98 protein-coding genes, 1 tRNA gene, 1 other RNA gene and 1 pseudogene (1 of these 101 running past the window's edge) are annotated in these 114392 nt (G+C 72.1%); 44 read left to right on the forward strand and 57 right to left on the reverse strand.

The window, feature by feature from the left end:
- Positions 1-305: cytochrome P450 (locus ACWENQ_RS28430; RefSeq protein WP_452416985.1), on the forward strand; the 305-nt coding region annotated here is incomplete at its 5' end.
- Between the two features lie 76 nt (positions 306-381).
- Here the strand turns inward: ACWENQ_RS28430 and ACWENQ_RS28435 are convergent.
- The 4 genes from ACWENQ_RS28435 to ACWENQ_RS28450 all read right to left on the reverse strand — a co-directional run bounded on the left by ACWENQ_RS28435 (position 382) and on the right by ACWENQ_RS28450 (position 5762).
- Complete coding sequence (locus ACWENQ_RS28435) at positions 382-3525, reverse strand: BTAD domain-containing putative transcriptional regulator (RefSeq protein ID WP_452416987.1); 3144 nt, start codon at positions 3523-3525, stop codon at positions 382-384.
- Between the two features lie 814 nt (positions 3526-4339).
- Complete coding sequence (locus tag ACWENQ_RS28440) at positions 4340-4705, reverse strand: DUF2809 domain-containing protein (RefSeq protein WP_452416989.1); 366 nt, start codon at positions 4703-4705, stop codon at positions 4340-4342.
- Positions 4706-4854: 149 nt separating this feature from the next.
- Positions 4855-4989: a hypothetical protein gene (locus tag ACWENQ_RS28445; protein ID WP_449930601.1), complete on the reverse strand. Its 135-nt coding sequence runs from the start codon at positions 4987-4989 to the stop codon at positions 4855-4857.
- Between the two features lie 701 nt (positions 4990-5690).
- Positions 5691-5762 (reverse strand) — tRNA-Arg (locus tag ACWENQ_RS28450).
- Positions 5763-5900: 138 nt separating this feature from the next.
- Here ACWENQ_RS28450 and ACWENQ_RS28455 point away from each other — a divergent pair.
- Complete coding sequence (locus tag ACWENQ_RS28455; protein ID WP_354911476.1) at positions 5901-6266, forward strand: response regulator transcription factor; 366 nt, start codon at positions 5901-5903, stop codon at positions 6264-6266.
- A 492-nt stretch (positions 6267-6758) separates the two neighbouring features.
- Here ACWENQ_RS28455 and ACWENQ_RS28460 read toward each other — a convergent pair whose 3' ends face one another.
- Entirely contained in the window at positions 6759-9494 is a 2736-nt protein-coding gene (locus tag ACWENQ_RS28460; protein WP_452416991.1) for a helix-turn-helix transcriptional regulator, read from the reverse strand.
- 100 nt (positions 9495-9594) lie between these two features.
- On the opposite strand from ACWENQ_RS28460, the gene ACWENQ_RS28465 reads away from it, so the two are divergent.
- From ACWENQ_RS28465 to ACWENQ_RS28475, 3 genes are all read left to right on the forward strand, one after another.
- On the forward strand, positions 9595-10200 hold the full coding sequence (locus ACWENQ_RS28465; RefSeq protein ID WP_354911384.1) for a LysE family translocator: 606 nt from the start codon (positions 9595-9597) through the stop codon (positions 10198-10200).
- A gap of 150 nt (positions 10201-10350) precedes the next feature.
- On the forward strand, positions 10351-10902 hold the full coding sequence (locus ACWENQ_RS28470) for a TetR/AcrR family transcriptional regulator (protein ID WP_449930655.1): 552 nt from the start codon (positions 10351-10353) through the stop codon (positions 10900-10902).
- Between the two features lie 20 nt (positions 10903-10922).
- Positions 10923-11975 (forward strand): alpha/beta hydrolase, encoded by a 1053-nt coding sequence (locus ACWENQ_RS28475; RefSeq protein WP_452416992.1) that lies wholly within the window; start codon positions 10923-10925, stop codon positions 11973-11975.
- 216 nt (positions 11976-12191) lie between these two features.
- Here ACWENQ_RS28475 and ACWENQ_RS28480 read toward each other — a convergent pair whose 3' ends face one another.
- From ACWENQ_RS28480 to ACWENQ_RS28505, 6 genes are all read right to left on the reverse strand, one after another.
- Complete coding sequence (locus ACWENQ_RS28480; protein WP_452416993.1) at positions 12192-13379, reverse strand: hypothetical protein; 1188 nt, start codon at positions 13377-13379, stop codon at positions 12192-12194.
- Between the two features lie 9 nt (positions 13380-13388).
- Positions 13389-13769, reverse strand: coding sequence for a RidA family protein (locus ACWENQ_RS28485; RefSeq protein ID WP_449930658.1), 381 nt, complete (start codon positions 13767-13769; stop codon positions 13389-13391).
- Between the two features lie 9 nt (positions 13770-13778).
- Positions 13779-14864: an alanine racemase gene (locus ACWENQ_RS28490; protein WP_452416994.1), complete on the reverse strand. Its 1086-nt coding sequence runs from the start codon at positions 14862-14864 to the stop codon at positions 13779-13781.
- Between the two features lie 150 nt (positions 14865-15014).
- On the reverse strand, positions 15015-16556 hold the full coding sequence (locus ACWENQ_RS28495) for an N-acyl-D-amino-acid deacylase family protein (RefSeq protein ID WP_452416996.1): 1542 nt from the start codon (positions 16554-16556) through the stop codon (positions 15015-15017).
- A gap of 113 nt (positions 16557-16669) precedes the next feature.
- Positions 16670-20425 carry a DUF4153 domain-containing protein gene (locus ACWENQ_RS28500; protein WP_452416997.1) on the reverse strand — a complete coding sequence of 1252 codons (3756 nt, stop codon included), beginning with the start codon at positions 20423-20425 and terminating at the stop codon, positions 16670-16672.
- Positions 20422-21105 carry a response regulator gene (locus ACWENQ_RS28505; RefSeq protein ID WP_449930666.1) on the reverse strand — a complete coding sequence of 228 codons (684 nt, stop codon included), beginning with the start codon at positions 21103-21105 and terminating at the stop codon, positions 20422-20424. Before ACWENQ_RS28505 ends, ACWENQ_RS28500 begins: the two co-directional genes overlap by 4 nt.
- Before the next feature lie 74 nt (positions 21106-21179).
- On the opposite strand from ACWENQ_RS28505, the gene ACWENQ_RS28510 reads away from it, so the two are divergent.
- The 7 genes and pseudogenes from ACWENQ_RS28510 to ACWENQ_RS28540 all read left to right on the forward strand — a co-directional run bounded on the left by ACWENQ_RS28510 (position 21180) and on the right by ACWENQ_RS28540 (position 30096).
- Positions 21180-22028, forward strand: a complete 849-nt coding sequence (locus ACWENQ_RS28510; protein WP_452417184.1) for an arylamine N-acetyltransferase family protein — start codon at positions 21180-21182, stop codon at positions 22026-22028.
- A 619-nt stretch (positions 22029-22647) separates the two neighbouring features.
- Positions 22648-23028 (forward strand): annotated as a pseudogene (locus ACWENQ_RS28515) (protein kinase domain-containing protein); the annotation flags it as partial.
- Between the two features lie 2793 nt (positions 23029-25821).
- On the forward strand, positions 25822-26427 hold the full coding sequence (locus ACWENQ_RS28520) for a hypothetical protein (RefSeq protein ID WP_449930725.1): 606 nt from the start codon (positions 25822-25824) through the stop codon (positions 26425-26427).
- 233 nt (positions 26428-26660) lie between these two features.
- Positions 26661-28364: an alpha/beta hydrolase gene (locus ACWENQ_RS28525; RefSeq protein WP_452416999.1), complete on the forward strand. Its 1704-nt coding sequence runs from the start codon at positions 26661-26663 to the stop codon at positions 28362-28364.
- Entirely contained in the window at positions 28361-28549 is a 189-nt protein-coding gene (locus ACWENQ_RS28530) for a hypothetical protein (RefSeq protein WP_452417001.1), read from the forward strand. Before ACWENQ_RS28525 ends, ACWENQ_RS28530 begins: the two co-directional genes overlap by 4 nt.
- Positions 28550-28919: 370 nt before the next feature.
- Positions 28920-29684, forward strand: coding sequence for a S1 family peptidase (locus ACWENQ_RS28535; RefSeq protein ID WP_452417003.1), 765 nt, complete (start codon positions 28920-28922; stop codon positions 29682-29684).
- A gap of 220 nt (positions 29685-29904) precedes the next feature.
- Entirely contained in the window at positions 29905-30096 is a 192-nt protein-coding gene (locus ACWENQ_RS28540) for a hypothetical protein (RefSeq protein WP_449930676.1), read from the forward strand.
- Between the two features lie 186 nt (positions 30097-30282).
- Here the strand turns inward: ACWENQ_RS28540 and ACWENQ_RS28545 are convergent, their stop codons facing one another.
- On the reverse strand, positions 30283-30591 hold the full coding sequence (locus ACWENQ_RS28545; RefSeq protein WP_449930678.1) for a DUF3817 domain-containing protein: 309 nt from the start codon (positions 30589-30591) through the stop codon (positions 30283-30285).
- Positions 30591-31358, reverse strand: coding sequence for an SURF1 family protein (locus ACWENQ_RS28550; protein ID WP_449930680.1), 768 nt, complete (start codon positions 31356-31358; stop codon positions 30591-30593). Before ACWENQ_RS28550 ends, ACWENQ_RS28545 begins: the two co-directional genes overlap by 1 nt.
- A gap of 105 nt (positions 31359-31463) precedes the next feature.
- On the opposite strand from ACWENQ_RS28550, the gene ACWENQ_RS28555 reads away from it, so the two are divergent.
- From ACWENQ_RS28555 to ACWENQ_RS28565, 3 genes are all read left to right on the forward strand, one after another.
- Positions 31464-31637 carry a flagellar basal body-associated FliL family protein gene (locus ACWENQ_RS28555; RefSeq protein WP_354911351.1) on the forward strand — a complete coding sequence of 58 codons (174 nt, stop codon included), beginning with the start codon at positions 31464-31466 and terminating at the stop codon, positions 31635-31637.
- Between the two features lie 185 nt (positions 31638-31822).
- On the forward strand, positions 31823-32692 hold the full coding sequence (locus ACWENQ_RS28560) for a metal-dependent hydrolase (RefSeq protein ID WP_449930682.1): 870 nt from the start codon (positions 31823-31825) through the stop codon (positions 32690-32692).
- Positions 32649-34130: a flavin-containing monooxygenase gene (locus tag ACWENQ_RS28565; RefSeq protein WP_452417004.1), complete on the forward strand. Its 1482-nt coding sequence runs from the start codon at positions 32649-32651 to the stop codon at positions 34128-34130. The genes ACWENQ_RS28560 and ACWENQ_RS28565 overlap by 44 nt, the downstream gene beginning before the upstream one ends.
- A gap of 50 nt (positions 34131-34180) precedes the next feature.
- Here the strand turns inward: ACWENQ_RS28565 and ACWENQ_RS28570 are convergent, their stop codons facing one another.
- Both ACWENQ_RS28570 and ggt read right to left on the reverse strand, forming a co-directional pair.
- Positions 34181-34576 carry a hypothetical protein gene (locus ACWENQ_RS28570; protein WP_452417006.1) on the reverse strand — a complete coding sequence of 132 codons (396 nt, stop codon included), beginning with the start codon at positions 34574-34576 and terminating at the stop codon, positions 34181-34183.
- A 60-nt stretch (positions 34577-34636) separates the two neighbouring features.
- A complete protein-coding gene (ggt, locus tag ACWENQ_RS28575) occupies positions 34637-36388 on the reverse strand; it encodes a gamma-glutamyltransferase (RefSeq protein ID WP_449930688.1) in 1752 nt (583 codons plus the stop codon).
- A gap of 94 nt (positions 36389-36482) precedes the next feature.
- On the opposite strand from ggt, the gene ACWENQ_RS28580 reads away from it, so the two are divergent.
- From ACWENQ_RS28580 to ACWENQ_RS28600, 5 genes are all read left to right on the forward strand, one after another.
- Positions 36483-37583 carry a sensor histidine kinase gene (locus tag ACWENQ_RS28580; protein WP_452417008.1) on the forward strand — a complete coding sequence of 367 codons (1101 nt, stop codon included), beginning with the start codon at positions 36483-36485 and terminating at the stop codon, positions 37581-37583.
- Entirely contained in the window at positions 37580-38227 is a 648-nt protein-coding gene (locus ACWENQ_RS28585; RefSeq protein WP_354911337.1) for a response regulator transcription factor, read from the forward strand. Before ACWENQ_RS28580 ends, ACWENQ_RS28585 begins: the two co-directional genes overlap by 4 nt.
- A gap of 46 nt (positions 38228-38273) precedes the next feature.
- The gene (locus tag ACWENQ_RS28590) at positions 38274-38489 is read left to right on the forward strand and encodes an SHOCT domain-containing protein (RefSeq protein WP_354911334.1); all 216 of its coding nucleotides are present in this window, start codon (positions 38274-38276) and stop codon (positions 38487-38489) included.
- A gap of 92 nt (positions 38490-38581) precedes the next feature.
- Entirely contained in the window at positions 38582-39478 is an 897-nt protein-coding gene (locus tag ACWENQ_RS28595) for an urease accessory protein UreH domain-containing protein (RefSeq protein ID WP_452417009.1), read from the forward strand.
- A 54-nt stretch (positions 39479-39532) separates the two neighbouring features.
- Entirely contained in the window at positions 39533-40954 is a 1422-nt protein-coding gene (locus ACWENQ_RS28600; RefSeq protein WP_449930694.1) for a tetratricopeptide repeat protein, read from the forward strand.
- Positions 40955-41013: 59 nt separating this feature from the next.
- On the opposite strand, the gene ald is transcribed toward ACWENQ_RS28600, so the two are convergent.
- Both ald and ACWENQ_RS28610 read right to left on the reverse strand, forming a co-directional pair.
- Entirely contained in the window at positions 41014-42129 is a 1116-nt protein-coding gene (ald, locus tag ACWENQ_RS28605) for an alanine dehydrogenase (RefSeq protein ID WP_449930696.1), read from the reverse strand.
- Positions 42130-42157: 28 nt separating this feature from the next.
- Complete coding sequence (locus tag ACWENQ_RS28610; RefSeq protein ID WP_449930698.1) at positions 42158-43540, reverse strand: aspartate aminotransferase family protein; 1383 nt, start codon at positions 43538-43540, stop codon at positions 42158-42160.
- Between the two features lie 219 nt (positions 43541-43759).
- On the opposite strand from ACWENQ_RS28610, the gene ACWENQ_RS28615 reads away from it, so the two are divergent.
- The 6 genes from ACWENQ_RS28615 (at position 43760) to ACWENQ_RS28640 (ending at position 51131) form a co-directional block, all read left to right on the forward strand.
- Positions 43760-45115 (forward strand): M20/M25/M40 family metallo-hydrolase, encoded by a 1356-nt coding sequence (locus ACWENQ_RS28615; protein WP_449930700.1) that lies wholly within the window; start codon positions 43760-43762, stop codon positions 45113-45115.
- Positions 45116-45250: 135 nt separating this feature from the next.
- Complete coding sequence (locus ACWENQ_RS28620) at positions 45251-45694, forward strand: GNAT family N-acetyltransferase (RefSeq protein WP_354911320.1); 444 nt, start codon at positions 45251-45253, stop codon at positions 45692-45694.
- A 107-nt stretch (positions 45695-45801) separates the two neighbouring features.
- Positions 45802-46362: an ATP-binding cassette domain-containing protein gene (locus ACWENQ_RS28625; protein ID WP_354911317.1), complete on the forward strand. Its 561-nt coding sequence runs from the start codon at positions 45802-45804 to the stop codon at positions 46360-46362.
- Position 46363: 1 nt separating this feature from the next.
- Positions 46364-48691 carry a YhgE/Pip family protein gene (locus ACWENQ_RS28630; protein WP_452417010.1) on the forward strand — a complete coding sequence of 776 codons (2328 nt, stop codon included), beginning with the start codon at positions 46364-46366 and terminating at the stop codon, positions 48689-48691.
- Positions 48688-49254 carry a TetR/AcrR family transcriptional regulator gene (locus ACWENQ_RS28635; protein WP_449930707.1) on the forward strand — a complete coding sequence of 189 codons (567 nt, stop codon included), beginning with the start codon at positions 48688-48690 and terminating at the stop codon, positions 49252-49254. The genes ACWENQ_RS28630 and ACWENQ_RS28635 overlap by 4 nt, the downstream gene beginning before the upstream one ends.
- Positions 49255-49400: 146 nt before the next feature.
- Positions 49401-51131 (forward strand): extracellular solute-binding protein, encoded by a 1731-nt coding sequence (locus tag ACWENQ_RS28640; protein ID WP_452417011.1) that lies wholly within the window; start codon positions 49401-49403, stop codon positions 51129-51131.
- 20 nt (positions 51132-51151) lie between these two features.
- Here the strand turns inward: ACWENQ_RS28640 and ACWENQ_RS28645 are convergent, their stop codons facing one another.
- Positions 51152-51673 carry a cysteine dioxygenase gene (locus ACWENQ_RS28645; protein WP_449930711.1) on the reverse strand — a complete coding sequence of 174 codons (522 nt, stop codon included), beginning with the start codon at positions 51671-51673 and terminating at the stop codon, positions 51152-51154.
- A gap of 64 nt (positions 51674-51737) precedes the next feature.
- On the opposite strand from ACWENQ_RS28645, the gene ACWENQ_RS28650 reads away from it, so the two are divergent.
- Together ACWENQ_RS28650 and ACWENQ_RS28655 are read left to right on the forward strand one after the other, a co-directional pair.
- Entirely contained in the window at positions 51738-52598 is an 861-nt protein-coding gene (locus ACWENQ_RS28650) for a LysR family transcriptional regulator (protein ID WP_354911304.1), read from the forward strand.
- A gap of 118 nt (positions 52599-52716) precedes the next feature.
- The gene (locus ACWENQ_RS28655) at positions 52717-53355 is read left to right on the forward strand and encodes a LysE family translocator (protein WP_449930713.1); all 639 of its coding nucleotides are present in this window, start codon (positions 52717-52719) and stop codon (positions 53353-53355) included.
- A 41-nt stretch (positions 53356-53396) separates the two neighbouring features.
- On the opposite strand, the gene ACWENQ_RS28660 is transcribed toward ACWENQ_RS28655, so the two are convergent.
- The 5 genes from ACWENQ_RS28660 to ACWENQ_RS28680 all read right to left on the reverse strand — a co-directional run bounded on the left by ACWENQ_RS28660 (position 53397) and on the right by ACWENQ_RS28680 (position 59709).
- Positions 53397-54980, reverse strand: a complete 1584-nt coding sequence (locus ACWENQ_RS28660; protein ID WP_452417013.1) for an acyl-CoA synthetase — start codon at positions 54978-54980, stop codon at positions 53397-53399.
- A gap of 34 nt (positions 54981-55014) precedes the next feature.
- Entirely contained in the window at positions 55015-56163 is a 1149-nt protein-coding gene (locus ACWENQ_RS28665; RefSeq protein WP_354911298.1) for a thiolase domain-containing protein, read from the reverse strand.
- A gap of 27 nt (positions 56164-56190) precedes the next feature.
- Positions 56191-57210 carry a lipid-transfer protein gene (locus ACWENQ_RS28670; RefSeq protein WP_452417014.1) on the reverse strand — a complete coding sequence of 340 codons (1020 nt, stop codon included), beginning with the start codon at positions 57208-57210 and terminating at the stop codon, positions 56191-56193.
- Positions 57210-58091, reverse strand: a complete 882-nt coding sequence (locus ACWENQ_RS28675) for a Zn-ribbon domain-containing OB-fold protein (protein WP_452417186.1) — start codon at positions 58089-58091, stop codon at positions 57210-57212. Before ACWENQ_RS28675 ends, ACWENQ_RS28670 begins: the two co-directional genes overlap by 1 nt.
- Positions 58092-58179: 88 nt before the next feature.
- Positions 58180-59709: an acyl-CoA synthetase gene (locus ACWENQ_RS28680; protein WP_452417016.1), complete on the reverse strand. Its 1530-nt coding sequence runs from the start codon at positions 59707-59709 to the stop codon at positions 58180-58182.
- A gap of 231 nt (positions 59710-59940) precedes the next feature.
- Here ACWENQ_RS28680 and ACWENQ_RS28685 point away from each other — a divergent pair, with 231 nt between their 5' ends.
- Entirely contained in the window at positions 59941-60750 is an 810-nt protein-coding gene (locus ACWENQ_RS28685; protein ID WP_452417018.1) for a crotonase/enoyl-CoA hydratase family protein, read from the forward strand.
- Between the two features lie 198 nt (positions 60751-60948).
- On the opposite strand, the gene ACWENQ_RS28690 is transcribed toward ACWENQ_RS28685, so the two are convergent.
- The 3 genes from ACWENQ_RS28690 to ACWENQ_RS28700 all read right to left on the reverse strand — a co-directional run bounded on the left by ACWENQ_RS28690 (position 60949) and on the right by ACWENQ_RS28700 (position 65344).
- Positions 60949-62079, reverse strand: a complete 1131-nt coding sequence (locus ACWENQ_RS28690) for an NAD(P)H-dependent flavin oxidoreductase (RefSeq protein ID WP_354911289.1) — start codon at positions 62077-62079, stop codon at positions 60949-60951.
- A gap of 140 nt (positions 62080-62219) precedes the next feature.
- Complete coding sequence (locus ACWENQ_RS28695) at positions 62220-64409, reverse strand: acyl-CoA dehydrogenase (protein WP_452417019.1); 2190 nt, start codon at positions 64407-64409, stop codon at positions 62220-62222.
- A 44-nt stretch (positions 64410-64453) separates the two neighbouring features.
- Positions 64454-65344 carry a hypothetical protein gene (locus ACWENQ_RS28700; RefSeq protein ID WP_452417020.1) on the reverse strand — a complete coding sequence of 297 codons (891 nt, stop codon included), beginning with the start codon at positions 65342-65344 and terminating at the stop codon, positions 64454-64456.
- A 262-nt stretch (positions 65345-65606) separates the two neighbouring features.
- Between ACWENQ_RS28700 and ACWENQ_RS28705 the strand changes: the two genes are divergently transcribed.
- Complete coding sequence (locus ACWENQ_RS28705; RefSeq protein ID WP_449920554.1) at positions 65607-66668, forward strand: S1C family serine protease; 1062 nt, start codon at positions 65607-65609, stop codon at positions 66666-66668.
- Positions 66669-66729: 61 nt separating this feature from the next.
- Here the strand turns inward: ACWENQ_RS28705 and ACWENQ_RS28710 are convergent, their stop codons facing one another.
- The 3 genes from ACWENQ_RS28710 to ACWENQ_RS28720 all read right to left on the reverse strand — a co-directional run bounded on the left by ACWENQ_RS28710 (position 66730) and on the right by ACWENQ_RS28720 (position 71778).
- Positions 66730-69909 (reverse strand): AfsR/SARP family transcriptional regulator, encoded by a 3180-nt coding sequence (locus tag ACWENQ_RS28710; RefSeq protein ID WP_452417022.1) that lies wholly within the window; start codon positions 69907-69909, stop codon positions 66730-66732.
- Between the two features lie 103 nt (positions 69910-70012).
- Positions 70013-70657 carry a response regulator gene (locus tag ACWENQ_RS28715; protein WP_452417024.1) on the reverse strand — a complete coding sequence of 215 codons (645 nt, stop codon included), beginning with the start codon at positions 70655-70657 and terminating at the stop codon, positions 70013-70015.
- Positions 70654-71778, reverse strand: a complete 1125-nt coding sequence (locus ACWENQ_RS28720) for a sensor histidine kinase (RefSeq protein ID WP_452417026.1) — start codon at positions 71776-71778, stop codon at positions 70654-70656. Before ACWENQ_RS28720 ends, ACWENQ_RS28715 begins: the two co-directional genes overlap by 4 nt.
- 113 nt (positions 71779-71891) lie before the next feature.
- Here ACWENQ_RS28720 and ACWENQ_RS28725 point away from each other — a divergent pair, with 113 nt between their 5' ends.
- Positions 71892-72962 carry a hypothetical protein gene (locus ACWENQ_RS28725; protein ID WP_452417028.1) on the forward strand — a complete coding sequence of 357 codons (1071 nt, stop codon included), beginning with the start codon at positions 71892-71894 and terminating at the stop codon, positions 72960-72962.
- On the opposite strand, the gene ACWENQ_RS28730 is transcribed toward ACWENQ_RS28725, so the two are convergent.
- The 6 genes from ACWENQ_RS28730 to ftsE form a co-directional block, all read right to left on the reverse strand.
- The gene (locus tag ACWENQ_RS28730; protein ID WP_452417030.1) at positions 72881-73405 is read right to left on the reverse strand and encodes a DoxX family protein; all 525 of its coding nucleotides are present in this window, start codon (positions 73403-73405) and stop codon (positions 72881-72883) included. The genes ACWENQ_RS28725 and ACWENQ_RS28730 overlap by 82 nt on opposite strands.
- A 225-nt stretch (positions 73406-73630) precedes the next feature.
- Positions 73631-74015, reverse strand: a transfer-messenger RNA (tmRNA) gene (gene ssrA, locus ACWENQ_RS28735).
- 283 nt (positions 74016-74298) lie between these two features.
- Entirely contained in the window at positions 74299-76131 is a 1833-nt protein-coding gene (locus tag ACWENQ_RS28740) for a penicillin-binding transpeptidase domain-containing protein (protein ID WP_449920541.1), read from the reverse strand.
- Positions 76132-76169: 38 nt separating this feature from the next.
- Positions 76170-76637, reverse strand: a complete 468-nt coding sequence (gene smpB, locus ACWENQ_RS28745) for an SsrA-binding protein SmpB (protein ID WP_354911263.1) — start codon at positions 76635-76637, stop codon at positions 76170-76172.
- A 22-nt stretch (positions 76638-76659) separates the two neighbouring features.
- Positions 76660-77571, reverse strand: coding sequence for a permease-like cell division protein FtsX (gene ftsX, locus ACWENQ_RS28750; RefSeq protein WP_354911261.1), 912 nt, complete (start codon positions 77569-77571; stop codon positions 76660-76662).
- Between the two features lie 19 nt (positions 77572-77590).
- Complete coding sequence (gene ftsE / locus ACWENQ_RS28755; RefSeq protein ID WP_354911258.1) at positions 77591-78280, reverse strand: cell division ATP-binding protein FtsE; 690 nt, start codon at positions 78278-78280, stop codon at positions 77591-77593.
- A 214-nt stretch (positions 78281-78494) separates the two neighbouring features.
- Here ftsE and ACWENQ_RS28760 point away from each other — a divergent pair, with 214 nt between their 5' ends.
- Positions 78495-78674, forward strand: a complete 180-nt coding sequence (locus ACWENQ_RS28760; RefSeq protein WP_354911255.1) for a hypothetical protein — start codon at positions 78495-78497, stop codon at positions 78672-78674.
- A 741-nt stretch (positions 78675-79415) separates the two neighbouring features.
- Here the strand turns inward: ACWENQ_RS28760 and prfB are convergent.
- Positions 79416-80531 carry a peptide chain release factor 2 gene (gene prfB / locus ACWENQ_RS28765; RefSeq protein ID WP_354911253.1) on the reverse strand — a complete coding sequence of 372 codons (1116 nt, stop codon included), beginning with the start codon at positions 80529-80531 and terminating at the stop codon, positions 79416-79418.
- 46 nt (positions 80532-80577) lie between these two features.
- Here prfB and ACWENQ_RS28770 point away from each other — a divergent pair, with 46 nt between their 5' ends.
- Positions 80578-81564, forward strand: a complete 987-nt coding sequence (locus ACWENQ_RS28770) for a hypothetical protein (RefSeq protein WP_452417032.1) — start codon at positions 80578-80580, stop codon at positions 81562-81564.
- Positions 81565-81604: 40 nt separating this feature from the next.
- On the opposite strand, the gene ACWENQ_RS28775 is transcribed toward ACWENQ_RS28770, so the two are convergent.
- A complete protein-coding gene (locus ACWENQ_RS28775) occupies positions 81605-82372 on the reverse strand; it encodes an SAM-dependent methyltransferase (protein WP_452417034.1) in 768 nt (255 codons plus the stop codon).
- 69 nt (positions 82373-82441) lie between these two features.
- Positions 82442-82942 carry a GNAT family N-acetyltransferase gene (locus ACWENQ_RS28780; protein WP_354911246.1) on the reverse strand — a complete coding sequence of 167 codons (501 nt, stop codon included), beginning with the start codon at positions 82940-82942 and terminating at the stop codon, positions 82442-82444.
- A 177-nt stretch (positions 82943-83119) separates the two neighbouring features.
- Between ACWENQ_RS28780 and ACWENQ_RS28785 the strand changes: the two genes are divergently transcribed.
- On the forward strand, positions 83120-83557 hold the full coding sequence (locus ACWENQ_RS28785; protein ID WP_452417036.1) for an Hsp20/alpha crystallin family protein: 438 nt from the start codon (positions 83120-83122) through the stop codon (positions 83555-83557).
- 99 nt (positions 83558-83656) lie between these two features.
- A complete protein-coding gene (locus tag ACWENQ_RS28790; RefSeq protein WP_354911241.1) occupies positions 83657-83992 on the forward strand; it encodes a MerR family transcriptional regulator in 336 nt (111 codons plus the stop codon).
- Positions 83993-84088: 96 nt separating this feature from the next.
- Here ACWENQ_RS28790 and ACWENQ_RS28795 read toward each other — a convergent pair whose 3' ends face one another.
- From ACWENQ_RS28795 to ACWENQ_RS28810, 4 genes are all read right to left on the reverse strand, one after another.
- Positions 84089-88975, reverse strand: coding sequence for an NAD-glutamate dehydrogenase (locus tag ACWENQ_RS28795; RefSeq protein WP_452417038.1), 4887 nt, complete (start codon positions 88973-88975; stop codon positions 84089-84091).
- Positions 88976-89019: 44 nt separating this feature from the next.
- On the reverse strand, positions 89020-89796 hold the full coding sequence (locus tag ACWENQ_RS28800; protein ID WP_449920530.1) for a tryptophan 2,3-dioxygenase: 777 nt from the start codon (positions 89794-89796) through the stop codon (positions 89020-89022).
- 90 nt (positions 89797-89886) lie between these two features.
- Complete coding sequence (locus ACWENQ_RS28805) at positions 89887-90087, reverse strand: zf-HC2 domain-containing protein (protein WP_452417040.1); 201 nt, start codon at positions 90085-90087, stop codon at positions 89887-89889.
- A complete protein-coding gene (locus tag ACWENQ_RS28810; protein ID WP_354911232.1) occupies positions 90087-90617 on the reverse strand; it encodes a sigma-70 family RNA polymerase sigma factor in 531 nt (176 codons plus the stop codon). The genes ACWENQ_RS28805 and ACWENQ_RS28810 overlap by 1 nt, the downstream gene beginning before the upstream one ends.
- A 109-nt stretch (positions 90618-90726) precedes the next feature.
- On the opposite strand from ACWENQ_RS28810, the gene ACWENQ_RS28815 reads away from it, so the two are divergent.
- The 6 genes from ACWENQ_RS28815 (at position 90727) to ACWENQ_RS28840 (ending at position 96850) form a co-directional block, all read left to right on the forward strand.
- Positions 90727-91368, forward strand: a complete 642-nt coding sequence (locus ACWENQ_RS28815) for a DUF4142 domain-containing protein (RefSeq protein ID WP_449920526.1) — start codon at positions 90727-90729, stop codon at positions 91366-91368.
- Positions 91365-92438, forward strand: a complete 1074-nt coding sequence (locus ACWENQ_RS28820) for a DUF1996 domain-containing protein (protein ID WP_452417042.1) — start codon at positions 91365-91367, stop codon at positions 92436-92438. Before ACWENQ_RS28815 ends, ACWENQ_RS28820 begins: the two co-directional genes overlap by 4 nt.
- A 58-nt stretch (positions 92439-92496) precedes the next feature.
- Positions 92497-93210: a hypothetical protein gene (locus ACWENQ_RS28825; protein WP_452417044.1), complete on the forward strand. Its 714-nt coding sequence runs from the start codon at positions 92497-92499 to the stop codon at positions 93208-93210.
- The gene (locus ACWENQ_RS28830) at positions 93207-94667 is read left to right on the forward strand and encodes an NADH-ubiquinone oxidoreductase-F iron-sulfur binding region domain-containing protein (protein WP_452417046.1); all 1461 of its coding nucleotides are present in this window, start codon (positions 93207-93209) and stop codon (positions 94665-94667) included. The genes ACWENQ_RS28825 and ACWENQ_RS28830 overlap by 4 nt, the downstream gene beginning before the upstream one ends.
- A 73-nt stretch (positions 94668-94740) precedes the next feature.
- Positions 94741-96153 (forward strand): FAD-binding protein, encoded by a 1413-nt coding sequence (locus ACWENQ_RS28835; RefSeq protein WP_449920517.1) that lies wholly within the window; start codon positions 94741-94743, stop codon positions 96151-96153.
- Between the two features lie 58 nt (positions 96154-96211).
- Positions 96212-96850, forward strand: coding sequence for a GNAT family N-acetyltransferase (locus ACWENQ_RS28840; protein WP_452417048.1), 639 nt, complete (start codon positions 96212-96214; stop codon positions 96848-96850).
- Between the two features lie 154 nt (positions 96851-97004).
- Here ACWENQ_RS28840 and ACWENQ_RS28845 read toward each other — a convergent pair whose 3' ends face one another.
- From ACWENQ_RS28845 to ACWENQ_RS28855, 3 genes are read right to left on the reverse strand one after another with little or no spacing between them, the layout of a single operon-like run.
- Positions 97005-98951 carry an acetoacetate--CoA ligase gene (locus ACWENQ_RS28845; protein WP_452417050.1) on the reverse strand — a complete coding sequence of 649 codons (1947 nt, stop codon included), beginning with the start codon at positions 98949-98951 and terminating at the stop codon, positions 97005-97007.
- 57 nt (positions 98952-99008) lie between these two features.
- The gene (locus ACWENQ_RS28850) at positions 99009-99851 is read right to left on the reverse strand and encodes a serine hydrolase (protein ID WP_354911213.1); all 843 of its coding nucleotides are present in this window, start codon (positions 99849-99851) and stop codon (positions 99009-99011) included.
- A complete protein-coding gene (locus ACWENQ_RS28855) occupies positions 99848-100783 on the reverse strand; it encodes a LysR family transcriptional regulator (RefSeq protein ID WP_449920509.1) in 936 nt (311 codons plus the stop codon). Before ACWENQ_RS28855 ends, ACWENQ_RS28850 begins: the two co-directional genes overlap by 4 nt.
- An 87-nt stretch (positions 100784-100870) precedes the next feature.
- Here ACWENQ_RS28855 and ACWENQ_RS28860 point away from each other — a divergent pair, with 87 nt between their 5' ends.
- Entirely contained in the window at positions 100871-102460 is a 1590-nt protein-coding gene (locus ACWENQ_RS28860; protein ID WP_452417052.1) for a penicillin-binding transpeptidase domain-containing protein, read from the forward strand.
- 144 nt (positions 102461-102604) lie between these two features.
- On the opposite strand, the gene ACWENQ_RS28865 is transcribed toward ACWENQ_RS28860, so the two are convergent.
- Positions 102605-104266: a BBE domain-containing protein gene (locus ACWENQ_RS28865; protein WP_452417054.1), complete on the reverse strand. Its 1662-nt coding sequence runs from the start codon at positions 104264-104266 to the stop codon at positions 102605-102607.
- Between the two features lie 191 nt (positions 104267-104457).
- Here ACWENQ_RS28865 and ACWENQ_RS28870 point away from each other — a divergent pair, with 191 nt between their 5' ends.
- On the forward strand, positions 104458-105609 hold the full coding sequence (locus ACWENQ_RS28870) for an alpha/beta hydrolase family protein (RefSeq protein ID WP_452417056.1): 1152 nt from the start codon (positions 104458-104460) through the stop codon (positions 105607-105609).
- 65 nt (positions 105610-105674) lie between these two features.
- On the opposite strand, the gene ACWENQ_RS28875 is transcribed toward ACWENQ_RS28870, so the two are convergent.
- From ACWENQ_RS28875 to ACWENQ_RS28895, 5 genes are all read right to left on the reverse strand, one after another.
- Positions 105675-105947, reverse strand: a complete 273-nt coding sequence (locus ACWENQ_RS28875) for a hypothetical protein (RefSeq protein ID WP_449920498.1) — start codon at positions 105945-105947, stop codon at positions 105675-105677.
- A 287-nt stretch (positions 105948-106234) separates the two neighbouring features.
- A complete protein-coding gene (locus ACWENQ_RS28880) occupies positions 106235-106975 on the reverse strand; it encodes an HAD family hydrolase (protein ID WP_354911200.1) in 741 nt (246 codons plus the stop codon).
- A 28-nt stretch (positions 106976-107003) separates the two neighbouring features.
- Positions 107004-107630: an HAD family hydrolase gene (locus tag ACWENQ_RS28885; protein WP_449920496.1), complete on the reverse strand. Its 627-nt coding sequence runs from the start codon at positions 107628-107630 to the stop codon at positions 107004-107006.
- 17 nt (positions 107631-107647) lie between these two features.
- Positions 107648-108154: a DUF6912 family protein gene (locus ACWENQ_RS28890; protein WP_452417058.1), complete on the reverse strand. Its 507-nt coding sequence runs from the start codon at positions 108152-108154 to the stop codon at positions 107648-107650.
- A gap of 30 nt (positions 108155-108184) precedes the next feature.
- Positions 108185-108805: an HAD family hydrolase gene (locus ACWENQ_RS28895; RefSeq protein WP_354911194.1), complete on the reverse strand. Its 621-nt coding sequence runs from the start codon at positions 108803-108805 to the stop codon at positions 108185-108187.
- Positions 108806-108828: 23 nt separating this feature from the next.
- Here ACWENQ_RS28895 and ACWENQ_RS28900 point away from each other — a divergent pair, with 23 nt between their 5' ends.
- Positions 108829-108999 carry a hypothetical protein gene (locus tag ACWENQ_RS28900; RefSeq protein ID WP_452417060.1) on the forward strand — a complete coding sequence of 57 codons (171 nt, stop codon included), beginning with the start codon at positions 108829-108831 and terminating at the stop codon, positions 108997-108999.
- 58 nt (positions 109000-109057) lie between these two features.
- Here the strand turns inward: ACWENQ_RS28900 and ACWENQ_RS28905 are convergent, their stop codons facing one another.
- From ACWENQ_RS28905 to ACWENQ_RS28930, 6 genes are all read right to left on the reverse strand, one after another.
- The gene (locus ACWENQ_RS28905; RefSeq protein WP_452417062.1) at positions 109058-110395 is read right to left on the reverse strand and encodes a glycoside hydrolase family 3 N-terminal domain-containing protein; all 1338 of its coding nucleotides are present in this window, start codon (positions 110393-110395) and stop codon (positions 109058-109060) included.
- Positions 110396-110585: 190 nt separating this feature from the next.
- Positions 110586-112256: a phosphoenolpyruvate--protein phosphotransferase gene (ptsP, locus tag ACWENQ_RS28910; protein ID WP_449920486.1), complete on the reverse strand. Its 1671-nt coding sequence runs from the start codon at positions 112254-112256 to the stop codon at positions 110586-110588.
- On the reverse strand, positions 112253-112510 hold the full coding sequence (locus tag ACWENQ_RS28915) for an HPr family phosphocarrier protein (protein ID WP_449920484.1): 258 nt from the start codon (positions 112508-112510) through the stop codon (positions 112253-112255). Before ACWENQ_RS28915 ends, ptsP begins: the two co-directional genes overlap by 4 nt.
- Positions 112511-112776: 266 nt before the next feature.
- The gene (locus ACWENQ_RS28920) at positions 112777-113223 is read right to left on the reverse strand and encodes a PTS sugar transporter subunit IIA (RefSeq protein WP_354911182.1); all 447 of its coding nucleotides are present in this window, start codon (positions 113221-113223) and stop codon (positions 112777-112779) included.
- 53 nt (positions 113224-113276) lie between these two features.
- A complete protein-coding gene (locus ACWENQ_RS28925) occupies positions 113277-113513 on the reverse strand; it encodes a glucose PTS transporter subunit EIIB (protein ID WP_449920482.1) in 237 nt (78 codons plus the stop codon).
- Positions 113514-113658: 145 nt separating this feature from the next.
- Positions 113659-114392 carry the 3' portion of an SIS domain-containing protein gene (locus ACWENQ_RS28930; RefSeq protein WP_449920480.1) on the reverse strand. Its footprint extends 301 nt past the window's final position, so the window shows 734 of its 1035 coding nt (coding positions 302-1035); its start codon lies off the right edge, out of view — the gene reads right to left on this strand; the stop codon is at positions 113659-113661.

Genomic DNA, 114392 nt, shown 5'->3' on the forward strand with positions numbered 1-114392 from the left:
TCAAGGCCGGCTCGATGGTCATCCTGTCGTACAACACCGCCAACCGCGACCCCGAGCGCTTCTCCGACCCCCACGTGCTCGACCTGCGCCGGCAGGACGGCGGGCACCTGGCCTTCGGCCACGGCATCCACCAGTGCCTGGGTCAGCAGCTGGCCCGCGTCGAGATGCGGGTCGCCTTCCCCGCGCTGGTCAACCGCTTCCCCACGCTGCGCCTGGCCGTACCGGCCGACGAGGTCGCCCTGCGCCCGGAGACGGCGGACGTCTACGGGGTGAAGAGCCTCCCGGTCACCTGGGACGTGGCATGAGTGCCACGAACCCGCGGCTCTTCCGGCGAGTGGGGGTCCCGGCAGCGTGATCTCGGCCGGCTCACGTCTGCGTCGTTCACGGAGCGAGCGTGATCTCGGCCAGCTCACGCCAATCCCACCGCGCACCGTCACGGGTCGCCTCGGCGAACACGGTTTCATCGAGGCGCTTGCGCGTGTCCGCGACGATCCTGGCAACGTCCGGCAGCGAACGATCCGGCGTACCGCGCACCCCGTCGCTCGCCGCGAGCAGTCGCACGGCCTGCTCGTCCTGCCCCTGGCGCATGGCGAGATCCGCGATCCCGATCAACACCTCGGCGATCGTCGGCGGATACGTCGTCCCGATGGCCGCGCGCAACGCCTCGGTCCGATGCGCGCGGGCCTGCTCGAGATCCTCGGTGAGGTAGCCGTACAGGTCCATGGCATGGGCGAGGACGGAGTCGCCTGTCTCCGCGTCGCCCAGCACCGCCCGCACCGTGGCCAGGTGCTCGCGTGCCTGGTCCGGCTCGCCGCGCCAGCGCGCCAGCTGCGCCTTCGAAAGCGCCAGCCCGGCGAGCGTGCCCGACCAGGCGATCCCGTCCGCGTACCGCTCCGCTTCGGCCATGGCCGACGTGCTGGAACGCTCATCGCCGAGCAGCCAGTACAGCTGAGCCTGCCGCGCCCGCATGCCGACCACGTCCTCGCTCGCACCCAACTCGGTCAGCGCCGTGACCGCCTCGTCGTAGTACTCACAAGCGCGTGCGAACTCGCCTCGCGTGGCGAGCCGATCGGCCAGGAAGCTCAGCGCCAACGAGATCCCCCACCGGTCGCCCAGCGTGCGGAACTCGGCAAGACCGATTTCGAGGTCGACGTCCACGTCGGTCTCGTCGCGACCGAGCGTGAGCCGGAATCTGGCACGACTGAGCCTGGCCTGCGCGCGCGCCCATGGATCGTCGCCGGCGATGAGCGGCTCGAACGCGGACAGGACCTCCGTCGGCTCCTCCAGCAGCCGCTCCAGCGGCGCGACGAACCCGAGCAGCGGATGGCGGTACTCGCCGCGCTGGGTGAGCCGGTGCGCCCCGTGGATCCACTCCCGCGCCTGATACTGATCACCACCCGGCCCGGAGGACACGAACACCGCCACGATGCCGTACGCCATCGCCCGCACCTCATCGGACACCTCACCGTGCAGCGAGGCCGCCGCGATGCTCAACGCGGTGCCCTCGGCCCTGTGCCCGCTGAGGAACCAGTACCAGCCCACGGCCGCGACCAGCCGCATCGCCTCCTGGGCCCATCCTTCGGCGATCGCCCCGCGCAGCGCCGCATTGATGTTGTCGTGCTCGGCCTTGAGCGTGGACAGCCACTCCAGCTGCTCGGCCTGACGAAGGTGCGGCTCGGCGGTCTCGGCCAGCTCGGTGACGTAGGCGAGGTGCGCCCGCCGCGCCGGCTCGGTCTCGCCGGCTTCGGCGAGCCGGTGCGCCGCGTACTCCCTGATGGTGTTGAGCATCCGGTAGCGCGGCGTGCCCTCGCCGTCGGCGAGCACCAGGGACTTCTCGATCAACGCGGCCAGCACGTCGAACACCTGCTCCCCGGCGAACGCCTCGTCCCCGCACACCCGTTCGGCCGCTTCCAGGCTCGCCCCGCCGGAGAACACCGAGAGCCGCCGCAGCACGCCGCGTTCGGCCTCGGTCAGCAGATCCCAGCTGTAGTCCACGACCGCGCGCAGCGTCTTGTGCCGGGGAAGCGCCGTACGGCTGCCGCCGGTCAACAGCCGGAAACGGTCATCGAGCCCGCCGGCCAGCTGATCGATGGACATGGTGCGCAGCCGGGCCGCGGCCAGCTCGATCGCCAGCGGCATCCCGTCCAGCGCCCGGCAGATCCGCGCCATGGTCGACAAGGTGTGCGCGTCGGCGCCGATGTCCTGGCGCACCAGACCCGCGCGGTCCCGCAGCAGCCGCACCGCGGGCGAGGACCCGACGTCGGAGAGGTCCGCCCCCTTCGCGGGCAGCGCGAGCGGCTCGACCTGCCACAGCACCTCCCCGGTGATGCCGAGCGGTTCCCTGCTCGTGGCCAGGATCCGCAGCCTCCGGCACTCCCCCAGGAGCCGATCCGCGAAGGCCGCGGCCGCCTCGATCACGTGCTCGCAGTTGTCCAGGATCAGCAGGATCGCGCGCTCCCTGACCGCGGCGATGAGCCGATCCATCGGCTCCCCACCCCGCCCGTCACCGAGCAACGGCTGCTCGCGCAGGCCGATCGCGGTCAGGGTGGCCTGCGCCAGCTCACCGCCTGCCCGCACCGAGGCCAGTTCGACCAGCCACGCCCCATCCGGCAGTTCGGCGAGCATCGTCCGCGCGGTCTCCGTGGCCAGCCTTGTCTTGCCCGAGCCACCCGCCCCCGTCAAGGTGACCAGCCGGTGTTTGACGGCCAGACCGGCGACCGCGGAGATGTCGTCATCCTTGCCGACGAAACTCGTCAGCTCGGCGCGCAGGTTCGTCCTGCGGTTCTCCGCCCGCCCGCCCAGCTCACCGCGGAGCAACGCGGTGTGCAGCGCGGAGAGCTCGGCCGACGGGTCGGCACCCAACTCCTCAGCGAGCCGCTCGCGCGTCCGCTGGTACAGGGTCAGCGCCTCGTTCCCACGCCCCGCCTCGGCGAGCGCTCGCATCAAGGCTGCCACGAACCCCTCCCGCAGCGGGTACGTGGCGACCAGCTCGGTCAGCTCCGAGACCAGCTCCGAGCCATGGCCGAGGCGAATGTCGGCATCCACCCGATCCCCGAGCGCGGCGACGTGGAGTTCGTCCAGACGCGCGACCGCGGCGTCGAACGCGTCGCTGCCCTGGAGCGCGATGTCCGCCATGGCCGTACTGCGCCACAACGCCAGGGCCGAGCGCAGCAGATCCGCCCGCGCCGCGGGCTCGGCGGCACGGGCCTGACCGACCAGGCGCTCGAACCGGTACACGTCCACGGCATCAGGCGCCACAGCCAGCCGGTACCCGCCGGAATCCGCCTCGATCACGCCGTCCGGCAACACCCTGCGCAGCCGGGACACCAACGCCTGCAAGGCGTTCACCTCGTCCGCGGGCGGCTGCTCCCCCCAGATCCAGTCCACCAGCCTCGCCCGCGTGACGACCCGGCCAGGTTCGAGGGCAAGGGCGGCCAGCAATGCGCGCAGCCGAACCCCAGGAACCTCCACCACGGCCTCATCGTGGTTACGGACCTCGAACGGTCCCAGCAATCCGACTCGCACGTCAGCATTGTGCCGAACCACGGCGACAACCGGCTAACCGCCGCCGAGCACAAGCCACGAACACCGCCGACCTTCATCGGATCGTTATCCCCGCAGGTCGAGCGAATGCGCTGGATTTCCAGCGGCTGCTACGGCGACCGCCGACTCAAGGACGTCCGCCGACGCGTGATCAGCACCGAGCGACAGTCCGCGCGGGCTGGCCCGCCTTGCCATCGCGCTGAACCGCCTCGATCAGGCCGCTGGAGTGGAGATCGTGAGTGCCCCCTGGAGGATTCGAACCTGCCCACCCGGCTCCCGAGGCCTATCCACGATCACCGTTCTACCCGCGCCTTCCAGGGGCCGGCCGTAGATCCGGCTGGCAACCGGCCCGAAAGGCCCTCCAAGCCGCGCCGGGTCGAGCACCCACCACCGGTTCGTCCATATTCATGGGAGCCGTGGACCGAGAGCACTTCTTGCGCCGGCTCCAGGCATGTGCGCGGGATGTCACAGTCCGGACACGACGCTGCGGCGGCCATTCACACGAAGGGACGATCACAGCGAGACCGGACGGCCTGCCTGCCCGCGACTGGTGTCGTGCTTTGATGTGCGCCTGCCCGGTGTCGCAGAATCAGCAGAAAGCTGCTTAGAGCGCATCGGTGCACGTCAGAAGGGCGCACTCGGCAGCCGTCGAGCCTTCCGCAGAACCCAGCGGAATGTCCTGAGATACGGCGGTCCTGCTTTGCGAAGGCTGGCCGCCGCGCAGGACGAACCCGATGATCTCGCTGCTGTGGGGGCATCCGTACCGTCAGCGTGCCGGTGGGGTGGCGTCCGAGAGTCAGCCGGTCTGATCACCGGATCGGACCAATCGGCGTTCCCAGACCAGGGCCGCGACCACACCGATGGCATAGGCGACCAGGTCCCATGGGTCGGGGAACGCGCCAACCAGGACACCGCCGATGCCCGGCGGGGTCATGCCGACTATTTGGTAAAACTCGACGGCGGCGGCGATCGTGGCCGTGGCCAGGGTGCGCCGTGCGGCGGTGGTGCGCCACAGCAGCCCCAAGGACGCATAGACCAGCATGGTGGCGCCGACGTCGCTCACGTAACCGCGGATGAACGGTTGTCCCGGGCCCCGGTAGAAGAGGGCAAATGCGCCGACGGCGAGGGCGACGCCACCCAGAAGGACCATGGCGCGGCGCATGCGATTGACATCTTCTCCGAATCTCTATGATCAGGACGAACTGATCATAGAGCTCGTCCCTTATGGCGGCATGCTGATTGCGTCAGGTCGGCGACCGCAGTGGAGTGCCATGGCGACGGCATGCCAGCACGCTGGAACGTAGTGACGATTCATCCGGAATGAGGTTCGTTGGCCACCTCATCCACCCGGGCAATCGGCTTGCCGATGTCGAAGTCGATCAGCGCGGCGGCCTTACCGTCCCGGAACACGATGTTGTCCGGCGTGTAATCCATGTGCCTGACCACTTCCGCCGGGTAGGTTCCACCTCACTCCGTCGAAACCATCCTGACCTATCCCGCCCACCCAGACGCCGCATGACCGTCCGCCTGGAAACCTCAAGGCCGCCAGCCTGGATCATGCTGGCCGCCCACCTGACCGTGCACATCGTGCTCGGATTCACTCAGCCTTGCCCTGACCCATCTGGCTGTGCTCAGCCGCGCTCAGCGCACCGAATGGCGCTGCTGTTGTCGACGGTTTGGCCCGGCCCGATAAGCGCTGCTCGCCCTAGCTCACCTGCGCAACGGCGACACCTACGCGCATCTCTGGGTGTCATCCCGACTATCGGCATCACCACAGTCGGGCGCTAACGTCTGGAAACCAGTCCCTTTGGTCGGCCACATCCGCGCAGCCCCGGAAAGGGCGCCCTGGTTGATCTATGTGGTGGAGAGCACCCTCATCCCCCGTTGGTGGCGTGCTCACAAGCCACCGTACGGCAGCAGCGGACAGAAGCAACACGGCGTGAACATGCACTTCCTTGCCGACCTTCAGGCTGGCTGGTGTCGACCTCGCCAGATCTGCCAGGCACCCGCCACCCGAGGTCGGCCCACAACTGGCCCACAGCCAGCGAGCTTCAACGAGAACGGGCGGGACTCCGTGAGACTGGAGGCCCGCCCGTACCTGCGCTGTTTGCCCTGGTCGGCGGCCAAAACCGCCGCTCAAGATCGAGTGCCCCCTGCAGGATTCGAACCTGCGCACCCGGCTCCGGAGGCCGGTGCTCTATCCCCTGAGCTAAGGGGGCTCGACGACTGACAACGTTACCAGCATTCACCCACCACTCTGCACCACGATGAAGCTCCGAGCACACATCCAACGAAAACCGCACGGGCGGGCCTCGCGACGGGTTACCTTGGCGGCCGTGGGCGATGATCTGGGCAGGGTGCTTGTAGTAGATGATGACGAGGTCATCAGGCAGCTCATCGCGGTCAATCTCACCTTGGAGGGTTTCGAGGTGGTGACCGCGACGGACGGCCAGGACTGCCTCGATCAAGTCTTGGACGTGATGCCCGATGTCATCACGCTCGACGTGATGATGCCCCGGCTGGACGGCTGGGAGACGGCCTCGCGGTTGCGCACCGACGAGGGCACCGCCCACATCAAGGTGGTGCTCATCACCGCAAGAGCCCAGGAGTCGGACCGGCGGCGCGGGCTGGGGATCGGGGTTGACGCCTACCTCACCAAGCCGTTCGATCCGGCCGAGCTGATCCAGGTGGTCAGGGAGCTGGCGGACAGGGCCAAGGCTTAGGGCGGATCTCGCCGTGGGCGGTGGCCGTCCAGGTGTCGGGTGGAGGTGCACCGGCAGACTCGGCCGGAGGCGCTCCTGTGCCGAGCGGAGACTCTCCGATCTCCCTCGGCAGGCGACAACCCTCGCGCGGTAGAACCCTCCCTTGGGAGGCGACGACCCTCCCACGGCAGAACCCTCCCGCGATAGGCGATAACGCCCGCGAGCGGTGGCGGCCACCCGGACGCCAGGCGAGCCCCCCTTCGACGGCAAGCCGGTCTGCGGCCGTTCAGGGGCTCGTGGAGCCGCTTACGACGGCAGATCCGGGCTGGAGCCGCCATGAGGCCTGGATGGCCCGTGGAGGCGTACCGGACCGCTGCTGCGGTCGGCTCTCCTACCTACGGGCGCCTCGGTGCCCGGCTTGGTCGGCGCCTGCCGCTGCAGGCCTGGAACATACGCCAGGCGAAAGCGCGCTGGCAGCGGGCCTGGAACACGCGCCGCGTGAAGGCGCGCGGGCTACGGCAGCAGGCCGTGTTTGCGGGCGATGGCCGCCGCCTCGGTGCGGGTGGAGGCGTCGAGTTTGCCCAGGATGTTGGAGACGTGGACGCTCACCGTCTTCTGCGCGATGAACAGCCGCTCGCCGATCTCCCTGTTACCCAGCCCTTCGGCGACCAGCGACAGCACCTCCGCCTCTCGCGCCGTGAGCGTTCCTGAGGGCCCGGAGCCGGTGAACCTGACCCGGCGGCCGAACTCGTCGAGCGCGGCGGCGAGCGGCGCCGCCCCGAGCTTCGCGGCCGTCTCGCGGGCGAGGGTCCATTCTTCCTGCGCGGCGGTACGGTCGCCGGTGGCCAGGAGCGCCTCGGCGAGCCGCCGGCGGGAGCGGGCCACCTCGTAGGCGAAGCCATAGGAGAACGCCTCGACGACTTCGCGCCACTGGCCAGGGTCGGAGCGGCCGTGGACGCGCGCCCATTCGGCCTCGGCGCGCAGCCGCCAGGCTCGGCCTTCGAGGCCCATCTCGCCGCGCTCGCCGTCGGGCCCGTTGGAGGCGGCGTGGCGGGCGCGGGCGATCAGCTCGTCCGCGCCGTCGGTACGGCCGAGCTCGCTCAGCGCCGCCAGGCCGGTGCTCACGATGCGGAGGGTGCCGGGGTCGCTCGGGCTGAGGATGTCGAGGACCGCCTCGACGTGGTCGAGGGCGGCGACGGGGTCGCCGTTCCATAGGGCGTGCTCGGCGGCCAGGCCGCGGGACATGTAGGCGACGAGGTCGTCGCTCCAGAACGGCTGCAGCCAGGTGAGGCGCTCGGCGACGTTCGGCAGCCCGCGGGCGACCTCGATGAACAGCGCGAACGACGAAAGGGTGGACTCGGGGACGGTGCCTGCCCGGGTGGGGAAGCGGGCGGCGACGGCCTCGGCGGCGTCCCATTCGCCCGCGACGTAGTGGATGAGGAAGCGGAGGAAGCGCAGGTCGGTGCCGTAGGTGCTCCAGGTCAGCCCGGTCTCGCTGGCCACGGCGATGCCGCGCTCGGCGACTTCGGCGGCCTCGTCGAGACGCCCGAGGTCGTAGTGGAGGCGTGCGAGGTTGAACAGGGCGCGCAGGTCGATGGCGAGGTTGCCGGAGGTGCGGGCGGCAGCCGTACCGAAGAGGCGCTCGGCGTGGGCCCAGTCACCGCGCAGCGCGGCGGCGGCGGCGAGGGTGACCAGGGCGCTGGCCTCCGCGTCGGTGGCGCCGGCCGAGCGGGCGGTGGCCAGGGCACGCTCGGCCAGCTCCTCGACCTCGCCGTGTCGGTCGGTCCAGGACAGACAGCGGGCGAGGGTGGCCAGGGCACGGGCCAGGACGGCGGGCTCGGTGGCGGTGGCGACGGCGGACTCGGCGACAGCGACGGCCTCCTCGCTCTGGTCCATCTCCCACAGGTAGGTGGCCAGGCGTTCCTGGACGTCGGGGCCGGCCGGGACGGCGCGCAGGCGGGCGATGGCGCCATGGTTGTCGCCGCTGTCGGCGGCGGTGATGGCGCTGCGCATGGCCAGGGCACGCCGGGGCTCGCCCGCGCGCCGTTCGGCGTCGGGGACGCGGTCCCACAGTTCGAGGACCTGGTCGTAGTGGCGGTGCGCCTCGGCGGGGGCGCCGAGGCGCTCGGCGATGCGGCCCGCCTCGGCGGAGGCGGTCAGGGCGCCGACCAGGTCGTGGCCGGCGAGGTGGTGGTGGGCGAGTTCGGCGGGCGAGGTGAGCCGCGCGGCGAAGGCGGTGTGGAGGCGGGTGCGCTCGCCCGGCAGCAGGTCGGTGTAGACGGCCTCCTGCAGCAGCGCGTGGCGGAAGGCGTAGCCGTAGCCGTCGACGCGGAGCAGACCACGGGAGACGATCTCGCGCACGGCCTCCTCGAACTCGCCGACGGGCAGGCCGGAGATCTCGCGCAGCAGCGTGTCCTCGACGCGGCGGCCGGCGACGGCGGCGGCGCGCAGGACCCGCTGGCCGGGCTCGGACAGCACCTCGACGCGGGTCAGCAGGAGGCTGGCGAGGCTGTCGGGCAGCGCCTCGCCCTCGGCCATGGCGGCGAACAGCTCCTCGGCGTAGAAGGGGTTGCCGTCGGCGCGGGCGACGATCTCGCCGAGGCCGCGGGCGCCCACCTCGCCGAGGGTGGTCACGTAGTCGGACATCTCGCCGGCGCCGAGCGGGCCCAGCTCGATGGCGGTCACCGAGGGCAGGCGCTTGAGCTCGGCGAGCACGGGGCGCAGCGGGTGGCGGCGGTGCAGGTCGTCGGTGCGGTAGGTGCCGACGACGCAGACGCGCTCCGACTGCAGCATGCGGCTGAGGAAGACCAGCAGGTCGCGGGTGGAGCGGTCGGCCCAGTGGAGGTCCTCGATCACGAAGAGGACGGGCTGGATGTCGGACAGCATGCCGAGCAGCGAGCCGAACAACCGCTGCTGGGTCAGCCCCGAGGAGGACGCGGCGGCGCCGCGGTCGTCGAGCAACCGGCCGAGGATGGGCCGGGCGGCGACGGCGGCGGCGAGCGCGGGCTCGCGCAGCGCGTCGGCCAGCGGCAGGTACGGCAGGGCGTCGCCGAGCTCGGCGCACTGGCCGACCATGACCTGGACGCCCCGACGGCGCGCCTCGGCGACCAGCTCGGTGGCCAGGCGGGTCTTGCCGATGCCCGCGTCGCCGCCGACCAGGGCCACGCCCGCCCGGCCCGTCACGGCGTTGTCGAGCACACGAACGAGTCCGCCCAGCTCGGCGGAGCGCCCGATCATCAGCCCGTTCATCCGGCCACTATGCCATGACCGGCGGACATTCCCATTGGACCCATGGAAACACCGGTCATTGGACCACATCCATGGACCAAGTCCGGCGTAGCGTCAGCGCATGCTTCTCTTTCTCGCCGCCTCGCTCACCCTGGTCCTCATCCCCGGGCCGAACCACCTCTACATCGCCGCCAGGGGGCTGTCGCAGGGCAGGTCGGCGGCGCTGGCCAGCGCGTTCGGGGTGGAGACCGGCACCCTCGTGCACATCGCGGCCGCGGCCGCCGGCCTGTCCTATCTGATCGCGCAGTCGGCGACGTGGTTCGCGGTGGTGAAGTGGGCGGGTGTGGCGTACCTGGTGTATCTGGGGGTGCGGACGCTGACCGGCAAGGAGGAGCTGACCACCCGTACGGCGGAGCCGCAGCCGCTGCGGGCGGTGTTCCTCGAAGGCGTGCTGGTGAACGTGCTGAACCCCAAGGTCATCCTGTTCTTCCTGGCGCTGCTGCCGCAGTTCGTCGACCCGGCGGCCGGGTCCCCTGCGATGCAGATCGTGCTGTACGGCGGGACGTTGCTGCTGCTGGGGCTGCTGTCGGACATCGTGTACGCGTTCATGGCGGGGGCGTTGAGCGATCGGCTGGCCAAGCGGGCCACGGCGCTGCGGTACGTCAGCGGGCTGGTCTATATCGGCCTGGGCATCGCGACGGCGTTCACGGGCCGCCGCACCGCATGAACCGCCGTCGCGCCGCATGAACCGCAGCCGCACCCCCTGAAGCGCGACCGCACCGCCTGAACCGCGGTCGCACTGCCTGAAGCACCGTCGCACCGCCTGAACCCGGCTTTCACCCGCACAACGCAACGGTGCGTTGCTACGATCGCCCGTATGGCACCGCGCAAGCAGCAGGAGATCTTCGAGGCCACCCTCACCCTGCTGGCCGAGCGCGGCTACGAGGACCTGACCATCGAAGGCGTCGCCGAGCGGTCGGGCGTCAACAAGACGACCATCTATCGCTGGTGGCCGTCCAAGCCCGCCCTGCTGGCCGCCGCCCTGGTCGAGGCCGACACGCTCGCCCTCGACCAGCCCGACACCGGCACGCTGCGCGGCGATCTCGAAGCCCTGGTCGACGGCATGATCGCGTTGATCACGCGCCCGCCGTCGAGCGACATCGCGGTGGCCGCGCTCGGCGCCGCCGTACATCATCCGGAGCTGAACGCGCGGGGGTTCTTCGCCGACCGGTTCGCCCGCGAGCGGGAGGTCTTCGAACGGGCCATGGCCCGGGGTGAGCTCGGGGACGACACCGATCCGATGCTGCTCGTCGACCTGCTGGCGGGCGCGGTGTGGGTGCGGGCGGTGTTCAGGGGGTTGCCGCTGGAGGCCGGGTTCGCGCGGCGGGCCGTGTCGGCGGTGCTCGACGGGGTGACACCACAGCAGTAGCCGCCCACAAGGGAGCCGCAGTGATCCGACGCCTGCTCGCCGCCTGTCTCGTCACGGCGCTGACCGCCGTCGGCTGCGCCACGGGTCCGGCGACACCTCCCAGCGGCGCGGGTACGGCGGCGCCGCCGAGCGGCGCGGGTAGGGCGGCGCCGCCGAGCGCCGCCACCCCGGCGACACCCCCGAGCGGCCCGGGCCCTGCGGCACCCCCGAGCGCCGCCTCCCCGGCGGCACCCCCGAGCGCCGCGACCCCGGCGGCACCGAGTGGTTCGACTCCGGCGATGCCGCCGAGCGGCGTCACTGCGGCGACGCCGTCGAGCGGCGCCGGTCCCGGGAGGCCGACCGCGCCCGTCATCGTGTCGGAGCGGCGGGACGGCCGCCTGGTCACACTCGTCGTCGACTCCCCCGCCGTCGGGCGGGAGGCGGAGGTCCAGATCCTGCTCCCCTCCGCCTGGCGTCCGGGCACCCGCTGGCCCGTCCTCTATCTGCTCGACGGCTGCTGCAGGGAAGCGGGCAGCGCGTGGGTGACCAGCGGCAGGGCCGACCAGGTGACCGAGGACGCCGGCGTGATCGTGGTCATGCCGGAGGCGGGCTTCGCCGGCTTCTACAGCGACTGGCTGGACGGCCCCCAGTGGGAGACCTTCCACCTCACCGAGGTCCGCGAGCTGGTGGAGCGGCGCTATGGCGGCACCGGCAGGCGGGCCGTCGCGGGCCTGTCGATGGGCGGGTTCGGGGCGCTGTCCTACGCGGCGCGGCATCCCGGCATGTTCAGGGCGGCGGCCTCCTTCTCCGGCCTGCTCGACGTCAGCCGGCAGGACGTCGACCACCTCACCTCCCTGTCCGGCGACGACCCCGGCAAGCTGTGGGGTACCGACCTCGCCGCGCACAACCCGACCGCGCTCGCGGGCAGGCTGAAGGGCATCCCCGTCCATGTCTCCTGCGGGAACGGCGAGCCGGGCCCGCTCGACGGGCGGAACACGCCGAAGGACGTCGGCGAGGAGTTCGTCGAGAGGGAGAACCGCGCCTTCGTCGCCGCGGCGAGGAGGGCGGGCGTCAAGGTCACCGTGAACCTCTAGGGCCCTGGCACGCACCGCTGGCCGTACTGGACGAGAGAGCTGGAGCGGGCGCTGCCGATGCTGCTGGCGAGTGTCAGGTGACGCGGGGCCGTACCGGTCACGAGCGTTGACCGACGCGCGGCCCACGCTGCTCGCGAGCGTCCGTCGAAAGACGCGCGGCCTACGCTGCTCGCCAGCGTCCGTCGACCGACGCGCGGCCGGTGCCGCGCGTGAGCGTCAGCCGAGCGCGGCCGGGATGCGGTCGAGCGTCGGGTACGGCACCAGCCCGTAGGCGTAGAAGTCGACGGCGGCGGCGCCCGCGGCCTTGGCGGCGCGGACCTTGGCGACGAGCCGGTCGGCGGTGTCGCTGTCGGGGTGTCCGGGCCGCAGGACGGCGCGCACCTCGCGGTCCTTGCCGACCGAGCGCAGGTAGGCGGCCACGTCGTCGGCCACCCGGGCGGCGTCGCGGGCGTAGCCGAGGACGCCGAAGGACGGCACCAGGTCGCCCAGCGCGACCAGGTCGACGCCGAGCTGCCACGCGTCGTGGGCGGCCAGGCCGGGCGAGGGCAGGCCGTGCTTGTAGCCCTTGACGGCGCCCGTGGCGTCGATGAACGTCAGCTGCGACCCCTCGGCGGCGACCGCGGCCGAGACCTCGGACACCAGCGAGGTGACGGTCTCGGAGCGGGCGCGGGCGTAGTTGACGACGTCGGGCCCGGCGTAGGCGGTCAGCGCCGCCCTGGTGACCTCGCCCTGCGCGGGCGGCTCGCCGTCCAGGACCGCGCCGACGATGCGTGAGCACTCGTCGCGGGCCACCTCGGCGTTGACGCCCAGGTCGCCGGCCCTGCGCATGCAGAAGTCGCAGAAGCACAGCGCCATGAGGTAGGCGTCCATCGGCCCGAGCGGGACGAACGAGCGCTCGGCCTTGAGCGGGCGGTAGTGCAGCGACTCGGCCACCACGCTGTCGACGCCGAGCCGGGCCACGGCTCTGGCCAGCGCGACGGCGTAGAGCCTGACGTCGGGGTGGGCCGGGCACAGGTCGGTGGGGTAGCCGCGGTCGCCGAAGCAGTTGCGCACGGTCACGTCGGGGTGCTGGGCGCCGATCGTCTCGTTGCGCAGGAACACCGTCCAGCCGTGGAACTTCAGGTCGCGCGCCGTGCAGGCCGCGCGCAGCCCGTCGAGGACGTCGAGGTGGCCGGGCGCGGGAAGCAGGCGCAGCTGCCCGAACAGGTCGTCGGGCAGCGAGAAGTGCGCTCCGTCGTGGCGGAGGGTGAGCCTGGACAGCCCGTGCGGAGTGACGTCGCGGGTGCCGTGGTGCACGACGCCGACGGTCACGCCGCCGACGCCGTAGCCGCGGATCCTGTCGAGCACCTTCTCCATGCCCTCGCTGCGCAGATCCTCGGCGAAGACGTACACGGAACTGTCCACAGGCGAACCCTACGCGCTCTTGTGCGCGACGAAGTCGATCTCCACGAGGATGTCCATCAGGTCCGAGCCGACCGTGGTCCTGACCGGGTACGGCTGGGTGAAGTAGGACTTGTAGACCTCGTTGTAGGCGGCGAAGTCGCGCTTGAGGTGCTGCAGGTGGACGGTCGACTTCACCACGTCGTCGAAGCCGAGCCCGTGGGCGGCGAGGATGGCGCCGAGGTTCTTCATGACCTGGTGGGTCTGGGTCTCGATGTCGTCGCCGACGATCTCGCCGGTCTGCGGGTCGAGGGGGCCCGCGCCGGAGGTGTAGACGAAGTCGCCGACCACGAGGCCCTGCGAGTAGGCGCCGACGGGGGCCGCGCCCTCGGCGGTCCTCAGTTCCTTCTTCACCGGATCTCCTTAGAAGTGGGTGGTGATCGTGCCGACGACGGTGTAGTCGTCGTCGACGAGCGGGAGCACGCGCCACTTGTCGAAGGCGGTGCAGGGATGGGAGACGCCGAAGGCGACCAGCTCGCCCACCTCGAGCGCCCCGTGGACGACGGTGTGCTGGTCCTGCATCTTCACCACGGTCAGGCCGGGCCTGCGCGGGATCGGCAGGCCCTCGTCGTAGGGCACGTCGCGCTTGCCCATGCCGATGATCGCCAGGTCCGGTTCGGGGGTGGACAGCACGTGCGCCCAGATCTCGAAGGCGGGCCGCAGGGAGCCCTCGATCCGGTTGAAGGGCGTGCGCTCGCGGTAGTAGCCGTCGTCGTGGGTGACGTAGGCGCCGCTGCGCAGGATGATCTTCGCCTGGGTGGTGACGAGCTCGCGGCCGATCACGTCGAACCACTGGCTGCCGCCGACGCTGAGCACGGGCGCGCGGAGATGTTCGACGGCGTTCTGCAGGATCGCCAGGTACTTCCGGACGTCCTCGGCGGTCTTCAACGCCCCCTCGTAGCCGGCCACGCCCGCGAGCTCCACGCCGTCGCTCGCCCGCACGTAGGCCGCCAGGTCCAGCAGGTCGTCGAACTTCCTGCAGCCGGCGCGCCCGCCGTGGTGCCCCATCTCGACCAGCACCGCGAACGGCCGGCGGCCCGCGTGCCGGGCCAGGATGTCCACCCCGGCCCGCGAGTCGACGAAGCTCACGAACTCGAAGCCGGGGTCGCGGTCCAGCTCGGCGGCGGCCCAGGCCAGCCCGGCCGGGTCCACGACCTGGTTGGCGACCATGATCCGGGAGGCGCCGAACCCGCGCACGGCCATCGCCTGGCTCGGGGTCGCGACGGTCAGGCCCCAGGCGCCCGCGTCGAGCTGCATGCGGGCGATCTCGGGTGACATGTGGGTCTTCGCGTGGGGCGCCAACAGCATGCCGTGGTCGCGGGTGAAGGCCGCCATGGTGGCGATGTCGTGCTCGAGCGCGGTGCGCTTGACCACCATCAGCGGGAACGTGAACGCCCCGCCGAACACGGGCTGTCCCAGGACGTCCGCCCCCGACCGAAACCCCTTCATCGCACAGACCCTACCTTTCCGCCGCGGCTGCTGATCTCCAGCCCTCCCCTGTACGGCAAGCCGTCCCACGCGCCTCCGTGGTCACCGGCGCGCGCCCGCCGGAGGGACGCTCCTCGTGCGCGCGTGGCCGGGCGCCGCGACGGCGTGCCGTCACCCTGTGGGGCGCAGCGCCCGCCCCGGCGTGTGGCCGGTCAGCGCGCCGCGCGACAGCACCGGCACGCCCGAGACCAGCACGTCCGAGATCCCCGTCGCGGGGGTCCGCGGCGCCGCGTACGTCGCGAGGTCGGCCACCGTCGCCGGGTCGACCACCACCACGTCCGCCACCAGCCCCGGCCGCAGCAGCCCCCGGTCGAGCAGCCCGAAGCGACGGGCGGGATGCGCCGCGAGGTGCACCGCGGCCTGCTCCCACGTCCAGTCGCCCAGTTCCCTCACGTGGACGCCGAGGAAGCGGGCGAAGGCGCCCCAGCCGCGCGGGTGCGGGTGCCCGCCGACGTAGATCCCGTCGGAGCCGCCGGTGTGCGCGGGGTGGCGGAGGATCCGCCGCACCGACTCCTCGCCTGCGGGCCCCTCGTCTGGCCTGGCCACCACGCATCCCGCCTCCAGGCGGGTGTCGACCAGCAGCCGGCGGCAGAACTCCGCGGGTGTGACCCCCTTGCGGCCCGCCGCCTCCACGATGGTCAGCCCCTCGGTCCACTCCTGGCCTGGCGCGTGCGACACGGTCAGCCGCGGCCACAGGTCGTCGAGGGTCGGCCACCAGTCGGCGAGGGAGGACGGCGACTCGAGCATGTCGAGCGCCCTGTCCACCTCGGCCGCGGGCACCTGGGGCGGCAGCACGATCATCGCGAGGATGGTGCTGCCGCGCAGGTAGGGATAGGTGTCGAAGGTGAGGTCCACCTCGCGGGCGAGCGCGTCCTCCACAAGCGGCAGCAGCACGTCGGCGGGACCGTGCAGGTGGGAGACATGCACCGGGGCGCCCGAGTCGCTGGCGATCTCGACCACCTCGGCCATCCCTACCCCGGCGCCCGTGCCGTAGGCGCGCATGTGGGTGACGTACGGCAGCGCGCCCAGCGGCCGGCAGAGCGCGGCCAGCTCGGCGGCGGAGGCGTTGCGCCCCGGCAGGTACTCCAGGCCGCTCGACAGGCCGACCGCGCCTTCGGCCAGCCCCCGCTCGACCCGGTCGAGCATCTGGGCGAGTTGCTCGGGCGACGCCTCGGCGGGAGAGGCGCCCATGACGTCGTAGCGGATGGTGCCGTGCGGCAGCAGGTAGGCGGTGTTGAGCGCGGTCGCCCTGTCGTACCCGGCCAGCAGCTCGGCGACGCTCGCCGCGCCGTCGAGAAAGGGGTGCACCCCGTTGACGGCGGCGAAGTAGCGGGTAGCGTAGCCGACCGTCGCCGCCGAGCCCGGCGCGTAGGACAGGCCGTCCTGGCCCAGGACGAACGTCGTCACCCCCTGGCGAAGCGCCGCGAGCTGCACCTCCGCGTCGAACACCAGCGCGTCGCCGTGGGCGTGGCAGTCGACGAACCCCGGCATCACCAGGCGCCCCGTGGCGTCGATCACCTGCCCCGCCGGAGCGCCGGCGAGCCGGCCCACCGCGGTGATCCGCTCGCCGGTGATCCCGATGTCCGCCCTGAACGCCGGAGCCCCGGTGCCGTCGAGCACCCGCCCGCCACTGATGACCACGTCGAAAGTCACAGGCAGATTCAATCATCACTCTGAATTGCTGCATTTCGCGCGGCGCATTTCGCAGTGGAAACGCAGGCCGCGGGACCGCGATCTCTTTGCGAATACGCGCGGGAACGGAACGGTCAGTACCTGCCCGAGCGGGCCGCGCACGCCGTAGCCGGCAGGACCGGGTGCCGGGCGAGCAGGTCGCGGGCCTCGGCTCTGGCGAGGTTCCAGCCGTTCCACGGGTCGGGCTCGGCCAGGCCGTTGACGCGGACCACGTCGGCGAGGACGCAGCTGCGCAACGGCTCGGGAAGCCTGTCCAGCGCAGGGACCGCCTCGGCGCCGAGATCGCCGACGTAGTCCTGGTCGATGCGCTCGACCCCTCTGACCTCGACCTGGGTCTCGGCCACCCGCAGGTCGGGGTTCCACACCGCGAAGGCCAGCACCCCGATCCCGGTGATCATGACGATGGTCCTGGGCAGCCACGCCGAGCGTCCGCCCGCCAGCCGTACGCCGCCGGCCACCAGCACGACCGCGAACACCGCGCCCAGCCACCAGATGGTCGCGGCGACGGAGGCGCGCAGGCGCGACAGACCGTAGGCGTCGGTGTAGAGGTCGAGACGGTGCATCGCCGACACCAGGATGACCAGCGTGAAGGCGCACAGCACGCCGAGCAGGATGCCCAGCGCCCAGCGGTCGCCGCGCTCGGCCCGCACCACGCTGCTGGCCACCGCGACGATCGCGAGCACGAAGACGCTGACGATCATGAGCTGGAAGAAGCCCTGCCGCGCGTAGTCGGCGTAGGTCAGGCCGGTGGTGCGCAGCAGCCAGGCGTTGCTGCCGAACAGCGCGGTGACCTGGACCGCGACGAACGCGGCGAACAGCAGGTTGAGCCCGGTCAGCGGCACCACCCACAGGCTGCGGTTCAGCCGGGTCCTGAAGGACGGGCTGACGGGGTCGGCGACCGGGCGCATGGCCACCAGCACGGTGGCGGACATCAGCACGGCGAAGACCGCGAAGACGAACACGCGCAGCGGAAGCGTGCCGACCCAGTCCGGCGCGGTGAAGAGGCGGTCGAGGAAGGAGGCGAAGACCTTGTCGGCGGAGGCGAACAGCAGGCCGAAGACGGCCAGCAGCACGGCGGTGATGGCGAGCGCCGCCACCTGCGGCATGACGCGCCGCCGTACGGTCAGCGTCTTCAGCGGGCCGGCCAGGAACCAGGGGACGGGGAAGACGGCCAGCGCCACCGAGATGCCGCCCCTGATCAGCGCCAGCCAGCCGCGGCCCGCGCCGGAGACGGCGATCGCGCCGAGCCCCCCGGCGGTCGCCAGCAGCAGCGGCAGCAGCCAGTCGGCGTCCCTGACCGTGACCATGGCGACGAGCGCGAAGGAGAGCAGGCCGTAGGCGACGGTCCACGGGGTGGCCCTGCGCAGGACGGCGGGCATCGCGGCGGCGCCCAGCACCAGCGCGACCAGCGCGATGCCGAGCCCGGCCTGGGCGTCGGGCAGCGCGACGGCGGCGAACACGCCCACCCCGAAGGCGGCGGGCAGCAGCCAGCGCGGCGTGTCGGGGAGCTCGGGCCTGGGGAAGAGCGGCGGCGGCACGTACGGCGGGGCGGGCGGCCGCGGGCCCTGCGGGAACGACGGACCGCCGGGGCCCACGGGACCGCCAAAGGCGCCGGAAGCGGGGTCGCCAGGCCCTCTGGAACCGCCGGGCCCCACGGAACCGGGACCGGCGGGACCGGGACCGGCGGGACCGGGACCGGCGGGACCGGGACCGGCGGGACCGCCGAAACTTGCGGCACCGCGACCCACGGGACCCTCGAGGCTTGCGGGAACGCGACCCACGGGACCGTCGAAACTTGCGGCACCGCGACCCACAGGACCGTCGAAATTTGCGGGACCGCCGAGATTAGAGGGACCGCCGAGACCCGCGGAACCGGGGCCCACGGGACCGCCGAGACTGCCGTGACCGGCGGGACCGCCGAGACTGCCGTGACCGCCCGGCCCCCAGGGACCGCCAGGACCTCCGTGCCCGGGACCCTCGGAAACGCCGAGAACGCCGGGAGCCCCCGGACGTCCAGGCGCGACGGCGGTGACCGGAGCGGTGTGGGGGGCCGACTGGGCCCTGACCGATCCGATGGCCGAGCCGACGGCCGCGCCCGCCGCGCTGACCACCAGCATGACCAGGATGCCCGCGGCGCTGCCGAAGAAGATCCCGATGAAGAAGGCCAGGAACAGGCCGATGAGGAAGCCGGTCGTCAGGCCGATCACAGTCCACAGGACTGTGCTTCCCACCCCGCGGACGGGCCTGGGCGGCGGCGCCTCGCCCGGCCACGCCACACCGGGTCGCGCCGCCGGACCGGAAGCCACACCAGTAGCCGGGCCAGGAGCCGGGCCAGTAGCCAGACCATCGGCCACGGCCGCCGCCGTCGACACAGCACTCGACCCAGAGGCCGCTGCAGCGACCGACGCAGAGGCGGGGACATCGGCCGACGCCGCGGCCGAGACAGCGGTCGGGACAGCGACCGACGCAGCGGCCGGGACAGCCGGGACGGCCGGGACAGCGTCAGGAAGCGGGCCCGCGGCGGGGCCCACGGCCAGGTCCACGGCAGGGACAGCGACCGGGACAGCGGCCAGATCGGCGGCGCCCGGGCCGGCGAACGCGCCAGAGCCGGCGGACACGCCAGAGCCGGCCGACGCGCCAGGGCCGGGAGCCGCGAGCCCCGGAGGAGCGGCGACCGTGTGCGGAGCGGAAGCCGGGACCGGGTCCGGTCCCAGGTCCGGGGCGGGAGCGTCCGCCAAGGGCTCGGCGGGCCGTTCCTCCGCCGATGGCGCCTCGCGATCCCGCGGGCTCGGCTTCGCCCCTTCAGGGGCGATCCCCAGTCGCGCCATGTCGGGTTCCATCGTGATCCTTTCTGGAAGGTCGACGACCATGCGGCACCCCGCGCCGCCGTCGATGCGAATGGCTCCTCCGTGCAGTTCGACGATCTCCTTGACGATCGCCAGGCCGAGTCCCGATCCCCCGGCGTCGGCCGCCCGCGCCGCGTCCAGCCTGGAAAAGCGCTCGAACACCCTCGTCCTCGCCGTCTCGGGGATCCCGGGCCCGCCGTCGGCCACCATCAGCCGCACCCCCCTGCCGTGGCCGGCCGCCGACAGCGTCACCAGGCCGGCGGGAGGGCTGTGCCGTACCGCGTTGTCGAGGAGGTTGGCCAGGACCTGCGCGAGCAGGTCGGGGTCGGCGCGCACCACCAGGCCAGGCGCGCAGACGGGCCTGATCGTGACGTCGTCCCTCGCGATGGCGGCTTCGCGCGCCGCCTGGTCGAGCAGCGCCTCCAGGGCGACCGGCTCGGCCTCCAGGTGCCGCACGCCCGAGTCGAGCCGCGACAGGTCGAGCAGCTGGGCGACCAGGCGGCCCAGGCGTTCGGTCTGGGCGAGGGCGGTGCCCATGGTGACGGGGTCGGCGGCCGAGACGCCGTCGACGACGTTCTCCAGCACCGCGCGCAACGCCGTGATGGGCGTGCGCAGCTCGTGCGAGACGTTGGCGACCAGCTCGCGGCGCTGCCGGTCCACCTCGCCGAGGTCGGCCGCCATCGCGTTGAACGCCCGCGCCAGCTCCCCCACCTCGTCGCGCGAGGTGGTCCTGACACGCAGCGTGTAGCGGCCCTTCGCGATGGTCTGGGCCGCCGAGGCGAGCTGGCGCAACGGCTTGGTCATGCCGTGCGCCATCACCTGCACCATGATCAGCGCGAGGACGCTCGCGACGGCGATCCTGACCTCGCGGGAGGCGCCCGCGTTGAGGCCGACCTCGTTGACGACGAACGCCGTGCCCACCGCCAGGACGATGACGATCCCCAGCTTCACCTTGATGCGGCCGAGGAAGTCGAGGGGTCTCATCGGCGGACCAGGGCGTAGCCGACGCCGTGCACGGTGCGCACGACGTCGGAGCCGAGCTTGCGGCGCAGCGCCCGCACGTGGCTGTCGACGGTCCTGGTGGCGGCCGCCTCGGAGAAGCCCCAGACGTCCGAGAGCAGCCGTTCGCGCTCGAAGACCTGGCCGGGACGCTCGGCCAGGCGGCGCAGCAGGTCGAACTCGGTCCGGGTGAGCTGCGCCTCGGTCCCGCGCACGAACACCCTGCGGGCCGCGGTGTCGATCTCGACCTCGCCCACCCTGATCACGGTGTCCTCGACCGCCAGCTGGGCGGCCCGCTCGACCCTGCGCAGCAGCGCGTGGATCCTGGCCACCAGCTCGCGCATGCTGAACGGCTTGGCGAGGTAGTCGTCGGCGCCCACGCCGAGCCCGACGAGCACGTCGGTCTCCTCGCCGAGCGCGGTCAGCATGAGCACGGGCACCGGCCTGGCCGCCTGCATCCTGCGGCACACCTCCAGGCCGTCCAGTCCCGGCAGCAGCCGGTCCAGGATCACCAGGTCGGGTTCCGCCCTGCCGTACGCGAGGAGCGCCGCCTCGCCGTCGCCCGCGACGCGCACGTCGAAGCCTTCGGCGGCCAGCCGGTTGCGTACGGCGAGCGCGATCGTCTCGTCATCCTCGACCACGAGGATGCGTCGCTGGTCTGCCACGGACAGCAGCGTAGAAGGGACGTGTGCAGACGACACTCCCCAAGATGTGCACATCCCGTGCAGACTTGTCGGTCGTGGACATCACCGCCTATCTGAGCAGGCTCGGCCTGACAAGCGCGCCGCCCTCGCTCGACAACCTGCGGGCGCTGCACGCCGCCCATGTCGAGCGCGTGCCGTACGAGGCGCTGGAGATCTGGCTCGACCGGCCGACCTCGCTCGACCCGGAGGAGTCGGCGGCGCGGATCCTGCGCGGGCGCGGCGGCTACTGTTACCACCTCAACGGTGCGCTGTACACGCTGCTCAAGGCGCTCGGCTACGAGGTGACGCGGCACGTCGGCGGCGTCCAGAACCGCGGCGACGAGCCCGGCGTCACCGGCAACCACCTGGTGCTGACCGTGCGGCTGCCCTCCGCCGAGGGCCCGGACGCGTGGCTGGTCGACGCAGGGCTGGGCGACGCGCTGCACGAACCCCTGCCGCTGGCCGAGGGCCGCTACCGGCAGGGCCCCTTCGAGTACGGCCTGCGGCCCTCCACGGTCGCGCCCGGCGGGTGGCGCTTCGACCACGACCCGCGCGGCTCCTTCATCGGCATGGACTTCGGCATGACACCGGCGGAGATGCCGGAGTTCGCGGCGATGCACGAGCACCTGTCCAGCTCTCCGGAGTCCGGCTTCGTCCGGGTGGCGACGCTCAACCGCAGGGACGCCTCAGGCGTCGACGTCCTGCGCGGGCTCGTGCTGACCAGGATCGGCGACGACACCACCTCGACCACGCTGGACACCGAGGCGGCCTACTTCGCCGCCCTGGAGGACGTCTTCGGCATCAGCCTGCCGGCCGCCGACCGGTCGCTGCTGTGGGGCAGGCTGGTCAGGGCGCACGAGGCCTGGACGGCCTCGGCGAGCACGTCGTCGACGGCGACGGCCTGACGCCCGGCACCTGCTCGGTCGCGGAGCAGCCGACGACGTAGGGGCGTCCCGGCTTCTCCAGGACCTCGTACGGCGCGCCCCAGAACGGCCCGCTCAGCGAGAGCAACGTGTCCCAGAACGGGCCGATCAGCGAGACCGGCGCGCCTCAGAACGGGCCGGTCAGCGAGAGTGGCGCGACGTCCCTGTCGGTCATCCGGTCGAGCCTCGGCTCGGGCACGCCCGCCACCTCGGCCGGCCGGGCGGCCGGCTCGCGATGGACCAGGTCGCCGCCCGCAACGGCCTGGGCAGCGCCGACTCCCTCGCACGCCCCTGACAGCCAGGACGGGCAGCGCCGACTCCCTCCGCACGCACCTGACAGCCAGGACCGGCCGCACTGGGTAGTGCCGGCTCCCTCCGCACGCACCTGACGGCCAGGGCGGGCCGCATGCCGACCGCCTGCCGAGCCGCCATCACTCGCCAGCGGTAATGGTCGCATTTCTCGACAAACCGCTATGGTGCTGTGTCGCTGCACGCGTGTGGATGGAGATGACCCATGAACGGCCCACGCCGGCTGGCCGGACGCTATCGGCTGCTGCACCCGCTGGGCGCCGGATCTCTCTGGCTCGCCGCCGACGACCTGATGCGCCGCGACGTCGGCATCAGAGAGGTCCGGCTCCCGCCCGACCCCGCGGCCCACAGGGAACTGTGCGGTGTAGTGGGGCGCGAGGTCGGACTGGTCACCGGGCTCGGCCACGCCTCCATCGAGCCCGTCCACGAGGTGATCGTCGAGGACGGCACGCCGTGGCTGGTGGTCGACCTCCCCCAGGGACGCACCCTCGAACAGACAGTCCTCGAACGGCACCCGCTGCCGGCCGTCCAGGTGGCCAGGATCGGCGTGCATCTGGTGGCGGCGCTGCGGGCCGTCCACGGCGTCGGAGTGGTCCACGGCGACATCCAGCCGGCCACGGTCATCCTCACGCCGACCGGACGCGCGGTGCTGACCGGCTTCGGCGTCGCGACCCCCTTCCGGCCCCCGGGGGTGGGCCCGGCCGCCGACCTGTGGTCGCTGGCGGCGACGCTCCACTTCGGCCTGGAGGGACGGCCCCCGCAGCCAGGGCACCCGATCGGCGGGCCGCTCGGGCCGGTCCTGACCGACATGCTGCACCCCGACCCGGCCGCCCGGCCGTCCGCCGAAACGGTGGCCGCCGCCTTCGCCGAACTGGCCGGAACGGCAAGCCTGCCCCCTTCGGCCGCCGCGTCTCCCGCGCCCTCCTCCCCCACCTCCTCTTCGGACGCCGCGCCTCCCTCCTCCTCTCCCTCCGCATTCGCCTCGCCTCCGGACTCCCCGCCTGCCTCGCCTGCCTGGCCTTCGGACTCCTCCCCCACCTCGCCCGCGGACTTCTCCCCCACCTCGCCTTCGGACTCCGCACCCGCCTGGTCTGCGGACTCCTCCCCCACCTCGCCCCCGGACTTCTCCCCCACCTCGGCTTCGGACTCCGCACCCGCCTGGTCTGCGGACTCCGCACCCGCCTGGTCTGCGGACTCCTCCCCCACCTCGCCCCCGGACTCCTCATCTCCGGACTCCGCACCCGACTGGCCTTCGGACTCCTGGCCGGGCTCAGAGGCCGGGTTGCCGCCGTCCGCCACCCCTGCGGGAGCACCGCCCTCCCCCGCGCCAGCCTCCAGCGAGCAGGCACTCCCCACGCCGCCGCCCACCGGCGAGCCGCTACCGTTCCCCCCACCGCCTCCCGACGGCTCGGCCCCCTCGACCCCGACAGCCTCCGACGGCTCGGCACCATCCGCTTCCTCCCCCTCCAGCGGCTCGGCGCCTTCAGGTCCTTCCCCCTCCAGCGGCTTGGCGCCTTCAGGTCCCTCCGCCTTGGACGGATCGGGGCCGTCGGCTCCGTCGGCCTCTGATGGATCGGCGCCCTCCGCCCCGGCGCAGACAACGCCTACCGGATGGACACCCTCACCCTGGGAGCCCGACCCCGCCGCGCCGTCCCCGTTCAGCCCCGCGCATCCGGTGGCGACCCCCGCGTCCGGCCCCTGGTCACCGACCGCATCCGCCGAGGACCCCGACAAGACGCAGGTCGTCACCGTCCATCGTGGCCATCCCGCGCCTCCCGCGCACGAGTCCCTGGACGTCACCCGCCCGGCGTCGCGCCCGGACTCGCAACCCTTCGACGGCCTCGAGCCCGCCCGGCCCGCCCGCCCCTCGGAGGACGCCTCGCAGGTCCCCGGACCCGTCACCATAGAGGACGCTCCGCAGGTCCCCACGGTCCTCCCCCCAGAGGCGGCCACGCCCGTCCCCTCGGAGGCCGCTCCCTCAGAGCCGGCCATGGCGTCTCCGGTCGCTCCCTCGGGCCAGCACCCCACACCCCCGGCTGACCTCTCCGGCCCGCCTCTCATGGGCACTCCCCCCGGCCCGCATGCGTCGTACCCGGACACTCCCTCCGACCCGCACACGCCGTACCTGGGAACTCACACCGACCCGCACGCGCTTCAGCCGGGTGTTCCCTCAGGCCCGCACGTGCTTCAGCCGGGTGTTCCCTCGGGCCCGCAGGTTGTGCCCCCGGGCGGTGCTCCGGGTCCGGACGCTGTGCCCGCGGAAGCCCCCGCCGGCCCGCAGCCCGCGTTCGAGAGCTTCGGTCCTCACGCGGTGCCGCTCCACATCGCCTCTGCCGAGCCGACGGAGCACGAGCAGGACTCCGGTCTCGACGCCATCGGGCCTGACGGTGTGCTGGGCGCGACCGGAGACACCCCGCCCACTCCCGAGGCCATGAACCCCGGCCTGGCCGGTTCGCCGTCTGGCCCCGAAGCCATGCCGCCCGCTGCGGGAGCCACGCCCGAGGTCGGGCTGCCCGGCCCCGCGGGTACGCCGCCCGGCCCTGACGCCATGCCGCCGATCCCCGCTGGCCTGTCACAGGGACCGGAAGCCCTACCGCAGGGCCCGGGAAGCATGCCACCCCATGCAGGGATGCCGCCCCATGCAGGGTCACCTCATGCAGGGATGCCGCCCCATGCAGGGCCACCTCATGCAGGGATGCCACCTCATGCGGGGATGCCGCCCCATCCGGGAGGGATGCCCCAGGGTCCGGGGGGCATGCCCGGGGTCGGCCAGCCGTACCCTCCGGCGGGGAACGGCCCCGCCCCCACCGGAAGTGGCCCCGCGCCGTCCGGCAAGCCCTCGTTGCTGCGCCGGGTGCTGCGGCGGGGCTCCAAGGACAACAGCAAGAGCGCTCCCCCACAGCCTGCCGCTCCGCCCGCCGGATGGGGCGCCCCTCCCGCCATTCCGCCCACGCTGGGCGGGCCGGTGCCTCCCGACGCTTCTCCCCTGCCGGGCGGACCGATGTCTCCCGACGCTCCTCCCATGCCCGGCGGACCGATGCCTCCCAATGCTTCTCCCCTGCCCGGCGGGCCAGTGCCTCCCGGCGCCCCCGGAGGGCCGTGGGGGCAGCCGCAGGGCCCCGGCGCGTGGGGTCCGCAGCCTCCGGCGCCCCCCGGAGCGTGGGGACCTCCCGGCGACCACAACCCCACCCCGTGGGGACCACCTGGCGGCCACGGCCCCGCGGCCTGGGGACCGCCCGGAGAGAACGCCCCCGCACCACTGGGACCCGAGGGCAACGTCGCCGCGCCGTGGGCACCACCCGAAGGGAACGGCCCTGCGCCGTGGGCACCGTCCGGAGAGAACGGCCCCGCGCCCTGGGGACCCTCCGAGGGGAACGGGCCTGGACCGTGGGGGCCGGCGGAGGGGAGTCCGCCGGCGGGCCGGCCTCCGGCGAGTTGGGGAGCCGCCGCGGACGCCGCGCCGCCCGTGCTGGCGTCTACGCCCGGCGAGCCCGATCCGGTGCCGATCGTCGAGACGACCGCGCCGTTCCGGCGGCCGACGTTCACGGGTCCGCTGGTACTGACCGCGTCCCCGGAGCAGCCGCCGAACAAGGCCGGCCGGAACGAGTCCGCCCCGGACCAGCCGCCGCGCCCCCTCGAGCACATCCTGCACGCGGCCGGACCGCTGGCTCCCGAGGAGGCGGCGGCGGTCGGCCTGGGCGTGCTCGACCTGCTGGCACCGCTCCACGGGGCCGGTCGCTTCCATGGGGACGTGCGGCCCGAGACCGTCCTGGTGAACGGCTCGGGGGCGGTGACGCTGGCCGATCCCGCGCCCGCGCCTGCCATGTCCCCCTACTCCGCTCCGGAGGGGAACGTGAGCCCCGCCGCCGATCTGTGGGCGCTGGGCGCGACGCTGTTCACCGCCGTCGAGGGACGCGCACCCGCACCGGGGGCGCCGCTGACGAGGGCGGGGGCGCTGGCTCCTGTGCTGTTCCGTCTGCTGTCGGGTTCGCCCGGCCAGCGGCTCACGGCCGACGAGCTACGGCTCGACCTGAAGACGATCGCCGCCGCAGCCACCTCGTCGCGCCCCTGACGCGTGCTTTCCGGACCAGGCTCGGAAGCGCCCCTGACGGGCGCACTCCGGACCCGGCCCGGAAGCGATCCCGACGAGCGCTCTCCGGACCCGGCCCGGAAGCGATCCCGACGGGTCCGCCGCTCCTCCGACCGGCTCGGCGCGCTCTGCCGGGTGCGCCGAGCGCGGTGGGAGTCCGACGGCCGCGCCCCTGATGCCGCGCGCTCGCGGGGTCGCGTCGGTAGTCTCATCACGTGATCTTTCGGGTCGTGCTCGCCTTAGCCCTGACCGTTCCGCCCGTCACCATCTCGCGAGAGGCCGGCCCTCGCCCCTGCCCGGTCGCCATGCCGCCCCGTACGACCTGCGGCTTCCTCGAAGTTCCTGAGCGCAGGGACGCCCCGGACAGGAAGATCAAGGTGGGGTACGCGGTCCACGTCTCCACCGCCAAGGACCGGAAAGCGGATCCCGTCGTCTACATGAGCGGCGGTCCGGCGTCGGCCTCCCTCCAGCTCACCGGGTTCCTGAGCCAGATGTTCCCCGATCGTGACGTGGTGGCGGTCGAGCAGCGCGGCAGCAAGTACTCCGAGCCGACCCTCGGCTGCCCCGAGACGGCCGAGGCGCTGCTCGGACAGCTCAGACGGCCGCCCGCCGACCTCGCGGCGGCGGCCCGCCGGTGCCGGGAAAGGCTCCAGAAGCAGGGCGTCGACCTGCGGGGGTACAACACGAAGGAGATCGCGGCCGACGTCGTCGCGCTACGCAAGGAGTTGGGCTACGCGTCCTGGAACCTGTTCGGCGTCAGCTACTCCACCAGGGTCATGATGGACGTGGCCGCGGCCGACCCTCAGGGGGTGCGGTCGGTGGTGCTGGACTCGTATCTGCCGGAGAGCGTCGCGTGGTACGACGACGCCGAGCGGAATCTGGCCGACACGACGGCGCGGCTCGGCGTTCAAGACGCCTTCAACGCCATGACCGCCAGGCTCAACGCCAGGCCCGCCGAGGTCACCACGAACGATCCGCTGCTCGGCAGGACGTTCACGGCCCGGGTCAGCGGCGACGACGTGGCCACGATCATGGCCGAGGCGCTGCACGAGGCGGACGTCGCGGCGGTCGCGCCCGCGATGATCGGCGCGCTCGCCACGGGCCACGACGAGCTGCTGCAACCGCTGGCCGACGCGGTGGGCGAGGGGTTGGTGTCGCACGAGTTCGGGCTGTATCACGCGGTGCAGTGCCAGGACGAGATCCCGTTCAACACCTTCACCCAAAGATCCCGACTTTTCACCGTAAATGGAGATAAGGCGGTGTGCGAGGCTTGGCAGCTCCCCAAGGCCGAGCCCGTGAACGCCACCACCAAGGCCCCCGTCTACGTCCTGGGCGGCCAGTACGACCCGACCACGCCCACCAGGACCAGCAAGCCGGCGGCCGAAGCGCTCCCCAACGCCCGCTTCGAGGAGTTCGCCCGCGCCTCCCACGCGGTCTTCCTGTCCAGCGCCTGCGCCCGCCGCAAGATCGTGGAGTTCCTCGACGACCCGGCCCAGCGCACGGCCGCCCCCTGCCTCGACGACACGGATCAGACGCCGGGCGACCTGCACGTGACCGGCGCCCCGTACCAGATCTCGAAGTCCCCGTGGCTGGCCGCGCCCTTCGCGCTGTTCGCCCTCGTCTGCCTGATCCAGCTGATCGCCGGCACGCTGAGGGGCCGGGCGCTGGCGGCCTTCGGCGGGCTGTCCGGCGTGGCGTTCGCCGGGCTGGTCGGCCAGTCCGTCTACGCCCTGATCAGCACGAACGAGACCGCTCTCGCCGTCGGCGTGCCCGGCACGGTGGTCCTCTACACCTGGATCGCCGCCGCCTCGGCCGCGCTGACCGCCGCGGCGCTCCTCCGCGACCGCCGGTGGCCGCACATCGCCGCGGCCGTCATCGGCGCCGGATTCCTCGCCTGGTGGTTCGCCTGGTTCCTGTGACGGGCATCCGCGAGCTCGACGCGGTTTCAGCGGGCGGCATCATGCCGGTCAACGCCTGGCAGCACACCGCCGAGGAGACGCGCCCGGGTTCGACCGGACCATCGTTCCAGAGCGGGTTCCCGGTCTTCTCGCTGAGGTTCGCCGGCGATCCCGCCAGCTGGACCGATGCCCGTGACCTGCTCTGATCCTGCTTCCGCCGGCCCTGGTGGGAACCGCGCTCCGCCCAGGGCGATCATCGGCGCCGGGCGGCGAGATCACCCCTCCTGCCAACGCGCGCGAGGGATTCGAAGGGCGGGCCCGGAATCCGGGCCGAGCATGATCCGCCTCTCTGTGCGCGTCCTACGGCGATGCGCCGCTTCGGACCCTGTCGCACCGACCCGAGCGTCGGGCCGGGGAGGGGGTTATCCCTACCCTGAGTTGACGTGCTGGCGTGATGACCCGGCCGTTCTTCGATGGATAGCGTGATCTTGTCTTAATCCTCCATTGAAGGGGTCAACCCCGTTGTTTGGCATGGAATCGTTCCGTCGCGGTCTGTCACGGTCCACCATCGTTGCCGTGGCAGGCGCAGCCTGTCTCGCGGCGACGGCCGGGAGCGCCGGCGCGATCATCAACGGCAAGGACGCCACGCAGCCCTACTCGTTCATGGCGTCGATCCCGATCTCGGCGCCGAGCCAGGGCCTCGAGGACGGCGTGTGCGGGGCGGTGCTGATCGACCCGCAGTGGGTGGCGACCGCCGCTCACTGCGTCGACATGGAGGTCGGGTCGATTCCCGCCGGAACCATCCGCATCGGCAGCGATCAGCGGAAGACCGGCGGAACGGTCCGTAAGATCGCGCAGGCGGTGACCCACCCCCGCTACGCCCAAGACTCGCCCAGCAAGAACGACATCGCGCTGGTCCGCCTGGACCGTCCCGTCTCCTACCAGCCCATCCCGATCGCCGAACGGCCAGGACGGCCCGGCACCCCGACCCGGATCATCGGCTTCGGCATCACCGAGTTCAACCGCGACCCGGCCGGCTGGAAGATGTCCGACAAGCTCCAGGAACTCGACACCCGCAGAGGCGCGGTCTCCGAGTGCGGCCCCGGCTTCGCGGGCAGCACCCGGCTGTGCACGATCAGCCGGGTGCCCAAGGCCATGGCGTGCAACGGCGACTCCGGCTCTCCGCAGGTCCAGCGCGGCAGGGGCGGCCGGTGGGAGCTCATCGGCGTCACCTCGGGACCCGGCGCCAAGAGCCCTTCCTGCGCGGAAGGTCCCGGCCTCTACACGAACGTGCCCGCCTACGCGGACTGGATCCGCACGACGATCCGCGCGCACAGCTGACCGCTTGCCGGTGCTCCTGACATGACGGATCGGGCGTGCCGGCTGCGCACCCGTTCCCCGGACCTGCCGGCGGGGTGACGGCGGTCGGGCGGGGCTCGGGAGGTCCGCAGAAATGAGATATATCGCGGATGGAACCCGGCGGAGGCTCCCACTCGTTATATCGGCGACGCAGAATGTGGAGAGGCGGGGCGCGGGCTCCGCGTTCGGAGGGATGTTGAGGATGTCGCCCGTCCAGAAGTACGCCATCGGCGCCGGTGTCGCCGTCCTGCTGTCGTGGATCTTCCTGCCCGGCTGGCTCACCCTGCTCGTGCTGCTCGGCGTCGTCGCCGCGCCCGTGGTCGGCTACATGATGCTCGACCCGTCGCAGCGTGAGCGGCTCAAGAGGGCCCGCAGGCGCGGCATCGGCCACTGACCGCAGCGACCCGCGCCGGTCGCAACGGACCAAGCCATGGCCGGCCGTGGCCGGGTCGTGGCCGGGTCGCGATCCAGCACGCCGGACCAGCGGTCCAGCACGCCGGACCAGCGGACACGGAAGGAGGCCGTCACCCCGGGTGACGGCCTCCTTCCCATCTGTCGACGGCCGCGTCGGAGCCGCCCGTCAGGCGGCGATGGCCTCGTGCACCTTGGCGGTCACCCTGCGCTCGATGTAGAACGACAGCAGCGGCACGGTGCCCGCCAGCATGACGCCGAGCATGTACCCCCAGGTCCAGCGCGCCTTCATGCCGAGGTTCATGACCGCGATCAGGTAGAGCATGTAGAGGAACCCGTGGATCGGCGAGACGATCTTGGAGGGTTGGGGGACGTCGAAGCCGTACCGCAGCACGATGGCCGTGCAGAGCACGAGCAGCATGGTGCCGACGATGTACGCGAGGACCCGGAAGGGCTTGAGTGCGGACTCCACGAGCATCAACCTTCTAGAACGGCTTCGGGTTCAGGGGACTTGCTGGAACGTACGGCGTCGCGGACGAAGTGGAACCACATGAACACGGCGAACCCCGCGAAGATCCACCAGTTGGCCGCGTAGGCGAGGTTGCGCCAGGTCAGCGTGCCGCCGGTGACCGGTGGCGGCACCTTGACGGGGGTGAGCCCAGGGGTCTGGGCGACCACGAACCCGTTGCGCACCTTCTCCCCCCGCCACAGGTTGATCAGCTCGGCCGTGGAGACCGTCTGCACCTGGCCGGCGGGCACGCCCTCGGCCCGCCGCTGGACGCTGTCGGTGTTCTGGGGCGCCCGCAGCCGCCCGCTCACCGTCACCTGGCCGGGCGGCACGGTCACGCCCGGATCGCCGGCCTTGGCCACCCATCCGCGCACGGTCGGCATCAGGGTGCCGTCGGTCAGCCTGATCGGGGTGAGCACCCAGTAGCCCTGGCCCCTGGCGACGTTGCCGCCGGGCGCCGACACGTCGGGTTTGCGGTCGGCGACGAGCAGTTGCCTGGCCGCGTCGTAGGAGCCGGAGACGGTGACGCGCCGCCCCACCGAGGTGCCGTCGATCTGGGCGCCCACCTTGCTGAGCGTCTCGACGGCGACGGGACCGGGGTCGGTGGTCGCCGTGGGCTTGCCCGAGTCCTCGAACACGCCGAGCTGCCAGCGGCCGAGCAGGATGAAAGAGACGAGAACCCCGATCGCGAGCAGGTGCAACCCGAGCATGCGGGGTGCGAGCAGGGTTCTGAGCATGCGTCCACGCTATCCGGCGATACCTGCGGTCCGATAATCGAGTGCCCTTACCGGGTCACGCTAAAAGGTGCAAATGCACCAGCTGATCCCGCTAGAGTGCAACGCATGTCTGACCAGCACATCGATCCCGCGGGCAACACCCAGCAGTTCCGCGCGTTCGCCCAGCGGGCCGAGAACGAGGCGGCGGCCGAGCCCAAGCGCTCCTCCGTCCTGCCGATCATCGCCGTGGTCCTCGCCGTCGCCATCGTCGGCGTGATCGCGTACCTGCTCCTGGTCTAACCGCCCGGGGGCCGTCCCACCCGCCGCTCGACGAGGTCGCGGCGGGTTCTTGTCGTTCCAGGACACCGTGACGCCCGGTCCCGTGATCCTTCCGTACGGTCACCACCTCTGGACCAGGGCACGCATGTCTGTCTACATTGGACTCTGTGTCCAATAAAGTCGGACGTCCACCTGTGGAGGGCGGCATGATCCAGCCGCGCAGGGTGCGCTTCTCGTGGGAGGACACGCCGCTGCACTGGGTGCCGGGCGACCCCTTCTCCACGCACCTGATCAACGTGCTGCACCTGCTGCTGCCGGCGGGTGAGCGGTGGTTCGTGCACGTCTTCAAGCAGGCCCTGCCGTACGTCACGGACGAGAGGCTGAAGGCCGAGGTCAAGGGCTTCATGGGCCAGGAGGGCACGCACGCGGTCGCCCACCAGCGGGTGCTCGAGCACATGAAGGAGCAGGGCCTGGACACGGCCCCCTTCGTCGAGAACGTCGAGTGGTTCTTCGAGCGCCTGCTCGGCGACCACACGATGCCGCCGTTCGCCAGGGGTTACTGGCTGAAGGAGCGGCTGGCCGTCATCGCGGCGATCGAGCACTACACGGCGGTGCTCGGCGACTGGATCCTGCGGGCCCGGCCGCTGGACGCGGCCGGCGCCGACCCCGTGATGCTGGATCTGCTGCGCTGGCACGGCGCCGAGGAGGTCGAGCACCGCAGCGTGGCCTTCGACCTGTTCATGCACCTCGACGGCGCCTACACGCGCAGGGCGCGCACCATGCTCATGACCGGGCCCATCCTGGTGACCCTGGTCAGGCGGGGCACGGCGTTCCTGCTGGCCCGCGACCCGGTCGTGGCCGGTCGCGTCCAGGCCAGGTGGACGCATTTCCTCCGCCGCGCCCGCCAGGGCAGGGTGCCGACGTTACGCAGCCTGGTCATGGCCGCGCCGAGGTATCTGCGGCCCGGTTTCCATCCCAGCCAGGAGGGCGACCTGAAGGCCGCTCTCGACTACATCGCCATCTCCCCCGCGCATGCCGAGTTCGCGTCGTACAGGAGGTCCCGTGGCAACCAGTGACAAGCCGGGAATCGTCATCATCGGTTCGGGTTTCGCCGGGATCGGGATGGCGATCAAGTTGAAGGAGGCCGGGTTCCACGACTTCGTCATCCTGGAGAAGGCCGGCGAGCTGGGCGGCACCTGGCGCGACAACACCTATCCCGGGTGCGCGTGCGACATCCCCTCGCACATGTACTCCTACTCCTTCGAGCTCAATCCGGGCTGGTCACGGATGTTCTCCCCGCAGGAGGAGATCTGGGAGTACATGCGCGCCTGCGCGTGGAAGTACGGCATCGACCCCCACATCCGGTACGGCAAGCACGTCGTGAGCCTCGAATACACCGGCAGGGAATGGGAGATCGCCACCTCGGACGGCCGGACGCTCCGCGCCAACGCGGTGATCTCCGCCATCGGCGCCCTCCACGTCCCGAAATTTCCTGAAATAGCGGGTGAGTTCGCCGGGCCCGCGTTCCACTCGGCCGAGTGGGACCACAGCGTCGACCTCCGGGGCAAGCGGGTGGCGGTCGTCGGCACCGGCGCCTCAGCCGTCCAGTTCGTCCCGCGGATCGCCGAAGAGGCCGCCCACCTGACCGTCTTCCAGCGCACGCCCCCCTGGATCCACCCCAAGCCCGACTTCGCCGTCCCCGACCGGATGAAGCGCCTGCTCACGCTGCCCGGCGCCGCCCGCGCCCTGCGCAACGGCATCTACTGGACGCTGGAGACCAGGGCGCTCGGCTTCGCCGTCGACCCCAGGCTGATGGCCTTCCACGAGCGGATGGCCCTGCGGCACCTCGAACGCCAGGTGCCCGACCCCGAGCTGCGCCGCAAGCTCACGCCCGGCTACACGATCGGCTGCAAGCGCGTCCTGATCTCCAGCGACTACTATCCCGCGCTCGGCAGGCCCGACGTCTCGCTGGTCACCGACGGCATCGCCGAGCTGCGCGGCCACGCGGTCGTCGACGTCACGGGGAAGGAGCACGCGGCCGACGTCGTCGTGTACGGCACCGGCTTCAAGGTGACCGACGCCCTGCAGGAGCAGCGGATCGTCGGCAGGGACGGTGTGAAGATCCAGGACGCGTGGCAGGAGGGCATCGAGGCCTACTACGGCATCACGACCACGGGCTTCCCGAACCTGTTCTTCCTGCTCGGCCCCAACACCGGGCTGGGCCACAACTCCGTGGTCTTCATGATCGAGTCGCAGGTCCGCTACGTCATGGACTGCCTGCGGCTGCTGTCCAGGACCCAGGCCAGGGCGATCGACGTCAAGCCGGAGCGGCAGCGGGCCTTCAACCGGCGCCTGCAGGAACGCCTCGACCGGCTGGTGTGGAGCGAGGGCGGGTGCGACTCGTGGTACCTGGACGAGCACGGGGTCAACCGGACGGTCTGGCCGGGCTTCACCTTCGAGTACTGGGCACGCACCAGGCGGATGAAGCCCGACGCCTTCGAGCTGATCTACTAGCCGGCCGGCACCGCCGCGCCGCCACCCCGAAGACCCGACCGGCGCGCGCGCTAGCAGTAGCGGGCCGGTGCGATGCGGTCCATCCGCTGGCCGAAGCGGCGCAGGTAGTTGGGGCTGTAGTCGCCGGCGCCCGCCCGGCGCCGTTCGTTCCAGCTCCACTCGGAGTCGGCCGTGTCGACGAAGCAGACCTCGGCGTTGGCCACGAACGAGCCCACCCTGTCGGCGTGCTCAGGGCCGATGTGGACGTTGCCGTCGGCCTCCCGCCACGTGTGGAGGGCACCGGTGTACCGGGCGCCGGTCCACAGGCACACGTCCGCCCAGCAGGCCGGCGCCGGCACCGCCGGGACGGCCTGCGGCACCGGCACGGCGGGGCGGGCCGGGACGACCGCGGGCAGGACCGGGACGGTGGCGGCCAAGGCGGCGGCGAGCATCAGATGCGGAGGCATCGTGCGGGGGTTCCTCTCGACAGGGGACAGGGACCCACCGCACGATACGTGATGGGACGACTACGGCGCGCTACGAACGACCAGCGCGCTGCCGCCGCCCCGCCGTACGGGCTCGGCGACGGCCTGGATCCTGCCCCGGCCGACGAACTCCAGGGCGGTCGCCGCGCCGATCTCCGGGTTCAGCGCGAAGGTGTGCCCCTTGGCCTCGAGCTCGGCCCGGTAACGGTCGAGGAAGGCCTGCTCGGCCTGGGTCTGGGCGGTGTTGCGCTGGGTGGCCCTGGGCGCGGCGAGCGCGTCCGGCAGTTTCATGCCGAACTCGTAGCGGTTGACCAGGATCTGCAGCACGGTCGTGATGATCGTCGAGCCGCCGGGCGAGCCGACGGCCAGCACCGGCTTGCCCTCGTCGAGCACGATGGTCGGGGCCATCGACGAGCGGGGGCGCTTGCCGGGGGCGGGCAGGTTCGGGTCGCCGGGCGCCGGGCCGAAGGTGAAGTCGGTCAGCTCGTTGTTGAGCATCACGCCACGTCCCGGCACCACGATGCCGTTGCCGCCGGTGGACTCGATCGTGAGGTTGTAGGCGACCACGTTGCCCCAGCGGTCGGCGACGACCAGGTGGGTGGTCTCCGGGCCTTCCTCAGCGGGCGGTGCCGACGCCTCGTCCAGCGGGCGCTCGCAGTCGGCGTAGGTGCCGTCCGGCTGGCCGGGGGCGGCCGGGTGCGCCATCGCCCGCTCGCCCACCAGGCAGGCGCGTTCCTTGGCGAAGCCGTCGCTGAGCAGCTCGGCCAGCGGGACGTTCGGGATGTCGCCGACGTACTTGCCGCGGTCGGCGAACGACAGCCGCGAAGCCTCCAGGAACTCGTGGAGGCCCACGGTGGGCAGCGCCTCCAGGATGTTGAGCGCCTCGCCGACCGTGGAGCCGCCCGAGGACGGGATCGACATGCCGTAGACCTGCATGCCGTTGTAGTCGACCCGCGTCGGCTCGCGCGTCAGCGCCCGGTAGGCGGTGAGGTCGGCGACCTCCATCAGGCCGGGACGCACGTTGCGGGTCGCGCCGGGGGTGATCGGCGGGTTCTTGACGGTGGCGACGATCTCCTGGCCGAGCCGCCCGCCGTACAGCCACTCGGGGCCGCGCCTGCCAAGCTCGCGATAGGTGTCGGCGAGCTCGGGGTTCCTGAACACCGAGCCGACCGGTGGCGGCGCGCCGTTCGGCAGGTAGAGCTTGGCGGTGGAGGCGATGTCCTTGAACCGGGCGGCGTTCGCGGCGGTCTGGTCGTGGAAGGTCTGGTCGACGACGAAACCCTTGGACGCCACCTCGACGGCGGGCTTGAGCGCGTCGCGCAGGCTGACCGTGCCGAACCTGCGCAGCGCCAGGTCCCACTGCGCGACCGCGCCGGGCACGCCCGCCGACAGGCCGCTGGTGACGGCCTCCTCGAACGGGATGCCCTCCAGAGAGGTCGACGTCATCGCGGCGGGCGCCGTCTCCCGCCCGTCGATCGAGTAGACCCTGCCCCGCCTGGCGTCGTAGTAGACCATGAACCCGCCACCGGCCAACCCGGCGGAGTAGGGCTCGGTGACGCCGAGCACCGCGCCCGCCGCCACCGCGGCGTCCATCGCGTTGCCGCCCTTCTTGAGCACGGCGAGCGCGGCCTTGCTGGCGTCGAGGTCGACGGTCGCCACGGCGCCGCCGTACCCCTCGGCGACGGGCTGCTTCACGGCGGGCGGCGGCTTGTGATCCACGGCCGGCCCGGCGACGGCCGGTGCGGCGACGAGGAACGGCGTGACGGCGACGAGAGCGAGGATGTGTCGGCGCATGATCCCCACAATGGACCAGGTACGCCGCCGGTGGTAGGGCCCCCTGCCACATCGGGCGGATGTCCTGGCCGGTGTCCTCGTCTAGCGTGGGTGGGTGCGCAAGACCCCTTATCTCGCTCTGGTGGTCGCGGCGTTCCAGGTGATCGCCTCCCAGGGGGCGAGCCTGGGGCAGCACGACCGCGTGCCCGTCGACGCGGCGGCCGTCCTCCTGCTGCTGGTCGGGCCCGCGATGATGCTGGCCAGGAACCGCTTCCCCGCGACGTCGCTGGCGCTCACGCTCACGGCGACCTGCCTGTACCTGTGGGGCGGCTACCCGTACGGGCCCGTGTTCGCCAGCCCGATCATCATGCTCTTCCAGACCGTCGCCGAGGGTCGCAGGAAGCTCGCGCTGATCTCCTCCGGGCTCACGACCGTCTTCTTCCTGATCTACTCGACCTGGCTGGTCTACCCGCCCTCGCCCGGCTTGTGGCACGTGCTGGCGATCGTCGCGGTCATGGCGCTGATCCTGGCCGCCGGGGAGCTGGCCAGGTACCGGCGCGAGAGCCGCGCCGAGCGGGCGCGGGTGGCGGAGGAGGAGTCCAGGCGCCAGGCCAGCGAGGAGCGCCTGACGATGGCGCAGGAGCTGCACGACGTGCTGGCGCACAACATCTCGCTCATCCACGTGCAGGCCTCCACCGCGCTGCACCTGATGGACGACGACCCGTCGCAGGCCCGCGCCGCGCTCACCACGATCAAGAGCGCCTCCAAGGAGGTGCTCGGCGAGCTCCGCTCGGTGCTGAACGTGCTGCGTGAGGGCGCGCCCCGCTCGCCGACGGCGGGGCTCGACCGGCTGGGCGACCTGGTGGAACGGTCGGGGCTCGACGTGTCGCTCGAACAGGGCGGCGCGCGCCCGCTGCCCGCGCAGGTCGAGCGCGCGGCCTACCGCATCGTGCAGGAGTCGCTCACCAACGCCGCCCGGCACGCGCCAGGCTCCCGGGTCTTGGTGCGGCTGGACTACCGGCCCGCCGAGCTGGTCATCGCGATCGCCGACAGCGGCCCGGCGATGCCTGCCGTCCTGGCCGAGGCGGGCAGCGGCAACGGCATCCCCGGCATGCGGGAGCGGGCCGCCGCGCTCGGTGGCACGCTGGTCGCGGGGCCGGCGGGCGGCGGGTTCCAGGTCGAGGCGAGGCTGCCACTACCGGAGGAAACAGAATGATCAGGGTGCTGCTGGCCGACGACCAGGCGCTGGTGCGGGCCGGGTTCCGGGCGCTGCTCGACGCGCAGCCCGACATGAGCGTCGTCGCCGAGGCCGCCGACGGGGCCGAGGCGGTACGGCTGTCGCGTGAGCACGCGCCCGACGTCGTGCTCATGGACATCCGCATGCCGGGCACCGACGGGCTGACCGCGACCAGGCAGATGCCGCCTGGCCCGCGCGTCATCATCCTGACCACCTTCGAGCTCGACGAGTACGTCTTCGAGGCGCTGCGCGGCGGGGCCAGCGGATTCCTGGTCAAGGACACCGAGCCGGCCGAGCTGATCCAGGCGGTGCGGGTGGTGGCGGCGGGCGAGGCGCTGCTGTCGCCGAGCGTCACCAGGAGGCTGATCGCGGAGTACGCGACGCGGGCCAAGGAGCCGGTCGCCGCCGACGGGCTCGACCTGCTGACCGAGCGCGAGCGGGAGGTGCTGGCGCTGGTCGGCACGGGGATGACCAACGACGAGATCGCCGCCAGGCTGTTCATGTCCCCCGCGACGGCGAAGACCCACGTGAGCAGGGCGATGATGAAGCTCCACGCCCGCGACCGCGCGCAGCTCGTGGTCATCGCCTACGAGTCGGGCCTGGTGCGGCCGGGCTGGCTCTGACGGCGCGGGCTCCGGCTGCTGGCATCGTCGAGAAAGGACACCAGCGATGCACAGCTTCTTCTGGCCCGTCTTCCCGATCTTCTGGGCCCTGGTCCTGGCCGGCGCCGCGACGCTCTTCGTCAAGGGCAGGCGGGCCGGCGTCCGGGGCGGGCCGCCGCCGAGCCGTACGGCCTCGGCCGAGCAGATCCTCGCCGAGCGCTACGCCCGCGGCGAGCTGGACGACGAGGAGTACCTCCAGCGCTCGTCCGTGCTGAGGTCGTAAACGCTCCCACCGGTGAAACAACTGTTACTGGCCGCCTGCGGAGCGTGAGGTTAGCGTGCAGGCGAAGACAACTCCGAGGCGGGGATGAGGGTGTGGAGCCGGTCACCCTGTTCGTCAGCGGGCTCGCCGCCGGTCTGGTGGCGGGCGCCGCCTCCTGTACGGCGATGCAGGGCGGTCTGCTCTTCGGCCTGACGGGGGCCTCCCCGTGGGCCGTGGGCCAGTTCCTGGCAGGCCGCCTGGCCGCGTACGCCGTGGCGGGCGGCCTGCTCGGCGCCCTGGGCGCGGTGATCAGGCTGCCCACGCCGGTCCGCGCGGTCCTGCTGATCGCGGCGGGCGTCACGGTGCTGCTGTTCGCCGCCAGGACGTTCCGCCGGCGGCGCTGCGCTCCCCCGCCGCCTGGACGGCCACTCAAGGCGCCCCTGCTCGGCGCCGCGACGCTGCTGCTGCCCTGTGGGGTGACGTTGAGCATGGAGATGGTGGCCGTCTCCAGCGGCTCGGCGATCGCCGGGGCCGCGGTGATGGCGGGCTTCGTGATCGGCACCTCGCCCGCCCTCGCGCTGCTGGGGTTCGTCGTCCGCCGGCTGTCGCGTACCAGGCTCGCCGTGGTGGCGGCCGGCACCGCGGTGGCCGTCGGGGTGTGGACGATCGGCTCGGGGCTGAGCCTCGGCGGCTGGTTGCCGAGCTCGCCCGCGGCGGCGGCCACGGGTGGCACGGCGGGCACCGCGAGCGTGACGAGCACGGCCACGATCTGGGCCACGAGTGACGGCTACCGGCCGGGCATCGTCACCATGCCCGCCCGCACGCCGGTCACGCTGGTCTTCAGGACGAGCGCGCCAGGATGCGCGGGGACGGTGTCGATCGCCGGGAGGGACGTCACACTGCCGGCGACCGTACTGCTGCCGCCGCAGGAGCCGGGGACGCTGCGCTACTCGTGCGCGATGGGCATGTACCCGGGGTTCGTCAGGTTCGTCGCCGGCACGTCACGGTGAACGTTCTCGTCGATTACACTCCGCCACCACGTCATCACATGTCACCCTGGCGCCATGACGTGGTGGCAGAACGAGCAGGGGGTGGCGGCGCCGGCCGGGCACGTCCTCGAGACGACCGCGCCGGTTCCCGCGCCCCGCTCCGGGGGCGAGCCCGATCTCATCGTCGCCGCCCAGGACGGCGACGCCCAGGCCGCCCACCGGCTGGGCAGGCTCTTCGCCCAGCGCGGCGACCGCACGGCCGCCAGGCACTGGTGGGAGCGGGCCGCGGCGGCCGGCAACGTCGACAGCGCCTACAACCTGGGTGTCTGGCACGAGAAGCACGGCACGCTCGAGGAGGCCGTCCGGTGGTACGAGCTGGCGGCGGGCACGGGTGACGCCGAGGCCGCGGTCAACCTGGCGACCCTGCTGCTGGAGTCGCGCGGCGACGTCGACGCGGCCCGCGGGTGGTTCGAGACCGCCGCGCGGGCCGGATCCCGGCAGGCGGCCAGGCGGCTGGCGCTGATCTGCGAGGACGCGGGCGAGCTGCCGGTCGCCCGTGAGTGGCACCGCAGGGCCGCCGCCGACGGCGACGTCGCCTCCGCCCACGACCTGGGTTTCCTGTCCTACCAGGCGGGCGAGGAGGAGGAGACGGTCCGCTGCTGGGAGTACGCCTCTCGCGGCGGGCACGCCGACGCCGCCTACCACCTGGGGCTCTACCTGCAGGCCACCCGCGACCCCGAGGGCGCCGAGTCCTGCTTCCGGCTGGCCGCCAAGAACGAGCACCCGGGCGCCGCCTCCCAGCTCGGCGGCATCGCGCTGTCGCACCGCGACCTCCGTACGGCACGCGCCTGGTTCGAGCGGGCCGCGCAGGCCGGGCGGGTCGAGGACCAGCGGATGGCGGGGTTCGTCTGCGTGGAGCTGTCCGACTCGCAGGGGGCCAGCCACTGGTTCGGCAGGGCGGCCGCGAGCGGCGACGCGGAGTCGGCCTTCAACTTCGGGCTGCTGCTCATCGCCGAGCTCGGCGACCTGGAGGGCGGCCAGCACTGGTTCCGGCAGGCGGCGACGGCCGGGCACCACCGGGCGGCGGTGGAGCTCGGGGGGCTGCTGTCGGCCACCGGCAACACGCAGGAGGCGGAGAAGTGGCTGGCCGACCCGCCGCCGCCCACCTGGGACCGGCTCGCCGAACCCGAGCTGGCGGCCAGGGCCGAGCTGGCGGCCGCCGCGACGGGACGCAGGGGCGGGGCGAGGCTGCGGGTGCGGGACCTGACGGAGATCCTCGGCACGTGGGACCTGCTCACCAGGCCGCCGCGGGACCACACCGACGTGGTGGTGTGGCTGGTGGAGCGGAGCGGGATGCGGCCGTCGGCGGTGGAGCACCTGGCGTCGGTGCGGGCGACGATCGTGCGGCCGGGGACGGCGCCGTGGCCCACGCCGTCGGAGATCGAGCACGTCCTGGCCACGGCGCGCGAGCTCCGCGGCCGCCTGTGCGCCCGCTGAGACATTGCGACGCCCGCCGGGGGGCGAACCGGCGGGCGTCGTCGTGAGAGGTTCGTCCGTCAGGCGGCCAGCACGTCGGCCACCGGCACGTACGGCAGGCCGAGCGCCTGCGCGACCGGCTCGTTGGTGACCTGGCCGGCGTGGGTGTTGAGGCCGAGGGCGAGCGAGGCGTCCGCCTTCAGCGCCTCCTTCCAGCCCAGGTTCGCCAGCTTGACCGCGTAGGGCAGCGTCGCGTTGGTGAGCGCGTACGTCGAGGTGTTCGCCACCGAACCGGGCATGTTCGCCACGCAGTAGAAGATCGAGTTGTGCACCGGGTAGGTGGGCTCGGCGTGCGTGGTGGGGCGGGAGTCCTCGAAGCAGCCGCCCTGGTCGATCGCGATGTCGACGAGCACGGAGCCGGGCTTCATGCGGGAGACCAGCTCGTTGGAGACCAGCGTCGGGGCCTTGGCGCCGGGGATGAGGACCGCGCCGATGACCAGGTCGGCCTTGAGGACCTCCTGCTCGATCGCGTACGCGTTCGACACCAGCGTCTTCAGCCTGCCCTGGTAGACGGCGTCGATGAAGCGCAGGCGGTCGATGTTGGTGTCGAGGACGGTCACGTCCGCGCCCATGCCGACCGCGATCTGGGCCGCGTTGAGGCCGGAGACGCCGCCGCCGATGACGACGACCTTGGCGGGGGCGACACCGGGGACGCCGCCGGGCAGCACACCGCGCCCGCCGTTGAAGCGCATGAGGTTGTAGGCGCCGACCTGGGGAGCCAGGCGGCCCGCGACCTCCGACATCGGGGCGAGCAGCGGGAGGGCGTTGCCGACCTGGACGGTCTCGTAGGCGATGCCGGTGGTGCCCGCCTTGAGCAGCGCGTCGGCGCACTCCTTGCCGGCGGCCAGGTGCAGGTAGGTGAAGAGCACCAGGTCGTCGCGCATGCGGTGGTACTCCTCGGCGATGGGCTCCTTGACCTTGAGCACCATCTCCGACTCGCCCCACACGGCGTCGGCGGAGTCGAGGATCTTGGCACCGGCGGCGAGGTACTCCTCGTCGGTGATGTGCGAACCGAGACCGGCGCCCCGCTGGACGTGAACGTCGTGGCCGCCTCGTACCAGCTCGTGCACACCGGCGGGGGTGGCGGCGACGCGGTACTCGTGGTTCTTCACCTCGGCGGGAACGCCGATCTTCATGGTGGTTCCTTTCCTGAGAGGGGGGTGCTTAGAGGAGGTTCAGGCCTTCGACCAGGACGGTCCGGATGATCGACTCGATCTCGTCGAACTCCTTCTGCCCGGCGATGAGCGGCGGGGCGAGCTGGATGACCGGGTCGCCGCGGTCATCGGCCCTGCAGTAGAGGCCGTGGGAGTACAGGGCGTTGGACAGGTAGCCGCGGATGAGCCGCTCGGACTCCTCGGCGCTGAAGGTCTCCTTGGTCGTCTTGTCCTTGACCAGCTCGATGCCCCAGAAGTAGCCGGAGCCGCGGACGTCTCCGACGATGGGCAGGTCCTTCAGCTTCTCCAGCGTGCTCTTGAAGGCGCCCTCGTTGCGGGTGACGTGGCCGAGCAGGTCCTCGCGCTCGAAGATGTCGAGGTTGGCCAGCGCGACGGCGGCGGAGACCGGGTGCCCGCCGAAGGTGTAGCCGTGGGCGAACATCTCGGCGCCGTCCTTGAACGGCTCGAACAGCCGGTCGTGCGCGATCATGGCGCCGAGCGGCGAGTAGCCGGAGGTCAGGCCCTTGGCCGAGGTGATGATGTCGGGCGTGTAGTCGAATTTCTGGCCGCCGAACATCGTGCCGAGCCTGCCGTACGCGCAGATGACCTCGTCGGAGACCAGCAGCACGTCGTACTCGTCGCAGATCTCGCGCAGCCGCTGGAAGTATCCGGGCGGCGGCGGGAAGCAGCCGCCGGCGTTCTGCACCGGCTCGACGAAGACGGCGGCGACGGTGTCGGGGCCCTCCATCTCGATGGCCTGGGCGACGCGGTCGGCGGCCCACAGGCCGTACTGCTCGGGCGTCATGCCCTTGATGCCGGAGATCTCGTCGGCGCGGTAGTGGTTGGTGTTCGGCACGCGGATGGAGCCGGGCACGAGCGGCTCGAACATCTGCTTGAAGGCCGGGATGCCGGTGATCGACAGGGCGCCCTGCGGGGTGCCGTGGTAGGCGATCTGGCGGCTGATCACCTTGTGCTTGAGCGGCTTGCCGGTGACCTTGTAGTACTGCTTGGCCAGCTTCCACGCAGTCTCGACCGCCTCGCCGCCACCGGTGGTGAAGAACACACGGTTGAGGTCGCCGGGCGCCTCCTTGGCCAGCCGGTGCGCGAGCTCGGCCGCCTTGGGGTGGGCGTAGGACCACAGCGGGAAGAAGGCCAACTCCTGCGCCTGCTTGGCGGCCGCCTCGGCCAGTTCGCTGCGGCCGTGGCCGACCTGGACCACGAAGAGTCCGGCGAGTCCGTCGAGGTAACGCTTGCCGTGGATGTCGTAGATGTAGGCGCCTTCACCCCTGACGATCGTGGGGATCTCGTGCTCCTTGTAGGAGCTGTGGCGGGTGAAATGCAACCACAGGTTGTCCTGAGCGGCCTTGAGCACGTCGTTTTCGGGCTGCGTCATCGCTATCTTCCCTCGTGTCTGAACTCCCCACAGTGTGCATGCTCACACGGGGTGTTGCCAAGCGAAAGCGTGGCAACACTCTGCAAGAAAACCGGGATCCGCAGAACGCCTCTGTAATATCAACGAAATCCGCATGGCGCGCAAGACCCATTTCCAGCATGCGGAACCTTCTGTGATGCAATGAGGCGTACTGTCCAGAACGACACCGGGGGACAACCCGTGACTCCTGACCAGCTAGAGAGCGCCGTCGCGGCGGGAATGCCCCAGGCCGTCGAGGACCTGAGGCGTCTGGCCTCCATCCCCTCCGTGGCCTTCCCCGGCCACCCCGAGGAGCCCGTCCTCGCCGCCGCCGCCGTGACCGAGGAACTGCTGCGCAGCGCGGGTCTGCCGCACGTCCAGCAGATCCCCGTGGAGGGCAGCTTCCCCGCCGTCTACGGCGAGGCCCCCGCCCCTCCCGGCGCTCCCACGGTGCTGCTGTACGCGCACTACGACGTCCAGCCCGCCGGCGACCCCGCGGCCTGGCGCACCCCGCCCTTCGAGCCCACCCTGATCGACGGCTGCCTGTACGGCAGGGGCACCGCCGACGACAAGTCGGGCATCATCTCGCACGTCGCCGCGCTGCGCGCCTTCCACGGCCGCTTCCCCGTCGGCGTCAAGGTGATCATCGAGGGTCAGGAGGAGTACGCGGGCGAGCGCCTGGAGGCCTTCGTCGAGCGCAACCCCGACCTGCTCCGTGCCGACGCGATCATCGTCGCCGACACCGGCAACCCCCGCGTCGGCGACCCCGCCGTCACGACGTCGCTGCGCGGCATGGCCGCCTTCACCGTCGAGACGCGGACGCTGCGCGAGGCCGTCCACAGCGGTTCCTTCGGCGGCGCCGCCCCCGACGCGCTGGCCGCCCTCATGCGCATGCTCACCTCCCTGCACGACGACAACGGCGACATCCGCGTCCCCGGCCTGCCGCGTGGCACCTTCCTCGGCGCCGGGCCGTCCGAGGAGGAGTTCAGGAACACGGCGGGCGTCGTCGACGGCGTCTCCCTCGTCGGCTCCGGCTCCCTCGCCGACCGCCTGTGGTCCTCCTACGCGATCACCGTGACCGGCCTGGACGTCCCCACGGTCTCCGGCGCCATCAACGCCGTGCAGCCGGCGGCCAGGGCCAGGGTGACGGTCCGCATCCCGCCGGCGGGCGACCCCAAGACGACGCTCGACGCCGTGACCGAGTTCCTGCAGCAGGTCGCACCGTGGGGCGTGAAGGTGAGCTTCAGCGACTTCACGGTCGGCTCCGGATACCAGGCCGACTCGGGCGGGCGCGCCCGCGCGGCCCTCAACGGCGCCATGGAGCGCGCCTTCGGCCGCGCGCCGCGCGACGTGGGCGCGGGCGGCTCGATCCCGCTGGTCAACACGCTGCTCAAGCAGTTCCCCCTGGCGGAGATCCTGCTGTTCGGCGCCGAGGACGAGGACGCGGCGATCCACGCCCCCAACGAGCGGCTGAACCTGGAGGAGCTGCGCCGCGTGGTCACCACCGAGGCCCTCTTCCTGGCGCAGTACGGCGCGCAGTCCGCCGCCGGCGCCTGACGGACGCGACGGCGCGGCCCGGCCGGGGCCGCGCCGCGCAGTGGTCGCGGGCTTTCGCGGCGAAGTGGGCGTGTCGCGCCGGCCCGCCGGTCCCTAGATTGGACCGCCCGTGACCGCATCCACCGGGAAGTGCACATGATCAGCATTGGCAGGCTCCAGCCGTCCGACCGGCCCGCCTGGGAGGCGCTGTTCCGCGCCTACATCGACTTCTACCAGCGGACCGAGCCCGACGAGATGTACCGGCGGGCTTGGGAGGAGTTCGAGAAGGACACCAGGGTGCACGCGCTCGGCGCCAGGCTGGACGGCGAGCTTGTCGGGATCACCCACTACCTCTACCACCCCAGCACCTCGAAACCGGACGCGGACGCCTGCTACCTGCAGGACCTGTTCACCGCGCCGGAGGCGCGCGGCAAGGGGGTGGCGCGGGCGCTGATCGCGGCGGTGACCGAGGAGGCCAGGGAGCGCGGCTGCGGGCGCGTCTACTGGCACACCCAGGAGTCGAACAGCACGGCGCGGCGCCTGTACGACAAGGTCGCCGAGAACCGCGGTTTCATCGCCTACCTGATCCCCCTGCCCTAGGCGGCCGGCCCGCCGGCGTGGGCATCATCACACCGGCCGCGGCGCTGCCGCGGCCGTCCCATGCGTTACCTTTTGTACTGACTGGTCAGTTCTAAAAGGGAGTCGTGGTGATCGTCGCGAAGGGTCTGTCGGTGCAGGGGGTGTTCGCCGACGTCTCGCTCGAGGCGGGCGCGAACTCCCTCACCGTGGTCGCGGGCCCGACCGGCAGCGGCCGGACGAGCCTGCTGCTGACGCTCGCGGGCCGGATGCGGCCGACGGGGGGCACCCTGCAGGTGGCAGGGCACACCAGGCCGCGGGCGATCCGCAGGGTCGCGGCCCTGGCGCTGGTCGACGGGGTGACCGACTTCGACAAGGCGCTGACCGTCCACGAGCACCTGCACGAGCGCCGCAGGGGGCGCAAGCACCACGCCGAGGCCCTCGAGGGGGCGGGCCTCGAGGTGGATCCGCGGACGCTCGTGCGGGAGCTCGACAGGGAGCAGCGGGTACGGCTCGGCGTCGCGCTCGCGCTGCTCGACTCCCCCGCCGTGATCGTCGCCGACAACATCGACGCCGGCCTGCCGCCCCAGCGCCAGCTCGCGCTCTGGAACCTGCTCAGGGACCTGCGCGCCACCGTGGTCGCCTCGTGCGTGACCCCGCCCGCCCGTCACGACCACCTCGTGGAGCTGTGAGATGAAGGAGTTGCGCCGGTTCTCCCGGTCCCGGCTGACCAGGGCGGCCATCGCCGGCGTGGTGATGCTCCCCCTGCTGTACGCGGGCCTGTACCTGTGGTCGTTCTGGGACCCGCAGGGCCACCTCGACCGGGTGCCGGTCGCCCTGGTGATGGAGGACCGGCCCGCCGACGCCGACGGCAAAACGCTGCACGCGGGCCGGGACCTCGCCGACGAGCTCGCCGAGCGCAAGGTCTTCGACTGGCACACCACCACCGCCGCCCAGGCCGCCGACGGCGTGCGCGACGGCAGCTACTACCTGTCGCTGACCGTCCCCGCCGACTTCAGCACGCGCCTGGCCTCGCCCGCGCAGGACGGCACGCCCTCCCCCGCCCAGCTCGGCGTCGAGGTGGACACCGGGCGCTCCTACATCATGGGCTCGATCTCCGACGCCGTCTTCAACGAGGTCAGGGCGGCGGCCGCGCAGACCGCCGTGCGCGACTACCTCGACCAGGTGTTCGTCTCGATCGGCGACATGCACGACAAGACCGCCGAGGCAGCCGACGGCGCCGACGAACTGCACCAGGGCGCCAACAAGATCGACAAGGGCCTGGGCAGGACCGAGAACGCCACCCAGCAGCTGTCGGACGGCCTCGGCAAGACCAGGGACGGCGCCCAGCAGCTCACCGTCGGCCTCGGCAGCGCGAACACCGCCACCGGCAAGCTCGCCGCCGGCTCCGCCAAGGTCACCAAGGGCCTGGTCACCGCCCAGGACGGCCTGGCCAAGCTCGGCACCGGGCTGACCAAGCTGGGTGACGGCGCCGCGAAGGTCGCCGCCGGCAACAAGCAGGTCTACGACCAGGTGCACGCCAACGCGGACAAGGTCAACGGCGCCGCCGACACCTACATCCCGGTCCTGGAGGAGTGGGGGCCGCGCGTGGGCGAGGCCGCCGACCGCATCGCCGACGGGCTCGACGCGATAGCCGACGGGCTGGGCACGGCCTCGCCGCAGGGCGCCGACCGGGTGAGCGGGGCGGCCCAGACGGCGGTCGGGCGGGCGCAGGCCGTCCAGGACTATCTGGAGTCGCACCCGGACGCCGACCCCGAGCTGCGGCGCCTGGCCGGCGCGGCGGTCTCCTCGGCGCAGTCGGTCGTCGACAGGGCCGCCGCGATGGGCGGGCAGGACACGGGTTCCGTCTCGCGGGACCGTGTCGCGCAGCTGCAGCGGGAGGCCAGGGAGCTGGCCGCCGGCGCGCGCAAGGTGGCCGAGGCGGCGCCCAAGGTGGGCCCGCAGGTGGCGGCGCTGCGCGAGCAGTACAACCAGCTGGACGCCGGTCTGGCCAAGCTGGCCGACGGCGCGGCGCAGGTCGACGCGGGCATCGCCAAGTCGGGCACGGCCGTCGGCAAGCTGACGACCGGCGTCGGCAAGCTGGCCGACGGATCCCAGCAGGTCACCGACGGCCTCGGCAAGCTCGGCGGCGGGCTGGTGAAGCTCACTGACGGCGCCACCCGGCTGCGGACCGGCGTCGGCCGGCTGAACGACGGCGCCGACCAGCTCCACACCGGCGTCGGCAAGCTGCACGACGGTTCCGGCAAGCTCAGCGACGGCTCGAAGGAGCTGGCCGACGGGCTGTCCGACGGCGTCGAGCAGATCCCCGACTACAGCCGGTCCGAGCGTGACGGGCGCACCGACATGATGAGCGACCCCGTACGGCTGGCGAAGTCCGTCGAGAACGAGGTGCCCAACTACGGCACCGGGTTCGCGCCGTTCTTCGTGCCGCTGGCGCTCTGGGTGGGTGCGATGATCGCCTACATGGTGCTGCGCCCGCTCAACCCCCGGCTGCTGGCCGGTTCGGCGGGCGCGCTGCGGGTGGCGCTGTCCGGCTGGGTTCCGGCCTTCGCGCTCGGCGCCGCGCAGGTCGGCGTGCTGCTGGCCGTGCTGAGGTTCGCGCTGGGTCTGGAGGCGGCGCACTGGGCGGGCGTGGCGGGCCTGCTGCTGCTGGCCACGGGCGCGTTCATGGCGCTCGTCCAGGCGGTCAACGCGCTGCTCGGCGCGCCCGGCAGGGTCGTCGCGCTGGCGCTGCTGATGCTGCAGCTCACCTCGGCGGCGGGCACCTACCCGATCGAGACCTCGCCCGGCTTCTTCCAGACGATCTCGCCCTGGCTGCCGATGAGCTGGCTGGTCTCGGCCCTGCGCCGGCTGATCAGTGGCGGCGATCTCACCGTCGTGTGGCAGGCTGGCGGCGTGCTCACCGTGTTCCTCCTCCTCGGGCTCGCGCTCACGGTCCTCGCCGTGAACAGGGGCCGCACCTGGTCGGTCCAGCGCCTGCACCCCGAGCTGTCGCTGTGACCAGGCCGGAGACCCGCCGCAAGGTGTTCGCCGCGGCGATCGAGCTGATCGCCGAGCAGGGCTACTCGGCCACCACCGTCGACGCGATCGCCGAGCGCGCGGGGGTGGCCAAGGGCACCGTCTTCTACAACTTCGGCACCAAGGAGGCGCTGTTCGCCGCCCTGCTCGACCACAGCATCGAGCGCCTGGCCGCCGCGCTGGGCGAGGCGGCGGTGGGCGACACCGCGCTGGCCGCGCTCGACGCGGCGGTGCGCGGCCAGCTGGAGTTCTTCGAGCAGTACGGCGCCTTCGCCAGGGTGCTGCTGGCCGAGATGTGGCGCACCGCCTGGCAACAGGCGATCGTCACCTTCCGCTCCGAGGTGCTCGGCGTCTACGCGGCCGTGCTGCGCAGGGCCGTCGACGAGGGCGCGGTCCGGAAGGACCTCGACGTCGACACGGCCGCCACCGCCATCTTCGGCATGGTGCTGACCGTCACGATCGAACGGCGGGCGCTGCACCCGGACCGCCCGCTCGACGAGACCCACCGGACCCTGGTCGAGCTCCTCCACGGACGCGTCAGGTAGGCCCCCGCCGGCCCTTCCCGCAGCCGCGCGGGGACCCGCGCCGCCTGCCGATCACCGGCACGAGAACCGCTCGGCGGAGACCGGCCGCCGGCTGAAGCGGGACCTGATCGCGGAACTTCGGACCATGAGAGGTTCGTCGAGATGGTATGAGGCGCAGCTTCGCACCGGTCGTCGTCGTGATCATCGTGGTGGGCGCGCTCATCGTGGGCCTGCGGACCTGGTACGGCGGCATCGACGGCGAAAAGCCCGTGCCGCGGGCGTGCGGGGCCAGGCTGACGGTCCTGGCCTCGGTGGAGAAGGCGGGGCTGTTACGCGAGCTGGCCGCCGCGTACCAGTCGGAGCACTGCGCCGACATCAGGATCACCACCAGCGGCTCGGCGCTGCAGGCCTTCGCCCGGGGCTGGGACGAGCGGCGCGACGGCCCCCGCCCCGACGTGTGGTCGCCCGCCAGCAGCAGCTGGCTGAACGTGGTCCGCCGGCGCACCGAGAAGGGCGGCAAGGGCCGGATCATCGGCGACGACAACCCCTCGATCGCCAAGACCCCGCTGGTGATCGCGATGCCGAAGCCGATGGCGCAGGCGCTCGGCTGGCCGGACAAGGCGATCGGCTGGGCCGACCTCGCGAGGCTCGCCACCGACCCGGCCGGCTGGGCCGCGCACGGTCACCCCGAGTGGGGCCGCTTCCGGCTCGGCAAGACCAATCCCAACTTCTCCACCAGCGGCATGAACGCCACCATCGGCGCCTACGTCGCCGCCACCGGCGGCCTGTCGGGCGACCTGACCGAGGCGGACGTCGCCGCGGCGCGGACCCGCCGCTTCATCCGGGACCTCGAACGCTCCATCGTCCACTACGGCGACACCACGCTGACCTTCCTGTCGAACCTGCGCCGGGCCGACGACGCCGGACACGCCCTCGGCTACATCTCGGCGGTGACCGTCGAGGAGAAGTCCGTGTGGGACTACAACCAGGGCAACCCGACCGGCGACCCCGCCACGCTCGGCCGGCACGCCAGGCCCAAGGTCCCGCTGGTCGCCGTCTACCCCAAGGACGGCACGCTCTACTCCGACAACCCGTTCGCGGTGCTGAGCTGGGCCGGCAAGGCCAAGCGGGCGACCGCCCGCGGCTTCCTCGACTACCTGCGCGCGCCCGAGCAGCAGGCGCGGTTCGCCGCGCACGCCTTCCGCGGCCACGACGGCACGGCGGGCGAGCTCATCACCGAGGACAACGGCCTGCTGCCGCACCAGCCCGCCGCCGTGCTGCGGCCTCCGGCGCCCAAGGTGCTGGACACGCTGCTGCGCAGCTGGGGCGAGCTGCGCAAGCCCGCGAACGTGCTGATGGTGCTCGACACCTCGGGCTCCATGGGCGCCGACGTGCCCGGCACCGGCAGGACCAAGCTCGATCTGGCCAGGCGGGCCGCCGTCAACGCGCTCCCCCAGTTCGGCGGCCAGGACCGGGTCGGCCTGTGGCGGTTCTCCAGCACGCACGCCGAGCTGTCGCCGATGACGGCCATGACCGGCGTCCACCGGGCCGAACTCGCCCGCGCCATCCGGAGCCTCTCTCCGAGGGGCGGCACCGCGCTCTACGACACGACGCTGGCCGCCTACCGGCACGTGTCCGCCGTGCGGGAGGGCGAGGCGATCGACGCGGTGGTGTTCCTGACCGACGGCAAGAACGAGGACGCCCACAGCATCGCGCTGGAGGACCTGCTGCGGGAGCTGCGGGAGCGGTCGATCAGGGTGTTCACCATCGCGTACGGCGAGGACGCCGACCTCGACGTGCTCCGCGAGATCTCGGAGACGACCAGCGCGGCCGCCTACGACTCCCGCGAACCGGGCAGCATCGACCAGATCTTCACCGCGGTGACCAGCAACTTCTGACCCGGTCGGCGGCGGGTGGATCAGGCGGGGCCCGAGGCGGCCAGTGACCGGACCGGCAGGTCGTAGACGCGGCGGACGCTCGTGCCCGAAAGGCTCAGATCGGCCCCGTAGACGTGCAGCGAGACGCCGATCTCGGCGCTGGTGTTGACCACCTTGTGGATGTCCCCCGGCGGCGCGAACCCCGAGACGTCTCCCGGCGGGTTGTCCGTACGGCCGATCTCGACCAGGTGGTCGCCCATGTCGCGGTAGAGGGTCTCGTGCTCGTTCCCGCTGAGCACGCCGAACGTGCACCACGCCACGTGGTCGTGGATCACCGTCTCCTGGCCGGGCCGCCAGACCACGGTCACGATCGAGAAGTCCTTCTCGGCGTGGCGGACGGTGGAGACGTAGCCGCCTGGATCGCCGAGCCGTTCCTCGGGCGTGAGCAGGTCAGCGGGGTCGGGCAGGTTCGCCCGCAGGAAGTCGGCGACGGCGAACGCGGTGTGGCGCGGGTCGAGCCGTTGGCCGGTGATGTCCCTGATGGAGCGCAGCAGCTTGTCCATGCCTTCCACGCTCCTCTCTCTAGACCGATAGGTCCAACAGAAGTTTTTTGGCATATTCATAGACATGCTTGATGTTGTACGGCTTCGCGTGCTGGTGGCCGTTTCCCGCACCGGCTCGCTCACCGCCGCGGCGAAGGCGCTGCACTACTCGCAACCCTCCGTCAGCCACCACCTGTCCAGGCTGGAGGCCGAGACGGGGGCCAAGCTCGTCGAACGGGTCGGCCGCGGCATCCGCCTCACCGAGGCGGGCAAGCTGCTGGCCGACCGCGCCACGGAGATCATCGGCCGCCTCGACGCCACGGCCGAGGAACTGGCCGCCCATGTCGGCCTGCGCTCGGGCCGCGTCCGGCTGGCCGCCTTCCCCTCGGCGCTCGGCACGTTCGTGCCCACCGCGGCCGCGCAACTGGCCGCCGCCCATCCCGGGCTCCAGCTCACGCTCACCGAGACCGAGCCACCCGAGGCGCTGCGGCTGCTGCGCGCCGGACGCGTGGACGTCGCGGTGATCTTCCGGTACGACGACACGGCGCCGGAGGACAGCGGGATCGGCATGACGCACCTGCTGGACGACCCCAGCTTCCTCGTGACGCACGACGGCCACGGCACGCTCGCCTCGCACGCGACCTCGCGGTGGATCGGCGGCTGCGACCGGTGCCGGAGCCACCTGCTGGAGCTGTGCGCGCAGGCCGGGTTCGAGCCGACGATCTCGTTCACCAGCGACGACATCGTGGCGGTGCAGGCGCTGGTGGCGGCGGGGATGGGCGTGACCGTGCTGCCGGGGCTCGCCCTGCGCGCCCACCGCCACCCGGCGGTGTCGGCGCAGGAGATCCCCGGGTCGACGCGGCACGTGTACGCGGCCACCTACGGCGCCCTTCCCCTGCCGCCCGCCACCGCCGCCCTCCTCCACGCCCTCCGCGCCGCCTGCTGACCCCGCTCACCGTCACGGCGCCCCTCGGCCGGGCCCCGGGCGGACCCGCCCGTCGAGCCGGGTCTCGCCTGGCGAAATGCCGTTGTCCTCGGGGAACGGCGGTTCTTACCATGGCGGCATGCCGGATTTCGCGACACTCGCCCTCTTCTGCCTGGCCACGATGGCCCTCCTGCTCGTGCCGGGACCCGCCGTGGTCTTCATCGTGACCAGGAGCGTCGCGCAAGGGCGGGTGACGGGGCTGATCTCGGTGCTCGGCATCCACACCGGCTCGATCGTGCACGTTGCGGCCGCCGCGTTCGGCATCAGCGCGGTGCTGGCGGCCAGCGCGACGGCGTTCACCGTGGTCAAGTGGCTGGGTGTCGCCTACCTGGTGTGGCTGGGCGTGCGCAAGCTCATGACCAGGTCCGACAACGGCGAGACGGCGACGTTGAGCAGCCACTCGAGGTCGAGGGTGTTCTGGGAGGGGTTCGTGGTGAACGTCCTCAACCCGAAGACCGCGATCTTCTTCCTGGCGTTCCTGCCGCAGTTCGTGAAGCCGGAGGCGGGGCCCGTGGCGACGCAGATCGTGCTGCTCGGCGTGGTGTGGATGGCGCTCGGGATGCTCAGCGACGGCGCCTACGCCCTGCTCGCCTCGGCCCTGTCGGGACGCCTGCGCCACTCGGCCCGCGCCCGGCGCCGCCTCGACGTGAGCAGCGGTGTCGTCTACCTGGGCCTCGGCGCGGCGGCCGCGTTCACGGGAGAGCCCGCCAGGGCCTGACCCCGGCGCGCGACGCGGGTCACCGTTCCCGGAGGCCCGCGTCATCGACGGCCGAGGACCTGCTCCCTGGCCCAGCGGTAGTCCGCCTTGCCCGCCGGCGAGCGCATCATCTCGTCCACGAACGCGTACGTGCGCGGCACCTTGTACCCCGACAGGCTGCTCCTGCAGTGCGCGTCCAGCTCCTCCTCGGTGACCCGCATCCCCTTGCGCGCCTCGACGACCGCCGCGACCCGGTTGCCCCACCGCTGGTCGGGCACCCCCGTCACCACCGCGTCGAACACCGCCGGATGCCCCTTGAGCACCGCTTCGACCTCTTCGGGGAAGACCTTCTCGCCGCCGGTGTTGATGCACTGCGACCCGCGCCCGAACACGCTGATCGTGCCGTCGGGCTCGACCGTCGCCAGGTCGCCCGTGAGCAGCCAGCGGGTCCCGTCCTCGTCGGTCACGAACGTCCGCGCCGTCTTGTCCGGATCGTTGTAGTACCCGAACGCGATCCGGCCCGCCTTGGCCAGCGTGCCGAGCACGCCGGGCTCGACCGGCCGTAAGCGCTCGTCGAGCACGGCCAGCCGGGTCGCGCCGGCCGTGTTCGGCTGGTAGCGCAGCCCCTTCTCCGGAGTGGAGCCCGCCACGCCGGAGGCGGTGAACCCCGACTCGGTGGAGCCGAAGTTGTCCAGGATCATGGTGTTCGGCAGCAGTTCCTGGAGCCGGTCGCGCACCGCGCCGCTGAGGATGGCACTGGTCGAGCTGATGACGAACAGCGACGAGAGGTCGTGGTCGCCCGCCGCGATCTCGTCGGCCAGCGGGCGGGCCATGGCGTCGCCGGTGATGTTCATCGACAGCACCTTCTCCCGCTCGACCGCGCGCAGCACGTCGGCGGGGTCGAACCTGCGGACGTACACCATGGTCGCGCCCATCCACCAGGCGATGAACGTGGCCATCTGCGTGGCTCCGTGCATCAGTGGCGCCACGGCCATCATGACGATCGGGTCGGCCTTGACCGCCTCCTCGATGACCTGCTCGGGGGTCTCGCGCGGCTCGCCGTACGGGTTGCCGCCGCCGAAGCCCATGAACAGGTCCTCGACGTGCCACATCACACCCTTCGGCATGCCGGTGGTGCCGCCGGTGTAGATGATGTAGAGGTCCTGGCCGGACCGGGGCTCGAACCCGCGGGTGTCCGGCTGGTTCTCCAGCGCCTCCTCGTACGGCACGGCCGTCGCGACGGCCGGCCGGCCGCCCACCGCGATGAGGTGGCGCAGCTCCGGCGCCTGGGACGCGACGGCGGCGACGCGCGCGTCGAACTCCACGTCGTAGACGAGGGCGGCGATGCGGGAGTCGGTGTAGAGGTAGAGGAGCTCGGCCTCGACGTAGCGGTAGTTCACGTTCACGGGCACGGCGCGCAGCTTGAGGGCGGCCAGGAGCGTGGCGATGTGCTCGATGCCGTTGTAGAGCTGCATGCCCACGTGGTCGCCCTGGCCGATCCCCTGCTCGCGCAGGTGGTGGGCGAGGCGGTTGGCGTGCGCGTCGAGCTCGGCGTAGGTGAGCCTGCGCTCGCCGCAGACCACGGCGACGCGGTCCCCGATGGCGTCGGCGAGACCTTCGAACAGGTCGGCGTGGTTGAACTCCATCGGGCCTCCTGGCATGCCTCTCAGCGAACGGGTGTCAGGGTTTGTCCGAGCCGACGATCCACATGGCGAAGAACTGGGCGCCGCCGCCGTAGGCGTGCCCGAGGGCCCGGCGGGCCCCGTCGACCTGGTGTTCGCCGGCCGTCCCTCGCACCTGCAGCGCCGCCTCGGCGAAGCGGATCAGCCCCGAGGCGCCGATCGGGTTGGAGGACAGCACGCCGCCGGAGGCGTTCCACGGGATGTCGCCGTCGAGGGCGGTGGCGCCCGACTCGGTGAGCTTCCAGCCCTCGCCCTCGGCCGCGAATCCGAGGTTCTCCAGCCACATCGGCTCGTACCAGGAGAACGGCACGTACACCTCGGCGACGTCGATGTCGCGCCGCGGGTCGGCGATGCCGGCCTGGCGGTAGACGTCGGCCGCGCAGTCCTTGCCACCCTGCGGGTTCACGGTGTCGCGGCCGGCGCGGAAGATCGGCTCGGACCGCATCGCCGTACCGTGGACCCAGGCGGGGCGGCCGGTGACCGCGGACTCCGACGCCAGGACGACGGCGCACGCGCCGTCGGAGGAGGGGCAGGTCTCCAGGTAGCGGATGGGCTCCCACAGCATGGGCGTGGACTCGACCATCTCGCGGCTGATACCGGGGATCTTCAGGTGGGCGTAGGGGTTCTTGAGCGCGTTCTGGCGGTCCTTGACGGCGACGAGCGTGCCGACGTGGCCGGGCGCGCCGGTCCTGCGGATGTACTCGCGAATGTGCGGGGCGAAGTAGCCGCCCGCCCCGACGACCAGGGAGGAGTTGAACGGCAGGTGGGTCGACAGCGCCCAGGTGGCGTTCGACTCCGACTGCTTCTCGAAGGCCACGACGAGCACGCGCTCGTGCACCCCGCCCTGGATGAGGCTCGCCCCGACCAGCGCGGTCGAGCCGCCGACGCTGCCGGCGGTGTGGACGCGCATCATCGGCTTGCCCGCCGCGCCGAGGGCGTCGGCGAGGTAGGACTCGGGCATCATGACGCCCTCGAACAGGTCCGGTGCCTTGCCGATGACGACCGCGTCGATGTCCTTGAACGTCAGTCCCGCGTCCTCCAGCGCGCGGAGCGCGGCCTCGCGGACCAGGCCGGCGATGGAGACGTCCCTGCGCTTGGTGGTGTAGTGCGTCTGCCCGACGCCGATCACCGCACAACGGTTACCCATGCCGCTCACCGCTCCTCGTCCGACTGGTCATCCCGCCTCCATCACGGTCACGAGGTTGTGCTGCAGGCAGGGGCCGCCGGCGGCGTGCCCGACGGCACGGCCCGCGGCGCCGTCCATGATCCGCTGGGCCGCCTCGCCGATCCTGATGAGCCCGGTCGCCATGACCGGGTTGGCCGACAGCGCCCCGCCCGACGGGTTGATCACCGTCGAGGACGGCAGCTCCAGCGCCTCCCGCAGGATGATCTCCTCGTGGCTGAAGGAGGCGTGCAGTTCGGCCACGTCGACGGGTCCCTTGCCGACCCCCGCCGCGCGGGCGGCGTCGGCGGCGGAGGCGGACCTGGCCAGGTCGCGCACGCCCAGGTAGTGGGGTTCGATGCGATGCGCGATGCCCCTGATGTAGGCGGGGCGGGAGCGGATGCGCCCGGCCAGGTCGCCGGCCGCCAGCACCACCGCGGCCGCGCCGTCGGTGATCGGCGCGATGTCCCACTCCTTCAGCGGCTCCACCACGAACTCGCCCTCCTCCAGCGGCAGGTGGAGGGCGTTCGGGTTGTTCAGGCCGTCCGTACGGCTGCGCCTGGCGATCGCGTCGAGCTCGGCGCGGTCGGCGCCGAGCGCGCCGGCCTGCAACGCGGCGAAGGACAGCTGGTCGAGCCCGAGCGGCTCCAGGTAGTAGGGGTCGAGCTGGAGCGTCATGATCGTGCGCAGGTCGCCGAGCGACGACTTGCCGAAGCCGTAGACGAGCGCGCTGTCGACGTCGCCGTGCTGGAGCCGTACCCACGCCTCGTAGAGCGCCCACGCCCCGTCCATCTCGACGTGCGACTCGGAGATCGGCGGCCACGCGCCGAGCGCGTCGAGCGCGGAGACGAACGAGAACGGCGCGCCGGCGAGGTAGTCGCACGAGCCCGAGCAGGTGAACCCGAACGTCGACAGGCCCGACTGCTCCCGCACCGCCCTGATGACGGGCAGGATCAGCTCGGGCTCGGACAGTCCCGTGTCGTGGGCGGTGTGCCGGGTCTGGGCGAAGGCCACGACGGCCACGTCACGCATCACAACTCCACGTCCGGCTCGCCGGTGGGGGCGAACCACTTGATGTTCGACATCGAGAGCGTGCGCTCGTCCTCGGGCACCCAGACGGCCCGCACGCGCATGCCCTGCCGTACCTCGTGCGCGGGGATCCCGCCGACCAGGGCGATCATCGGGATGTCGGCGCCGTCGAGCAGGATGTAGGCCGAGACGAACGGGACCTCGGGGGCGCGCGGGTCGGGCAGGTTGTTGATCGCGAAGGTGGTGATGGTGCCGGTGTCGGGCAGCGTCACCTCCTCGCTGATCGGGTTGCCGCACCCGGGGCACGTCAGGCGGTACGGCACGTAGACCTTGTCGCAGACGGCGCACCTGCCGCCGATGAAGATCCCGTCCCTGACGCCGTGGAGGAACCTGGTGAGGGCCGGGCTCGCGGTCAGCTTGTAGGCCGTCCTGACCGGCGAGACGATCTTCGTGACTTCGGGGGCGAAGTGGGAGATGTCGGTGATGTGGCCGGTGCGGGTGGCGCGCCAGACCGGGCGGACCCTGGTGCCGGGCGGCAGCGCCTTGGGATTGCCCGCGTCGACGGCGTGGACCAGCGCGGTGTCGGCGCCGTCGAGCTTGATCAGGGCCCAGGCGAAGGGACGGTCGAGCGGGTGCCCGTCCAGCGGCCGCCGTACCCATGCCGAGGCGGTGACCGTACCGGCGGGCCCGACCTCGACCCACTCGCCGGTGACGGGATCGCCGGTGGCGGGGTCGTACTCCAGCGGCGGCACCAGCGTCCTGCCCTCGGCGGTGCGCACCCCCACGAGCCTGCCGTCCCTCAGCTCGGTGAGGAAGCGGCCGATGACCGGTCCCGTCGTCCTGGTGTAGCCGCCGGGGAACTCCAGCACATGGTCGGCGGTCAGCGCGCCGGTCTGCCCGTCTGCTGTCGGCCCTTCGGCGGTCGGCCCGTCTGCGGTCGGCGCGCCGGTCGTCGGCACGCCGGCGTCCGACTCAGATGGCACGGTCACGGCCCTCCCAGTACGGCGCGCGGAGCTTGCGTTTGTGCAGCTTGCCGTTCGGCTCGCGCGGCATCTCCTCGATGAAGTCGATCGACTTGGGCCACTTCATCCTGGCCAGGCGGCCCTCCAGCGCCCTGAGGATGTCGGCGGCCAGTTCGGGGCCGGGGGCGACACCGGGGGCGGGCTCGACGACGGCCTTGATCTGCTCGCCCCACTCCTCGTCCGGGATGCCGAACACGGCCACGTCGGCGACCGAGGGATGGATCATGATCTCGTTCTCGATCTCGGCGGGGTAGATGTTCGCCCCGCCCGAGATGATCAGGTCGGCCTTGCGGTCGCACAGGTAGAGGAACCCGTCCTCGTCGAGGTAGCCGATGTCGCCGACGGTGAAGTGGTCCTGGAGCCTGCCGGCGGCGGTCTTGGCCGGGTCGCCCTTGTACTCGAAGGCGACGCCCATCATCTTCATGTAGATGGTGCCGGGCGTTCCGGTCGGGACGGGTTCCCCCGCGTCGTCCACGATGAGCAGCTCGCTGATCGGCCACGCGGTGCCCACGGTGCCCGGGTGCTTCTTCCAGCCGTCGGGCGTGGCGATCGTGCCGCCGCCCTCGGTGGCGGCGTAGTACTCGTAGATGCAGTCGCCCCACCACTCGAACATCGCCCACTTGACCGGGACGGGGCAGGGGGCGGCGGCGTGGATCATCCACCGGAGCGACGACAGGTCGTACTTCGCGCGGGTCTCCTCCGGCAGTGACAGCAGGCGCTTGAAGTGCGTCGGCACCAGGTGGGAGTTGGTGACCCGGTAGCGCTCGCACAGGCGGAGCGTCTCCTCGGCCTCCCATTTGTCCATGTAGACGAGCGTGTGGCCCATGTGCAGGGCCGTGCCGCCGAACTGGGTGACGGCGGTGTGGTAGTTGGGCGAGGTGACCAGGTGGGCGTTGGGCCTGCCGGGCGTGATGCCGAACAGCGTGAGCAGGAACGTCATCAGCTCGGCGCCGTCGTCGGGGTCGAGGCCCGACAGCTTGCGCCTGACGCCTTTGGGCTGGCCGGTGGTGCCCGAGGTGTAGTGCATGGTGGCGCCGGCCGTACGGTCGGGGGGCGCCGTGGTGGGACGGCCCTCCGTCAGCTCCTCGACCCGCCGGAAGCCGGGGATGTCGCCGAAGGCGAACGAGGCGCCCTCGACGAGGGGTTCGGCCTGGTGGAAGCGGGGGTGCACGAAGTAGGCCCTGGCCTCGCTGTCGGCCACGATGTAGGCGATCTCGGGGGCGGCCAGGTGCCAGTTGATCGGCGTGTAGTACCAGCCCGCCTGCAGCGCCGCCAGGTAGAGGACGAGGCCGTCGACACCGTTCGGGACCAGACCGCAGATGCCGTCACCTGGCTGGAGGCCGAGCTCGCGCAGGCCGTGGACGAGCTGGTTGGCCCGGGCGAGCAGATCTCCGGCGCGGTGTTCGGTGCCGTCGGGATCGACCGCGGCGATCCACTCGGGATCAGCCTGTGCCAGCCTCCAGAAACCGAGCGTGCCCATAGGGATCTCCCTCAACACGGCAAACGAGAACCTGTTCTCGTTTGTGACGGCAGACTAACGCGGGCCCGGCAGCCTAGCAAGCGCTTGATTATCGCCGAGCGCCGTCGAGGACGCCACGCCCCCACGATCGGCAACCTCCCGGCGCGACGCAAGACCCGCCCTTCCGCCGGACCGGCATCCCTGAGAGGATCAGCTCTACCAAGCGCTTGGTTTATGACGTGGAGGTCAGCCATGGACGTCCTGCCGATCAGCACCCCCCACTGCCGCGTCGAACGCGACGGCCACGTGGTGATCGTCACCATGAACCGGCCCGAGGCCAAGAACGCCCTGTCCTCCGACATGCTCATCGGCCTGGCCTCCGCCTGGGCCTACGTCTCGGCCGAGCCAGGGGTCCGCGTGGCCGTCCTGACCGGGGCGGACGGCACCTTCTGCGCCGGCGCCGACCTCAAGGCCATGGGCCGGCCGTCCGCCGACCCCGAGGTCCAGGCCAGGGCCGCGGCCATCCCGAACTTCCACTGGAAGGGCCTGCTGCGCGAGGACCTGCCGACCAAGCCGATCGTGTGCGCGGTGGAGGGCTACGCGGTCGCGGGAGGCACCGAACTGCTCGTCGGCACGGACCTGCGGGTGGTCGCCGAGTCGGCGACGCTCGGACTGTTCGAGGCCAAGCGGGCGCTGTTCCCCATGGGCGGCAGCGCGATCAGGCTGCCCCGCCAGATCCCCTACTGCCACGCGATGGACCTGCTGCTCACCGGGCGCTCCGTCACCGCCGCCGATGCCCTGTCCATGGGGCTGGTCAACAGGGTCGTCCCGGACGGCCGGGCGCTGGCGGTGGCGCGCGAGATCGCCGACGACATCGCGGCGTCCGGGCCGCTGGCCGTCCAGGCGATCCTGCGCACCTACCGGGACACCCTCGGGCTGCCGGAGCCGGAGGCGCTCAAGGTCTCCGACGAGTACGGCTGGCCGGTGATCGGCTCGGCGGACGCGAAGGAGGGCGCGCGCGCCTTCAAGGAGAAGCGCCCTGCCGCCTTCGAGGGCCGCTGAGCCACCGTCGCGAGCCACTGCGCCACCGTCGAGCGCCGCTGCGCCACCGTCGAGGGCCGCTGCGCCGCCGCCCCGCGCGCTGAGCACCGCCGCCCCGCGCGCTGAGCACCGCCGCCCCGGCCGCCGAGCCCCGCCGTCCCGGGCTCGCCCGCCCTCCGCCGCGGAACGTCGGCGGCGGGCGGGGCCGGGGGCCGCAGGTCAGGACTCGGTGATGCGGCCGAGGCGCTCCATGGCCTCGATGTACTCCTCGACCATCTCGAACACCACGTCACGCGCGCTCTTGACCTGGTTCATCGCCCCGATGATCTGCCCGGCGGGGAAGGTCGCCAGCTCGGCCGCGTCGGACCTGCCGATGCGTCGCAGGGCGTCCGACACCAGCATGAACTGCAGCGGCATCGGCAGCGTGCCGGGCGAGTCCGCCGCCTCCCAGGCGTCGGTCCACTCGTTCCTGAGCAGCCTGGCGGGCTTGCCGGTCCAGCTGCGCGAGCGAACGGTGTCCCTGGAGGTGGCCGACAGGATGCGCCGCCTGGCCAGCTCGGGCGTGTCCGCCTCCTCGACGGTCAGCCAGATCGACCCCGTCCACACGCCTTCCGCGCCGAGGGCCATGCCGGCCGCCATCTGCCTGCCGCCGCCGATGCCGCCCGCCGCCAGGACCGGCACGTCGGAGCCGTCCGGCCCGGCGCCCCGCAGCGCGTCCACGGCCTGGGGGATCAGCACCATCGTGGAGATCTCGCCGGTGTGCCCGCCGGCCTCCGTGCCCTGCGCGACGACCACGTCCACGCCGACCTCGGCCTGCTTGACGGCGTGGCGGGGAGTGGAGGCGAGCGCGGCCACCTTCACCCCGTGCGCGTGGGCCAGCTCGACGACGTCGGCGGGGGGCGGGCCGAGCGCGTTGGCCAGCAGCGCGATCGGGTGCCGCAAGGCCACCTCGACCTGGGGCCTGGCGGTGGCGTCCGTCCAGCCGAGCAGCACCTTGCCGGGGTCGGCGTCGTCCGACAGCGGGGGTACGCCGTGCTCGGCGAGCAGGTTCTCGACGAACCTCCGGTGGCCCTCGGGGATCATGCCCTGCAGGCGGGAGACCAGCTCCTCGGCCGGGAAGTCGGCGCCCTCGTAGGAGGCCGGCATGACCACGTCGACGCCGTACGGCTTGCCGTCCACGTGGTCGTCGATCCACTTGAGCTCCATCTCGAGCTCTTCCGGGGTGAAGTAGAGGGCGCCCAGGACGCCCATCCCGCCCGCGCGGCTGACCGCGGCGACGACGTCCCGGCAGTGGCTGAAGGCGAAAATCGGTAACTCGATCCCGAACAGGTCGGTGACTCGTGTCCGCATGGCCTGACCATACGATCGGGGCCAGGAAAACTGCAACGCGTTCTACTCTAGAACCTTCGGTCGGTCCCCCGCACCGAGTGGTCTCCGGCACGCGACGGACCGGCTCCCGCCCGCCGGCGGGAGCCGGTCGCGCGAACCGTCTACTTGCCGGGCTCCGGGTCGCGGGGCAGGCCGAGCATGCGCTCGCCGATGATGTTGAGCTGCACCTCCGTGGTGCCGCCGTAGATGGTCATCGCCCTGGTCGCCAACACCGCCCTGTTCCAGTAGCCGGCGTCGCCCAGCTTCATGTCCGCCGCCACGGTGGCCGCCTCGCCCAGCAGGTCCACCGCCGTCTCCGACACGTGCTGCGCGTGCGAGGTCGACAGCAGCTTCCGCACCGAGGCGTCGGCGCCGGGCTCGGCGCCCGCCAGCTGCTTGAGCGTCACCCTGAGCGACAGGGCGTCGATCGAGTGCCCCTCGCACACGACGGCGGCGACGGCCTGCTCCTCGACCGCCGTCAGCGGCCTGCCCAGCCGGGAGACCAGCCCGAGCAGGTCGGGCACCGAGGCGCCGGTCCCGCCGGAGCCCGACGACAGCGACACCCGCTCGTTGGACAGCGTGTTCCTGGCGACCTTCCAGCCCTCGCCGACCCGCCCGACCACCAGCTCGTCGGGCACGAAGACGTCGTCGAGGAACACCTCGTTGAACAGGTTCTCGCCGGTCATCTCGGTCAGCGGCCTGACCGTGACCCCCGGCGACTTCATGTCGACCAGGAAGTAGGTGATGCCCTCGTGCTTGGACCCGGCCGAGGAGGTGCGGGCGATGCAGATGCCCCATTCGGCGACGTGGGCGACGGAGGTCCAGATCTTCTGCCCGGACAGGGCCCAGCCGCCCTCCACCCGCGTGGCCTTCATCTGCAGGGAGGCGAGGTCGGAGCCCGCGCCGGGCTCGGAGAAGAGCTGGCACCAGATCAGCTCGCCGCTGAGCGTCGCGGGCAGGAAGCGCTCCTGCTGCTCGCGCGTGCCGTACGCGACGACGGAGGGCACCACCCACGCGCCGATGATCATGTTGGGTGTCCTGACCTTGGCCGCCTTGAGCTCCTGCTGGACGAGGATCTGCTCAAGCGGGGCCGCGTCACGGCCCCACGGCCTGGGCAGGTGCGGCATCACGAAGCCGGCCGCGGCCAGCGCCCGCCGCTGCTCGACGCCGTCGAGGGCGGCGATCTCGGCGATCTCCGCGGCGATCGAGGAACGCAGGGCCGCCGCCGAGTCCGGCAGCGCGATCTCCATGGGCCGCCGCACGCCGGACAGGGCCAGCGAGGCGACGGTGGCCGCCCACGACGACGAAGAGCCGAGCAGCGCCCTGAGGGTGAGCGCGCGCCGGTAGTAGAGGTGGGCGTCGTGCTCGAAGGTGTAGCCGATGCCGCCGAAGGTCTGGATCGCGTCCTTGGCGCACTGGACGGCCGCGTCAGGCGCCATGACGCCCGCGATGGCCGCCGCGTAGTCGAGCTCCTCGCCGCCGGCCCTGGTCGCGTCCCACACCGTGGCGCGCGCCTGCTCCAGCGCCACGAGCATGCGCGACAGCTTGTGCTTGATGCCCTGGAACTGCCCGATCGGCCGGCCGAACTGCACGCGCACCTTGGCGTAGTCGGCCGCCGCGCGCACGCACCAGGCCGCCAGCCCGGTCGCCTCGGCGCCCAGGATGATCGCCGCCAGGTTCCGCACGCCGTACCGGCCCAGCACCCTGTGGGCCGGTACGGTCACCCCGTCCAGCGTCACCGTGGCCACGGCCCTGGTGATGTCGAGCGACCTGACCCGCTCGACCTCGGCCTGCGCGGCGTCCACGGCGATCCACACGTCGCCGACGGGGAGCACGAGCACGTCGGCCATCGCGCCGCCGAGCACGTGCGTCGCCGTACCCGAGACGACCACGGAGTCGCCGCCCTCCGTGGGAGCGGCCGACAGCAGGCCGTCGCCGGTGAGAGCGGCCGACAGGGCCACGGCGCCGGTCAGCGAGCCGTCGGCGAGCCCCGGCAGCAGTTCGGCGCGCGCCTTCTCGGACGCGGAGGCGGCGATGGCGGCACTGGCCAGCACGGTCGGCACGAACGGGCCCGGCGCCATCCGCTCGGCCAGCGCCTCGACGGCGACGGCCGTCTCCAGCAGGCCGTAGCCGGAGCCCCCGAACTCCTCGGGCAGGTGCAGGCCGAGCAGCCCCTGCTCGGCCAGGCCCGCCCAGAACGGCGGACGCCCGTCTTCCTGGGACCGCACGACCTCGGCGGCCACGTTGCGCTCCGCCCAGCCTGCCACCGACTCGCGGAGCGCCTCGTGCTCCTCGCTCAACCCGATCGCCATGTCAGCCTCCTATGGTTCCCAGAACCATATTCTAGAGGATGCTTCTATGCCGAACGTAGGCCCTTCACCAGAGTGTTGAGATCGCGCCAGTGGCTCTTGCCGCTCTCCGGAATCGTCGCCAGCAGCATCGCGGGCTTCTTCTTGCCCGCCTCGACCACCGCGGCCAGCGCCTGCGACGAGCGCCGCTCGCCGTCGAGGGTGTAGTCGACCCTGAACCCGACGATCCAGCCCTTGCCCTTGGCCAGCTTCTGCGAGCCCGTCCAGGTGACCGTGCCGCCCTCGGGGTGCTGGGTGCGCAGCGACCAGCGGGCCGCCCTGACCGCGAGATCCCGGTAGTCGGCGCTGGTCCTGGGCTTGTCGGCGGCCACGGGCAGCGGCGCCGAAGCCACCATGGTGTGCGGGACCTCCGCCTCACCCACCCGCTGGGCGATCACGAAGGGCGCGAACGACCTGGCCGCCCACGGCTTGCCGAGCTTGGGGTAGCTGATACCGGTCCGCTCGTCGACGACCGTGCCGATCACCTTGCTCGCCTTGCCCGGCAGCGCGGGGAAGGCGAGGCTGTCCGGCGCCGGCGCCGTGACCGCGTCCTGCACCCCCGGCGCCGCGGCGGGTCCGGCGTCCTGCGCCCGCTGCTGTTCGGCGCCGTTCGGCTGGTCGCCGGAGAACAGCGCGAAGATCGCGACCACCGCGAGCACGGTGGCGACCACCGCGGCCAGCAGGTAGACCACCTTGATCGGGATGTCGCCGACGCTGGTCATGAGCCGTCCGACGAACCCCCTGCGCGGCGGTGCCGGCGGCGGCCTGAACGGTCCGGCCGTCGGCGGCATGGGCACGCTGACGGTCTGGTCGGCCGGCGGAAGCTCCACTCGCTGGAAAGGAGTGGTGGGCGCGTCATAGGAGGGCTGATACGGCTCCTGTCCCGGATTGTGAGCCATGTTCCGAGGCTACGTGATCGACACTCTTCCTTGGACAGAATGTCATTCTGTATGGTCGCCCGCATGAGGGGCGCGGCGCGCGGCCGGGCGACGAGCTCACCGCGCGGCTGCTGCGCCACTGCGAGCCGCGCCTGGCGCGGCTCAAGCACCCCCGCGTGATCGAGTATCGCGCAAGCCTGCCGCGCACTCCCACAGGCAAGCTGAGCAGGCGCGACGTCAGGGAGACGTATCTTTCCCGGTGATTCGGGGAAGGTAACCGCGCATGAGGATGATCGTCGTGGGCACCGTAGCGACAGCTGTGCTCATCTCCGGCTGCACGGGCTCCATCTCGCGCTCGACGCCTGCGCAACCGACGTCGCCGCGGCCCAGCGCCGCCCCCACGACGGCCTCCGCCCTGGAGCTGGAGCATGCCTACGAGAAGGTCATCCAGGACGTGCTGCCGTCCATCGTGCAGATCAACACGCGCGCCGGCCTCGGCTCGGGCATCGTCTACGACACCGCGGGGCACATCGTGACCAACGCCCACGTCGTGGGCGAGGCGACCCAGATGGAGGTCACCCCGGCGACCGGCGGGGCCGCGCGCAAGGCCAGACTGGTCTCCTCCTTCCAGGCGGGCGACCTGGCGGTGATCAAAGTGGCCAACCCCCGGGGGCTGACCCCCGCCACGTTCGGCGACTCCGCCAAGGCGCGCGTCGGCCAGATCGTGCTGGCCATGGGCAATCCGCTGGGCTTCTCCGGCAGCGTCACCAACGGCATCGTCTCGGCGGTCGGCCGGACGATCAGCGAGCCGCAGAGCGACTCCGGCGGCACGGTCGCGACGATCGCCAACGCCATCCAGACCTCGGCCGCGATCAACCCCGGCAACAGCGGCGGCGCGCTGGTCGACATGTCCGGGCGGGTGATCGGCATCCCGACGCTGACCGCGACCGACCCCGAGCTGGGCAGCGGCACCGCGCCGGGCATCGGGTTCGCCATCCCCAGCAACACCGCCACCGACATCGCGGCGCAGATCGTGAAGGACGGCAAGGTCAGCAACTCGCGCAAGGCCGCGCTGGGCATCCTCGGCCGGACGGTGATCGGCCGCGGCGGCGCCGAGGCGGGCGTCGGCGTGGTCCGCGTCACCAGGGGCAAGAGCGCGGCCAACGCCGGGATCGAGGAGGGCGACGTGATCCTCTCGATCAACGGGACCGACACCCCGTCGATGGCCGCCCTCTCGGAGGTGCTGGCGACGCTGAAGCCGGGAGATCAGACCAAGGTCGAGGTGCTCAAGCAGGACGGCTCCACCGTCACGGTGAACGTGACGCTGACCGAGCTCACCGCCTGACCGAGCTCACCGCCTGACCGAGCTCACCGCCTGACCGGCAAGACGCCGATCAGCCGAGCCGTCAGAGCAGCCCCGCCACGTCCTCACGCGGCAGCGCCACGCCCCTGGCGTACGCGCGGGCGAAGGCCTGCTCGCCCAGCACCGCGCGCGCCCGGTCCCGCACCCGCGCGACGTCGCTGTCGCCGGGCAGCGCCATGCCGCGCAGCCCCTCGCCCACGCCCAGCAGCAGCGCCGCCCGCTCCTGGTCGCCGCGCAGGCCGGCCAGGCCCGCGAGCCCTTCCACCGCGATCGCCAGCGCGGGCAGGCTCTGCACGCGCAACGCCGCGGCGAAGGACTCCTCGTGTCTGGACGCGGCGAGCTCGACGGCGCCGGTGTCCGCCGCGATCCGGCCGAGCGCGACACCGACGTGCACGGCCGTCAGCGACTCGCCGAAGGACCCGCTCGCCTGCCCGTCCCGCAGCACCTCCTCGTAGCGGCGGCGCGCGTCATCGAGGTCGCCGCGCAGCCTCGACACGTCGGCCAGGCCGCAGGCGGCCCTCGTGGTGCCCTCGAGCGCGCCCACCCCGCGGGCCAGCTCGGCCGCCTGCCGGCAGTCGGCCTCGGCCCTGTCGAGGTCGCCGAGGAGCAGCCATCCCTCGCCGCGCTGGCTCAGCAGGTCGGCGATGTCCTCCTGCGCGCCGAGCTCACCGACCAGGCGCAGCGCCTCCTCGATCAGCTCGGTGAACCGCTCCCGCTGCCCGCGCCACGCGGCCACCCTGACCAGCTCCGACAGGGCCATCGCCATGCCGAGCCGTTCGCCGAGCGAGCGGAAGTAGTCGAGCGCGAGCCCGAACTCCCGCTCGGTCCCCTCCACGTCGCTCTCCATCAGATGGCAGAGGAACCCCCGCCCGACGTGCTTGAGGCCGTTCACCCAGGGGTCGGCGCTGGCCTGCACGCGCTCCATCATCACGCCGAGGAAGCCGTCCTCGACGGAGGGGCCGGCGAAGCTGCCCCAGAAGAACGACAGCTGGGGACGCTCGGCGATCAGGTCCGTCTCCCGCATCAGCCGCTTGGCCGCCTCCAGGTGCTCGCCGGCCGCGGCCGCGCTGGTCACGCAGATGACGTACTCGGCCTCGAGCCCGTCGGGGGGCCGGGTGCCGACGGCGGCCAGCAGGGCGCGGGCGGGACGCACGCCGACGCCCCGGCGTCCGCGCAGCCACCAGTACGTCGACAGGTCCGCGAAGATCCGCAACGCCATGGCCGGGTCGTGCTCGGTGGCCCAGCCCAGCGCCGCCAGCAGGTTGTCGTGCTCGGGGTCGAGCCGGGCCGCCCACTCCAGTTGCTCGGCCCGCAGCAGGTGAGGGGCCGCCTCGCGCAGCAGGCCGAGGAAGTAGGCGGCGTGCGCCCCGCGGCAGCGGGCCTCCTCGCCTGCCTCGTCCAGCCGTTCGGCGCAGAACGCGCGGATCGTCTGCAGCATCCGGTATCGGTCGCCGACCAGCTCGACCAGCGACTTGTCGGCCAGCCCGGTGAGGAGTTCGACGGTGTCCGCCGAGCCGCAGACCCGCTCGGCCGCCTCCAGCCGGGCGCCGTCCGCGAACACCGTCAGCCGCCGGGCCACCTCCCGCTCCCTGTCGTCCAGCAGGCCCCAGCTCCACTCGACCACCGCGCGCAGCGTGCGGTGCCGTGGCTCGGCCGTACGGCTGCCGCGCGACAGCAGCCCCAGCCCGCCCTCCAGCCTGGCCGCAACCTCGGCCACCGACAGCGAGCGCAGGCGGGCGGCGGCCAGCTCGATCGCCAGCGGCAGGCCGTCGAGTGCCGCGCAGATCCGCCACACGTCGGGGCGGTTGCCCTCCCCCACCGCGAACCCGGGGCGCACCGCGGCCGCCCTGTCCTCGAACAGGTGGACGGCGGGCGAGCCGGCGAGCGGGGGGACCGGCCAGACCCGCTCGCCCGTGATGCCGAGCGCCTCCCTGCCGGTGGCCAGGACCCGCAGGTCGGGGCAGGCGGTGAGCAGGCGGTACGCGAGCCCGGCCGCCGCCTCGACGACGTGCTCGCAGTTGTCGAGGACGAGCAGCATCGCCCGCCCCGCCAGCGCGCCGACCAGGCGGTCGGCGGGGTCCGGGACGTCCTGGCCGACGCGCAGCCCCAGCCTGGTGAGCACGGCCTGCGCCACGTCGCCGCCCTCGGGCAGCGCGCCGAACTCGACGAAGCCCACCTCGCCGGGCACCGTGGCCGCGGCCTCGACGGCGAGCCTGGTCTTGCCCGCGCCGCCCGGACCGGTCAGCGTGACCAGCCGGGACCGCTCCAGCAGGCCGCGGACCGCGGTCAGGTCGTCCTCCCTGCCGACGAAGCTGGTCAGCTGCGCGGGCAGCGCGGCGCGCGACCCCCGCTCGGAGGGCGGCGCGGCACGCGGACCCCACACGGGAGGCCCTGCGGCACCGGAATCCCGGGCGAGGGGAGGCGCGGCGCCCTGGCCCCGCTCGGGGGGCGGCGGCGCGGTGGCCTGGCGTGGCGGGGGCGCGCCGCCGCCCGGCGTGTGGAGCTCGCCGCGCAGCGCCGCCAGGTGGATCTCCCGCAACTCCGGGGAGGGATCGACGCCCAGCTCGTCGGCCAGGGTCCGGCGCGCGTCCTCGAAGACGGCCAGCGCCTCGGCCTGCCGTCCCGTGGCGTACAGGGCCCTGATGAGCTGGCCGCGCAGCCGCTCCCTGACCGGGTGGGCGGCCACCAGCTCCTGCAGTTCGGCCACCAGCCCCCGGTGCCGCCCGAGCTCGAGATCGGCCTCCACGCGGTCCTCCGTGGCGCCGAGCCGCGCCTCCTCGAGCCGCGCCACCTGGGCGGGCGCGAACGGCGCCGCGCGCACGTCGGCCAGCGCGGGCCCGCGCCACAGCCGCAGCGCCTGGCCGAGCAGCTCGGACCGCTCGGCGGCCGAGACCGTGGCGCGCGCCTCGCGGACCAGGCGTGCGAAGCGGTGGGCGTCGACCTGCTCGCGGTCCACGGCCAGCAGGTAACCGGCGGGGTGGAACTCGATCGGGGTGTCCAGGGTCCTGCGCAGCCGGGAGATCTGGGACTGCAGCGCGTTGGTCTCTCCGCTCACGGCCTGCTCGCCGTACAGGCCCTCGATGAGCCGCTCGGTGGGCACGATCCTGCCCGCGTCGAGGATCAGCAGCGCCAGCAGGGCGCGCAGGCGGGCGCCGGCGACGGTGATCGCCTCGCCGTCGGCTCGCCGCGCCTCGACGGGCCCGAGGATCCCGAACCTGGTCACTCGGCCTCGTACGGCAGGTCAGGGGCGAACGAGCGGGCACGGCAAGGGGGATGTCCCGCCCCATCGGTCATGAACGCGGCCATAGCCCGACGATGCTATCGAATCACGGTGTGCGCGCCCGGCCCGTGCGCCAGGCCCATGCCGCGATGCCGACCCTGTTCTTCACGTCGAGCTTGCGCTGGATGCTCGCGATGTGGTTCTTGACCGTACCGGGCGACAGGAAGAGCTCCTCGGCGATCTCGGCGTTGGTCCTGGCCTGCGCGACGAGACGGGCGACCTCGATCTCCCTGCCGGTGAGCCCGGCGTCGTCCAGGACCGCGGCCGGCCGCTCGGCCCCGCGCAGCAGGCCCACCGTGAGCTGCGGGCTGATCAGCACGTCGCCGCTCATCGCGGCCCGCACCGCCTCGACGAGCAGTGTGGGCCCCGAGCGTTTGAGCACGAACCCCGCGGCGCCGTGGCGCAGCGCCGCCCGCGCGTACTCCTCCTGCCCGAACGTCGTCACGACCACCACGTGGATGCCGGTCTCCGCCAGCGCCCGCGTGACCTCGATGCCGTCGGCGCGGGGCATCCTGATGTCGGCGAGCACCACGTCGGGGCGGATCGCGAGCGCGGTCTCGACGGCCGTGACGCCGTCGGCCGCCTCGGCCACCACGGTCATGTCGGGCTGCGCGTCGAGGACGAGCCGGAACGCGCTCCTGATGCCTTCCTGGTCGTCGGCGATGAGGATCCGGGTGGGCACGCCGTTCATCGTGCCAGAGGCAGGCGTGCCACCAGCGACCACCCTCCGGGTACGGCGGCGGCCCGCAGCGTCCCGCCCATCGCCTCGACCCGCTCGGACAGCGACGGCAGCCCGAACCCGCCACCCCCGGCCCGCTCCTGCCCGCCGGCGGCCGTCCTGCCCGGACCCGCGTCCGGCTCCCCGCCGCGTCCCGCCGCGTCCCGAGCCGCGTCGCGGTCACCGCCGCGTCCCGCGTCCGGAGGCGCAGGCCGGTCCGCGGCTCCGTCGTCGGCCACGATCACCACGAGCGTCCCGCCTTCCACCCGGACGGCGACGTCCACCCTGGTGGCCTCGGGGGCGTGCCGCCGGACGTTGGTCAGGGCCTCGACGACGATCCGGTAGGCCAGCCCTGCCACCTCCTCCGGCACCTCCATGTCGGGGACGGCCAGCTCCACGCGGGTGGGCCCGGCCGCGGTGAACCTGCCCGCCAGGTCGGCGAGCCCGGCCAGGCCCGGACTGTCGTGCAGTTCCAGCACCGTGCGGTCCAGCGTCGCCATCGCCCGCAGCCCCGCCCGCTCCACCCGCTGGAGCGCCGCCAGCGCCTGGGCGGGCTCGACGGCCCCGACCACCTGCCCCGCCTGTGCCTGCGCCACCATCTCGCTGACGTCGTGGGCGACGAAGTCGTGCAGGTCCCTGGCCAGGCGCAGCCGCTGCCCGGCCCGCTCCTCCTCGACGGCCCGCACCCGCCGGGTGTCGAGCGAGCGCAGGTAGATCCCCACGCCTGCGGCACCGCACACGCCGATTCCCCAGAACGCGCACATGCCCAGGCCCTCCAGCGGGGAGACGGGCACCAGGTAGCGCAGCAGCCACGTGGCGGCCGCCAGACCCGCCGCCACGCCGGACGGCACGGCCTGCCGTACGGGGGCCCACCGGGCGATCAGGCCGACCAGCGCGGTCAGCACGAGGCTCTCGACCAGCCCCATCAGGTCCTCGCCGCGGCGCGGGCCGGTGATCGCGTACCAGCAGGTGACCGCCAGGGAGAGCCCCGCGGCGACGGAGGCCGCCACCGGCAGGTGCGCACGCCTGCCGCCGGGGACCGTCCACACCAGCGCCGCCACCGCCGCGATCAGCGGCACCACCCAGAATTCCACGGCAGCAACCATACGGAGGATGTGCCGTTCGGCACCCCGCACGCCCTCGCGGACCGCACGACCTGCCGAACGGCACATGGTCCCGCACCGGGTGGCGGCCCGAGGGTGGAGGCATGACAAGGATCATCTCCAAGGCGGGCCACGCGGCGGCCGCCTGGTCCGCCGGTTACGCGGTGCTCGGGGTGGCCTGGGCGCTGGACGCGACCGGCTTTCCCTGGGGCGCGAGCGACCCCGATCCCGACGGCGCGCTCTCCCTCCTGGCCGGGCTGACCCCCGACCCGGGCGGCTGGTGGATCGCCGCCTTCGCGCTGCTGTGCGCGGCCACGTCGGTGGCGCTCGTCCGGGGGCGCGGCGGGATCCCGCTGGTGGTGGCGTGGCCGCTGGCGGCCTTCCTCGTCCTGGTGGTCCCGGACTCCCGGCTCATGATGGGCGTCGCCTACACGCCGCTGCTGAGCGTGGCCGTCTTCCTCGACGGCCCGTGGGGCCAGGTCGGCCTCGCCGACGCCTGGCCGTGGCCGGTGCTCAACCAGCTGCTGTGCGCCCTCGGCGGGGCCCTGCTCGCCGCGGCGGCCGTGGCCGCCCAGCGCCGCCGCCGCGACGCGTGCGTGGCCTGCGGCCGCACCGATCAGGCCGGCGGCTGGACCGGTCCCGCCGCGGCCGCCCGATGGGGGCGGACGGCCGTCGCCGTCGCCGTGGCCGTCCCGCTGATCTACAGCGCCACCCGGTGGGCGTGGGCGCTGGGCATCCCGGTGGGCGTCAGCGAGAGCTTCCTGGTGGAGGGTGAGAAGGACGCGCCCGGCATCTGGCTGGCCGGTGCCTACCTGGCGACCTTCGGCGCTCTCGGCGCGGTGCTCACGCTGGGCCTGGTGCAGCGCTGGGGTGAGGTCTTCCCGCGCTGGATGATCGGTCTGCGGGGCAGGCGGGTGCCGCCGCTTCTGGCCATCGTCCCCGCCACCCTCGTCGCGGCCATCGTGATCATGGCGGGGCTGACCTACATCAGGCGCGCGCTCGCGGGCGCCTTCGCCATGGACATGTGGGGCGCGTGGCTGCCGGAGTGCTTCTGGCCGGTCTGGGGAGCGGCCCTCGCCGCCGCCGCCCTCGCCTACGGCCTGCGCAGGAGGGGCCGCTGCGCCCACTGCGGGCGCGGTGCCGTGGCCGCGGCCCGCAGCACGATCGTGATGTAGAGGACCTGCTCGGGGATCCGCTGCCACAGCGGCGTGGCGGCCTTGCCGCCGAAGGGGATTCCGGTGACGGCGGCGTAGATGTTGGCCGGCAGCAGCAGCACGAACAGCAGCGCCAGCGCGATCCCCGCGGCCCACCGGGTCGAGGGGATCACCAGCCCGAGCGCGCCGAGCAGTTCCAGCACGCCGGTCACGTAGACCATCAGGCTGGGGAAGGGCACGAACGGCGGCACGATCCCCACCATGTCCGCGTGGTTGGGCATGACGGTGACGCCCTCGGGGACGAAGTGCGCGCTGGCGGCCACCACCAGCATCACGGCCATGCCGTGCGCGGCGGACGCGGCCCAGGTGTGGAAGCGGCTGACGCCGAGGGCGCCCAGCAGGCGGAAGACAAGCGTGCTCGCGGCGAGAACGATCAGGACGATCACGATGAGCTCCTCTCTCATTGGATAGTGATGCTATCCAATGAGAGTCGACGGGGCAACACACCTGGCGCCTGGAACGGAAACGGCCCGGTCCCCTCATCGGCAACCGGGCCGGCGGGGCTCTGCCCTCACGCGGGACCCAGGGGCGGAAACGCGAAACGGCGGTGTCCACATGGACACCGCCGTCGCTCAGCAGCGCGTCACTCGCCACGACTCTCCGAGAGCCGTGGCCGCGTGACGCCAGATCGGTGGAGGTGGCGGGAATCGAACCCGCGTCCTTCAACCCCAAGGCAGGGCTTCTCCGGGCGCAGCCTGCTTAACGTTTTCTCAGCCCCGGCGCTCACGCAGGCGCGTCGCCGACAGGCTCAGCCACTGTTTGGTTTCCCGCTCTCCCCCGTGGCCGGGTCGAGCGGTTGAGCCTTCTCACGATGCCAGATCCCGAGCCGAAGGCATGCCCGGGCTGACAGAGGTTTCGCTACTTAGGCAGCGAGAGCCAGGGAACCCTGGCTGACCTCAGTGCGCTTAGAGTTGGCACTTGTTGGTTGCGGTCACAGGATTAACGAGGTTATGTCCGCAGTCCTCGGCCCGCTTCTCCTGACTTGCAAGGTCAAAGTCGAAACCGATCACCCCCCTGTTCAGTTGTCAACACGGCCGCGAACGGCCGCGCAACATGAAGATACATGTGACAACACGGCGAACGCCAACCCAATTCCCGGGCGAACCCCCGGAGGCGCGCACAATGCGAGACACCCCCGGGGGTGACCGGCAGGGTAGCGCCGGTCCGGACGGCAGGACTTCCCCCGAGATGAAGTCCTTCTCATCGCGACGACCAGGTCCGCAACCCCCCGATCAGGCCTGGTCACTCAGGAAGACGCAGCCGGGCCCCCCAATGGTTGCTCTGCGTGACTAAGTCTTTACGCAGGGTCGCGCATCGCCGAGAAGAAGCGGCCCGCGTAGGCGGCCGGGTCGGCGTTCTCGGCCAGGACGGCCACGGCGACATCGCCCTGCCATCCCACGAACCACGCCTGCTTCTCGTCCTTGCCGGTGACGGGGGCGGTGATGCCCGCGACCGGCTCGCCGCCGGTGGCCGCGGCGGTCGCCGTACCCGAGGTGACCCCGGCCCGCATCATCGCCTGCAGCGCCGGCAGCGTCTTCGGGTCGATCGCCACGCTGGGCGGCGGCGTGGCGGGCAGCACCTCGGCGGCCGGGTCGGGCGTGGCCGGCTTGACCACCAGCAGCGGCGGATGCCAGGTGCCCTTCGCGACGGCCCCCGCGACCAGCGCCATCGCCAGCGGGCTCACCTCGACGTTCTGCCCCGCGATGGCCTTCGCCTTGTCGGCGTCGGAGTCGAGCTTGGCCATCTTGCCGCTGAACGACTTCAGCGGCAGCTTCCACGGCTTGCCGATGCCGAAGTCGGACGCGGCCTTGGCCAGGTCGGCCTCGGTGACCCGGCGCGCGAGCGAGGCGAGCGCGGTGACGCAGCTCCTGGCGAAGCTCGACTGGAAGTTCTGCGTGGTGGCGGCCGCCAGCCCCGCCTGCTCGAACCTGGCCCCGCCGACCGTGCGCTCGGCGGGACAGGCGAGCCGCTGGCTCGGCTTGACGCCCTTCTTCAGCAGCGCCTGCGCCGCGATGATCGAGAAGGCCGTGCCCGCCGGATACTTGCCGGCCAGCGCGTCCTTCTCCTCGTTGAGGTTGGAGGAGGCGCTCACCGCCAGCACCTCGCCGGTGGAGGCCTTGACCGCGACCAGGGCCGCCGACCTGGTGCCGGCCAGCGCCGTCTCGGCCGCCCCCTGGACCGAGCTGTCGATCGTGGTCTCGACCGGGGCGTTCGGCCGGCCCGGCCACTTCTTCAGCTCGGCGACCTGCTCGCCCGTCTTGAGATCGAGCGTGATCACCGACGTCTGCGTGGAGCCGGTCAGGTGGTCCTGGTAGGCCTTCTGCAGCCCGGTCAGGCCGACCGAGTCACCCGCCCGCTGGGGGCCGCCCAGCTTCTGCTCGGTCTCGGCGGTCAGCGCGCTCACGATGCCGACGACCTGCTCGGGCGGCGCCGGCGCGACCGGCATCTCCTGCTCGTCGATGGTCACGCCGGGGATGGCCTCCAGCTTCGACTGGAGCTGGAGGTACTTCACCCGGCCGAAGTGCACCAGCGGCACGAAGTCGCTCGGCGGCGCCGACCTGATCCGGCTCAGCAGCCGGTCCTGGGCGAAGCCGGTGAGCTTGGCGAGCTGCTCGCCGACCTTCTCCGCGTTGTCACCCAGCGTGGCGGGCGTCACCCCCGCGACGTACAGCGTCGCGTTCTTCTGCAGCGGGTCGCCGGTGCGGTCGAGCACCGAACGGCGCGACTCCGGCTCCGGCTTGACCGCGAACCGCTGCCCCTCGTGCAGCTGCGGATGGATGACACTGGGCGACCAGCGCACCTTCCACACACCGTCGACCAGGTGCAGCGGCAGCCGGCTGGTGTACTCCCACAGCGAGTTGTTCTCGCCCAGGTCGACCTCGGCGGTGAAGTCGGCCGTGGACTCCTCGCCGTTCTGGGTCAAGTTCTTGATCTTGAACCGGAAGGAGGCCGCGTCGAGGTGGACGCGGGTGTCCTCCAGCGCCTTGGCGACCACCTTGGGGTCACCGTCGGTACGGCCGGCCGCCAGCGCGTAGTCGCCCGACTGCCAGCCGACGAGGAAGTCACGCACGGCCTCGTGCGCCGAGGGCTCCTCGAAGCACCCGGTCAGCGTCGTGCTCGCGACCGCCATCGTGACAGCCGCGGCCAGGACTCTGCGAACCTGAGGTCTCATCGGTTGCGCTGGCGGATCGCCCGGGCCATCTCCCGCTTGTCCTGCTGTTCCTTCAAGGTCTGGCGCTTGTCCCAGTCCTTCTTGCCGCGCGCGAGCCCGATCTCGATCTTGGCTCTGCCGTCCTTGAAGTACAGCGACAGCGGCACGATCGTCAGCCCGCCCTCCTTGACCTTGGCGGCGAGCTTGTCGATCTCCTTGCGGTTGAGCAGCAGCTTGCGCTTACGGCGGGCCGCGTGGTTGGTCCACGTCCCCTGGGAGTACTCGGGGATGTGGACGTTGAGCAGCCACGCCTCGCCGTCGTCGATGGAGGCGTAGCCGTCGATGAGCGACGCCTTGCCCGCGCGCAGCGACTTGACCTCGGTGCCCTGCAGCACCAGACCCGCCTCGAAGGTGTCCTCGACGTGGTAGTCGTGGCGGGCACGCTTGTTCTGGGCGATGAGCTTGCGCCCGGTCTCACGTGGCATGCTTCGACCTTACCCGGGTTCGTCAGACCCTCAGGTAACGGCGAAGCGTTACGAAGGACGCGAGCACACAGATCACCACGCCGATGATCATCGTGAGCGTGATGACCCACGCCACGTCGTTCCAGCCGAGCTGGCTGTTGGCGGCGAACGCCGAGGTCGTCCCCTCGAACAGGAAGACCTTCGCCACGATCAGCATGACGGCCGCCACCACGCCGCCGACCAGGCCCGCAATCATGCCTTCCATCACGAACGGCAGCTGGATGTAGATGTTGGAGGCGCCGACCAGCCGCATGATGCCCGTCTCCCTGCGCCGGTTGAACGCCGAGAGCCGCACCGTGTTGCCGATCAGCAGGATCGCCGCGAGCACCAGGATCAGCGCCACCGCCAGCGCGGCGTAGCGGAGCTTCTCGAGCATCCCGAAGAAGCTCTCGAGCTGGGCCCGCTGGTCGACGACCGTCGAGATGCCCTTCATCCCCTGCGCGGCGGCGATCACCGGCTGGTACTTCTCGGGATCCTTCAGCTTGACCCGCAGCGACTCGGGCATGTCGTTGACGTCGACGACCTGCGCCAGGATCGACGAGGCCGACTGGGTCCGCTTGAAGTTGTCGAAGGCCATCTTCTGGGTCTCGTAGGTGACCTCCTGCACGTCGGGCAGCGCCTTCAGTTGCTGCTGCAACTGCTCACGCTCGGCCGCGCTGACACCCTTCGGCGACGCCTTGCAGTTGGGGAAGGGAGAGTCCTTCTTGCACAGGTAGACCGAGATCTCGACCTTGTCGAACCAGTAGTCCTTCATCAGGGAGACCTGCGCGCTGATCATCAACCCGACGCCTAGCAGCGCCATGGCGACAGCCACGGTGACGATCACCGCGATTGTCATGGTCAGGTTGCGACGGAGGCCGATCCAGACCTCGGAGAGGATGAAGTTCGCCCGCATGTTCTGCCTATAACTCCTGTCAGTACGCCTGGCCGTAGACGCCACGCGACTGGTCGCGGACGATCTTGCCGTCCTCCAGCTCCACGACCCGCTTCCGCATGGAGTCGACGATGGCGGCGTCGTGCGTCGCCATGACGACAGTAGTGCCGGTCCTGTTGATCCGGTCGAGCACCTTCATGATGCCGATGCTCGTGGCGGGGTCGATGTTGCCCGTCGGCTCGTCGGCGAGCAGGATCATGGGCCGGTTGACGAACGCGCGAGCCATCGCGACCCGCTGCTGCTCGCCACCGGACAGCTCGTCGGGCATGCGGTGTGCCTTGCCCTCCAGACCGACCAGCTCGATCACCTCGGGCACCACCTTGCGGATGAACCGCCTCGGCTTGCCGATGACCTCGAGCGCGAACGCCACATTCTCGTAGACGTTCTTGTTCGGGAGCAGCCGGAAGTCCTGAAAGACGCAGCCGATACGGCGGCGCAGGTGCGGCACCTTGAAGTTGGACAGCCTCGCGAGATCCTTCCCGGCGACATGGATGGCGCCGGAGTTGGGCTTCTCCTCCTTGAGGATCAGCCGCAGGAAGGTGGACTTCCCGGATCCCGAGGGACCGACGAGGAACACGAACTCGCCCTTGTCCACGTCTACAGACACGTGGTCGAGAGCGGGCCTGTTCTGGTTCGCGTAGACCTTGGTCACATTTTCGAAATGGATCACGAGCGCATCACGACGTGCCAGTCTAGGGGTCGGGACGGAAGCGAGGGTGGCACATACCCACTTCCTGCCGCCCGCCAGCGGGGACGCCCGTCTTTACTGATGATCGACGTTCCGCTTGGCTGCAGGACAGTCTAGGGGGAAGACTGGCATGGAACGTCCATAACGGAAACAAAACGATTTCGTTGCCTGAGAACCGTCTACAGTGGATGGTGACATGAGTTGCGAACACCTCGTCTGCGCCCAGTGCGCGCACCCCGTCATCGAGGGACGCTGCGCGCTGTGCCGCGCCAATCGTGAGCGCATGCACCAGCACGGGATCTCTCCGATGCTGATCCTCATCGCCCTGCTGACCCTGTTGTTCCTCGCGCTCGCGCTCCAGCACGTGGTCGGCTGACCCTCCGGTACGGCAGGCCGCCCCGGGCGCGCGGCATCGCCCGACGCATGCGCGGACGCGCCACGCTTCAGCACGGCACCTTCGCCATGCTTCCGCCCGGCACCTTCGGCACGCTTACGCACAACCCCTTCGGCACGCTTACGCACGACCCCTTCGCCACGCTTACGCACGACCCCTTCGCCACGCTTACGCACGACCCCTTCGCCACGCTTACGCACGACCCCTTCGCCACGCTTCGCACGACCCCTTCGGCACGCCTGAGACGGCTCTACCGGGCCTCACCGCGACCGTGCCGGCACCGCGCGGCCTGCGAGCCGCCGCGCCCGTACGCCACCGCCACGCACCCGCCACCCATGCACTCGCGCCCGCACGGCCCCGAGGCGGCTGGGCGGGACGAAGGCAGGCGCCGCACCACTCGCCCGCGCGTCCCCGTCCGAGCGAGTCACGCGCCGTGAGTTCGGCCCACGAGGCGACGAATGTGAGGCGACACGCGTGGGGATCGACGCGCGTGAGGACCGACGCGCGTGAGGACCGACGCGCGTGAGCAGACACCCGTATCGACGCACGTGAAGTGACGCGCGTAAGGATCGACGCGCGTGAGGATCGACGCCTGTTGAGGGGCGCCGTGACGGTGGGAGGGGGCGCCGCTCGAGGAGCGTCCCTTGGACGGGCGCCCGCCGGTGACCACGGGGGCGCCCTCCCGTGCGTGCCGTGAAGACGCAGCCACGGGAACGCGGGCGGCTAGGCTTCCGCGGTCTCCTGGCGGCGCATCCAGCGGATCTCGCTCTCGATGAAGTCGTCGAGGTCGCCGTCGAGCACCGCCGACGGGTTGCCCGCCTCGTGACCCGTGCGCAGGTCCTTCACGATCTGGTACGGGTGCAGCACGTAGTTGCGGATCTGGGTGCCCCACGACGTCGTCGAGGCGCCGCGCAGCTCCGACATCTTCTCCGCCTCCTCCTGCCGCTTGCGCTCGAGCAGCTTGGCCTGCAGCACGTTCATCGCCGAGGCGCGGTTCTGCAGCTGGGAGCGCTCGTTCTGGCAGGAGACCACGATCCCCGTCGGGATGTGGGTGATGCGCACCGCGGAGTCGGTGGTGTTGACGCCCTGGCCGCCGGGACCGCTGGAGCGGTAGACGTCGACGCGCAGGTCGTCCTCGTTGATCTCGATGTGGTCGGTCTGCTCGACGACGGGCACGATGTCGACGCCGGCGAACGAGGTCTGGCGGCGGCCCTGGTTGTCGAAGGGGCTGATGCGGACCAGGCGGTGGGTGCCGTGCTCGCCGCGCAGCGTGCCGTAGGCGTAGGGCGACTTGACGGTGAACGTCGCCGACTTGATGCCCGCCTCCTCGGCGTAGGAGGTGTCGTAGACCTCCGTGGCGTAGCCCTTGCGCTCGGCCCAGCGCAGGTACATGCGCAGCAGCATCTCCGCCCAGTCGGCCGCGTCGACGCCGCCCGCCTGCGAGTTGATGGTCACGAGCGCCTCACGCGCGTCGTACTCGCCCGACAGCAGCGTGCGGACCTCCATCGCGCCGATGTCGGAGCGCAGCGCGGCCAGCTCCTTGTCGGCCTCGGCCCTGGTGTCGGCGTCGTCCTCCTCGGCGGCCAGCTCGAACAGGACGCTCAGGTCGTCGATCCTGCGGCCGAGCGCCTCGACGCGGTTGAGCTCGCCCTGCAGGTGGGACAGCTTGCTGGTGACCTTCTGCGCCTGCTCAGGGTCGTCCCACAGATCGGGCGCGGCGACCTGCTGCTCCAGCTCCTCGATCTGCTTGCGCATGGAGTCGAGGTCGAGAACGTCCTGAATGCTCCGCAGCGTGCCCGCGAGCGCGTTGATCTCTTCTGCCGGATCGATGTCTGCCACGTCTACCAAGGGTACGCGACCTGTGCGCACCCCATAACATGGCCAGGTGCGTGCATACGGGTGGCGGGGATGGCCGGCTCTCGCCGTCGGCCTGCTGGCCGCGGTGACGGGCTGTTCCGGCTCTGCCGCTCCCGAGCCCTCGCCGGTGGCGGCCACCTCGTCCGTCAGCGCCGTTCCCACCACCGCTCCCGGCGTGTCGCTGAGCGAGGCGGCCAACGCCTTCAACGAGTACGTCCTCACCGACAGCCTGCTGCGCGCCGCCGGCGACAGGCGTCTGGCCAGGGAGATCACCCGCGACGGCCGCACCGATCTGGTCAACGCCGAGTACGCCTCCACCCGCGACAGTCCGGTCCGCTACACCTGGGGCACGCCGTCCTTCCTCGTGCCCCGGCTGCGTCCCGACGAGCCGTTGTGGTTCACCGCCGTCGTCCCGCGCGGTGACCAGACCGCCGTACTCACCTTCGCCAAGGGCACCGACTGGCGGCTGAGCTCGCTGTCGCTGCTGTTCCCCGGGCAGAAGCTGCCCGAGGTCAAGCGCGACGCGGCCGGCTACGCCGAGGTCGTCGGTCTCGACGACCAGAGCGTCCAGATCAGCCCGCGATACGTCGCCCCGCTCCACGCCACCATCGCCGAACGCGGCCCGGCGGGCATCGCGGCCAACCTCGTCGCGCCCGGCCCCTACACGACCGAGACCGCGACGGCGATCGCCGACAACCGGAGGACCGCCAAGACCGACGGGTTCCGCTACGACTCGATCTTCAGCGCGGCCGAGTACCCCGTCTACGCGCTGCGGACCGCCGACGGCGGCGCGCTGGTCCAGTACTCCCTGCTGCGCACGACGTCGATGAACAACATGCTGTTCGTCAGCCCGTACCTGCCCGTCCCGCCTTCGGGACGGTGGGCGCTGACCGGCTCCTACCGGCAGACCCTGAAGATCTACGAGACGCAGCAGTACGTCGCCGTGGTGCCGCGCGCCGCCGCGGCCACGGTGGTGGGCTACGACGGCGCGATCACGCGGGCCACCGGCAGCTGACCTCGTCCGCTCCGACGGCGCGTCCGCGCCGTCGCCACGGTCAACGGGTGACGACCGCCGTCACCAGGGCGAAGGACAGATACCTGCCCTGGTCGGCCTCCAGCATCGCGATGGTCCGCTCCGCGGCGTCCCTGTCGGTGGCGCCGTGCTCCAGGCAGGCGCGTGTCCACAGCAGCCAGTCGTGCCAGCCGCCGGGCTGCAGGCGTGCCGAGGTCACGGTGACCAGCTCGGTGATCTCCCACTGGAAGCGCCACCACTCGGCGGTGTGCCAGGCGATGGCCTCCCACCCGACCAGCTCCTTGATGTGCGGCGGGATGGCGCCCATGTCGCGGACCTCGCGGGTCATGCCGGGGGTGGCGATCCCCAGTTGGCCGCCGGGTTTGAGGAAGCGGGTGATGTAGGCCAGGTAGCTGTCGGCGGTGCCGAAGTACTCGTAGGCGTCGATGCTCACGACCGCGTCGAAGGACTCCTTCTCGAACGGCAGCGCGTGCGCCTCCGCCCCGACCGCCTTCACCTGGCCGGCCACGCCCGCCTCGGCGAAGACGGCCTCGGCCTTCTCCGGGGCGATCCACAGGTCGGCGGCCACGACGTCCACGCCGAACTCGCGGGCGAGGAACACCGAGGTCGCCCCCATCCCCGACCCGAGGTCCAGGACCCGCATGCCGGGCTTGAGGTCGAGGTCGCGGGACAGGTCCTCGAGCAGCCACAGCGGGTTGGGGCCCATGTCCAGGCCGACCAGCCATGCGGGGTCGTAGCGGGAAGAGAGCGGGTAGTCGTCGGGGCGCACGAGGGCGCGAAGCGCTGTCACAGCCTGTCATGACAGCACGGTGAGCCGGACACCGGCAAACCCGTGTTCCACTCCGGGGATGGGCGCGGGTCAGGGGGTCCTGCGGTAGCGCGTCATCGGGCCGAGCAGGCCGGGCACCGACTCGAAGGCGGTCATGCCGAGGCGTTCGACGACCGCGACGGAGGCGGCGTTGCCCTCGTCGATCTCCGCCAGCACCTCGGGAAGGCCGAGGTCGCCGAGCGCGTGCTCGACGACGGCCCGGGCCGCCTCGGTGGCGTAACCCTTGCCCCAGGCGCCGGGTGCCAGGCTGTAGACGATCTCGGGGCCGAGGTCCTCCAGCGGCCGGAGCCCTGCCGTACCCACCAGATCGGTTCTGCCCTTCTCCCGCACCAGCCACAGGCCGTACCCGTCGGTGGCGAAGCCGCGGACGCTCTCCTCGATGACCTCGGTGACCTCGGCCGGCGACAGGACGGCCCCGTCGAACAGGAACCGCCGCACGTCCGGGTCGGTCCAGTGGACGAGCAGCTCCGCGTGCTCCTGGGGGCGCACCGGGGTCAGGGTGAGGCGATCGGTCACGAGAGTGTGGTCCACGCCCGCCAGGCTATCGGGGCGCCCGGTCGCGCTCATGTCCTTTTCGACGGCGGCCGAACGCCCCATTATTGACAACGACACATGGAGAAAAGATACAATCGGAGTTGTAGGTTTCCTCTTGGAGGACAGGCATCCCGGGTGACCAGGAGGCCCCGGGGATCTTCGGAGGTGGACACGATGCTGCTCACGTCGATCGACCCGTTCGTGCAGGAGTTCGAGCGCCAGTTCGACCGCCTGACCCGCCAGACCGCCCAGGGCAGCGGTGCGATCATGCCGATGGACGGGATCCGCCGCGCCGACGATGTGGTGCTGCGGTTCGACCTGCCCGGCATCGATCCCGACTCCATCGAGGTCACCGTCGACCGCGGCGTCCTGACGGTGACCGCGCGACGCGAGGAGGAGTTCGGTGAGGACGAGCGCGTCTTCGTCCGCGAGCGGGTGATGGGCACCTTCACCCGGCGCGTCTACCTGTCGGAGCACCTCGACGCCGAGACCGTCGAAGCCGCCTACAACAACGGCGTGCTGGCCGTCCGGATCCCGGTGCTCGAGCGCGCCAAGCCGCGCAAGATCGCCGTCCAGCAGACCGGCGACACCTACAAAGCGATCAAGAGCTGACACACGGGACGGAGCGGGCGCGGCCCCGTCGCGGTGAACGGCACCGCGGCGGGGCCGCCCGTCTTTGCCCGCGGCCAGTCGGCACCAGGAGGAACGACCATGAACCTGCCCTTCGACGACGAGCACGCGGCGCTGTTCACGGTGGGTCAGGTCGCCTCGATGCTCCAGGTGCAGCAGGCGTTCCTGCGCCGCATCGACGACCACCAGGTGGTCTCGCCCCAGCGCTCGGCCGGCGGGCAACGCCGCTACAGCCGCCATGAGATCGGCCGCATCCAGCAGGTCGTGGTGATGATGGACCAGGGGATGACGCTGCCGGCCATACGCCTCATCCTCGACCTGCAGCTCCGGCTCATCGAGGTCACGCGGGAGCGCGACGAGCTGGCCCGCGTGCTGGCCGAGCTGAGGGCCGAACGTCGGCCCCCGGCGCACCCCTGACCACAGCGCCGACCGGACACGTCCCCGACCCCGTACGGCCCGGCCGGCAGCAGCCCGGGACGCGAGTACGCGCCCCGGGCACATGACCGCAGCCCGTCAGGACTCCGGCTCGGCGTGCGGCGGCAGGCTGCTCGTGGCCACCAGCGTGCGGACCGCCCGCAGCGCCACCGACAGCGTCGCCAGGTCGAAGTTGTCGCTCTCCCAGATCTCCGACAGCGTCTGCTTGGCCCGGGAGACCGCCGCCGAGTTCACCTCGGTCCAGGCGGCCAGCCGCTCCTCGGGCGACGATCCCGGCGTGCTGTGCGCCAGGACGTCGTGGGTGAGGGAGGCGTGCGCGGCGTACAGGTCGTCGCGCAGCGCCGAGCGGGCCATCGAGTTCCACCGGTTGTCCCGGGGCAGTGCGATGACGCGCTCGCGCAGGCGGGCCAGCTGGAGCCGGTCGGCCAGGTCGAAGTAGACCTCGGCGACCTCGTTGACGGGGCGTCCCGTCAGCGAGGAGATCTCGACCAGGTCGAAGGTGGAGTAGGCCGGCACCATGGCCGCCACCCTCTCGGCCAGCTCCAGCGGGACGCCGCGGGCCACGAAGCTGTCGCGGCGCTCCTCGTAGGCCAGCAGGTCGGGCCCGGTCAGGAGCTTCGGCAGGTGGGTGAGCAGGCCGTCGACGCCCTTGACGAAGAAGTTCACCGAGGCCGCCAGGTCGAGCGGCGGACGCCGGTTGCTGAGCAGCCAGCGGGTGCCGCGCTCGGCGAGCTTGCGCGCCTCCAGGAGCATGGCCAGCTGGGTACGGGTGTCGACCCTGTTGTCCAGCGCCTCGACGCCGCGCTGGAAGCTGGCCAGGTCGAAGACCTCCCTGGTCACCAGGTAGGCGCGGACGATGTCCTGGGTGGAGGCGCCGGTCTCCTCACCGAAGCGGAACATGAACGTGGTGCCGGCCGAGTTGACGAGCTCGTTCACCACGCAGGTGGTGATGATCTCGCGGCGCAGCGGATGGGCGTCCATGTAGCTGCGGAAGCGCTCGCGCAGGGCGGACGGGAAGTACGACACCAGCCACGAGGCCAGGTACGGGTCGTCGGGCAGGTCGGTGCCGAGCAGCTCGGCGTCGGCGACCAGCTTGGTGTAGGCGAGCAGGACGGAGAACTCGGGTGCGGTGAGCCCGATGCCCTGCTGGCGGCGCTCGGCGAGCGTCTTGTCCGACGGCAGGAACTCCAGCTCCCTGTTGACCAGCCCGTCGCGCTCCAGGCGGCGCAGGTAGCGGGCGTGGATGTGGAGCATCTCCGGCGCCTGGGCGCGGGCGGCGGCGAGGACGACGTTCTGCGCGTAGTTGTCGCGCAGGACGAGGCCCGCGACCTCCCCGGTCATCGAGGTGAAGACCTGGTTGCGCTGCTTGTCGGTGAGCTCGCCGTCGCGCACCACCTGGTCGAGCAGGATCTTGATGTTGACCTCGTGGTCGGAGGTGTCGACGCCTGCCGAGTTGTCGATGAAGTCGGTGTTGACCAGCCCGCCGTTCAGGGCGAACTCGATGCGGCCGAGCTGGGTGAAGCCCAGGTTGCCGCCCTCGCCGATCACCTTGCAGCGCAGGTCGTTCGCGTTGACGCGCAGCGAGTCGTTGGCCTTGTCGCCGACGTCGGCGTTCGACTCGGACGACGCCTTGACGTAGGTGCCGATCCCGCCGTTCCACAGCAGGTCGACAGGGGCCCGCAGGATCGCGCTGATGAGGTCGTTCGGCGTCATGGAGATCGCGTCGGACGGGATGTCCAGCGCGTCCCGCATCTGCGGGGTGATCTGGATCGACTTGGCGGTACGCGGGAAGACGCCGCCGCCGGCCGCGATCAGCTCGGGGTCGTAGTCGGCCCACGAGCTGCGCGGCAGCTCGAACAGGCGCTGCCGCTCGGCGAAGGAACGGGCGGCGTCCGGGTCGGGGTCGACGAAGATGTGGCGGTGGTCGAAGGCGGCCACGAGGCGGATGTGCTGCGAGAGCAGCATGCCGTTGCCGAACACGTCGCCCGACATGTCGCCGATGCCGGCCACGGTGAAGTCGGTGCTCTGGATGTCGACGCCCGTGGTGCTGAAGTGGTACTTCACCGACTCCCACGCGCCACGCGCGGTGATGCCCATGGCCTTGTGGTCGTAGCCGATGGAGCCGCCGGAGGCGAAGGCGTCGCCCAGCCAGAACCCGTACTCGGCCGAGACGCTGTTGGCGATGTCGGAGAACGTCGCCGTGCCCTTGTCCGCCGCGACGACCAGGTAGGGGTCGTCGCCGTCGTGCCGTACGACGTCGGCGGGCGGCACGACCTTGCCGTCGACCAGGTTGTCGGTGAGGTCGAGCAGGCCGGAGATGAACATCCGGTAGCAGGCGATGCCCTCGGCCATGACCTCTTCGCGCTTGCCGGAGGCCGGCGGGCGCTTGACGACGAAGCCGCCCTTCGAGCCCGTGGGCACGATGACGGTGTTCTTGACCATCTGCGCCTTGACCAGGCCGAGGATCTCGGTGCGGAAGTCCTCCATGCGGTCGGACCAGCGCAGGCCGCCGCGGGCGACCTTGCCGAAGCGCAGGTGGACGCCCTCGACACGCGGCGAGTAGACGAAGATCTCGTAGCGCGGACGCGGCAACGGCAGCACGCTGATCGCCTGCGGGTCGACCTTCAGCGAGATGTACGGCTTGCGCTGCCCGTCGGGCGTGCGCTGGTAGTAGTTGGTCCGCAGCGTCGCCTGGATCATCTCCAGGTAGGCCCGCAGGATCCGGTCCTCGTCGAGCGAGGCGACCTCGTCGAGCGCGCCCAGGATCTCCTCGTCCAGCGCCGCGCTGAGGTCAGCCCGCACGTCGTCGGAGCGCTTGGGGTCGAGCCTGGCCTCGAACAGCCGCACCAGCAGCCGCGCCAGCCGTACGTTGTTGACCAGCACGCGCTCCATGTAGCGCTGGCTGAAGGTGCTGCCTGCCTGGCGCAGGTACTTGGCGTAGACCCGCAGGATCTCCACCTGCTCCCAGGTCAGGCCGCCGGCCAGGACGAGGGCGTTGAAGTTGTCGGCCTGCACGGCGCCGGTCCACAGCGCGCGCAGGGCGTCCTGGAACAGCCGCTTGAAGTCGTTGCGGTCGACGTCCGGGGACGGCGTGTAGCGCAGCCCGAAGTCGTAGATCCAGGCGTTCTTGGTGGCGGGGTCGGTGTCGCGGTCGATCTCGTACGGCCGCTCGTCGACCACCTCGACGCCGAGCCGCTGGATGAACGGCAGCATGTGGGACAGGGAGATCGGCGCGCCGAGCTTGTAGATCTTCAGCCGCCGCTCGCCCTCGCCCGCGTCGAAGGGCTCGTACAGGTTGAGGCCGATCTCGTCGTCGGGCTTGCCGGCCAGTTCCTCCAGGCGGCGCAGGTCGGCCACGGCCATCTTCGGCGGGAAGTCGGCCTTGTAGCCCTCGGGGAAGGCGGCGTGGTAGCGCCTGACGAGCCGCGGCGCCTCCTCCTCCGAGGTCATCTCGCCGATGGCCGCGGCGAGGTCGTCCTCCCATGACCTGGTGATCGCGGCGAGCCTGGACTCCAGCTCCTCCAGGTCCACGCCGGAGTGCGGCAGCGGCGTGCCGCGCTCGCCGCGGACGACGACGTGCAGCCGGGCCAGCGCGGACTCGCCGATCATGGCGCTGTAGTCGAGGGACGAACCGCCCAGCGCCTTGAGCAGGACGTCCTGCATCCGCAGCCTGACCTTGGTGGTGTAACGGTCACGCGGCAGGAAGACCATGCACGAGATGTAGCGGCCGTAGTCGTCGCGCCGCATGAACAGCTTGACCTGCTTGCGCTCGCGCAGGCGTAGCACGCCGAGCGCGATCGGCAGCAGCTCGTCCACCGGCGTCTGGAACAGCTCGTCGCGCGGGTAGGTCTCGAGGATCTCGATGAGGTCCTTGCCGTCGTGGCTCTCGGGGGTCAGCCCCGCCTTGTCGAGCACCTCGGCGAGCTTGCGCCGCAGGACGGGGATCCTGGAGATCGACTCGTTGTAGGCCACGTGGGTGAACAGGCCGAGGAAGCGCCGCTCGCCGATCACCTCGCCCTCGGGCGAGAAGACCTTGACCCCGACGTAGTCGAGGTAGGCGGGCCGGTGCACGGTGGCACGGGAGTTGGCCTTCGTGATGATCATCAGCTGCTTCTCGCGGGCCTTGGCGCGCACCTCGGGCGGCAGGGCGGAGAAGCTCTGGGAGCCGGGCTTGTCGTCGCGCAGGATACCGAGGGCGGCGCCGGGCACCGCGCGCAGCGCGTCGCCCTGCTCGGACGCCTCCAGCCGGTACTCACGGTAGCCCAGGAAGGTGAAGTGCCCGTCGGCGAGCCAGCGCAGCAGGTCGATGCTGTCCTCGACCTCCGCGGGCTCCAGCGGCGGCGGGTTCATCGACAGGTCCTCGGCCGTCTGCACGGCGACCGACCGCATCTTGCGGAAGTCCTCGACGGCGTGCCGTACGTCGGACAGCACGCGCTGGAGCTCGGTCTCGAGCGACTTGAGCACCGCGGGGTCGGCCTGCCGGTCGATCTCGATGTGCATCCACGACTCGACCAGCATCATGCCGGTGACGGCTTCCTGCTCCTGGGTGAGGATGCGGCCGGTCATGTCGCGGCGGACCCGCAGCTGCGGGTGGACCACCAGGTGGACGCCGATGTCGTGCCGGTCGAGCTCCATGGTGACCGAGTCGACGAGGAACGGCATGTCGTCGGTGACCACCTCGACGACGGAGTGGCCGGGGTCCCACCCGTTCTCCTCGACGGAGGGCGTGTAGGCCCTCACCAGCGCCCTGCCCTGCGGTCGCACCTCGGCAAGCTGCCGGTGCGACATCGCCGGGCCGTAGATGTCGACAGGATCACGGTCGAGAAGGTCCTCGGCCGCCACGTGCCGGTAGTACACGCGCAGGTAGGCCAGAGCCTCCTCGGGGCTCCCGTGGTCTCCGCTGCCCGCCGCGCAGATCTGCGCGGCGTTCTGGAGCAGCTCGTCCTTGGCCTCGTCGAGCGGCATTTCGCTCTCACTCCTTTGTGAGGGTTCGCCATATCGGATGCTGGTCACAACCAGCCTCTTAGTTCCCAAAGCAGGGGAAAATAGTGCAAGCGCGTACGTTCCCGCAGGTACGGCGCGCCTGTCGAGCCGCCAGTGCCCGACTTGGTGCCGATCTGCCGTTCGACCATCTGGACGTGACGCATGCGCCACAGCGCGCACGTCTCGTCATGGGTGAGCAGATCCTCGGCCAGTTGCCACAGGTCGTCGTACGACCGGCGGTCCCTCGCCACGACCAGCAACGAGGCCATGACCTCCTCGTCGGAGACCGGGAGGCCGCGCTGGGAGAGGGCGGTGAGATAAGCATCCCACAGGGTGGGCTCCTCCAGCCGCCTGCGCAGCCTGGCGAGTTCGCCGTCGCCGGCGCGTACCCGCTCGAGGAACCGGGGATCCTTGACTCCCGACAGGAACTCCAGCTCGCGGAACTGGACCGACTGGAAGCCGCTGGCCGGTGCCAGCTTCGAGCGGAACTCGAGGAAGTCCTGGGGGGTCATCGTCTCCAGGACCTCCACCTGCTCGACGAGGACACGCTCGACGGCGTGAACCCGCTTGAACAGATGTCTGGCATGCCAGAGCTCACCCGCCGTCATCGCCGTCCTGGCGCCCTCCAGCTCGTGGAGCAGCAGCTTGAACCACAGCTCGTAGACCTGGTGGACGGTGATGAACAGCAGTTCGTCAGGCACGGACGACTGGGGTTGCTGCTGCTCGAGCAGGCTGGGGAGCCGGAGGTAGCCGCCGTAGGACAGGCGTGCGCCCTCCTCGCCGAAACTCCGGTCAGGAGGCATCGCTCCTGTCCCCACCACCGGGCACCTCCCCCACAAGCCCGGTCCTCGTTGACCGGACGTACCCGATATCACCCGAAAAGCCCACAGACGTCAACGTGACATCGATATCGGGGGGTCGTCGTCCTCTGACGCCGTGGCCTGGAGCTTGAGACTGTCGAGCAGATCGGGAACCTCCTGCAGCTCCCGCAGCTCGGCCTGACAACGCGCGCACGAGTCGAGGTGGCGCTCGAACGACGGAAGGTCCGCCTCGTCAAGGACTCCGAGCACGTACGCCGCCACCTCTGGATGCATCAGCCGGCAACCCCCTTGTCCCGCAGCAGCCCCCGCAGAGCCCTGATCCCGTAATAGAGCCTGGACTTGACCGTGCCCGGCGGGATCCCCAGAATCTCCGCCGCCTCACTAATCGTACGATCCCTGAGATAAGTCTGCTCGATGACCTCACGGTGTTCTCGCGACAGGCCGCGCAGCGCGTCGGCGACCACGATCGCCGACAGCGCCCGATCGCAGCCGTCGGAGACGGCGACGGTGTCCGCCTCGGGCGGTTCGACCTCGGGCGGCCGGGCGCTTCTACGGCGCCTTCCGTCGATCACGATGCGGCGGGCCACGGTGAGCAGCCACGCCCAGACAAGACCGGGCTCCCACTGCAGCCGGTCGGAATGACGCCAGGCCCTGACCATCGTCTCCTGCACGACGTCCTCGGCCCACTGCAGGTCGTTTCCTGTGGTCTTGCGCACGTGGCGGAGCAAAGGCCCGCCGAACTGCTCATAGAGCGCCTGTATTCGGTGCTCCATGTCGTCGAGGTGACCTAGCACGGGGCACATCTTTACACCTTCGTTATCGCCTCGGTAGCCACTCCGATAACTCCAGTCATTTCTGACTATCTCGTCACTTGCCGTGAACTCCGGCGGTCGGAAGCGCGTACCTCCGACCATGCACAGGCTTCTACGCCGCATGCCCGCCGCCGGCGAGCTGCTCCTGCTGGGCGGCTTCGCCGTGGCGGCCGCGGTCACGGTGCTGCTGGTCGTGCCGGGGCCCGCCGCCCTCACCTCGCCGGTGGCGCCGACCACCTCCGACCAGGATCTGCTGATCAAGGTACGGCAGGCGGGACTGTGGGAGATCCCCACAGGGCAGCAGGCCCAGCAACGGGCGCTCAGCCGGCGGGTGAAAGACGTCGGCAAGCACCTCGTCGAGGACCATCTGAAGCTCGACAAGGAGGTCATCGCGGTGGCCTCCCGCCTCGGCGTGGTGCTGCCCAGCCAGCCCACACCCGACCAGCAGCGCTGGATGGCCCAGCTGTCCGCCGAGAGCGGCGCCGCCTACGACAAGGACTTCGCGAACCTGCTGCGGGCCGCCCACGGCAAGGTCTTCAGCGTGATCGCCCTGGTCCGGGCCGGCACCAGGAACGACGAGATCAGGAAGTTCGCCACGACGGCCAACGCGTTCGTGCTCAAGCACATGACGTTGCTGGAGAGCACGGGGCTCGTCGACTACGAGGCGCTGCCCGAACCTCCGACGCCTTCGCCCGCTCCCGTCGCCATGGCGGCGGCCGATTCAAGGAGAGAGAACCAGTGATCGCATCCAGACGGCTGGCCGCGGCCATGTCGTCGCTGGCCCTGGTGGCCGGCGGCATGGTGTCCGCGGCCGTCATCCCCGCCCTTCCCGCCTTCGCCGACCACTGCGACCCCGCCGGACACCCCGAACAGAACCGGCAGGGCCAGGACCAGCTTCGCTCCCGCCCCGCACCCTCCCCCACCGCGTCGCAGGGCGGCGACGACTGCGCCGACCTCGGCCCGTTCGTGACCGACTTCGTCGACATCCGCGCCGTGCCGCCGGGCGGCGACATCCTGGCGGGCCCCAGGTCCGGTTCGCGCGGCACGTTCGTCTCCCAGTGCGGCACGAACGGCAACCGTCACAACAACCCCGACAACTTCATCGTCGCGCCCGGCGTCTCCAACGGCGCCCACCACCTGCACGACTACGTGGGCAACCTGTCCACCGACGCCTTCTCCACCGACCAGTCGCTGGCCGCGGCGGGCACCACGTGCCGCTTCGGCGACAGGTCCACCTACTTCTGGCCCGTCCTCAGGAACAGGAAGATCGACGACAACGTCGGCGACCCGGACGGCAACGTGGGCCAGGTGCTGCGCCCCCGCCAGGTGATCATGCAGTTCCGCGGCAACGCGGCGAGCCGGGTCAGCGTCATGCCCCGCTTCCTCCGGATGATCACCGGTGACGCGAAGGCGGCCACGAACGGCGGCGCCAACGCGCGCGCCGCGTGGACGTGCGCCGGCTTCACCGACCGCGTCACCACCAGGTACCCGCTGTGCCCGCGCGGCAGCCTGGTGCTGCGCGTGCTGGACTTCCCGAGCTGCTGGGACGGGCAGAACACCGACAGCGCCAACCACCGGACCCACGTGGTCTTCCCCGGTCAGGGCGGTGCCTGCCCGCAGGGCGCCAGGGCGATCCCGCAGCTGCGGATGATCCTCGCCTACAGCGTCCCGCAGGGCCCGTCCTACGCCCTTGACGCCTTTCCCGAGCAGCTGCACAACCCGGTCACCGACCATGCCGACTTCGCCAACGTCATGCCGGACCGGCTGATGGCCTTCGCCGTGAACTGCATCAACCGCGGCAGGCGCTGCTAGCTCGTCCGTCGACGACTTCCCGGGCGGCACACCTCACCCATCTCCTGGGAGGGAATCGATGCTTCACCGCAAGCAGCCGCGCCACGCGGGGCTGGACACCAGGCGGCTGCGCCTGGGCGCCACCGCGTCGCTGACGGCGTTGATCCTGTCGGCCGTCGCGCTGGCCCGCACCGAGCGCGGGATCCAGCTGCTCGCCGGCGGCCTTGGTTTCCTGGAGTTCTACGTGGGCGTGTTCGCCCTCGTCACGCTGACCGCCACCGTCGCGCTCGGGCTGGTCGCCACCGAGCGCGTCTTCCTCACCCCGCCCAACCGGGTCCGCGCCCAGCTCGTCCACCGGGTCGCGGCGGCGGCGGGGATGGGCTTCCTGCTCGCGCACGCCGCGCTGAAGTCGTCCTCGCTGACCGGGCTGGCGGCGCTGGGCCTGTTCGCGCTGGCCGCGACGACGGGGATGGCACGCGGCTGGTTCGCCCGCACGCCTCGACCGTGGCTGTGGCGGGTGCTGCACGGCGCCGCCTACCTGGCCTGGCCGGTCGCCGTCCTGCACGGGCTGACCGCGGGCCGTACGCCTGCCGGGTGGGTGGCGTGGTCCTACGTCGGCTGTCTGGCGGCGGTCGTGTCCGCGCTGCTGGTCAGGGCGGTGGCGACGCTGCGCCGGCCGCCTGCCGTTCCGGAGGCCGTGGCCGAGCCCAGGGTGGGCGAGCGGGTGGCGGGCGAGCTGGTCGTGGGCGAGCTGGTCAGCCTCGACGACCTGCGCCGAAGGAGGGCGGGATGATCCCGCACCGGGTGCCGCGCGTGCTGCGGCTGGCGCCCGCCAGGCTCACCGCGGGCCTCGACCACTGCAGGCGGCTCGACCTGCCCGCGCACCGGGCGCTGCACGGCGAGCCGGCACGTCGCGACCTCGACGCGCTGATCGCCATGGCCGAGGGAGTGGACCTGCGCGGTCGCGGCGGGGCCGCCTTCCCTTTCGCGCGCAAGCTCCGCGCGGTGGCGCCCGGCGAGCGGGTGGTGCTGGTCAACGCCGTGGAGGGCGAGCCCGCCAGCGCCAAGGACGCGATGCTGCTGGTCCGCGCCCCGCATCTGGTGCTGGACGGCGCGCTCCTGGCGGCCGAGGCGCTGGGGGCGCGCGAGGTGGTCGTCGCCGCCGTCGAGGGGGAGGTGGCGCACGCGTCCATGATCGCGGCCATGGAGGAACGGCGCGCGGCGACCGTGTCGGGGGCGGCCGAGCGGTACGGCGGGCGGATGCGCGTGGCCGGCCTGCCCGAACGGTTCGTCAGCGGGGAGGGCGGCGCGCTCGTCCGCGGCGTGAACGGGCTCGACGCCGTCCCCGCCGGGCGGCGGCGCAGGGCGACGGAGGAGGGCGTCGGCGGCCTGCCCACGCTGCTGTCGAACGCGGAGACCTTCGCCCAGCTCGCCGTCCTGGCCGAGCTGGGCCCGATCGGGTACGCCGAGGTGGGCACGCCGCGCGAGCCGGGCACCGTCCTGCTCACCGTGGGCGGCGAGGCGGTCGTCGAGGTGATGACCGGCGTCCCCCTGGCCACCGTGCTGGAGGAGTGCGGGCTCGACCCGGGTGAGGGGGTGCTGGTCGGCGGCTACCACGGGGCGTGGCTGAGCGCGCCGGCCGCGCAGTCGGCCGTGGTCTCCCGCGAGGGGATGCGGCTGGCGGGCGGCGTGCTGGGAGCCGGCATCGTGGTGCCGCTGCCCGCGACGACCTGCCCGCTCGGCGAGGTGGCCAGGGTCGCCGCCTACCTGTCCGCGCAGTCGTCTGGGCAGTGCGGCCCGTGCCGCCTCGGGCTGCCCGAGGTGGCCAGGGCGCTGTGCGCGCTCACCGAGGGCGCCGGTTCGGCCGACGAGGTGCGGCGCGCCGTCCGCACGGTGGAGCGCAGGGGCGCCTGCTTCCACCCCGACGGGACCGCGAGGTTCGTGCTGTCGGCCCTGGAGGCCTTCGCCGCCGACGTCGAGCGGCACGAGGAGCGCGGCTCGTGCGGGCGGCCCGTCCGGGGCGCGCTGCCGCTGCAGGAGGCCGGGCAGGAGCCGCGCTACCGGCTCGACGTCGACTGGACCCGCTGCCAGGGCCACGGCCTGTGCGCGCACCTGCTGCCGGAGTTCGTGGAGCTGGACGGCCACGGCTACCCGTCCTTCCGGCAGGTGCCAGGGTGGATGGGCAGGGAGGCACGGAGGGCCGTGGAGATGTGTCCTGCTCTCGCCCTCCGGCTGGTGCCGGGCCAGTGATAGGAACGTGACCAACCGGCCGCTCCTTTCGTGCGTCTCACCCTTCGGTTCAGCAGGACTACAGGGAGATCACATGGACCGCCGCAGCTTCCTCCGCACCGCCGCCTTCGGCGCGCTGGGCACGTCCTCCGCCGTGGCCGCTCCGGCCGCGAGCGCGCCCGACTGGACGGCGCTGGGCAGGAGCCTCGACGGTCGGCTGGTACGGCCGGGCGAGGCCGGTTACGACGCCGCCCGCCGCCTCTACAACCCCACCTTCGACACGGTCAGGCCGCGCGGCGTCGCCTACTGCGCCACGCCGGCCGACGTCGCCGCGTGCCTGGCCTTCGCGCGCAGGGAGCGCGTCCCGCTCACCTCCCGCTCCGGCGGCCACTCCTACGCGGGCTGGTCCACGGGCCCTGGCCTGGTCGTCGACGTGTCGCGGATGAACACCGTCAGCTACCGCTCGGGCCTGGCGACCGTCGGCGCGGGCGCCAAGCTGATCGACGTCTACGACGGGCTGCACGCCAGGGGCGTCGGCATCCCCGCCGGCAGCTGCCCGACGGTCGGCATCGCCGGGCTCACCCTCGGCGGCGGCATCGGCGTCGTGTCCAGGAAGTACGGCCTGACCTGTGACGCGCTGGAGTCGGTGCGCATCGTGACGGCGGACGGGCGGGTGCTGACCTGCGACGAGAACAACCACAGCGACCTGTTCTGGGCGTGCAGGGGCGGCGGGGGCGGCAACTTCGGCGTGGCGGTCTCCTTCACCTTCCGCACCCACCCGGTCGGGGACGTCACGGTGTTCTTCCTGCACTGGCCCTGGTCGAAGGCGGTGTCGGTGGTGAAGGCGTGGCAGTCGTGGGCGCCGGCGGCCCCCGACGCCATGTGGTCGACCCTCCACCTCACCCGCGCGGGCGGCGACCTCGACGTACAGGTCGCCGGGCTCTACGTGGGCGGCAGGACGGCCTGCGCGAAGCTGCTCGACGGCCTGGTCAGGGCGGCGGGAACGCCGTCGTCCCGGTACGTGGTGGAACGCACCACCATGCAGGCCAACATGATCATGGCAGGTTGCGCCGGCAAGACGGTCGCGCAGTGCCGCCGGATGCCCCGCGAGGCGTTCGTCGCCACCTCCCATCTCGGCTACGCGAAGCTGTCCACCGAGGGGGCCAAGGAGCTGGCGGCACGCGTCGCGCGCCCCGGCGGCCACTCGGTGCTGCTGGACGCCATGGGCGGGGCGATCGGCAGGGTGCGGTCCGACGCGACCGCCTTCCCCCACCGGCAGGCGCTGTTCAGCGTGCAGTACTACGCCGAGGGCTCGGACCGGGCGTGGCTGCGCGGCACCCGCGAGGCGATGGGGCCCTACCTCGGCGACCACGCGTACGTGAACTACATCGACCCCGACATCACGCAGTGGCGGCAGGCCTACTACGGGGCGAACGCGGCCAGGCTGGCGGCGGTGAAGGCGGCCTACGACCCCGGCCGGCTGTTCGCCCTGCCCCAAGGGGTGTGACCGGCGATCTTCGATAATGGGATGATCTTCATCGGGCCCGGGCGCGATAATGACCGGCATGCGCCACCTGCCGATCTTCGACCTGGCCGTCCATACACCCAGGCTGGAGCTGCGCCTGCCGAGCATCGCTGAGCTCGACGCGCTGGGCGACCGGGCGGCCGAGGGCGTCCACGAGACGGGGTTCATGCCGTTCTTCGTCCCGTGGACGGACGCGCCGCCCGCCGAGCGCGCCCGCGCCGCCGTCCAGTACCAGTTCCGCGTGTGGGGCGCGTGGACCCCGGAGTCGTGGGCGTGCGAGTTCGGCGTCTTCCTCGACGGCGAGGTGATCGGCGTGCAGGGCGTGACGGCCACGGACTTCGCGATCACCCGCGAGGTGGGGACCGGGTCGTGGCTCGGGCGGCGCTTCCAGGGGCAGGGCATCGGCACCGAGATGCGGCGCGCGGCGCTGCACTTCGCGTTCGAGGGGCTGGGCGCGCGGTACGCCACGACCGGGGCGTACGAGGACAACGCGGCGTCGCTGGGGGTGACGCGCAAGCTCGGCTACCGGGAGGACGGCATCGCGATCCTCAACCGGCAGGGGACGACGGCCACGCAGCTCCGGTTCCGCCTGTCCCGCGCCGACTGGACTCCTGCCGGGGACGTCTCGATCCACGGCCTCGAGCCGTGCCTGCCCTTCTTCGGCGCCGCCCCGGCCTGACCCCGGGACCGGCGCCGCCCCTGCCTGACCGCGGGACCGGCGCCGCCCCGGCCTGACCGCGGGACCGGCGCCGCCCCGGCCTGACCGCGGGACCGGTGCCGTCCCGGCCTGACCGCGGGCCTCAGGGAACGGCACCCCGCCACGGCCCGCCCGGTCAGGGCTTGAAGTGCTGCAGCACCTCCGGGTTGGCCATCGCGTCGCGGTTGGCGGCCTGCTCGACGGGTGTCCCGAGGAGGATCTTCCGTACCGGCACCTCCAGCTTCTTGCCCGACAGCGTGCGCGGGATGCCGGGCACCGCGATGATCTCGTTGGGGACGTGCCGGGGTGACAGCTCCTCGCGCAGCGCCGCCTTCAGCCGCGCCTCCAGCTCGGGCGTCACCTCGCCCTCGGCCAGCGTCACGTACAGCAGCAGCCGCCCTTCCTGCCCGAGCTGTCCCGTGTCGATGACCAGGCTGTCGGCGATCTCCGGGAAGCGTTCGACCACCCGGTAGAACTCGCTGGTGCCCATCCGCACGCCACCCCTGTTCAGGGTGGAGTCGGACCGCCCGTAGATCACGCAGCTGCCGTCCTGGTCGATCTTGATCCAGTCGCCGTGCCGCCACACGCCCGGGTAGACGTCGAAGTAGCTGTCGCGGTACCGCTCGCCCGACGGGTCGTTCCAGAACATCACCGGCATGGACGGCATGGGCCGGGTCAGCACCAGCTCGCCCACCTCACCGATGACCGGCTCGCCGGCGGGGTCGAACGACTCCACCCGCGCGCCCAGCGACCGGCAGGGGATGACGCCCGCGCGGATCGGGTGCAGCGGCGTGGCGCCCACGAAGCCGGTGCACACGTCGGTGCCGCCGGAGAACGAGCCCACCGGCACGCCGGGCAGCACCTCGGTGAGCCAGGCGAACCCCTCGGGCGGCAGCGGCGATCCGGTGGACCCGATGCCCTTCAGCGCCGTCAGGCCCGCGGGCCGCTTGTCGCCCTTCATGCACGAGACGATGTACGGCGCGCCGGTGCCGAAGTACGTGACGTTCTCGGCCGCCGCGATCGCCCACAGGTCGGTGGGCGCCCCGTCGTACAGCACCACGGTGGATCCGACCAGGAGGCCGCCGATGAGGTAGTTCCACATCATCCAGCCCGTGGTGGTGTACCAGAAGAACACATCGCCCTTCCCCAGGTCCTGGTGGAAGGAGAGCGACTTGAGGTGTTCGAGCACGACGCCGCCGTGCCCGTGCACGATCGGCTTGGGCAGCCCGGTCGTGCCGCTGGAGTACAGGATCCACAGCGGGTGGCCGAACGGCACGCGCTCGAACTCCAGCGGCCCCTCCTCCGCGCGCAGCCCCTCCCAGCCGAGCACCTCGCCCTGCGGCAGCGCGGCGGCGGGCGCCGGGTGCTCGGCGGCGGGCGCGGCCGGCTGCGGGGGGCGGCCGCCCGGTGCCGCGGCGAGGTAGGGGATCCAGACGGTCGCGCGCAGGGACGGCAGCGCGGCCACGATCTCGCCGACGGCGGCCGACCGGTCGAAGGACTTGCCGCCGTACCGGTAGCCGTCGACGGCGATCAGCACCTTGGGCTCGATCTGGGTGAAACGGTCCACGATGCTGGGCACCCCGAAATCGGGAGATCCGGCCGACCAGATCGCGCCCAGCGAGGCGGTGGCGAGGAAGGCGACGAGCGCCTCCGGGATGTTCGGCAGGTAGCCGGCGACCCTGTCGCCCTTGCCGACACCCAGCCTGGCCAGGCCCCGCCTGACCCGTGCCACCTCCTCGCGCAGCTCGGCCATGGTGATGACACGGCGCGTGCCGTCCTCCGCGTGGAAGATCACGGCGGTGCCGTCCTCGCGGCTGAGGGCGTTCTCCGCGTAATTGAGCGAGCTGCCGGTGAACCATTCGACGCCGGGCATCGTCCCAGTCATGACGGGCCCGTCACCACGCTCACCGATCACGCCGAAGTAGTCCCAGATCGACGTCCAGAACTCCTCGGGGTTCTCGACGGACCACTGCCATGCGTCGTCGTAGTCCGCGCGCCCGACGCCGGACAGATAACGGGTGATCCTCGCGTTCGCCACCACGGACGGCGTCGGCTCCCACAGCAGTGCACCTTCAGCAACCATGTGTCCCATCCTGTCGTCGCGAGAGTGGAAAGTCATCATCGCCGCCCACACATCCCCCTACGCGCGCAGGTGGTCCACCGCCATACGCGCGGCCGTGCCGATGACCGCGTCGGCGCGCGGCTGGTTGAGCGCGGGGCTGAAGGAACGGGTGAAGACCGCCACCGCGTAACGGCCGCCGTCGGGATACTCCACCACACCCACCTCGGCGCGCATCGTCGGCAGCGTGCCCGTCTTGCCGCTGACCGCCACGTCGTCGTACGGGAAGCCCGACGACAGCCGGTGCGGCCACACCTGCAGCCCGAGCAGCCGCCGCATCCACGCGCACTGCGCGGGCGAGGCGGCCTCGTCGCGCCAGATCATGGCGAGCAGCCTGGTGATCTCCTCGGGCGTGGTCCGGTTCGTGGCGGCGGGGTCGAGCACCCGCAGCCGGGCGAGCGTCTCGGGGTCGGCGATCGGCACCTCGGAGCCGGCGTCCTCCTTCAGCTTGGCCAGCAGCGCGGCGCAGTCGTCGATCACCCGCGTCCGCCGAAGCCCGAACGCGTCGAGCATGGCGTTGACGCTCTCCAGCCCGATGCCGGCCACGACCGCGTCGGCCGAGGTGTTGTCACTCACCGCGATCATCAGGTAGGCCAGGTCGCGCAGCGACATCGTGACGTCGTCGAGCATCGCGCCCACGCCCGTGTCGCCGGCCGTACGCGTGGTGACGGTCACGTGCCGGCGCGGGTCGAGCACGCCGGTGTCGGCCTGCCGGGCCAGTTCCACCAGCACCGGCAGCTTGAACACCGACGCCATCGGCACCAGCTCGTCGGCGCGGTAGGACACCTCGGCGTCGCCGTCGATGTCGGTCGCGTGCAGCCAGCCGGCCACGCCCGCGCGGCGGAAGACCTCCTCCATGTTCATGCCAGGAAACCCATCGCCGGACGCCTCCTGACCTGCCGTGCGGGCGCGACGCCCTCCTCGGCCATCCCGCCACTCTCCTTCAGCGCTTGTACGGCCACCGCCGCGAAAGCCGCCACCTCGGGCGTGCCCGCCCGCCACGCCGTCGAGACCCGCCAGATCAGCGGCGAGCCCAGCAGCGGCCGCCAGATCACTCCCTCCGGCGCCAGCCGCTCAGCCTCGCGCGGGCCGAACGCCACCGCCGAGCCCGCGAGCACCAGCCCCAGCCCGATCCCATGATGCACCTCCGCGGGGACGAAGCCGTGCCTGCGGCAGTCGGCGAGCGTCTCGGCGTGGGCGCCGGGCTCGCCTTCCTGCGGGAACAGCAGCAGCTCCCGGTCGGCCAGGTCCTGCAGGTGCACGCTGGAGGCGACGGCCAGCGGGTCGGCCTCGGCCAGCAGCACGCCGGCAGCCTGCACGAGCACCTCGCCGAAGCGCAGGCCCGGCGCGGTGACGGGATGGCGGACCACGCCGACGTCGATCGTGCCCTCGGCCAGCGCGGCCACCTGGTCGGCCGTCCACATCTCGGCGGGGGCCAGCCGGAGCTCCGGGTTCTCCTCGCGGAAGCGGGCCACGAGGGCGGCGATGGCCGTCGCTCCCAGGTCGGGAGGGAGGGCCACCTTGAGCGTGCGGGCCTCGCCGTGCCGGACGAGCTCGCGCAGGCGCTCGACGCGGGCGATCACCTCGCGTGCCTCGGGCAGCAGCAGCCGCCCCGCCTCGGTGAGCCGGACATGACGGGACGAGCGGTCGAACAACCGCACGCCCAGCTCCTCCTCCAGTCGCTTGATGCGCTGGCTGAGCGGGGGCTGGGCCATGCCGAGGCGGATCGCGGCGTTGCCGAAGTGACGTTCTTCGGCGACGACCGTGAAGTAGTAGAGGTGCCGCACAAGGTCCACGACCTGCGACCATATCGCAAATCGAATGAATGTAGGGCTGATATCCCTATTGGACAGGACGGTCCGGCGTCTGGTCTGCTCGCCCGCATGCACGAACTCAGCAACCTCAGATCGGAGCGGAGGCGCAGGAGACGGTGGCCGCTGGTCACCGCGGGGCTCCTGGTGCCGCTCCTGGTCGGGGGCGGGGTGATCTGGGTGACGCGCACCGCGGGCTCCCCCGAGGAGACCGCGGAGTCGTTCCTCGCCGCCTGGTCCAGGCGGGACTACCCGGCCATGCAGGCCCTCGTCCACGCGCCCCCGCCCGACTTCACCACGACCTACCAGAGCTTCTTCAAGGAGCTCCGGATCACCTCCGCCGCCTTCGAGGTGGGCGAGGATGTGAAAGAACTGGAGGAAGGCCGTGTCGTCCCCTTCACCGCCCGGCTGAAGGGCGCCGTCGACTGGACCTACCAGGGCCGGCTGCACGTCGGCGAATGGGACGGCACGTGGCAGGTCGACTGGTCGCCCACGACCGTCCACCCGGAGCTCGGCCGCGGGGCCGTCTTCAAGCTGGAGGTCTCCGACCCGGAGACCGCCGCCATCAGCTCCGCCGACGGCAGGCGCATCGACGGCACGGACGCGCCCGGCTCGGTCCAGCAGCTCGTCGACGGGCTCAAGCAGACCTACAAGGACCGGCTGACCGGCAGCTCCTCCACCAGGCTCGACCTCTACCGCGACGGCAGGCGGGTCGAGACGGTGGCCGAGAAGGGCGCCACCGAGGGCACGCCGCTGAAGACCACCATCGACCTGCGCGTCCACCGGGCCGGCGCCGAAGCGCTCGACGACGTCGCCAAGCCCGCCTCGCTGGTGGCGCTGCGCCCCTCGACCGGCGAGATCCTCGCCGCGGTCAACAAGCCGGGCGGCTTCAACCGGGCGCTGCTCGGCAAGTACCCGCCGGGATCCACCTTCAAGGTCGTCACCGCCTCCGCCCTCGTCGCCGACGGCGTCGCGCCCGACAAGACCGTGAAGTGCCCGCCCGAGCAGAACATCGGCGGCTTCACCTTCCACAACGCCGGATTCCACGACTACGGGACGCTGTCGTTCAGGAACGCCTTCGCCCACTCGTGCAACACCACCTTCGGCGCCATGGCGGTCTCGTCGCTGAAGGGCGGACGGCTCGGCGAGGTGGCGGCCGGCTTCGGCTTCGGCGCGCCGATCATGCCGGGCGTGCCGGCCGTACGGGCGGAGTACCCCGAGCCCAAGGACGACACCGACCTGGCCTCCGCCGCCATCGGCCAGGGCCGGGTCCTGGCCAGCCCGCTCAACATGGCCGCCGTCGCCGCCGCCATCGCGAACGGCACCTGGCGGCCCCCGCGGCTCGTCCCGGCCGACCTGGTGCCTCCCGGCGGCTCCGGGCCGCGCAAGCTGGAGCCCGAGGTGGTGCGGGCGCTGCGCGACCTGATGCCGGCGGTGGTCTCCGAGGGGACCGCCCACGCCGTACGGTTCCCCGCCGGGTCGGCGGGGAAGACCGGGACGGCGGAGTACGGCTCGGGCAAGGAGCCGCCCGCGCACTCGTGGTTCGTGGGGTATCACGGCGACCTGGCGTTCGCGGTGATCGTCGAGGGTGCGGGGGCAGGAGCGGCCGTGGCCGCGCCCGTGGCCGCCCGCTTCCTGCAGAACCTGGACGGAAGCGGCTGACCCGCCGGCGGACCCGCCCCGGCGCCCGCTCGCGGGACGCCGGGGCCGTGACCGGTCAGGAGCCCCGCCCGCTCGCGGGACGGCCGGGGAGCGTGACCTACCCAGCCGGGCGCCCCCCACTCGCGGGACGGGCCGCGTGAGCGGTCAGGAGCCGCCGGGAGGGCGGACCGACAGCGCGTGGTGGAAGACGTCGCGCGGGTCCCAGCGCGCCTTCACCCGCTGCAACCTGGCGTAGTTGTCCCCGTAGTAGAGCGTCGACCAGGGCACGCCCGAGGTGTTCCACGCCGGGTCGGCATGGTCGATGTCCGGGTAGTTGATGTAGGCGCCGCCGCAGTTGCCTCCGGGCACCGGCACGCCTCCCGTGGCCTCGAACGTCTCGCGGTGGAGCCGACGCACCCACGCCAGGTGGTCCGCGCCGTCCTGGGTCTCATCCCATGCCGCCAGGTGGATCATCTTGAGGATCGACGAGCGCTCCGCCGTGGCGGTCGCCGCCGGGTCCACCGTGTTGACCCGCCCGCCGTACGACAGGAGCCACAGCATGCCGTTCGAGGAGACCTCGCCCGCGGTGCCGAGGTGGTCGTAGGCGACGTCGGCCTGCTCGTCGGTGAAGCGCCTGCGCAGGTAGGCCGACTTGCCCTTGTACCGGCCCGACTCGGTGGCCTCGCCGAGCGACAGGGTGCGGACCGCCTGGAACCACGGCATCCGCTGGAACGGCGGGACGATCACCCCGGGGGTGACGCCGTCGGCGACGGCCGCGAAGTAGTCGCGCAGCAGCTTCTCGGCGCCCGGCACGGCGGCGTCGACCTGCGTGGGCAGGATGATCCCGCCGGGGTCGGCGCCCGCCTTGCGGCCGGGGATGAGCAGCGAGCCCCACAGGGAGGCGACGGGGGTGCCGGGCGCGCTGTTGCGCTCGTGCCACTCGCCGTGGTTGCGCAGCAGCCTGCGGAACGACTCCTTGGTCATGCCGTCCCACGACCAGATGGCCACGCCGGACAGCACCTCGGCGGGCGGGCGCGGCAGCAGCCGCCTCGGGTCGTTCCCCCTGGCCCCCGGGTCGCGCATCCAGTAGCGGGTCACGACGCCGAAGTTGCCTCCTCCGCCGCCGGTGTGCGCCCACCACAGGTCGTGGTTGGGGTCGGCGGGGTCGCTGGTCGCCACCACCGCGCGCGCCCTGCCGCCGCGGTCGACCACCACGACCTCCACGGCGTGCAGGTAGTCGACGGTCAGGCCGTCGCGCCTGGACAGCGGGCCGTAGCCGCCGCCCGCGATGTGGCCGCCCGCGGCCACGCCCCCGCACTGGCCGCCGGGGATGGTGACGCCCCAGCCGAGGTAGAGCGTGCGGTAGGTCCGCATCAGCGTGGCGCCCGCCTCGATGGCGAACGCGCCGCGCCGCTCGTCGAAGGAGACGCCGGACATCTCGCACAGGTCGATCACGACCTGCGCGCCCTCGCCGACGAAGTTCTCGTAGCAGTGCCCGCCGCTGCGGACGGTGACGCGGCGGCCCGCGCGGACCGCGTCGCCGACCGCCTTGACGACCTGCTCGGTCGAGCCCACGACGTGGAAATGTTCGGGTCTGGGCGTGAAGCGCTGGTTCGTCCGGCGGACCGCCAGGTCCTCGTAGCGCGGGTCGCCGGGCCGTACGACGACGGGTCCTAACGGCGGCCCGCCCGTGGCCGCGGCGGACATGGCGGACGTGGCGGGATCGAGCGCCGAGGCGGACGCGACGGACCCGAGGGCCGCCGTGACCGCCCCGCCGCCGACCGCCGCCGTGGTGCCGATGAATCCCCTGCGGGTGACCTCACCCATGGTCGACAACCCCCTGGTGTGCGTGTGACGTGCTGTTCCTCGACGGTAGAGGCGGGGCCGTGGCGCGAGAATGGGCTCAGGCCCCCGGCAGGGGTGGGGGTAGGTGCACCCGGTCGACCTGACGAAAGTCAGGGTCGGGACGATACGGACGGCAGAGGTGCCGGCGTGGGTCCGGCGGCCAGATTGGGGCCATGCGAAACACGATGACCGCCCTGCTCGCCACCACCGCCCTGCTGACCGTTCCCGCCGGTACGGCGCGGGCCGACACCGCCTCCCCCGCCAAGGTGACCTTCGAGCTTCCCGACCCCACGGGAGCGCACGAGATCGGCGTACGCGAGGTCCACCTGGTGGACGCGGAGCGTGACCGGGAGCTGATGGTGAGCGTGTGGTACCCGGCCGGGCCCGGGGCGGAACCGCGGGCGCCGTACCTGCGGGCCGGCGCGGCCGGATACTTCGACCAGGGCGCCCCGGCCATGGGCCTGCGGCCGGGGCAGGTGGACTGGGCCGCGGTCCGCACCCACGCCCGCCAGGACGCGCGGCCGAAGGGCCGGTGGCCGGTGGTGCTCTACTCCCCCGGCGCGGGCTCGCTGCGCGCGCTCGGGACCGCCACCGTCGAGGACCTGGCCAGCAGGGGGTACGTCGTGGTGACCGTGGACCACACCCACGAGGCGCCCGTCGTCGAGTTCCCCGGCGGCCGGCTGGAGGTCGCCAAGCCGTCGCAGGGCCTGCGCGCGAGGATGGAGACCAGGCTGCGCGACATCCGGTTCGTCCTGGATCGGCTGCCTACCCTGGACGGCCTCGCGCGGGCGATGGACCTGTCGAGGGTGGGTATGTTCGGCCACTCCTTCGGCGGGGACACCGCGGCGGAGGTGATGGTCGCCGACGGACGCGTCGACGCCGGCGCCGACCTGGACGGCTGGCTCGCCTACGACGTCGACGGCCGTGCCCCCACGCGCGCCGCCGTCGAGGGCACCGCCCGCCCGTTCCTGCTGATGGGCTCACCCGGCAGCACCCGCGACGGCCAGGGCAGGAGCCACCTGACCTCGCCGTCGTGGAAGTCGTTCTGGGAGCGGTCCTCCGGCTGGAAGCGCGACCTGTCGATGCCGGAGGCCATGCACTACAGCTTCACCGACCTGCAGTCGTTCCTGCCGCAGCTCGACGAGCGGCTGGACGTCGTGCCGGAGGTCCGCGCCAAGCGCATCGGGACGGTCGACCCCACGCGCAGCGTCGCCGCCCAGCGCGCCTACCTGGGCGCCTTCTTCGACCAGTCGCTCAAGCACCGGACGCGCCCGCTGCTGCGCGGCGAGTCGCCCGACCACCCGGACGTGAGATTCGTACGCTAGGACGATCGGCCGGGCACCGCTGCGGGGTGCGTACCCGCGGTGCCCGGCCGATGCCATGGGATCGGCTACGGCGTGGCGTCCGCGCGGGCGTCGGACGACGACCACGAGGCCTGCACGCTCGTCCTGCCCGGCTCGTCCGGCGGGAGCAGGGGCAGGTACGGACGGAGCCACGCGCGGATCTCGTTGTCGATCGCCTCCGCCAGGTCGTGGCAGCTCACCAGGGTGCAGTGCTCGGGGTCCTTGGGGGCGGCGTGGGCGGCGGGCGCGACGGCCAGGCCCAGCAGCCCGACGGCCGCCATGGTGACGATGGTGCGCAGGACGGCGCGGGTGGAACGCATGACAGATCTCCTCCTCGATGGCATGTGGTGGGTCGAGGGGAGACGGCGGCCACGGAGCCGCCTCGGTGGTTCTACCGCGTGATCGATTCGCCCGAATCGCCGCTGCGGTGAAAAACGGCGTCAAGGTGTCCCCCGCGACCGCCGGATGAGCCCGCCTTGCCGTCCCCCGGGCCGGCCCGGGCGGTGCCCGGGTCAGCCCGCCTTGCCGTCCCCCGGGCCGGCCCGCGCGGTGCCCGGGTCAGCCCGCCTTGCCGTTCCCCGGGTCAGCCCGCCTCACGGTGCCCGGGTCAGCCCGCCTTGCGGTCGACCGGCGAGGTCAGGCTCGCCACCGCGGCCACGACCTCCGACGCGTTCGACAGGTCGGGCAGCACGATGTCGGCCCCCGCCTCCCTGAGCTCGGCCGCCGTCGACCGTCCCGACGCGATCGCCACCATCGCCGCGCCGCCGATCCGCGCCGCCTGCACGTCGCGGGTGGAGTCGCCGATCAGCACGGTGTTCGCCGCGGTGAACGGCGTGCCGTGGCGCTGCTTCGCCCTGCCCTGGGCGACCTGGAGCAGCGTCGCCTTGGGGTAGACCTCCTCGCCGTAGCCGCCGAGGTCGAAGTCGACGTACTTGTCGAGCCCGAACGCCTTGAGCTTGTGGACGGCGTTGCCCCTGATGGTGCCCGTCAGCACCGACTGGACGACCCCGTCGAGCCGGGAGACCGCCTTCAGGGCGTCCTTGGCGCCGGGCATCGTCCGGCCCTCCTTGGCCAGCCGCTTGCGCCGGTCGGCGAACGCGACCGCGAGCGCGGCCAGGAACCTGGGCAGGTGGTCGTCCTCGGCGACGATGCCGTTGACGGCGAGCGTCTCGAAGACGATCTCGGAGTCGGGCCTGCCCATGGCGGGGGCGAGCTTGACCAGCGGGCGCCCGGTGACCTGCCGGAACGCCTCGGCGTACGCATCCCTGGTGACGATCGCGACGTCGACCAGCGTGAGATCGACGTTCCACAGCACAAGGCGGTTGATGGCGGCCTCCCTGAAGTCCATGCCCAGGGTACGGCTCAGCGGCCCGGTTTCAGGCGTGCTTGAGCGCTTCGGTCAGGGTGTCGACCACGGGCCAGCCGGTCGCCTCCAGCTCCTTGCGGGGCGTCATGCCGCCGGTGTAGAGCACCGCCCTGGCGCCCACGTGGGTGGCCGCCATGCCGTCGTCGACGCTGTCGCCGATGACGAGAACCTCGGCGGGGTCGACCTGGATGGCGGCGATGTGGCCTGCCATGTGCTCGGCCTTCTCCCCGCCCGTGGTGCCGGTGAGCCCGTCGACCCTGGCGAAGTGCATGTCGATGCCGAACGAGGTGACGGTCGGCACCAGGTGGTCGTGCGGCGCCATCGAGCACAGCGACTGGGTGCCGGTCCAGCTCCGCAGCGACGCCTCGGCGTCGGCGGCCAGACCGCAGGCGGTCATGAGCCGGAAGTAGTTGTCGTGGAAGCCCTTGTCGAGCACGTCCCACTCGCCCTCGCGCAACGGGCGGCCCAGCAACCGCTCGTAGGCCAGCCAGATGGGTCGCGTGTAGACGGAACGGAATCCGTCGGCGGTCATCATCGGCAGGCCGTAAGGCTTGAAGACCTCGTTCGTCGCGCCGACGACGGCATCGATGTCGTGGAAGAGGGTGCCGTTCCAGTCCCAGACGATGTGCTGCGTCATGCCCCTATTGTCGGGCATCAGGCCAGCAGGTCGGGGATTTCCTGGGTGGCGTACCACATGAGCTCGTGCGCCTCCGCGCCGTCGACGACGAACAAGGCGTCGTCGTCCCCGCCGTCGGCGGCGGGCAGGGCGGCGATGGCGGCCTCGATGTCGGCGGCGGCGGAGACGTCGTCGACGTGCACGGCGGCCACCTTGGCCATCGGCACCGCTTCGGCCAGCCGTACCCTGGCCCGCTCCTCCAGGTCGGCGCTCATGGACAGGGTCGCGTCGGGGACCTCGGCCGCCACGACGACCCGGCGGGGGGCGGCGGCCACGCCGTCGGCGCGGTCGGCGGCGAGCATGCGCAGGGAGGCGCGGGCGGCGTCGGTCAGCGCCACGTACTCCAGCTCTTCGGTGTCCCCCGAGGCGTACCACTCGGTCAGCGCGGGAGTGACCGCGTAGCCGGTCAGCGGGGCGGGGCCGAGCTGCCCTTCGGCCGCCGCCCTGGCAAGCGCGGGAAGGGTGCTCGGCAGGTATACGCGCATCGGGAACCTTTCACGACGTTAGGGGGACCATCATCGCAGGGGCAGCCGCAGCAGCGTCTCCAGCTCGGCGATCGTCGTGTCGGGGGTGGTGTGGTGGATGACGCCGATGCCGAGCTCCCGGGCGGCGACGATGTTGATCTCGAAGTCGTCGATGAAGACGCATTCGGGGCCGCGCAGCCCGATGAGGTCGAGGGCGTGCTCGAAGATGCGCGGCTCGGGCTTGCGCATGCCGATCTCGCCGGAGATGACGACCGCGTCGAAGACCTCGTCCCAGCCGTCGCGCGGGTACTCGTTGGCCCACGAGTTGGACAGCAGGCAGGTCTTGATCCCCGCTCCGCGCACCCGCAGCAGCATGTCGTACATCGCGTCGACCCGCTGGAAGCCGAGGAACATCCGGGAGAGGAGCCCTTCGGCCACGGGCGAGGTGCCGTCGATGGTGCGGAGCCTGGCCGCGAGGTCGCGCTCGAAGTCGGCGGCGCTGATCTCGCCGCGCTCGAGGGCGTGCACGACGCTCTCCTGCAGCAGCAGCTCGCGCATGACCGCCCGGTAGTGGTCGCCGTCGAGGCGGTCGGCCGCGATCCAGCCGGCGACCGCCTCGGACATGCTCGTGGTGAGCACGCCACCCCAGTCGATCAGGACTCCCTTGACCATGAGGAGCAGCCTATATCCCCTGAATGGAGCCGTTCGAGCAGTTCACCCCGGCGGGCTCGGTCGTCGGTCTCCTCGGCGTGGTGATGACGGTCCTGGTGACCGCCCTCGAGCTGTTCATCATGTTCCTGCAGGCGTTCCTGTTCACCCTGCTGGCGGCGATGTTCATCGGGGACGCGATCGAGGGCGACCACTGAGCCACCAGAGGAGTCCGGTGAACCACGCTGACCGGTTCGCCGGACTCCACGAACGCGACTAACGGCTCGCGCGGACGATCGTGGCGGCCAGCCTGCGGTGCTCGGCCGAGCGCAGCACGTCGGCGGCCGCCGCGACCGAGGCGACCGGCGCCTGCTCCAGGAAGCCGCGCTTCCGGCGCAGCTCCAGCAGCCTGGTCACCGACTGGTCGAGACGCTGCCGCGAGATGCGGCCCGACTTCACCGCCGCCATGACCGCGCCGTGGGCCTTGGCGAAGTCGGGCGGCATGAGCAGCAGGTCCGCCCCGGCCAGGACGGCCCGCACGGCGACCTCGCCGTCGTCGTACTTCTTCCTGACGCCCGCCATGTTGAGCGCGTCGGTGGAGACGACGCCGTCGAAGCCCAGCCTGTCGCGCAGCAGCCCGGTCAGGATCGGCTTGGACAGGGTGGCGGGGTCGCCCGAGGGGTCGAGCGCGGGCATGACGATGTGGGCGCTCATGATCGCGTCGACGTCCGCGCCGATCGCCGCCTTGAACGGCGGGGCGTCCATCGTCGCCCACTGCGCCTTGGTGTGCTTGATCAGCGGCAGGCCGGTGTGGCTGTCGATGCGCGTGTCGCCGTGGCCGGGGAAGTGCTTGGCCGTCGCGGCGACGCCCGCGTCGTGGAAGCCCTTCACCGACGCGGCGACCATCCGCGCGACGCGGGCCGGGTCGTCGCCGAAGGCCCGCTTGCCGATGACCGGGTTCCTGGGGTCGAGGTTGACGTCGGCCACGGGCGCGAAGTCGAGGTTCACGCCGAGCGCCTTCAGTTCGGCGCCGGTCGCCGCCGCGGCCTTGCGGGCCAGGCCGGTGTTACGGGTGGCGCCCACGACCGACGCCCCCGGCAGGTCGGTGACCAGCGCGGACATCCTGGACACCAGGCCGTTCTCCTGGTCGGTGCCGATGAGCAGCGGCACACCCTTCGAGGCCTTCTGCAGGCCGTTGGTCAGGGAGACGACCTGGGAGACGCTCTTGATGTTCTCCGGGAAGAGGATCACGCCGCCCAGGTGGTACTTGGCGACCACCCTGGCGGGGGTGGCGGCGCCGAAGGCGTTCTGGTTGCCGTCGGAGGAGCTGTCGGCGGTGGTGCCGTGGAGGACCGGCATGAACAGCTGGCCGACCTTCTCCTCGAGGCTCATCCGGGCCAGCACCCGCTGGACGGCGCCCGCCCCGGCGGTCTCGGTGCCTGCCGCGGTGCCGGCCTCTGTCGTCGCCGGGGGCGTGGCGGGGGCCTGCGTGGACGGTTTCGCCGCTGGTGGAGGCATCTGGGGCGCCGAGCCCGCGGCGCCCACCGAGCTCGCGCACGCCGCGAGGGAGGTCGCTATCGCCAGGACGCCTGCGGTACGGATGCCTCTCACCATGCCCCCCAAGCTATCCGGCCCGCCGGTGTCACGCCGGCCCAACGGCCCCACACCTCCCGCGCGACGACCGCCGCCGCAACGACCCCGCACCCTCGCGAGGACCGCCGACGCGGCAGCCGCGCCGCCGGGCGGCCGGGCCGCTCCGGTCCCGCCGCGCGTCGGCCGCCCGGCGCTCACCGGCGGGACGGGATCACAGGCCGAGGTCGGCCAGGCCGGGCAGCGCCGCGCGGGCCGCGTTCCTGGCGCCGGCGGCCGTCACCTGCCCCCGCGCCATCGCGGCCGCCCTGCGGCACTGGGCCAGCGAGTGCGCGGCCAGCCCCGCCCGTACGGCCGGCAGCGCCGCCGGGCTCATCGACAGCGTGGCCGCCCCCAGCCCCACCAGCACGCATGCCAGCGCCGGATCGGCCGCCGCCTCGCCGCACACCCCGCACGGCACGCCGTGGTCGCCGACCGCCGCCGCGATCAGGTCGAGGAGCGCCGGATGCCACGGGTCCTGCAACGCGCTCAGCGCTCCGACCTGCCGGTCGGCGGCGAAGGCGTACTGGGCCAGGTCGTTGGTGCCGATCGACAGGAAGCCGACCGTGGCGGCCAGGTCCTTCGAGCGCAACGCGGCGGCCGGGACCTCGATCATCACCCCGACCGAGCCGAGCCCCTTGACCGTGCACTCGTGGACGAACCAGGTGGCCTCATCGACGGTGGACACCATGGGTGCCATCACCTGGAGCCGGTCGGACATCCCCGCGCCCGCGTCGGCGAGCGCCTGGAGCTGGTCCGTCATCACCTCGGGGAAGGCCCTGAACATCCGCAGCCCTCGCAGCCCGAGCGCCGGGTTGGGCTCGCGGCCGGTGGCCGGCAGGAAGGCGAGCGGCTTGTCGGCGCCGGCGTCGAGCGTGCGGACCACGACCTTGCCCTGCGGGAAGGCCTCGAGCACCGCCCGGTAGGCGTCGCGCTGCTGCTCGCGCGTGGGCGGGCTGGCCCTGTCGAGGAACAGGAACTCCGTCCGGTACAGGCCGACCCCCTCGGCGCCGCTGTCCACGGCCGCCTGCACGTCCGCCGGCCCGCCGATGTTGGCCAGCAGCGGCACCGGGTGCCCGTCGGCCGTCCTGCCAGGGCCGGTCGCCGCGTCGAGCGCTCGCGCCCTGGCCGCCGACAGGCGCCGGGCGTCGGCCACCTGCTGCTCGCTGGGCTCGACGGTGACCGTACCGAGGCCGCCGTCGACGAGCACGCGCACGCCGGGGCGCAGCGCGGTCGCGCCGCGCGCCGCCACGACCGCGGGCAGACCCATCGCGCGCGCCAGGATCGCGGTGTGGCTGGTGGGGCCGCCCTGCTCGGTCACGAAGGCGGCGACCACGTCCCTGGTCAGCAGCACCGTGTCCGCGGGCGCCAGGTCCCGCGCCACCAGCACGTACGGCTCGGCCGCCGTCGTCGGCACGCCGGGCACCGGATGCCCGGTGAGCACGGCGATCGTCCGGTCCCTGACGTCCTCGACGTCGACCACCCGCTGGCCCATGTAGCCGCCCGCGGCGACGAGCAGGTCGCGGTACTTGCCGAAGGACTCGTAGACGGCCCTGGGCGCGGCCGTCCCGGTCTCGATCAGCGCGTCGACGCCGATGGCCAGGCCGGGGTCGCGGGCCATCAGCGCCTGGGCGGCGAGCACGTCCTTGGCCTCGCCGCCCGCCTTGACGCCGCGCGCCTCCAGCTCGCCGGCGACCTGTTCCAGCGCGGCGTGGGCCCGCGCCTTCTCCTGATCCGCCTCTCCCTCGTAGGTGGCGCCCTCGGGGGGTTCGGGCACCGAGACGGTCAGCACGTAGACAGGGCCCTGCCCGATGCCGGGACTGACCCCCACCCCCGAGATGGTCATGGCGCCGATGCGATCGCGGCCAGCTCGTCCACGAGCTGCTCCGCGCCTTCCCCGTCGGCCTTGATCACGATCATCTCGCCCTGACGGACGTCGAGGCCCATCACCATCAGGATGCTCTTGGCGTTGACGGGCTCGCCGCCCAGCCTGCCCACGGTGACGTCGATGGGGGCCTTCGCCGCCGCCGTCACGAACGTCGCCGCGGGACGGGCGTGCAGCCCTACCTCCGCTTCGACGGTCACCTTGCGCTCGGCCATCGGGGCTCCTCCTAGGTGTGCCGGTCCAGACCAGCTGGACTCACGAAACAGCGGCCGGCCGATCGCGGGATCGGCGCCGGCCAGGTCCTCGCCGGCGTGGGCGGGTGGCCACCGCCATCCCTCTCATACCCGCCGCCTTGGCCGCGGCTATCCCCGCCACCGGATCCTCGAAGACTACGCAATCGCCGCGAACCGCCGGGAGGTGGGTCGGGCGGACGGCGCGGCGCCCCCGAGGACGTCGTGCGCCGGACGGCGCGGCGCGGTACCTACGCCCATTGGAACAGCTCGTCACCGACGTGGACGGGGCCCTGGGCGACGACGGTCACCGCCTCGGCCCGCGCGTCCAGCGCGACCACCGGGCAGACCGGGGAGCGGCCGCCCGCCTCGATGACGGCCGGGTCCCACGCCACGACCGGCTGGCCCGCGTCGACCCGGTCGCCCTCGGCCACGAGCAGCCGGAAGCCCTCCCCCTTCAGCTGCACGGTGTCGATGCCCAGGTGCACCAGCACGCCCCTGCCGTCGTCGCCCACGATGACGTAGGCGTGCGGATGCAGCTTCAAGATCTTTCCACCGATCGGGGCGACGGCCTTCCCTGGCCCGCGCGCCGGGTCGATCGCCGCGCCGGGCCCGACCATGCCCGCCGAGAACACCGGATCGGGCACGGCGCCCAGGCCGACCGCGGCCCCCTCGACCGGGGCGAGAACGCTGGTCATTGGTCCCCCCTGAACCAGAGCGCCGGCGGCGGGAGAACCCGGCCGCCGGCGACCTAGCCGATGATGTCCTCGATGTCGCTGGCGATCGTGTCGGCTTCGGGACCGACCACGACCTGGACGACGTTTCCCGCGGCCATCACTCCATGGGCCCCCGCTGCCTTCAGCGCCGCCTGATCGACTTTGGAGGCGTCGTGCACCTCGGTGCGCAGCCGCGTGATGCACGGCTCGATCTCGATGATGTTGGCCGCACCACCGAGCCCGGCGATGATCGCGTCAGCGTCCGCCGCCATGTGGTCCTCCCTCGTCGATACGTCTGTCTGACCAGGCTACTCATGAGAAAGCGGCCATCAGCCCGCAGACCGTTTCTTTGCGCGGCTCAGCGCCGTGCCGGCAGTCCGGCGGCCAGGTTTCTCATGAGTGGGCGACCGCGAGTGATCAGTCGGTCTGGGTGACCTTGTTGAGCCCGCGCGGGGCGTCGGGGTCGATCCCGAGGCGCCGGGCCAGCGCCTCGGTGAGGAGCTGACCGGGGACGATCAGGCCCATCGGGGCCACCCACTCGGGCAGGTCGGGGCCGTTCAGCGCGGCCGTACCCGCCTGGGCCAGCGCCTGGCCGCCGCCCACGGTGTAGGCCGCCGCGCCCGCGCCGACCACGCGCTCGGCCAGGGCGACCGTACCGGCCAGCGTCGGGCTGTTCTCCGCGGCGACCAGCAGCGCGGGGGTGTCCTCGTCCACCACCGCGATCGGGCCGTGCAGCAGGTCGGCGTAGGACAGGCCCATGGCGTGCAGGTAGCAGGCCTCCTTGAGCTTCAGCGCGGTCTCCAGAGCGGTCGAGAAGGCCATGCCGCGCCCCGAGACGACCACGCCCGGCTTGTCGGCCAGACCCTCGACGACCGCCTCCAGGTCGCCCGGCTCGGCGATCAGCTTCTCCACCGCCTCCGGCACCCGCTGCAGGTCGGCGGCGTCGACCTCCGCGCCGAGCCCCAGCGCGAGAACGGCCAGCGCCGCGAGCTGCGTGGTGTAGGTCTTGGTGGCGGGGACCGCCTTCTCCTCGCCGGCCAGCGTCACCAGGGCGATGTCGGCCGCCTGGGCGAGCGGGCTGTCCTCGCCGCCGTTGGTGATGCCGACGGTCTTGGCGCCGCAGTCCTTGGCCCAGGCCAGCGTCTCGACGA

This window comes from Nonomuraea sp. NPDC004354 (assembly GCF_053602555.1).

Coding starts and splice junctions, on each gene's coding strand:
- ACWENQ_RS28890 (WP_452417058.1), bottom strand. CDS start 108,154: ATGCGCGTATACCTGCCGAGCACCCTTCCCGCGCTTGCCAGGGCGGCG.
- ACWENQ_RS28500 (WP_452416997.1), bottom strand. CDS start 20,425: ATGAGACCCCTCGACTTCCTCGGCCGCATCAAGGTGAAGCTGGGGATC.
- ACWENQ_RS28800 (WP_449920530.1), bottom strand. CDS start 89,796: ATGCCTCCTGACCGGAGTTTCGGCGAGGAGGGCGCACGCCTGTCCTAC.
- ACWENQ_RS28560 (WP_449930682.1), top strand. CDS start 31,823: ATGATCCAGCCGCGCAGGGTGCGCTTCTCGTGGGAGGACACGCCGCTG.
- ACWENQ_RS28840 (WP_452417048.1), top strand. CDS start 96,212: ATGCGCCACCTGCCGATCTTCGACCTGGCCGTCCATACACCCAGGCTG.
- ACWENQ_RS28790 (WP_354911241.1), top strand. CDS start 83,657: ATGAACCTGCCCTTCGACGACGAGCACGCGGCGCTGTTCACGGTGGGT.
- ald (WP_449930696.1), bottom strand. CDS start 42,129: ATGAAGATCGGCGTTCCCGCCGAGGTGAAGAACCACGAGTACCGCGTC.
- ACWENQ_RS28830 (WP_452417046.1), top strand. CDS start 93,207: ATGATCCCGCACCGGGTGCCGCGCGTGCTGCGGCTGGCGCCCGCCAGG.
- ACWENQ_RS28885 (WP_449920496.1), bottom strand. CDS start 107,630: ATGACGCAGCACATCGTCTGGGACTGGAACGGCACCCTCTTCCACGAC.
- ACWENQ_RS28440 (WP_452416989.1), bottom strand. CDS start 4,705: ATGCGCCGCGCCATGGTCCTTCTGGGTGGCGTCGCCCTCGCCGTCGGC.
- ACWENQ_RS28785 (WP_452417036.1), top strand. CDS start 83,120: ATGCTGCTCACGTCGATCGACCCGTTCGTGCAGGAGTTCGAGCGCCAG.
- ACWENQ_RS28670 (WP_452417014.1), bottom strand. CDS start 57,210: ATGCGTGACGTGGCCGTCGTGGCCTTCGCCCAGACCCGGCACACCGCC.
- ACWENQ_RS28545 (WP_449930678.1), bottom strand. CDS start 30,591: ATGCTCGTGGAGTCCGCACTCAAGCCCTTCCGGGTCCTCGCGTACATC.
- ACWENQ_RS28620 (WP_354911320.1), top strand. CDS start 45,251: ATGATCAGCATTGGCAGGCTCCAGCCGTCCGACCGGCCCGCCTGGGAG.
- ACWENQ_RS28850 (WP_354911213.1), bottom strand. CDS start 99,851: ATGAACATGGAGGAGGTCTTCCGCCGCGCGGGCGTGGCCGGCTGGCTG.
- ACWENQ_RS28895 (WP_354911194.1), bottom strand. CDS start 108,805: ATGGTCAAGGGAGTCCTGATCGACTGGGGTGGCGTGCTCACCACGAGC.
- ACWENQ_RS28585 (WP_354911337.1), top strand. CDS start 37,580: ATGATCAGGGTGCTGCTGGCCGACGACCAGGCGCTGGTGCGGGCCGGG.
- ACWENQ_RS28715 (WP_452417024.1), bottom strand. CDS start 70,657: ATGAACGGCGTGCCCACCCGGATCCTCATCGCCGACGACCAGGAAGGC.
- ACWENQ_RS28815 (WP_449920526.1), top strand. CDS start 90,727: ATGCACAGGCTTCTACGCCGCATGCCCGCCGCCGGCGAGCTGCTCCTG.
- ACWENQ_RS28725 (WP_452417028.1), top strand. CDS start 71,892: ATGACAAGGATCATCTCCAAGGCGGGCCACGCGGCGGCCGCCTGGTCC.
- ACWENQ_RS28460 (WP_452416991.1), bottom strand. CDS start 9,494: ATGAACGGGCTGATGATCGGGCGCTCCGCCGAGCTGGGCGGACTCGTT.
- ACWENQ_RS28900 (WP_452417060.1), top strand. CDS start 108,829: ATGGAGCCGTTCGAGCAGTTCACCCCGGCGGGCTCGGTCGTCGGTCTC.
- ptsP (WP_449920486.1), bottom strand. CDS start 112,256: ATGACCATCTCGGGGGTGGGGGTCAGTCCCGGCATCGGGCAGGGCCCT.
- ACWENQ_RS28905 (WP_452417062.1), bottom strand. CDS start 110,395: ATGGTGAGAGGCATCCGTACCGCAGGCGTCCTGGCGATAGCGACCTCC.
- ACWENQ_RS28490 (WP_452416994.1), bottom strand. CDS start 14,864: ATGAAGGGGTTTCGGTCGGGGGCGGACGTCCTGGGACAGCCCGTGTTC.
- ACWENQ_RS28730 (WP_452417030.1), bottom strand. CDS start 73,405: ATGAGAGAGGAGCTCATCGTGATCGTCCTGATCGTTCTCGCCGCGAGC.
- ACWENQ_RS28665 (WP_354911298.1), bottom strand. CDS start 56,163: ATGGGTAACCGTTGTGCGGTGATCGGCGTCGGGCAGACGCACTACACC.
- ACWENQ_RS28845 (WP_452417050.1), bottom strand. CDS start 98,951: ATGGTTGCTGAAGGTGCACTGCTGTGGGAGCCGACGCCGTCCGTGGTG.
- ACWENQ_RS28680 (WP_452417016.1), bottom strand. CDS start 59,709: ATGGGCACGCTCGGTTTCTGGAGGCTGGCACAGGCTGATCCCGAGTGG.
- ACWENQ_RS28660 (WP_452417013.1), bottom strand. CDS start 54,980: ATGGAGTTCAACCACGCCGACCTGTTCGAAGGTCTCGCCGACGCCATC.
- ACWENQ_RS28795 (WP_452417038.1), bottom strand. CDS start 88,975: ATGCCGCTCGACGAGGCCAAGGACGAGCTGCTCCAGAACGCCGCGCAG.
- ACWENQ_RS28880 (WP_354911200.1), bottom strand. CDS start 106,975: ATGGACTTCAGGGAGGCCGCCATCAACCGCCTTGTGCTGTGGAACGTC.
- ACWENQ_RS28590 (WP_354911334.1), top strand. CDS start 38,274: ATGCACAGCTTCTTCTGGCCCGTCTTCCCGATCTTCTGGGCCCTGGTC.
- ACWENQ_RS28705 (WP_449920554.1), top strand. CDS start 65,607: ATGAGGATGATCGTCGTGGGCACCGTAGCGACAGCTGTGCTCATCTCC.
- ACWENQ_RS28805 (WP_452417040.1), bottom strand. CDS start 90,087: ATGCATCCAGAGGTGGCGGCGTACGTGCTCGGAGTCCTTGACGAGGCG.
- ACWENQ_RS28610 (WP_449930698.1), bottom strand. CDS start 43,540: ATGACGCAGCCCGAAAACGACGTGCTCAAGGCCGCTCAGGACAACCTG.
- ACWENQ_RS28810 (WP_354911232.1), bottom strand. CDS start 90,617: ATGTGCCCCGTGCTAGGTCACCTCGACGACATGGAGCACCGAATACAG.
- ACWENQ_RS28470 (WP_449930655.1), top strand. CDS start 10,351: ATGGCACCGCGCAAGCAGCAGGAGATCTTCGAGGCCACCCTCACCCTG.
- ACWENQ_RS28690 (WP_354911289.1), bottom strand. CDS start 62,079: ATGCGGACACGAGTCACCGACCTGTTCGGGATCGAGTTACCGATTTTC.
- ACWENQ_RS28925 (WP_449920482.1), bottom strand. CDS start 113,513: ATGGCGGCGGACGCTGACGCGATCATCGCCGGGCTCGGTGGTGCGGCC.
- smpB (WP_354911263.1), bottom strand. CDS start 76,637: ATGCCACGTGAGACCGGGCGCAAGCTCATCGCCCAGAACAAGCGTGCC.
- ACWENQ_RS28825 (WP_452417044.1), top strand. CDS start 92,497: ATGCTTCACCGCAAGCAGCCGCGCCACGCGGGGCTGGACACCAGGCGG.
- ACWENQ_RS28870 (WP_452417056.1), top strand. CDS start 104,458: ATGCGAAACACGATGACCGCCCTGCTCGCCACCACCGCCCTGCTGACC.
- ACWENQ_RS28630 (WP_452417010.1), top strand. CDS start 46,364: ATGAAGGAGTTGCGCCGGTTCTCCCGGTCCCGGCTGACCAGGGCGGCC.
- ACWENQ_RS28650 (WP_354911304.1), top strand. CDS start 51,738: ATGCTTGATGTTGTACGGCTTCGCGTGCTGGTGGCCGTTTCCCGCACC.
- ACWENQ_RS28865 (WP_452417054.1), bottom strand. CDS start 104,266: ATGGGTGAGGTCACCCGCAGGGGATTCATCGGCACCACGGCGGCGGTC.
- ACWENQ_RS28695 (WP_452417019.1), bottom strand. CDS start 64,409: ATGGCGATCGGGTTGAGCGAGGAGCACGAGGCGCTCCGCGAGTCGGTG.
- ACWENQ_RS28860 (WP_452417052.1), top strand. CDS start 100,871: ATGCACGAACTCAGCAACCTCAGATCGGAGCGGAGGCGCAGGAGACGG.
- ACWENQ_RS28915 (WP_449920484.1), bottom strand. CDS start 112,510: ATGGCCGAGCGCAAGGTGACCGTCGAAGCGGAGGTAGGGCTGCACGCC.
- ACWENQ_RS28835 (WP_449920517.1), top strand. CDS start 94,741: ATGGACCGCCGCAGCTTCCTCCGCACCGCCGCCTTCGGCGCGCTGGGC.
- ACWENQ_RS28760 (WP_354911255.1), top strand. CDS start 78,495: ATGAGTTGCGAACACCTCGTCTGCGCCCAGTGCGCGCACCCCGTCATC.
- ACWENQ_RS28655 (WP_449930713.1), top strand. CDS start 52,717: ATGCCGGATTTCGCGACACTCGCCCTCTTCTGCCTGGCCACGATGGCC.
- ACWENQ_RS28875 (WP_449920498.1), bottom strand. CDS start 105,947: ATGCGTTCCACCCGCGCCGTCCTGCGCACCATCGTCACCATGGCGGCC.
- ACWENQ_RS28700 (WP_452417020.1), bottom strand. CDS start 65,344: ATGGCTCACAATCCGGGACAGGAGCCGTATCAGCCCTCCTATGACGCG.
- ACWENQ_RS28645 (WP_449930711.1), bottom strand. CDS start 51,673: ATGGACAAGCTGCTGCGCTCCATCAGGGACATCACCGGCCAACGGCTC.
- ACWENQ_RS28740 (WP_449920541.1), bottom strand. CDS start 76,131: ATGGCGGTCGCGAGCACGACGCTGACCGGGTGCTTCGAGGAGCCCTCG.
- ACWENQ_RS28920 (WP_354911182.1), bottom strand. CDS start 113,223: ATGACCAGCGTTCTCGCCCCGGTCGAGGGGGCCGCGGTCGGCCTGGGC.
- ACWENQ_RS28570 (WP_452417006.1), bottom strand. CDS start 34,576: ATGCCTCCGCATCTGATGCTCGCCGCCGCCTTGGCCGCCACCGTCCCG.
- ACWENQ_RS28540 (WP_449930676.1), top strand. CDS start 29,905: ATGTCGCCCGTCCAGAAGTACGCCATCGGCGCCGGTGTCGCCGTCCTG.
- ACWENQ_RS28640 (WP_452417011.1), top strand. CDS start 49,401: ATGAGGCGCAGCTTCGCACCGGTCGTCGTCGTGATCATCGTGGTGGGC.
- ACWENQ_RS28550 (WP_449930680.1), bottom strand. CDS start 31,358: ATGCTCAGAACCCTGCTCGCACCCCGCATGCTCGGGTTGCACCTGCTC.
- ACWENQ_RS28555 (WP_354911351.1), top strand. CDS start 31,464: ATGTCTGACCAGCACATCGATCCCGCGGGCAACACCCAGCAGTTCCGC.
- ggt (WP_449930688.1), bottom strand. CDS start 36,388: ATGCGCCGACACATCCTCGCTCTCGTCGCCGTCACGCCGTTCCTCGTC.
- ACWENQ_RS28685 (WP_452417018.1), top strand. CDS start 59,941: ATGGACGTCCTGCCGATCAGCACCCCCCACTGCCGCGTCGAACGCGAC.
- ACWENQ_RS28465 (WP_354911384.1), top strand. CDS start 9,595: ATGCTTCTCTTTCTCGCCGCCTCGCTCACCCTGGTCCTCATCCCCGGG.
- ftsX (WP_354911261.1), bottom strand. CDS start 77,571: ATGCGGGCGAACTTCATCCTCTCCGAGGTCTGGATCGGCCTCCGTCGC.
- ACWENQ_RS28600 (WP_449930694.1), top strand. CDS start 39,533: ATGACGTGGTGGCAGAACGAGCAGGGGGTGGCGGCGCCGGCCGGGCAC.
- ACWENQ_RS28565 (WP_452417004.1), top strand. CDS start 32,649: ATGCCGAGTTCGCGTCGTACAGGAGGTCCCGTGGCAACCAGTGACAAG.